Origin of the sequence: Rhizobium sp. BK512 (genome assembly GCF_014194915.1) — a bacterium.
Classification (GTDB): domain Bacteria; phylum Pseudomonadota; class Alphaproteobacteria; order Rhizobiales; family Rhizobiaceae; genus Rhizobium.
Genome location: NZ_JACIAS010000005.1, coordinates 115,344 through 230,686, shown reverse-complemented (window position 1 = coordinate 230,686; position 115,343 = coordinate 115,344). Strand labels below are relative to the sequence as shown.

Below are 115,343 nucleotides of genomic sequence, written 5' to 3'. Positions count from 1 at the left end.
GGAAGATGACGGGCGCGATCACCATGCGCACGAGCTTGATGAACGCGTCTCCGAGCGGCTGCAGCGAAGCGCCGAGAGATGGGTAGAAGTGGCCGAGCAGAATGCCGGCCGCGATGGCGGCGAGAACCTGCACGTAGAGGTGCCGGTAAAGGGGAGTTTTGCCGCGATCTGCAGCGGCGTGCATTGCAATATCCATGGTGTCCTCCACTATGCCGGACGCCAATAGGGCGACGGCCAAGTCATGATGGTCAAACAGCCTCCCGACTGATGAGGACTTGTTTTGCAACGCGCGTGCCAGTTTCCTCTGATTTCCTAATTCATTGATATTGTTGAATATGACTGGTTGATGCAGATGAGATAGTGCGAGTTTTCGCACAAAGTGATTTGTCGGTCGTGCGAAAACATGCACAATGCGGCCATGCTCCAGAGGACCGCAAACGAACGTTTCCTGACGCCTGAACAGCTTGGCCGGCGCTCCCGGTCGGTGTGGCTGGTCTTTGCGGCGCTCGCGGCCATTCTGATCGGCACGGCCCTTTACGGCGCCGGCGTCTATGGTCGACTGCAGGCAATTGCGGCGCTGGAGGATCAGGGGCAGACGGACGCCAATCTCAAGGTGGCGCTGCTGCGTGCCGTGCTGGAGGGACCGAGGGCTCTGCCGCTGCTCCTTGCGGATGACCAGCAGGTGCGAGACGCTCTGGCATCGGGGCAGGGAGAGGCCGTCATGGGGCTTGATCGCAAGCTTCAGAGCCTTGTCGCCGGCACCCGCGCTTCGGTTCTCTATGTAACCGGCAGGAACGGCATCGCGATCGCTTCCAGCAACTGGCAGGAGCCTCTGAGCTTTGTAGGCAACGACTATTCCTTCCGTGATTATTTTCGCCGTGCGATGGAAAATGGGACGGCAGAGCACTTCGCGCTAGGCAATGTCAGCAACCGGCCGGGGCTTTATATTTCCCGACGGGTCGGGGATGCTGCGGCTCCACTTGGCGTCGTCGTCGTCAAGATGGAGTTCGATCAGCTGGAATCGGACTGGCGCGATGCAGCCCGGCCGGCCTATGTCATCGATGAGCACGGTGTCGTGCTTATCACCAGCTTGCCGTCATGGCGTTTTATGACGGCCAAGTCCCTGCCGCAGGAAAGCCTTGCGGCGATCAGGACGAGCTTACAATTCGGCGAGGCGCCGCTGCTGCCACTGCCGATCGACGAACGGCAGGAACTGAGGCCTGGAGCCGCAATCGTCCACGCCATCATGCCGGGCGCCGGGGAGGGCGAGTTCCTGCGATTGCGCACGGAGGTGCCGTCAACAACCTGGCAACTCGAATATCTCGTGCCGACAGAAGCGCCGATAGCCTCTTCCGTGCGCGAATGGCGGCTGCTGACATTGGCAGCCCTCATTCCCGTGCTCGCGATCATGACGTTTCTGCTGCGCCGCCGCCAGATCGCCGTCATGCGTATTGCGACCGAGCGCGCCGCGCGCGAGGAGCTGGAGCGTCGGGTGCTGGAGCGCACTCAGGATCTGAGCCGCGCCCGTGACCGCCTGCAGGAGGAGATAACGGACCATCGCGCCACCGAAGCAAGGCTGCAGGTGGTTCAACAGGAGCTGGTGCAGGCGAACCGTCTGGCGATCCTGGGGCAGGTTGCCGCCGGCGTGGCACATGAGATCAATCAGCCGGTCGCGACTATCCGTGCCTATGCCGACAATGCCCGCACCTTCCTCAAACGGCGGCAGCCGGATTCAGCCGACGACAATCTCGGTGCGATTGCCAGCCTGACGGAACGCATCGGTGCCATCACCGAGGAGTTGAAGGCTTTTGCCCGCAAGGGTCGCACCGCGGCGGAGCCGACAGAACTGCGCGCGGCCATCGAAGGCGCAGTCGTTCTGCTGCGGAGCCGTTTTGCTGGCCGATTGGATGCGCTCGATATCAAGCTGCCCTCTGCCGATCTGAAAGTAAACGGCAATCGCATCCGGTTGGAGCAGGTGCTGATCAATCTCTTTCAGAACGCGCTGGAGGCGCTGGAGGGCCGCGAGGGCGCAAAGGTGGAGGTCTTTTGCGAGGAGATGGGCAACCAGGTAGCGGTGAGCGTCATCGATAACGGCCCAGGCATATCTGCGGACATCCTCGGCTCGCTCTTTTCGCCTTTCAATACCTCCAAGGAAAAGGGCCTTGGTCTTGGCCTCGTCATCTCGAAGGATATCGTTGCCGATTATGGCGGCCGTATCGAGGTCGACAGCAACGAGAGCGGCACCCGCTTTACCGTCTATCTGCAGAAGGCACAGGCATGAGTGAAACTATCCCGGTCTTTCTTATCGATGACGACAAGGATCTCCTGAAGGCGACGAAGCAGACGCTGGAGCTTGCCGGCTTTTCGGTTTCGACCTTTTCCGCCGCCACGGAAGCTCTGAAGGATCTGAGCGCGGAGTTCTCGGGTGTCGTCGTTTCCGACATCCGCATGCCGCATATCGACGGATTGCAGCTCTTCGATCGAATCTGTCGCCTCGATGAAGACCTTCCCGTGATCCTGATCACAGGGCATGGCGATATCCCGATGGCCGTCAAGGCAATCCAGGACGGGGCCTATGACTTCATCACCAAGCCTTTTGCAGCCGACAGGCTGGTCCAAAGCGTGCGCCGCGCCGCCGAAAAACGCCGGCTCGTGCTCGACAACCGGTCGCTGCGCGACGCGGCTGAACAGGCGCAGGGCGATCTGCCGCTGATTGGCCAGACGCCTGCCATGGAGCGCCTGCGACGAACGCTCCGGCAGATCGCCGACACCGATGTCGACGTCCTGGTGACTGGCGAAACCGGCAGCGGCAAGGAAGTAGTGGCAAGCCTGCTGCATCGCTGGAGCCGTCGTTCGAAGGGAAACTTCGTAGCGCTGAATTGCGGCGCCCTGCCTGAAACGGTGATCGAGAGCGAACTCTTCGGTCACGAAGCCGGGGCGTTCACGGGTGCCCAGAAGAAACGCATCGGCCGCATCGAACATTCGAGCGGTGGGACGTTGTTTCTCGATGAAATCGAAAGCATGCCGGCCCCCGCCCAGGTGCAGATGCTGCGCGTCCTGGAAATGCGCGAAGTCATGCCACTCGGCACCAACGAGGTGCGGCCGGTCGACCTGCGTGTCGTGGCTGCGGCCAAGGTTGATCTCGGCGATCCGCGCGAGCGCGGCGATTTCCGCGAGGATCTCTATTATCGGCTCAATGTCGTGACGATCAGCATCCCGCCGCTGCGCGACCGGCGCGACGACATCCCGCTCCTCTTCGCCCACTTCACCGAACGGGCCGCCACCCGCTTCAAGCGTCCGGCACCCGTCGCTTCGCCAGAAATGCACCGCCACCTGAAGAGCCATGACTGGCCGGGCAATGTGCGCGAACTCTCTCATTTCGCCGAACGCTTTGTCCTCGGTCTTGAAGCGGCGGCGGTGGAGCCGAGGCAAAACGGGGTTGAAAACAAAGATGCCCCCTTGCCTCTGCCGGCGAGGATGGACCGCTATGAGGCCGATATCATCCGCGAGACGCTGACCCGGAACGATGGCGACGTACGCCGGACAATCGAAACCCTCGGCATTCCACGCAAGACCTTTTACGACAAACTGCAGCGGCACGGCATCGAACGGGCCGCGTTCAGCTCGTCAAAGCCCGAAAGCTGACGCGTCGGTTACCGCAGAACAGGTCGCTGCACAGATTGCTATGTAACAACGAGCCGCAACCATAAAGACTGGGTTGAGGCCAATTCTCAACCACTGCTGGCTTTCTTGCGGAGTTCTTGAAGGCAGCTGTCTTTTTTGGAAGGCGAGAAATTCTCGCTCCAGCGAATCAGGTGGCCTTTTGAGCGGCACCGACACATATTCGTGTCATCGGCGTGAAGGTGCGCGGCGTCCTCTTTTAAACCGCGCGCGAATAATACTCCCGGCACGGTCGCAAAGCTATAGAGGCTGTCAGATTTCGAGGATCAAATTGGCAAGTTACGCGCACTTTTTTGTGTAGCGATGCCGGAATGTCGACCATGTCTTATTTCCGCCGAGGAGGACCTTGATCTTTCGAAACATTGGCGCACCATCTTACTTAGCGAAGGCGAAAATCGCTGAGGCAGACCTTTATAGGAGGGCCTATGCTGAACAACTCCCTATTTGATGCGTTCACCCGTAACTACGAGTCTCGGCGAGAGACGGATATGTCTATAGCAGACTATCTTGCCTTGTGTAAAAAAGATCCGATGGCCTACGCCAACGCGACCGAGCGGCTGCTTTCGGCAATTGGCGAACCCGAAATCATCGATACCGCCAAGGATTCGCGGCTCGGCCGGGTTTTCATGAACAGGACCATCCGAACCTATCCCGCCTTCGAAGGGTTTTTCGGCATGGAGGAGACGATCGAGCGGATCGTTTCCTTTTTCAGGCACGCGGCCCAAGGTCTGGAGGAGCGCAAGCAGATCCTTTACCTGCTCGGCCCGGTCGGCGGTGGTAAGTCTTCGCTTGCAGAGCGTCTGAAGCAACTGATGGAAGTCAACCCCATCTATGTTCTCAAAGCCGGTGACGAACTGAGCCCGGTCTTTGAAAGCCCCCTCAACCTTTTTGATCCCCTAGCCATGGGGCCGATGCTGCTTGAAGAATACGACATCCCGACTCGTCGCCTCAGCGGTTTGATGAGCCCGTGGTGCCTTAAGCGGCTCGACGAATTCGATGGTGATATCTCCCGCTTCCGGGTCGTCAGGATTCAGCCCTCGAGGCTTCGACAGATCGCGATTGCAAAGACCGAGCCGGGTGACGAAAACAATCAGGATGTCTCGTCGCTGGTCGGCAAGGTCGATATTCGCAAGCTCGAGCACTATTCGCAAAACGATCCTGATGCCTACAGCTATTCCGGCGGTCTCAACCGTGCCAATCAGGGCGTGCTGGAATTCGTGGAAATGTTCAAGGCGCCGATCAAGATGCTGCATCCGCTGCTGACGGCGACGCAGGAAGGCAACTACATGGGCACCGAAAACATCGGTGCGATTCCCTTCTCTGGCATCATCCTTGCCCATTCGAACGAAGCGGAGTGGCAAACCTTCAAGGCCAACAAGAACAACGAGGCCTTCATCGACCGCATCTGCGTCATCAAGGTTCCGTATTGCCTCAGGGTGATTGAGGAACAGAAGATCTACGAAAAACTGATCGAAGGATCGGAGCTAGCCGATGCGGCATGTGCACCGGCGACATTGGAGATGCTGGCTCGTTTCTCCGTGCTGTCACGGCTTCGCAAGCATGAGAATTCCAATCTTTTCTCGAAAATGCGCTCCTATGACGGCGAGAGCCTCAAGGAAACCGATCCGCGTGCCAGGAGCGTGCAGGAATATCGGGATGCTGCCGGCGTCGATGAGGGCATGGACGGAATATCGACACGTTTCGCGTTCAAGGTTCTTGCGTCGACCTTCAACCACGACACGACGGATATCGGTGCCGACCCTGTGCATCTGATGTATGTTCTGGAACAGGCTATCCGCCGCGAGCAGTATGGCGAGGAGACGGAAAAGCGCTACATGGAATTCATCAAGGCTGAATTGGCACCGCGTTACGCGGAGTTCATCGGCAACGAGATCCAGAAGGCCTATCTGGAATCCTATTCCGATTACGGTCAGAACCTGTTCGACCGCTATGTCGACTACGCGGACGCCTGGATCGAGGATACCGATTTCAAGGACCCGGATACTGGTCAGCTGCTCGATCGCGAACTTCTGAACCAGGAGCTGACGAAGATCGAAAAACCGGCGGGCATCGCCAACCCCAAGGATTTCCGCAACGAGATCGTCAAGTTCTCCTTGAGGTCGCGGGCTGCCAATGGCGGCAAGAACCCTTCCTGGACGAGCTATGAGAAGATCCGGGAAGTCATCGAGAAGCGTATGTTCTCGCAAGTCGAGGATTTGCTGCCGGTCATCTCTTTCGGATCGAAGAAGGATAGTGAGACCGAAAAGAAGCATAGCGAATTCGTCTCGCGCATGGTGGCGCGGGGCTACACGGAACGGCAGGTTCGCCGGCTGGTGGAATGGTACATGCGCGTCAAGCAGGCGAGTTAGGTAGGCCGTCGGAGCGAGTACCCAGGTAGGAGCAAACATGCACATCATAGACCGGCGGCTTAACCCGCGCGGTAAAAGTCTGGAAAATCGACAAAGGTTTCTACGGCGTGCCAAGGACGCCGTAGAACAAGCGGTTAAACGGTCTTTGCAAAACCGCTCCATCCGCGATGTGCTTGATGGCGGTGAAGTCACTCTTCCAATCGGCGGCATGACCGAACCGGGTCTTCACCGGGGCGGTGGGGGAGTCCAGGATCGCATCCTTCCCGGCAATCAGAAATTCGTAGAGGGCGACTTCATAAAGCGTCCACCGGCATCGGGAGGCGGACGTTCGTCCGAGGCGGGGGAGGGCGACGGCGAAGACGGTTTCCGCTTCGTACTGACCCGAGAGGAATTCCTCAACATCTTCCTCGAAGACCTGGAACTGCCCGACCTTGCCAAGCGCCGGCTGAGCGAAACCGAGGAGGTGACACCGCAAAGAGCCGGTTTTTCCGTTTCCGGCTCCCCCTCCAACATTGCCGTCGGACGTACGACACGCCTTGCCATGATGCGCCGTCTGGCGCTTCATCGCCCGAAGGCGGAGGAAATAGAGGCGCTTCAGAAGCAGATCGACGAATGCGATGATGCGGAAGAACGCGTCGTACTTGAAGACAGGCTGAAGGCCTTGACGCTCAAGAGCAAGCGTATCCCCTACATCGACCCGCTCGACGTCCGCTACCGGCGTTTTGAGAATACGCCCAAGCCTGTCGTCAAAGCGGTGATGTTCTGCCTCATGGACGTTTCCGGTTCCATGAGCGAGCATATGAAGGATCTCGCCAAGCGCTTTTACCTGCTCCTCTACCTCTTCCTGTCGCAGCGTTACGAGAAGGTGGAGATCGTTTTCATCCGTCATACGGAAAAGGCAGAGGAAGTCGATGAGGAGACTTTCTTTTATAGCCCGGCGACAGGCGGCACGCTGGTTTCCAGTGCGCTGGCGGTGATGCGCTCGATCGTTGCTGCGCGCTTCGATCCGACGGAGTGGAATATCTATGCGGCGCAGGCCTCCGATGGCGACAACTCCTATTCCGACGGTGCTCTGACGGGGCAACTGCTGCAGCAGGAAATCCTGCCGGTCTGCCAGTACTTCGCCTACATCGAAGTCGGTGAGGAAGATGGAGATTCCTCGACGTCGAGGTCACCGCTCTGGGCGCTCTATCAGGAAATCCGCTCTGCTGCATTGCCTCTTGCCATGCGCAAGGTCTGCCGCAAGAACGAGATATTCCCTGTTTTCCACGACCTGTTTCAGAAAAAGGCTGCCACGGCAGGGGCTACGCCATGAAAATCAGCACGCGGCACAAGGAAAAGCTCCTTTTCGAAGGCGCTGACTGGGATTTTCCGACTCTGCAGCGCATTCATGATGCCTGTGAGGATATCGCGCTTGGCGAACTGGGGCTCGATGTCTACCCGAACCAGATCGAGGTCATCACATCCGAGCAGATGCTCGATGCCTATTCCTCGACGGGCATGCCACTCTTCTATCGCCACTGGTCCTTCGGCAAGCATTTTGCCCATCACGAGGCCTTCTACCGCCGCGGCATGCGCGACCTCGCCTATGAAATCGTTATCAACAGTTCGCCCTGCATCTCCTATCTCATGGAAGAGAATACGGCGACCATGCAGACATTGGTCATAGCGCACGCTGCCTTCGGCCATAACCACTTCTTCAAGAACAATTATCTGTTCAAGCTCTGGACCGATGCCGAGGGCATTCTCGACTATCTCGATTTCGCCAAGAGCTACATCTCCCGTTGCGAAGAACGATACGGAGAAGCGGCCGTCGAACGCACGCTCGATGCCGCACATGCGCTGATGTCGCACGGGGTGCACCGCTACGCCGGCAAGACCCAGGTGGACCTCAGGCAGGAGGAAAAGCGGCTGCAGGAGCGCCGCGCTCACGAGGAAAAGATCTTCAACGATCTTTGGCGCACCGTGCCGACCGGTAACAAACGCAACAAGTCAGACCGCGATCTCGAGCGCCGGCGTGCCGCGCTCGGCTTGCCGCAGGACAATATCCTTTACTTCCTCGAAAAATCTGCGCCTCGGCTCCATTCCTGGCAGCGCGAGATATTGCGCATCGTTCGCCACGTCGCCCAGTATTTTCACCCTCAGCGCCAGACCAAGGTGATGAACGAGGGTACAGCCACCTACGTCCACTACAATATCATGCAGCGCCTGCACGAGCGCGGTCAGATCAGCGACGGCAACTATTTCGAGTTTCTGAAATCGCACACCAATGTCGTGTTCCAGCCGTTGTATGATGATCGGCGGTTCTCGGGCTTCAATCCTTACGCGCTCGGTTTTGCGATGATGCAGGATATCGAGCGTATCGTGACGGAGCCGACCGGCGAAGACCGCGACTGGTTCCCGGATATTGCCGGGCGGGGCGACCCGATGGCGGTCCTGCGTGATATCTGGGCCAATTATCGCGACGAGAGCTTCGTCAGCCAGTTCCTGAGCCCAAGCCTCATGCGGCGGTGGCGCATGTTCCACCTCCACGACGATCCGGAGATTCAGGAAGGCATCCTGGTTTCCGCGATCCATGATGAGCGCGGTTATCGGCGTATTCGCCGGCAACTCTCCCGCGACTACGATATCGGTCATACCGACCCGGCGATTGAGATCGTCGACGTCGATCTTGCCGGCGACCGCAGATTGCTGTTGCAGCACCGAGCAACCAATGACGAGTTCCTGGAAGAGGAAGATCTGAAGCTCGTCCTGCAGCACCTTGCCGATCTCTGGAGCTATGACGTTCTGCTGGAAGAACTCGACAGCAAGGAGAGTATCGTCCGGAAGCACATCGCCCATCCTCGGACCTTTTCGAGACAAAGCGAATTCGCGTGAATGCGTGGGGGTAGACTTCTCAAGAGATCGGATTCTTCAAACGTGATTGGACAGGCAGCGTAGTTGGGATCAACGTTCTAGATGGGGGCGTGCAGTCTATTTTCCAAATAGGAGGCCGCCATGGAACAATACGCAGTCGATCAGCTGAAGGCTATAGCCAGGGTCAGCCGTACCACGCCACAATTGTCTCGGGCAGAGCGGTTGGGCCGGTGGGCGGAGCTCCTGGAAGACGATCCTGCGCGTTCGCTCGTTACCCTTCGGGAAACCGAATATCTCCCCCATGACCAGCGGATAATGATGCGGATCACCGGGTCTCCCATATCCGTAGCCTATGCCGATCCGGTTCTGCGTGCCGCCGGTCTAGAGGGCGATACCTATGGGGATGCTCAGAGCTTCTTTGATCTTAACGATCGCCAATTGCATGGGCTTGTCTGCTCCTGCCATTTTGGAGCACGGGTCGACGCTGGTATCGTCGCCCGCCATCTCAGAGCCGCCTCCATACCGGGCGTGAAGGGCATTCTGGCGCGCATGCGGCTGATGTTTACACGATAGGGACTGCCTATCGGCAACCAACGATCAGAGACCTGGCGGCAGCCGACCGGGAGATGGGGTGCGGCGCCTGGGTGCCGCGCTTTATCGCGGGCGGGCTACAAGCTGAACGCACCACCGGGCGGACAAATCCAAACCTCTTTCCGGCAGCCTGAATAAAAAATGCACGACGTCGAGGCGCCGCGCACGCGATGTACGCCGTTAATGGCTTGACGCAGTGAAACTCCAAACTCCGAGGGAGGGTTTGCGAGCATATCTCGCATGCAAAATCCGCATTGAGGGTGCGGTTGGTTCGGACGGTAAATCGGCCTATGTTCGGTGCCTCAAGTTCTCATCGCGTCGCTGACCGCGTCGTCAAAGCACAGGGCACCTTCCATGACCAAAGGCTCGGATCTCCTTATTGCGGCTCTTGAGAATGAAGGCGTGGAGCGTATCTTCGGCATTCCCGGCGAGGAAAACCTCGACGTCGTCGAATCCATCCGCAAATCCTCAATCCAGCTCGTGCTCACTCGACACGAGCAGGCAGCTGCGTTCATGGCAGCGACGTACGGACGGCTGACGGGCAAGCCTGGCGTATGCCTTACGACGCTTGGTCCGGGAGCGCTGAACCTGTCGACAGGAGCGGCCTATGCTCTTCTCGGCGCGATGCCGATGGTGATGATCACTGGCCAGAAAGGTATTCTTTCATCGCGGCAGGCTCGCTTCCAGATCGTCGACGTCATCGCATCAATGAAGCCGCTGACCAAGCTCACGCGTCAGATCGTCTCGCCGCAGATGATCCCGACTCTCGTGAGGGAGGCATTCAGGATCGCGCAGGAGGAACGGCCTGGTCCAGTTCATCTCGAACTGCCTGAAGACATCGCGGCAGAAGAGTGCGAAGATGTCGCGCTGGTGGCGCCGCATCAGCTTGAACTGCCGACTGCAAGTGACGCTGCGCTTGATCGCGCCGCTGAGCTGATTGCATCAGCCAAGCGTCCATTGCTCATGTTTGGAGCAGCAGCCTCGCGCCCTCGCTCCACGTCGGACATTGCCCAGTTCGTTATTCGAACGCGCATCCCCTATTTCACGACCCAGATGGGGAAGGGAACGGTTCCGGGCGGAACCGAGCTCTATATGGGCACAGCGGCCCTCTCGGAGCGCGACTATGTCCACGAGGCCATCGAGCAGGCAGACCTGATCGTCACGATCGGTCATGACACGATCGAAAAACCGCCGTTCATCATGGGTAAGGGCGGACCGAAAGTCGTCCATGTCGGATATCAGCCCGCGCCAGTCGAGCAGGTCTATTTTCCTCAAGCCGAGGTCATCGGGGACATGGGGCCTTCACTGAAGGCGCTCGCCGATCGCCTGGAAGGCAAGCTGCCGAACGCGCAGGCACTTCTTCACCTGCGGGAGCGAATTCTGGACCGCATTGCAGACCGGGCGACCGAAGGACGATTTACACCCCAGAGGCTTGTCCACGACATCCGGGAGGTCATGCCCCATGATGGCATCCTCGCTCTCGACAATGGCATGTACAAGATATGGTTCGCTCGCAACTATCGCACCAGGATGGCGAACACGCTGCTTCTCGACAACGCGCTCGCGACGATGGGAGCTGGCCTTCCGTCGGCAATGGTCGCTTCGATGCTCTACCCGGAACGACGGGTCATGGCGATCTGCGGCGACGGCGGCTTCATGATGAATTCGCAAGAGCTGGAGACTGCCGTGCGGCTCAAACTGAACCTTGTCGTTCTCGTCATCGAGGACGATGCCTACGGGATGATCCGTTGGAAGCAGGCCGTGGACGAATTTCCGGACTTCGGAATGACGTTTGGCAATCCCGACTTCGTCAAATATGCAGAATCCTATGGCGCCAAAGGATCTAGGGTCGACGATATCGGTCAGTTCAAACAGGTCCTCGAGGATGCGTTTAGGGGTGGGGGCGTGCATCTGGTCAATGTCCCCGTCGACTATTCGGAGAATGAACGTGTGCTGGTGAAGGAGCTGCGCGAACGGCTCCCGACAATTCTGGAGGCATGAGATGTCGGCTACCCTGAAGGTTTATCAGGCGTTTGATCGAGCGATCATCGCCGAGGTGCCGGTCGATGACGCCGCCGCACTTGATCGCAAGCTGGATATTGCGGCGAAAGCCTTTGCCGATCGCGACGGGTGGATGCCTGCGTATCAGCGCATGGCTGTCCTGAGAAGGGCGTCGGAACTGCTGCGCGACAACAAGGACCGTTTCTCCACGATGATTGCGCGGGAAGGGGGCAAGCCGCTGACGGACGCCATCATCGAAGTCACGCGAGCGATCGACGGGCTGATCAATGCCGCCGATGAGATCCGCAACTTCGGCGGCAAGGAAATCCCGATGGGGTTGACTGCAGCGAGCCTGAACCGTTTGGCCTTCACGACGAAAGAGCCTATCGGTGTTGTCGCGGCGATCTCGGCGTTCAATCATCCCCTCAATCTCATCGTTCATCAAATTGCGCCGGCCATTGCCGTCGGATGCCCGGTCATCGTAAAGCCTGCGGCAACGACACCCATCTCGTGTATCGAAATAGTGAAGCTGCTTTGGGAAGCCGGTCTGGACGAACGCTGGTGCCAGAGCTTCGTCACCGATGACAATGTGCTTGCTGAATCCTTCGCGACCGATCCCCGCGTCGCGTTTTTAAGCTTCATCGGATCTGCGAAAGTCGGCTGGTATCTCAAGAGCAAGCTGCCGCCCGGCACGCGATGCGCGCTTGAACATGGCGGTGCCGCACCGGTTATCGTTGATCGAAGTGCGGATGCGGGCGCAGTCGTCAATCCCATAGTCAAAGGCGGCTACTATCATGCTGGCCAGGTCTGTGTCTCGGTCCAGCGGATATTCGTGCACGACGATATTCTGGAGCCGTTCACCGAGAAACTTGCTGCCGCGGTCGCAGCCCTTCGGGTTGGCGATCCAACCCTCAAGCAAACCGAGGTTGGGCCGTTGATCCTGCCCCGCGAAACGGAGCGGGTTTCGAACTGGATCCGGGAAGCCGTCGATGCAGGAGCAAAACAGCTCGGAGGCGGACGTCTGTCGGAAACGACGCTTTTGCCCTCGGTCCTGCTCAATCCGCCGACGGACGCAAAAGTTTCGCAACTCGAAGTCTTCGGCCCGCTGACCTGCGTCTACGGTTACCGGAACCTCGACAATGCGATTGAGAGTGCCAATTCGCTGCCATATGCGTTTCAGGCGAGCGTATTTTCCTCCGATATCGCCGTCGCGCTCCGTGCGGCGAAACGTCTGGATGCCGCGGCCGTTCTCGTCAACGACCATACTGCGTTCAGAACGGACTGGATGCCGTTTGCAGGCCGCCGTCAGTCCGGTTACGGCATCGGCGGTATCCCTTGGACGATGCAGGAGATGGCTGATGACAAGATGGTGGTATTCAATGGAGTAAGCTAGTAGGCGTCGGCACGCTCGCGGATGGAGCTCAACCGATGCGTGGCTGGATTTCCGCTTTCAGATCGCGATAGCAGGCAGTCAGCCGATCGAAACCGAAAGCTCTGTTGAGCCCGCTGGGGTTCGGTAGAACCCAGGTGTTAGCGCCGGCGAACACCTCGCTCTGTCTTCCCCAGTCGCAGTCCGTCCGCGCGCTGATCGCCGCAAAGGCAGCCTTGCCGAGAAAGGCCAGATTGGCCGGCGCGAACTTGTTTATCTTCGCTTCGAGCAGCGGTGCTGCCCTTTTATAATCGTCCAGCCTCAATTCGCTGGCGCTCTTCGTGGCCCGCGAGACGGCAGCAGTGATGCCGCATCCATACTGGAGCAACTCCCGCTCTTCATCGGCGCGCAGGAGGCGCGACGTAAAGCCGGAAAGGTGCAGCACCCTCCAGAAGCGGTTGCTGGGCGAGGAGAAATTGTGGCCGTCCCGGACCGCTGTGAGCGCGGGGTTCAAGCCACAAAAGACAACCGACAGACCAGGGCCGAGTACGTCCGAAAGACCGGGCGCCGCCTGTTGCATATCCCCGCTGTGATCCATCTGCGCAGACACCAGCCGATTTCCTTTCAATTGATTGAGCATACCCGGCGCGTTTCCTCCTGCCCATAGCTTCGTCCTGACCTCAAGTCATCAAGCCACCGCCGGGCTGCATCGTCGCGGGATGGATGATTGGCTGCGGAGATTGTCGCTTGCAATGTTTATAAAAATGTCTATTACTAAACATATTGCTAAACATGAGAGTTGAGGAGTTCATGTAGGCAGTCTCTGAAATTGGTGGACTTGCATGTCGGCGGGGAGCCGGCTTTGGTTCTGGGAGGAACGTATGCAAAAGAAATCGAAAGCCCTTCTCGGGCTGGCCTCGGCATTTGTCATGTCGTCGGCGCTGCCCAATCTCGCAAAAGCCGATCAACTGACACTTTGCTGGGCGGCTTGGGACCCGGCCAACGCGCTTGTTGAGCTCTCGAAAGATTTCACCGCCAAAACCGGCACCGAAATGAAGTTCGAGTTCGTGCCGTGGACGAGCTATGCCGACCGCTTTCTCAACGAATTGAACTCTCACGGAAAGCTCTGCGACCTGATCATTGGCGACAGCCAGTGGATCGGCGGCTCGGCGGAAAACGGCCACTACGTCAAGCTTAACGACTTCTTCGACAAGGAAGGCATCAAGATGGATGACTTCGTGCCGGCGACGGTGGTTGGCTATTCGGAATGGCCGAAGAATACGCCGAACTACTGGGCGCTGCCCGCCATGGGCGATGTCGTAGGCTGGACCTATCGCAAGGACTGGTTCGAGCGGCCTGAATTGCAGAAGGAATTCAAGGAAAAATACGGGCGGGAGCTCGCAGCGCCCAAGACCTACGACGAACTGAAACAGATCGCCGAGTTCTTCCAGAAGCGCGAAATCGACGGGAAGACCGTGTACGGTGCTTCGATCTATACCGAGCGCGGCTCCGAAGGCATCACGATGGGCGTGACCAACGTGCTGTATGACTGGGGCTTCCAGTACGACAACCCTGACAAGCCATATGAGATGGAAGGTTTCGTCAATTCTCCCGATGCGGTGAAGGGACTGGAATTCTATAAGGCGCTCTATGATTGCTGCACTCCGCCCGGTAGCTCCAATGTCTACATGGTCGAATCTGCCGATGCTTTCAAATCCGGCCAGGTCGCCATGCAGATGAATTTCGCCTTCACCTGGCCTGGCCTCTACAAGGACGAGAAGGTGGGTGGCGACAAGATTGGCTTCTTCCCCAATCCGGCTGAAAAGAAACACTTCGCTCAGCTCGGCGGACAGGGCATTTCGGTCGTTTCCTATTCCGACAAGAAGGACGCCGCTCTTCAATATATCAAGTGGTTCGCCCAGCCCGAGGTGCAGGCGAAATGGTGGCAGCTCGGCGGTTATTCCTGCCTGAAATCGGTGGTGAACGCTCCTGACTTTGCGTCCAGTCAGCCCTATGCCCAGGCATTCCTGGACTCGATGGCGATCGTGAAGGATTTTTGGGCCGAGCCAAGCTACGCGACCCTTCTACAGGACATGCAGAAGCGCGTTCATAACTATGTGGTGGCCGGCAACGGCACCGCGCAAGAGGCGCTTGATGGACTGGTGAAGGACTGGACCGAAGTCTTCAAGGACGACGGCAAGATCTAGTGTCCGGCTGGATGCGCAAATTTCTTGCCAGAGTGGCGGCCCGGATCGCCAAGACTGCCGGGCCGCCACATGTGTCACATACGCAAGGACCAGGTGATACCTTGAACATTTCCTCTTCCTCCATGGTCGAGAAAGCTGCAGATGCGACTGCCAGGGCGACACCGACACCGGTTGCCCGCCGCGTCCGCGGACTGTCCGATCGAGCGATTGCCTGGGTGTTTATCGCGCCCACCATCATCCTGCTTCTCGCTATCAACATCTTTCCGCTTATCTGGGCGATCTACCTGTCGTTCACCAATTATCGCGCCAACCGCCCGAATGCCCCGGTCCAGAACGTTGGATTGGGCAATTACGAGCGGGTGCTGACCGATCCCGACATCTGGCAGGCGATGCAGACGACGGCGCATTTCGTCTTCTGGACGATCCTGCTGCAGACCGTCATCGGCTTTACGCTCGCCTATCTGATCGACCGCAAGTTTCGCGGCCACGCCTTCTGGACGACGCTGATCCTGATCCCGATGATGCTGTCTCCAGCTGTCGTCGGCAATTTCTGGCGCTTCCTCTACGAGCCGCAGATCGGTCTTTTCGCCTATGCCGTTTCCCTGGTCACCGGCATCCCCACAGCCGACATCCAGATGCTCGGCAGCGTATCACTGGCTCCTTGGGCGATCATCATCGTCGATACCTGGATGTGGACGCCGTATGTCATGCTGATCTGCCTGGCAGGTCTGCGCTCCATCCCCGATTATATCTACGAGGCAGCCGAAGTGGACCGCGCCTCCGCCTGGCGGCAATTCTGGTCGATCACCGTGCCAATGGCACTGCCGTTCATCATGCTTGCGGTGCTGTTCCGCGGTATCGAGAATTTCAAGATGTTCGACATGGTGACACTGCTGACAGGTGGTGGCCCGGGTTCGACCACCGAGGTTGCCTCCATCACCTTGAAGCGGGCCGCCTTCGAAAGCTGGGCAACCGGACGGGCGTCGGCGTTTGCCATTGTCCTCTTCGTTGCCGTGTTCGGTCTCGCCAACATCTATGTCAAGGCACTCAACAAGGTGAAGCAGCGATGAGCTCGGTTACCTCAGCCCATTCGGTCGTCGAGCCGAGCCCGACCAGCAAGAGGATTGCCGGCGCTATCGTGATCCTCTACGCCCTCATTACGATGATCCCGCTCGTCTGGATCTTCCTGACCAGCATCAAATCCCCGCCGGATTCCATCAGCTACCCTCCGAAGATCATCTTCCAGCCAACGTTGGAAGGCTATTGCAATCTGCTGACGACGAGAACGCGCCAGACGCCGGAATACATCGCCTCTCTTCCTGCACCGACCGGCACCTGTGATGAGGTGACCCGCAAGCGGAACATGGTCATTGCGGGACCCTCGAATTTCCTGCCGCGCTTTGTCAATTCTCTGGTGATTGCTTTCGGCTCGACCTTCCTCGCCGTATCGTTGGGAACCCTTGCCGCCTATGGATTTTCGCGCTTCAAGGTGCCGCTCGCCGACGACCTTCTCTTCTTCATCCTGTCGACGCGCATGATGCCGCCGATCGCGGTCGCCATACCGATCTATCTGATGTACCGCGAGCTTGGCCTCTCCGACACGGCGCTGGGCATGATCCTGCTCTATACGGCGGTCAACGTCTCGCTTGCTGTCTGGCTGCTGAAAGGCTTCATCGACGAGATCCCGCGCGAATATGAAGAGGCTGCGATGATAGACGGATACACCCGGCTGCAGGCGTTCTGGAAGGTCGTCCTGCCGCAAGCAACCACAGGCATTGCCGCCACTGCGATCTTCTGCCTGATTTTTGCCTGGAACGAATATGCCTTTGTCGCACTGCTGACCTCGGGTGAAGCCCAGACGGCACCGCCATTCATCCCGACCATCATCGGCGAAGGCGGTCAGGACTGGCCGGCAGTTGCTGCGGGAACGACGATCTTCCTGATCCCGATCCTCGTCTTTACCATCCTGCTACGCAAGCAACTCTTGCGCGGCATCACTTTCGGAGCGGTTCGCAAATGACCAATCTCATCGAGACTCCGCGCCCATCCTCCCGCCCGAAACGCCCCTTCTTTTTACGCAGGGGGCCTATGGAGAACATTGCGACCGCCCTGATTGCCATTGGTTTCCTCATGCTCTTCCAGCCGTTTTTTCTCATGCTCTATACCTATTCGCTGGTAACGCTGCTCGCAGGCACTGCCATGTTCATCATCGTCTCGAAGTTTCCGGAGTGAGCCATGGCGGACATCAGGATAGAACATCTCCGCAAGCAGTTCGGCAGCTTCGTGGCTGTGCAGGATTCGAGCTTCGTCATCCATGACGGCGAGTTCCTGGCTCTGCTCGGCCCCTCGGGCTGCGGCAAGACGACGACGCTGCGTATGATCGCCGGCCTGGAATTGCCGACCAGCGGCAAGATCTATCTCGACGGAGAGGACGTCACCTTCAACCGTGCCAGCGCCCGCGATATTGCCTTCGTCTTTCAGCTTTTTGCGCTCTATCCCCACATGAACGTGCGCAAGAACATCGGCTTTCCGCTGCTGTCGCAAGGCATGCCTAAGGCGGAAATCCGCCAACGCGTGGAAGAGACCGCACGGCTGCTGCAGATCGATCATATTCTGAACCGTTCCGTCTCGGGACTCGCGGGCGGCGACCGCCAGCGCGTGGCCCTCGGCCGCGCGATCGTACGCCGTCCGAAGTGTTTCCTGATGGATGAACCGCTTGGGACGCTGGACGCCGAATTCCGCGAGGTTATGGTCCATGAGCTGCGCGAACTGCATAACCGCATCCACGCGACGACGGTCTATGTGACGCATGATCAGCATGAGGCGATGGCCATGGCCGACAAAATCGCCGTGATGAACCACGGCGTCATCGAGCAATTCGGGACGCCGCAGGAAATCTACAGCAAGCCGGCCACCATGTATGTTGCCGATTTCATCGGCTCACCGCCGATGAATTTCATGCGCTTCACCTCAGGCCTCCGCAGCGGCGATCAATCCGTCTCGCTGCATGGCGTCGATGTCAGCATACCGGAGGTGCGCCAGGATCTGACGGAGACTGAATTGGCGCTTGGCGTCAGGCCGGAACACATCCGCTTCAGTGATACTTCCCCCTTGCGCGGCGCCGTCTACGGCAGCGAATATCTCGGAACCAATCAGGTGGTGGCGATCGAGACTTCGAGCGGCGTCATCAAGGCACGCGTTCCGGCGAACCGCAACTTCCGCATCGGTGAGACAGTTGGCCTTGAGTTCAATCCGGCCAAGCTTGCGCTGTTCGATTGCCAATCGGGCCGCGCCATCGCCTCGGCGCTTTATTCGGAGGAGCGTCATGGCTGACATCGCTCTCAAGGGCCTCAACAAGCGCTTCGGCGATACACAGGCTCTTTCTGATTTCAACCTTTCCATCCGCGATGGCGAGTTCGTCGTTCTGCTTGGGCCGACCGGCGCTGGCAAGACAACGACGCTGCGCCTCATTGCCGGCCTGGAGCGCCCAGACAGCGGTCGCATTGAAATAGGCGGTCGAAGCGTCGCAAGCGAAGCACCGGCCGAGAGGGATGTTGCCTTCGTCTTCCAGCAATATTCGCTCTATCCGCACATGACGGTCTACGACAACCTTGCGTTTCCGTTGCGGGCGCCGGTGCGCAGGCTGACAAACGAAGAGATCGACCGTCGCGTCCGCGAAATTGCGCGCATGGTCAGGATCGACCACAAGCTGGAAAACCGTTCGACGCGTCTGTCGGGCGGCGAAATGCAGCGCGTTGCAATTGGCAGGGCGCTGGTGCGCCGGCCCGCCATCTACCTGATGGACGAACCGCTGTCATCGCTTGATGCGAAGCTGCGTGCGGAACTGCGTCTGGAACTGAAACGCATCCAGAAGGAACTCGGCTCGACACTGCTCTACGTAACCCACGACCAGGTCGAAGCCATGACGATGGCGGACAGGATCGGCATTGTCTCGGAGGGAAGGCTGCTGCAAATCGGAACGCCCCGTGAAATCTATGGCAATCCGGCCAGCCTTCACGTCGCCGCGCGTCTGGGGCAGCCCCACATCAACCTTCTGCCGACCGATCTTCTTCCGGGCGCCAATCCGCCGCCGGGAACGAAGACGATCGGCGCGCGAACAGAGCATCTCGACATCCTTGTCGATCAGAATGCTGAAGCGAAGATCGATTGGATCGAACATCTGGGGGATCAGAACCACCTTCATATAAAGGTGCGAGATCACAAGCTGGTTACACTTGCCGATCCATATCTGGCGATCCGGCCGGGTGATCGAATAAGCTTGACGCTGCGCGATCCACTCTATTTCGATGCCAGCGGCCAACGCCTTGGATAAGCAACTGAAAGAAACGAACTCACTGGCATGAAAGACGGGTCCTCTCCATGAAACATTTCTTCAATCGCCGGGAAACCATCGTCACCGAAGCCCTGGATGGCCTGATCCAGACAAGCGGCGCCGGCCGTCTTGCCCGTCTCGACGCGTTCCCGGAGATCAAGGTCATCCTGCGTGCCGACTGGGACAAGTCGAAGGTCGCCATTATCTCCGGCGGGGGCGCAGGGCATGAGCCTTCGCATGCGGGCTTCGTCGGCAAGGGCATGCTGACTGCGGCAGTATCTGGCGAGATCTTTGCCTCGCCGAGCGTCGATGCGGTGCTGACTGCGATCCGCGCCGTCACCGGGCCCAAGGGCGTTCTGCTGGTCGTCAAGAACTATACGGGCGATCGCCTCAATTTTGGTCTCGCTGCCGAAAAGGCGCGCGCCGAAGGTTTCGATGTCGAGATGGTCATCGTTGCCGACGATATCGCGATCCCCGGTATCATCCAGCCCCGCGGCGTCGCCGGTACGCTCTTCGTGCACAAGATCGCCGGCTATCACGCCGAAGCAGGCGCCGATCTCAAGACGGTGGCGAGCCTTGCGACCGCCGCAGCGGGCAGCATTGTTTCGCTCGGCATGTCGCTGTCAACCTGTAGCGTGCCGGGCCAAACGCATGAGGATCGACTGGGTCCCAATGAAGGCGAACTCGGTCTCGGTATCCACGGCGAGCCGGGGGTCGAGCGCATTTCCTTGCAGCCGATTGCCAATCTGGTTGCGACCATGACCGAGCGACTGGCGGCGAAGCTCGATGCTGCACAAGATCATGCGCTGCTGATCAACAACCTGGGCGCCGTGCCACCGCTTGAAATGGGTGTCATCGCCAATTCTGTGCTGTCGTCACCGATCGCCAGCAGTGTTCGGTTGATCGTTGGACCGGCGCCAATGATGACCGCTCTCAACATGAACGGCTTTTCCCTGTCGCTCATTCGACTGGACGCCGAGCGTGAAGCCGCTCTTAGGGCCGCCGTCGAGCCCCATGCCTGGCCGCCCGCGACGGAGCGACACGAGATCGCTATCCTTGCCGCGCCGCAACGGGCGTCGACGCAAAGCGAAGCGGTACCCGCCAGCGATGATAGGGATAATCGTCGTCTGCTGACCGCACTTTGCGAGCATCTGATTTCGCTGGAGGACCAGCTTAACCAACTGGATGGCCGGGTTGGTGATGGCGATACCGGTTCCACTGTCGCAACCGGAGCCCGCAGCATCCTTACCCGCATCGACATGCTTCCGCTGAAAGATCCTGCCGCGACGATGGCCTCCATCGGTGAGATACTGAGCACGAGCATGGGCGGCTCCAGCGGCGTCCTTCTCTCGATCTTCTTCACGGCCGCATCGAAGTCCATGGCCGAAAAGGCGGATATCGCCGCTGCCCTGCTTGCCGGGCTTGATCGGATGACGTTCTATGGAGGCGCTGCTGTGGGTGACCGCACGATGGTCGACGCACTTTCTCCTGCGCTGGCGGCCCTTTCTTCAGAGGGTGTCGCAGCCGCGGCAAGGGCGGCAACGGCAGGTGCCGAGTCGACAAAAGCGATGCGACAGGCAAAGGCCGGTCGTGCCTCCTACGTTGGCGAAAGGGATCTCGAAGGCGTCCCCGATCCGGGTGCCGTGGCCGTGGCGGGTGTATTCGAGGTCGTCGCAACGCTCGTATGAGTTCTGGAGGCGGGAGGCTTAGGTGCTGGCAGAACCGGTTCTTCTCATGGGATTGATCGAAGCTTGCCGTGCGACGATCGCTGCAAACAGCGAGCACTTGTGCGCTCTTGACCGCGCCATTGGTGATGGCGATCACGGAACGAACATGCGGCGGGGCTGCGAAGCGGTGAGTGCCGAGGACGCCTCAGTCTCAACCCTTCCCTTGCCTGATGCGCTCGAGAAAATTGGCCTTACGCTCGTGATGAGCATCGGCGGAGCGGCAGGCCCGCTTTACGGAACGCTGCTTATGGAAATGGGCCGTGAGCTCCGTGCCGCAGAGGAAGAGAAAGACTTTTCTTCCGCACTGAAACAGGCGATCAACGCTGTCGCTCGTCGTGGCCGCTCGCATCCCGGAGACAAGACGCTTCTTGACGTTCTCTATCCCGTCCAGGACGCGCTCGCTCATCGATTGCCTTGGACGGACATTGCACGCCAGGCCGAACGTTCTGCCGAGCTGACCGCAGCGATGAGGGCCATGCGCGGGCGTGCCTCCTATCTCGGAGACCGGTCGATCGGCCATGTCGATCCGGGCGCCTCAAGTTGTGCGCTGCTGACAACTGCGATCTGCCGCTACCTCGAGGAGTACCGACCGGTATGAGTGGTAAAGGCCCCAATGTCGGGATTGTGATTGTTTCCCACTCGCCGCTTGTTGCGCGTGGTACTGCCGATATGGTGAAGCAGATGGTGGGCGACAGCGTGCCGCTTGCCTGGTCGGGCGGCAACAGCCACGGCGAGCTTGGAACGGATGCCCGCGGTATTCTCAAAGCCATCGAGGAGGCCTGGTCTGACGCGGGCGTCGCCGTCTTCGTGGATCTCGGGGGAGCCGAGACCAACAGTGAAATGGCGGTTGAGATGCTTGGCTTGCCGCGGTCGAAGCAGGTAGCGATCTGCAATGCGCCCGTCGTGGAGGGGGCTGTTATCGCAGCAGCCGAGGCTTCCGGCGGCGCATCGTTGACAAAGGTCGTTGCGACGGCAGAGGAGCTATCACCCTCATGAACGGTGGATTGCGCGTAGAAAGCCGCGAGGGTGAGCAGATGCACGCCAGCTGCCAGACGGAAGTCGAGGTCAAGCATGGTGTAGGGTTGCATGCCCGTCCGTCGGTCACATTCACCCGGCTTGCAAAATCGTTTCCCTGCTCGATCGAAGTCGCGATCAACGGGAGTGATGTCTGGCTGAATGGAAAGAGCATCATCAAGATCATGGGTGCCAGGATCCGCAAGGGATCGTTGCTCAGGATTCGCGCAGAGGGGATCCTCGCCGAGGAAGCGGTTCGCGCATTGAAGGGTCTCGTCGAGCGTAACTTCGATGAGGAAAAGAAGCATGGTCGCACCGCCTAAATTGAAAGCGATAGGCGCGTCGCCAGGCATTGCAGCCGGACCCGTCTATGTCGCTCAGCCGATCCCCGCCGTCGCGTCGCCGGCATCAAGCCTTTCCGGCCACGCAGCGCTAGGCGATGCCATCGACAAGGCTGTCCGCGAATTACGCGACCTTGCAGGCGGGACAGATCCCGAAAGTGGCGAGATCATCGAGTTTCAGATCGAAGTGCTGCAGGACCCGACGTTGATGGAGATGGTCGGTGCCCTGATCGATGCCGGCGAAAATATGGAATTTGCCTGGGTCGAGACACTCGATGACTATATCCGCGAGCTGGAATGCGCGGAGGAAGAACGTTTGCAGGCGCGTGCGGTCGACATTCTCGACGTCAAAAATCGCGTCCTTTCGATCCTTGCCGGGGCGCCGATCGACGACTTTCCCGCAGGCTCCATCTATGTTGGAAAGGACATGGAGCCCAGTCGGTTCCTGGCACATGACTGGTCGGCAGGTGGGGGTATCGCTCTTTATGCCGGCAGTGCCGTCGGCCACGTCGCCCTGCTTGCCAGGTCTCGCTCGGTGCCAATGGTCATTGGTGCCGGTCAATTCGCGACGGACAAGGGACAGCATATCGGGGTTGATGGCGATTCAGGTATCATCACGCTTCAGATAACCGAGCGGAGGGAGCAGTTGACCCCGCCCGAACAACGCTCGGTGGGCATGGCATCGATAGCCGACAACGGCACCTTGTGCACGGCCGACGGTTCTCCGGTCCTGTTGGCTATCAACGTCAACGCGCCCAACGAAATCGATGCGGTCGATGCTGCGACAACCGCCGGCATCGGGTTGATGCGCTCCGAATTTGCCCTGACATCGCTTGGGGACGCCGCAAACGAAGAAAAACAGTTCGAGATCTACCGCCGCCTACTGGATTGGGCAGACGGCCGGTCAACGACAATTCGCATGCTGGATATAGGCGGCGACAAACCGCTCGCCGGACTTGCCGAAGCACCATCGCTGCGCGGTATCCGTCTTCTGCTCGCCCGGCCGGAGATCGCACGTGTTCAAGCCCGCGCGCTGCTACGCGCGGCAGTTTTCGGCAATCTTCATATCATGCTGCCGATGGTGATGTTTCCATCCGACGTCGACGATATCAGGCAGATTTATCGTGAAGAGTCTGGCGAGCTTGCTCGGCGAGCCGTCCCGCATCGCATACCCCCGATCGGGATGATGGTAGAGGTTCCGGCGGCCGCGCTCATGCTGGATGAGTTCGAAAGCGCTGACTTCTTTTCGTTCGGGACGAACGACCTTGCACAATATCTCGTCGCATCGCCACGTGAGGATGCCGACTTCGCGCGTTATCAGGTCAAGGCGGTGCCGGTCGTACTGCGTCTGCTGACTCAGGCTATAAAACTCGCCGGGAGCAAACCGGTCAGCATCTGCGGCGACATGGCGGGGGATCCGTCCCTCACCGCGAACCTGCTTGCCGCAGGCATACGGCATTTTTCCGTGGCGCCTGCTCAGCTTCCCGCGATAAGATCGGCAATCGTCAGCCTGAGGGCAGATGGGACAAAGGCAGCCGGAGAATAGGATGGCGCGCGAAGACACGGAAGACGCCATTATCGCCTATAAGTCCATTCTGGCGCAAATCATTGACAACAGGCCTTCCGGAACACGCCAGCGCCTTGCGACGGAACTCGGCAAGCATCGCAGTTTCGTAACGCAGATAACAAGCCCGACCTATGCAACGCCGCTTCCTGCCCGACACCTCGCCACGATCTTCCGGGTGTGCCATTTCAGTGTCGCTGAACAGGAGCGCTTTCTGGATGCCTATCAAGCGGCACATCCGGGCAAGCTGCCGGAACTTGGCGCCTCGGAAAAACTGCGGCACCTTTCGCTGATGGTGCCCGATTTCGGCGACGAGAGACGCAACCGGCTGCTTGAGGAGGCGATTGCGGATCTGGTGCAGAAGATCGCAGCAATTTCTGGGCTGCCGGATTAAGCAAGCCCTTGTGGCACATGCAAAATGATTGGCATGATCATCGCCTTGGGAGGGGCTTGATGAAGAAATTCATGAACACAGCAGAGACTATGGTCGCCGAGAGTATCGAAGGCTTCGTGCGCGCCCATCAGGAGTTCGTTGTGTTCGGCGCCGGCCGCAAATGCATACGCCGCCGTGAGCTGGTTCCTGGCAAGGTCGCCATTATTTCTGGCGGCGGGGCGGGCCATGAGCCGATGCATATCGGCTTCATCGGTCGCGGCATGCTCGATGCTGCCTGTGTCGGATATATTTTCACATCGCCCACACCGAGCCAGATCGTCAGTGCGATAGAGGAAGCAGACACCGGTGCTGGCTGCCTGCTCGTCGTCAAGAACTACGATGGCGACGTCATGAACTTCGAAATGGCGTCAGAAATGGCGTCAGACCGGCATAAAATTGAAATGGTCCTTGCCTGCGACGACATCGAAACGACGAGGGGCGGCGACGGTCGTGGGCGACGCGGGGTCGCCGGTACGCTTATCACGGAAAGGCTGCTTGGAGCGGCTGCCGAGCAGGGTCGGTCCCTTTCGGAACTGAAGGCCTTTGGCGACAGTCTCTCCTCACGCATCCGGTCGATGGGCGTTGCCCTGACCGGCGTCGCGGTGCCGGACACCCAGCGCACAACATTCGCGCTCGGGCCGAACGAGGTGGAAATGGGCGTTGGCATTCATGGCGAGCCTGGCCATTCAAGGGAGCGGTTCTCCAACGCTGACACGATTGTCAGGTATCTGAGCGAGACGATTCTCAGCGATATCAACCGAAGCACAAACAAAGCATTGCTTCTCGTGAATGGACTTGGCGGCACACCGCCTGCCGAACTCTATCTCGCCTATAATTCTGCGCTTCGCACCATGTCGGAGTACGGTCTGCAGGTCGAACGCTCGCTTGTTGGCACCTATGCGACCTCGCTCGACATGCAGGGCCTTTCCATCACGCTTGCCTTCCTCACGGATGAGGAGTTTTCGCTATGGGATTCGCCCGTTGCCACCGCTGCATTGCGCTGGAGGTGCTAAGCATCTGGTGAGCAACCGAGAAGGCGCCGCCCACTTGCTCAGGTCGAGAAAGTTCATTCGGAGTGGCGTTTTATCGGGAACTGGACCCTTTCCTGTCGTCCGGGCTCTTCAATGCGTATTCAACGGTGTAGATTCGCACGCGAGGGCGGCTTCCATCTCCCGCCTCGCCGAATTTGAGCTTCTCGGTGATGACAGGTACAACCTCGTTGCCTCGACCTTTGCCGATAAGCGAGGCGGCGACATCGCCATCGATCACCGTGGGCGGCTCCTGCAGTTCGTCAAGGTAGGCTTGTGTGTCGCTCCAGCCTTCAGATCGCCACGTCTCGATGCGCTCGTCGAGATCGACAGCGCCTGCGTCCTCAAGAATGTCGAGCGCGAGTTCGTGCCGGTCAGGTGCCAGCCCGCGCACGGTCAGCACATGGCCGCCTCGTCGGATCCCCTCGCTGTAGATCGCTTGGTCGGCTTCTGGGAACAGAAAATCTTCGAGCTTGTGTGACGGGCCATTTTTCTCGTCAGCGTTTTGCGTTGCATTTTCCGCCTCTGCGATCAGGCTGATGCTTGCCTGCGGAATGCCGGCCGCCCTCAGACTCTCAACTGCCTGTGCGGCGGCGCCTCGATCATCAAAGAGCGATGTCAAAGTCAGGGACCGGTATGGGCTTTTGTCGGCTTCGCTTTGCGTCATCGTTTTCCACTCCTTGACCTGACCTGCATCATGCAAAATCCCTGGATGACCATAGAGTTCCGGATAGAGCCGGTTTCGTTCGATCGCGGTCGATTATCCCCAGCGGTTCGGACGTTCGTGGAACCTCTCTCATTGACCCCGCGTTACACTGTCCCATCCTTTGCGGTTTCTGCCGACGTCGAGGTTCATCGATGCCAAGAGCAAAATCTGAAAAGCAGACCCGGACGGCGCCGCTGGTTCACGGCGCCGCCGAACTGTCGTCGGTCATCGTCGACGGCCACAGCTCTAAACTGCGCGGCAAAAATGGGTTTCTGGGCGACGACGCCAACAAGAAAACCTTCCAGTTGAAGCTCGAAGAGCTCCGTAAACTGATGCGCATGGACGGGAAGGATCCGCTGGGGCGGACACCGACGAAAGAGCTCTCCAAGAAGAAGATCGATGCTTTCCTGTGCGGTGACGATGTCGGGGCGGTCGCCATCGTCATGGCTGCAATCGAGGGCTTTGCGCAGGATTTTGCTGCTGTGATCGAAAAATTTCTCAAAGACAGCGCTTGGTCGAAAACCGAACGGATCGTTGTCGGCGGTGGATTCCGGCAGGGGCGTGTCGGCGAATTGGCGATCGCCAGGACGCAGATCCTGCTCAACGCGTCGGGTCTCGGCGTCGAGCTTGTCCCTATCGTCCATCACGCGGACGAAGCCGGTTTGATCGGTGCAGTCTATCTCATGCCGGACTGGATGCTGAACGGCCACGAAGCGATCCTGGCTGTCGATATCGGTGGCACCAACGTGCGCGCCGGCATCGTCGAGTTCGGCAAGGGGAAAAGCCGGGATCTTGATGAGACCCATGTGCGGAAATCTATCCTTTGGCGCCATGCCGATGACGAGCCCAGTCGTACCGCCACCATTTCCAAGCTCGCCTCCATGATCGAGGAGCTCATAGGAGAGGCGACAGCCTCTCAGCTGAGGCTTGCCCCGCTGATCGGTATAGGATGTCCCGGAGTGATTGAAGCCGATGGTTCGATCACGCGCGGTGGGCAAAATCTGCCCGGTGGAAACTGGGAAAGCGATCACTTCAATCTTCCGCTCGAACTTAAAAAGGCTATTCCGCAGATCGGCGGCGATGACACGTTCATCATGATGCACAATGACGCGGTCGTGCAGGGGCTTTCTCAGATGCCGCAGATGAAGGACGTTGCGAATTGGGCGGTCCTCACGATCGGCACCGGCCTCGGAAACGCCCATTTCACGAATCGGACGCGTGAGAAGAAGTAGCGGGAACGGCTGGATGCTGCCTCGCGTTCAAACTCGTTGCTTTCGGCCATCCGGGTAGTTGAAATCCCTTTACTGTCTTGCGTCGCGCCCTTGCCTTGAGGGAGGGCACGAGCCGACTGGCGACCGGTCACTTTTGCCGGCTATCTCGAAGCCCGGGGATCCGGACGCCTTAGGCGGAAGGGCGCGCACTTGCGGCGGCGACCCCGGGTCAAAGCTCTTTGATTTGCGACCTTCTGCCGTTAAGAGTGCCTGATCCTTCGGCAAGAGAGCAAATCCTGTGGCAGCAAGCGAATTTCACCCAGCCGAACGGGAGATGACAGGTGGTGGGCTTGCCGGCCGCATTCTAAAGGCGATCGAAACCGTCCTTGGCGTCGCCGCCGCGTCGGTCCTTGCCGTGTTGCTCTTCATGGTGCTGGTCACGGTCTGCATGCGCTATTTCTTTGCCGCCGGTTTCATCGGCGCTGAGGATCTCGGCATCTGGCTGCATGTGTTGCTGATTGCACTCGGCGCGCCGCTAAGCCTCAATAGCGCGCTTGCCATGCGTCTCGACGTCTTCGCCAAGATGATGCCGCAGCGTTTGCATCCGGCAACGCAGGTAGCCGCCGATGTTTTCACTGTGCTCTCCGGTCTTATCCTGAGCTTCGGCGGCTCCGAGATCATGACTATGCTCGGAGGTACTTCCCCGACACTGGGCGTGCCGGAATGGATCCGCTTCGGCTTCCTCGGCGCCGGCGGCGCGCTGATCCTCGTCGTGCTTATGCTGCAGCGCATCGCCGAAGGAAAGGCGTGGCCGGTCATGCTCTCCTTCGCCGTCGGCGCCGCGCTCTATGCCGGTATCCCTTTTATCTCCATCGAACTCGATTGGCCGCCCAGCATCTTCCTCGGGCTGATTGCTGCCGTCGGCCTGGTACTCGCGGCACCCCTGCCACATGCCTTCCTGGCCGCGGCCTATGTGGTTATCGCGTTTGGCAGCAGCCTGCCGGAGCCGGCGATCGTCTCGTCGACCGTCACGGGCATTTCGAAATTCCTGTTGCTTGCCATCCCCTTCTTCCTGCTCGCCGGCGGACTGCTGACGGCATCGGGCGTTGCCAACCAGCTCGTACGCTTCGCCGCCGCCATGGTCGGCCATCGCCGCGCCGGTCTTGCCCAGACGACGCTGCTGACCAGTGTGCTCTTTTCGGGCGCTTCCGGCTCATCCGTCGCCAATGCCGCTTTTGGCGCATCGACCTTCCAGCCGGAACTCGTCCGTCACGGCTATCCACCGGCCAAAGCCGCGGCGATCATCGCGGCGACTTCGGTGCTGGACAATGTCATCCCGCCATCGATCGCCTTCCTGATCCTGGCAACCGCCACCAATCTTTCGGTCGGTTCGCTGCTGGTTGGGGGCTTCTTTGCCGGTGGGCTGATGGCCATCTGTCTGGCCATTGCCATTCATCTGACGGTTCGCGATCAGGCGCCCATGCCGCGAGCCACAGGGGCGCAACGCTGGCAGTCGGCCGTCCAGGCGATCCCGGCCTTCGGTCTTGGCGTCATCGTCGTGGTCGGCATCCGCATCGGCATCGTCACGACGACGGAAGCCGCAGCCCTTGCTGCCTTCTATACCTTCCTGCTCGGCATCGGCGCTCGGCTTGGTGTGCTTTCTCTTTATGCCGCCTTTCGCCAGGCGGCTGTCGAAGCGGCAGCTATTGGCCTGCTGATCGGCACTGCCGGTCCCTTTGCCTTCCTGCTGGCTGTTGACGATGTCTCGGGCCTGATCTCTCATCTGACGACGGCGCTCGGCGGCAGTGCGCTTGCCGTGATCCTGCTGTCGAACATCATCCTGCTGGTCGTCGGACTGGTTCTCGATATCGGCGCTGCGATCCTGCTCTTCGGCCCGATCCTCCTGCCGGCCGCCGTCGCCGCAGGCATCGATCCCATCCATTTCGGCGTCATCATCGTGGTGAACCTGATGATACACGGGCTGACACCGCCGCTGGGCATGCTGATCTTCGTCGTCAGCGGGGTGACCCGCATTCCGGCATCCGCCCTTTTCAGGGCGGTCGTTCCCTATCTGCTTGCCCTTCTCGTTTCGCTCGCAATCCTTTGCGTCTGGGCGATCATCTTCTAACGGACAGGATTTCATTCATGCACAATCTCAATCGCCGCTATTTTCTGAAGACCACGGCGATTGCCGGTACCGCTCTTGCCGCACCGGCTTTCGTTCGCACCGCGGCCGCCCGCACGACGACGATCACCGTCGCTTCCTTGCTTGGAGACGACAAGCCGGAGACGAAGATCTGGATAAAGATCAACGAGCTGGTCGAGGCCAAGCTGCCCGGCCAGTTCAAGTTCAACATCGTCAAGAACGGTGCGCTCGGTGGTGAAAAGGAAGTAGCCGAAGGCGTTCGCCTCGGTTCCATCCACGCCAGTCTTTCCACCGTTTCCTCGCTCTCCGGCTGGGCGCCGGAACTTCAGATCCTCGACCTTCCCTTTCTGTTTCACGATGCCGATCATGTCCGCCGCACCGTCAGTGGCAATGTCGGTGCCGATCTGAAGGGCAAGTTACAGGCACAGAATTTCGTCGTCGGCGATTTCATCAATTACGGTGCCCGCCATCTCCTGACCAAGGAGCCGGTGACGCGTCCGGAACAACTAAAGGGCAAGCGCATCCGCGTCATTCAGAGCCCGTTGCATACCAGGCTCTGGAGCGCTTTTGGCACGACGCCCATCGGGATTCCGATCACCGAGACCTATAATGCACTGGCAACGGGCGTTGCAGATGCCATGGACCTCACGAAATCGGCTTATGCAGGCTTCAAGCTCTATGAGGTCGTGCCCTACATGACTGAGACCGGCCATATCTGGGCTTCAGGCATCGTCTATTATTCCTCGACCTTCTGGGGTGGCCTGAATGACGAGCAGAGGGCTGTCTTCCAGCAAGCCTCCACAGAAGGTGCCGCCTACTTCAACCAACTGATTGTCGATGACGAGGCGGCCTCGGTGGAAATCTCGCTGAAGAACGGTGGCAAGCTGCTGAAGCCGGAAGCTCCGGAAGAATGGCAGAAGGGCGCGCAGGGCGTCTGGGACGATTTTGCCCCGATCGTAGGCGGGCTCGACCGCATCAAGGCTATCCAGTCGGCCTGAGGAACCTCTGAACGCAGGGCTGGTCTATCTGCGAGTCTTGCCGAACTTTCGGGGCGATGAAGTATGGGCCTTCGAATTCACGCTGCTTCGTCGTCCAATATTTTCACCGGCCGGTCCCACTGGATCAGCACGACACAACCGGTATCGCTCCAGACCGAATGTTCGGTACCAGGTGCATTGACGATGTAACTGCCGCGCCCGTAGTCGCCCGCCTCGTCGGATTGCACGCCATCGAGGACGAGAATGGTTTCAAGCCCTTCGTGCCGATGGCGGGGAACGGAGGCGCCTGCCTCGTATTTCAGAAGCGCCACGCCCGGCTGATCGCCTTCGAAAGGCTTGATCCAGTGGATGGTCACCTCGTCGCGGAAGGGGCCGAATTTCAGCTCCTTCCAACCGCCCGAGGTGAGCAGTTCGCGGGTGGTTTCAGGCATGGGCGATGCTCTCCAGGATATCGTCGACACGGGCCGTCCAGCCGACGATCGCGCCCTGGGCGCGGATCATGGCGATGGCGGCCGCCTTGAATTCGGGGAAGTAGCTTTCCGTCGCCTCCTCGGCGAGCAGGCATTCGTAACCGCGATCGTTTGCCTCGCGCATGGTTGTTTGGACGCAAACTTCTGTCGTCACGCCTGCGAATACGAGCTGCTTGATACCCTTGTCTTGCAGAACCTCTCCAAGTTCGGTGGCATAAAAGGCGCCTTTGCCGGGTTTTTCTATCACCACTTCGCCCTTCACCGGCGCAAGTTCTGGCAGGATCGCCGTGCCGGGCTCGCCGGAAATCAGAATCCGGCCCATGGGGCCTTCATCGCCGATCCTGAGTGTCGGATTGCCACGGTCCCTTTTTGCCGGCGGCAGATCCGAAAGGTCGGGCCTGTGACATTCCATCGTGTGGATGACCGGCAGACCGGCATTGCGGAAGCCCTGAATGAGACGTTTGACATCTGGCACGATCTTGGTGATACGGCTGACATCGTTGCCGAGGCTGGCGCCGAAACCGCCCGGTTCGGCGAAATCGCGCTGCATGTCGATGACGACGAGGGCAAGCTGGTCGTGCTTCACCGGAAAGGCGAAAGGCTCTGCCTTGATCTCCACCATTAGTGATGCCCCGCCATATGCGCACCGATGACGCCGATATCGGCGGACCGTGCCGGGGTCTCGTAGACCAGCTTGCCTTCGGAGATCACCATGATGCGGTCGGACATTTCGAGCAACTCGTCGAGGTCTTCGGAAAGCAGCAAAACGGCAGTACCGGAATTGCGCGCTTTCATGATGCGGGCGCGGATCTCCGCAACGGCGGAGAAATCGAGACCGAAACAAGGATTCGAGACGATCAGCAGGTCCACCTCGCCAGTCAGTTCGCGGGCGAGCACGGCGCGTTGCACATTGCCGCCCGAAAGCGCTGCGATCGGAGACGAAGAGGATGCCGTCTTGACCTTGAAATCGGAGATCAGGTCGGTTGCGCGCTTCTTCATCTTGCCCTTGTTCAGCCAGATCGCATCCTTGCCGTCTGCCCTCAGATCGAAGGTGCGGAAGGCGAGGTTTTCACTGACCGTCATGCGTGGCGCACAGGCATTCTGCAGAGGCTCTTCCGGGATGAAGCGAACATTGTTCTTGCGGGTTTCCGGACGTGTCGCGCCGTAAATCTCGCCCTTGACGCTGACGCGGCCAGCATCGGTCGGCCGTTGGCCGGCAAGGATCTCAGTCAGTTCCTTCTGGCCGTTGCCCGATATGCCGGCAATGCCGACGATCTCGCCCGAGCGGACGGTGAGATTGTCGATCTCGATGGTCTTGAGACCGGAGCGATCCGGTGCCTTGACCTGCTCGACTGTGAGGACCGGCTTGGCGCCTTCGGAAATCGGAACGCGGGTATCGAGTTCGGCGAGCTTGACGTCGCCGATCATCATCGCCGCCATGTCGGCCGTGGAAAGCTCACCCACCTTGCCGCTGCCGACGAGCTTGCCGCGCCTCAGGATAGAGACGGCATCGGCGAATTTCGTGACCTCATGGAATTTGTGGGAGATCATCAATACGGTCAGCTTGCCGCGCTGTGTCATGCCGCGCACGAGACCAAGCATTTCATCGGCTTCGGCAGGCGTCAGCACCGAGGTCGGCTCATCGAGCACCAGGAAGGAGCGGCCGAGATAGAGTTGCTTGACGATTTCAAGCTTCTGCTTCTCGCCGGCGGCAAGTTCGCTCACCGGACGATCGAGCGGGATCTTGAAGGGCATGCGCTCCATGAAGGCGGCGAGATCCTTGCGTTCCTTCACCCAATTGATGATAGCGGGTACTTCGGCGCGGCTGATGACGAGGTTTTCAGCTCCGGTGAGCGAAGGAACGAGTGTGAAGTGTTGATAGACCATGCCGAGCCCATAGGTCGCAGCGTCCTTCGGTGACGCGATTGCCACTTCGCGACCATCGACGGAAAGCGCGCCCGATGTCGCGTGGTAGAAACCCATGATGCATTTGACGAGCGTCGACTTGCCGGCGCCGTTTTCGCCGAGCAGCGCGTGGAAGCTGCCGGCGGGTATCTTGATCGACACGTGATCGAGGGCGGTGAAGCTGCCGAAGCGCATCGTCATGTCGATCGTGTCAATGCCAACGGCCTTGCCGGCTTGCGGAAGAGGGGTGTCGCGGACTGTGCTCATGGCAGCTGGCTCACAAGGGTTTGAGAGTTGGAGACAGAGCCGAAGACACCGCCCTGCATCTTGACCATCTTGATCGCGGCAAGGTGGTTGCCGTAGTCGGTCGCGCCGCAGCAGTCTTCCAAGAGCAGGCATTCATAGCCGCGGTCGTTCGCCTCGCGCATGGTGGTGGAAACGCAGACGTCGGTGGTAATACCGGTCAGGATGATATTTTCGATACGCTTCTGGTTTAGGATCAGGTCGAGATCGGTAGCGCAGAACGAACCTTTGCCGGGCTTGTCGATGATCGTTTCGCCTTTGATCGGATAGAGTTCGGGAATGATGTCCCAGCCGGGCTCGCCACGTGTGAGGATGCGCCCGCAAGGCCCGGGATCGCCGATGCCAGCGCCGATGCGCTGCGAACGCCAACGCTTGTTGGCCGGCAGGTCGGCAAGATCGGGGCGGTGGCCCTCGCGCGTGTGGATGATGTGATAGCCCTTGGCCCGCATGGCGGCCAAGACCTTCTTGATCGGCTCGATCGGTGCTTGCACCAGCGACAGGTCGTAACCCATGTGGTCGACATAGCCGCCCTTGCCGCAGAAATCCGTTTGCATATCGATGATGATGAGGGCGGTATTGTCTGGTCGCAGGGCGCCGTTATAGGGCCAGGCATAGGGGTCGGCGTCGATATAATGTCCTTTGGCTTCGACTAAGGCGTCCATCGTCTTCTCTCCTACTCACCCGCGAGTTTGAATGATTCGCCGTAGCGACGCGCCGGCTTGTCGAAGCCGCAGGACGTACCGTCCGTGACCTTCACCTGATCCTCCCAAGGGAGGCGGTATTTGCCGGCGATGAGGTCGTGCATGTAGGTGTAGGGCGCATCACCGGCACCGCCGGCTACCGCGACGTAGCCACGATGGCCGAACTGGTAGATGTTGTTTTCGACGCCCCAGCCAAGGCGGGCTTCGCGCACGAGATCCGGACGCACCTCGGCGGTAATGATCTCGTTGACGCGGCCCGATGTGCCGTGAGCGATGATCGAGCCGTCGAAATTGCAGATCATGCCTTCGCCCATGCTGTCGAACGTGCCGTCTGAGCCGCACATGCAGACGCTCGCAGTGACCATGAGATTGCAGAAGGCGTTCGACTGGTTGGTGAATTTCCAGCTGTCGCGGATCGGCGCCGTGTAGCCGGCCGTGCGGATCATGATTTCCGCACCCTTATAGGCGCATTCACGCGCCATTTCCGGAAACATGCCGTCATGGCAGATGATGAGCGCGAGCTTCGCGCCCTTGGGCCCGTCGATGACGGGGATGCCGAAATTGCCGGGCTCCCACGGCTCGACCGGCACCCAGGGATGCATCTTGCGGTAATAGAGCTTCAGCTCGCCCCTGTCGTCGATGATAATGCCGGAATTGTAAGGCATGCCCTCAGGGGTCAGCTCCATGATCGAGAAGCAGCCCCAGATCGTATTCTCCCGGCAGGCCTTCTTGAAGGCTGCGACCTCTGGCCCGTCGAGCGTGCACATGATCTCGGGATTGATGTCCATCGACAGGCCGTGCAGGGCATATTCCGGAAAGACGACCAGATCCATGCCCGGCTGATTGCGCCGCGCCTTGCCGACGAGATCGACGATGACCTGCGTCTGGCGCGCAAGGTCTTCTCGTGTCACGGTGACAGGAAGCTGAAGCTGAACGAGGCCGATTCCGACGCCATGTTCCGACTTGTTCAATCCGCCGAGGCCATTCATGGTTTGGCTCCTTTCATGCTATTTCGTCAGGGAAAGCGCGCCGGGCGCGCCGGCGAGCGAACGTGTGGGTGAGGAGGTCGCGATCATGATGACCAGCGTCAGCACGTAGGGAGCCGCGTAGAAGAGGTAGTAGCCCTGCGTGACGCCGACCGATTGCAGTGCCGGGCCGAGTGCGCCGGCACCGCCGAAGAGAAGAGCGGCGAGGAAGCAGCCAATCGAATTCCAACGGGCGAAGATGACGAGCGCCACGGCCATCAAGCCCTGGCCGGACGAAATGCCCTCGTTCCAGGAGCCGGGATAATAGAGTGACAGATAGGCGCCGCCGATGGCGGCCAGCGAACCGCCGACGGCGGTGGCGAGCAGTCGCACGCGATCGGGATTGATGCCCATGGCGCGGGCGGCATCGGTGCTGTCGCCGACGACGCGTAGGATCAAGCCGATCCGGGTATTCTTGAAAGCCCACCAGAGGATGAAGGCGAGGGCAGCGCCAAGCAGGAAGAGCACGTTGATATTCAGCGCGGCCTGGATCTGGGGCATGCTGGACCAGAAACCAAGCTGTATTGCCGGCAGGTGCGGCGCGGCCGGCTGGATGAAAGGCTTGCCGAGGAAGAAGGCAAGGCCGAGCCCGAACTGCATCATGGCGATACCGATGGCGATATCGTTGACCTTCGGCCATTTGCAGATCCAGCCATGGACGAGACCGAAGACGGCGCCCGTCGCCATTGCCGCGAGTACCCCGAGCCACGGCGAATTGCTCATGACCGTGACGGCATAAGCTGTCATCGCACCGAAGACCAGCGTGCCTTCAAGCCCGAGATTGATGCGGCCGGAGCGCTCGGTGATCGTCTCGCCGAGGCTGACGAAGATGAAGGGCGTGGAAACGCGGATGGCGCCTGCGAGGATCGCCAGGGGCACGCCCCATATGCCGATGCCTGTATCTTCCATCAGAGGCTCCTTTTCCAGAGGTCGGGATTGAAGATCTTGAAGCGGCCGTAAAAGGTCTCGCAGAATAGGATGACGATGAAGAGCGTGCCCTGCAGCACTAGAACGGTGGCATCCGGCAGGCCCATGCGGCGCTGGATGAGGCCGCCCGAAGCATCGATACCGCCGAGCAGGATCGCGACCGGAATAATCGCCAACGGATTGTGGCGCGCGAGGAAGGCAACGAGGATGCCGGTGTAGCCGTAGCCTGCGGCGAGCGAGGCATTGGCGCTGCCTTGAACTGCGGCGACCTCGACCATGCCGGCGAGCCCCGCGAAACTGCCGGCGATCGCCGTGAATCCGACAATAAGCTTGCCAACCGGAAGGCCCTGGATCTGCGCGGCGCGGACATTGCCGCCGGCGATGCGGGCGGCAAAACCGAAGCTCGTTACCTCGATCAGGATCCAGGAGAAAATGCAGGCGACGATGCCGATGACGAGACCCCAATGCACGTCCATCCCGGGAATGTTGCCGAGCATGTATTCTGGCGGCAGCGGCTTGGTCGACGGCTTGTTGAGGCTGGCGGGATCACGCAGCGGTCCTTCGACGAACTGGTTCATCAGGGCGATGGCGATATACGAGAGCAGCAGCGATGAAATCGTCTCGTTGACACCGCGATAGTGGCGGAGGAAACCGGCAAGGCCGATCCAGATGCCGCCGACCACCATGGCGGCAATGCCCATGAGAATAAGGGTCAGGAAGACAGGGGCAGTACCGGCAAGCGGCATGGCCATGGCCGCGGCAGCAACGCCGCCCAGCACGACCGCTCCTTCCCCGCCGATGATGACGAGGCCGAGGCGAGCGGGCAGGGCGACGCAGAGTGCCGTCAGGAGAAGGGGTGCGGCACGGCTCAAGCTGTTTTGCACCGAAAACCAGCTGCCGAAGCCGCCGGTATACATAAGCTGGAAAAGCATCGCCGGCGATTTTCCGATCGCCAGGATGAACAAGGAGAAGAGCGCAAGACCGATCAGGATGGCCGCAAGACCGATGACGACTGGTTCGGCACGGCGCGCAATCCATTCGAGGACGGGGCGCAACGATGCCGGCTTTCCGGAAACGACTGAGATTGCGGGATCATTGGCCTGGACGGTCATGGCGCTTCTCCCTCTGCGGTCTAGGCCGTCGATCCGACGACGCCCTCGACCAGATAATTCATGCTCTCGAGCTCGATTGCGTCTTCGGCATAGCTCTTGTCTGCAGTCACAACTGAACTGCCCTTGTTGTCCTTCAGTGGTCCCTTGAAGACCGAGAAACCGCCCTTCATCATTTCCGCATGGGTTGCTTCGAAGGCCTTGCGGCCCGCCTCGGGAACGCCGGGGCCGAGCGCGCTCATCTTGACAAACCCGTCCTTCAGGCCGCCGCGAACGAAATTGCCGAGCTTTTCGCCGGCCTGCGCCTTCTTGACGAAATCGCTGTAGACATTGCCCCAGGCCCATTCGGCACCGGTGAGATATTTCTCGGGGGCAAGCGGGCTCTGATTGGCGTGGTAGCCGCAGATGAAGGCTCCGCGGCCGGCGGCCGTCTCGACGACGACCTTCGGGCTGTCGACGTGGCAGGTGATGACATCGGCACCCTGATCGACCAGCGCGTTGGTGGCTTCGGCTTCCTTGACGGCGAGGGACCACTCGCCCGTGAAGATCACCTGGCAGGTGATAGCAGGATCGACCGTGCGGGCGCCGAGCAGGAAGGCGTTGATATTCTGCAGAACCTGCGGGATCGGCTTTGCCGCGACGAAGCCAAGCTTCTTGCTTTTCGTCGCATGGCCGGCGGCGATGCCGTTCAGATACTGGCCCTGGAAGATATAGCCGAAATAGGAGCCGGTATTGGCGGGGTTCTTGCCTTCCTGCCAGAGGCCGCCGCAGTGGCGGAACTGGATATCGGGATATTTGGCGGCCATGGCCAGCATGTGGGGATCGAAGTAGCCGAAGGAGGTCGGGAAGATGAGCGTCGCACCGTCCAGATTGATCATCGATTCCATTGTCTTCTGAACGTCGACGGTCTCGGGCACGTTCTCTTCTTCGACGACGGTGATGCCAGGCAGCGCCTTGACGGCAGCCGCGCCCTCGGCGTGCGACTGGTTGTAGCCATAATCATCCTTTGGGCCGACATAGATGAAGCCGACGGTCAGCGCGGTCTGCGCAAGGGCGCGCGAGGAGAGGATGCCGGGGGCGGCGCCGACCAGGGCGGTGGCAGCGGAAGCCTGAAGGAAATGGCGACGGTTCATGGAAAGGAGTTTGGTCATCAGAATGCTCCCCTTGCGGCGTTTCGCCGGTTCATTGGTTACGGAAAAGTGTATGCAATGACCGTGCCAGATTTCATTCTGTTGAATTCATTGAATATATTCGAACGCCTGCAAAGCGCCGTAAAAAGTGTATGCAATTTTTAGTCACGTAAGATCAAAAACTATGCAGAGTCTATAAAATCAGCTAGTTTTGGCGTCAGATGCTTCCGAATGAAAGTGAAGGGGACATGCAAAGGGGAATTTCCTTGTTTTAAACAAGAGCTTGCTGTGGTATTTGACTTTGCTGTGCTAGCAATGCATGTGTATGCATCGGTCAATTGGCAGAATCATTCCTTGAAGCAGGTCAGGCGCAGAGAGATCATCCGGACAGGAACGACCGTCGAGCAGATGGTGCGGGCAATTGCTGATATGATCGTGACCGGGCAGATACTGCCGGGCGACAAGCTTGACGAGATTTCACTGGCGGCTCGTTTTGAAGTGTCGCGGACGCCTGTGCGCGAGGCGCTTCGCGAACTCGGAGCAATGGGGCTCGTCGATCGCGAGCCGAACCGCAGCGCTGTCGTCACCAATGTAACCGAGACCTACTTGCATTCGATGTTCGAGGCGATGGCCGAGCTCGAAGGCGTTTGCGCACGTCTAGCCGCCGAGAGGATGACGGTTGACGAGCGGCGTATGCTGGAAATCGAACATCGTGCGTCTGCACGGCTCGTGCATCAGGGTGCGGAAGAGGACTATGCCGTTCACAATACCGAATTCCACACCCGGCTCTATCGCGGCGCACACAACGAGCATATCTATGAGCTGGTAACCCAAAGCCGGGCCCGGCTCGCGCCTTTCCGGCGCGCGCAGTTCCGGCTGCCGGGTCGGCTCGCGAAGTCTTATGACGAGCACGACATCATCGTCACCGCGATCATGCGGGCAGATGGTGCCGCCGCTGCAAAGGCTGCCTATTCGCATGTGGAAATCGTCAGCGATGCCAGTGTGGTCTTCGCCTCGGCGAGAGAGAAATAGCTAGCGCAGCCGTCGGAAGCCGCAAGGTTCGGAGTTCAGGCGTTACCAAACGCGGACACGCAAAATTGCTGATTGCGAGATTGCCGACGAATTGACAACATCCAGATCGCTCCATAAGCCAGCTTGCGACCGGCAATTAAAGAGGGAGCGACAATGTCGATCTGGATCGGGCGAATTCTATCAGCACTGGTTGTTGTTCTGCTTCTTGCTGATGCGGCCACCAACCTTTTTGCACCTGATTTCATACGGACGGAAATGGAAGCAACCGGTTTCCCCGTCAACCTCGCCCCGGTGCTTGGCATGATTATCGCGATCTGCGCGATCCTTTATGCTGTTCCGAAAACAGCTTTCCTTGGTGCGATACTGGTGACCGGTTTTCTCGGCGGCGCCATTTGCACGCATTTCCGTCTGGGCGAGTTTTTTACGCCACCCCAGATCGTAAGCTTGCTTCTCGGGGCTGCCACCTGGGGCGGCCTTTATCTGCGGGACCAGAGACTGCGCCAGTTGATACCACTGAATATAGTCTGAGCCCGCGGCGATCTCGCCGCGGAGTATGGAAGCGGCCGGGATTCTGACCGGCGACCAGGCACTGTTGCGCCTGCCGGCTGCAATTTTTTCTCAAAGTAAATCGGCGACTGAGACTTCAGGTCCTCAGCCGCCGACAGAGACCTCGTCCGATGGACGTTCCCGTCAAGGAAAAGGCTCGCCCTCGGCTGAGGGCGAGCGAGAACCATCTACAGGAGTGGAATTCTGTATCGATGGGTGAGGCCGATCCGGCAGGGAACCGAACCGACCTCCTTCTTCTGAATTGGAGGTCACCAAAGCAGAAGCCTGTGATGAAAAACCCCAGGATGCGATCCCGGGGTCTTCAATGTTCAGATTAGAACGAACGCTGCAGGCGGAAGTAACCCGTCGTGAAGTCGTCGCTATCTTCCGGATCCAGGTACTGGATGGAAGCCTTGGCGTAGAAGTTGTCGACGATCTGGTAATCAACCGTCAGACCGACCTTCCAGGCGTCGCCGGTACCGTCGAAGTCATCCGGAACGGTGTCGAACGCGCTGTGACCGCCGATGTAGTTGCCGTAGTACTGAACACCAGGAGTGATCTTCAGCTTGTCCGTTGCCTTGATGGCGTATTCGGCAGCAACTGCCCATTCAGCCGTCGAGTAGTAGGAGTTCGGGCCGCTGGAGTAGACAGCAGCGAGGCCGAGCGTGCCCGGGCCGAGTTCAGCCGTACCCATAGCGCGGATTGCGCCGTCTTCGTTGTCGAAGTCCCAGCCGCCGGTGATCTGGTAGCTGAAGGCGCCAGCCGTGCCGCCGATGCCGAAGGCAACGCCGACGTTGTTCGGGCCATCGTTCGGAACGAGGAGGCCGGTGACCGGATCCACGTCACCCTGATACACGCCGTCTTCCAGTTCGTCGACGCTGAGGCCAGCGTAGAAGGAGCCGGTTTCGTACTGATAACGGATGGAGTTATGCAGCGTTACGACAGAACCGATATCGTCGGTTTCGCCGGAGAGGCCATCGTCCCACCAGGAGTAGAAGAGACCAGCGCGGAAGCCCGCGACGTCGAGGTAAGCGGAGTCGAGGATCGTGTCCTGGTCCGTTGCGTTGTCGGCATTGGCCTGGAGAACGATAACGCCGGTGAGCGGACCGTACTCGGTGTCGCTCTTGGCCGTGAACTGAACCTGACCACGAGTTACAGCATCCCAGTCAGAGTCGTTGTCACCGCCGACGTTCGAGCCGACGTTGACCTGGAAACGGATGTAACCTTCGATCTTAAGGCAGGTTTCCGTGCCCGGGATATAGAAGTAGCCGGTGCCGTAGGCGTCGCAGACGCGAACGTATTCAACCGGTTCCGGCTCGGCAGCGACGATTGCGTCTGCTGCGAATGCCGGTGCAGCGATGAGGGCAGCTGCGGAACCAAGCAACATCATACGAATGTTCATGGAAAGCCAATCTCCTAAGTTCGAGTGCGTTCCACGAAAGAACGTCCCCTCTGATAAAGCCCGATTAATTCGGTAAGGCCTAAAATAACCGAAAGGCAGGAGGGCTCAACAAGGAATGGTCTCATTTTACAGAGAATTCTAACTAAACCGCCATGTGTGTGACAGAAGTACAACACTCCTTGGGCGGGTATTAACAAGACGTAAAACAGAATGGCGAAATATGGCTATATTAGTACGACTTAGCCGGATTGGCCGAGCGCAAATGGGGCACGGCGGTCTGTCGCTGAAGCCTGAATCAATCAAATATCCTGCTGCCGCGAGCCTGTATTTGCCCATCTTGAAGGGCTGCCGAGAGAAAATGCGGCTGAAATATAGGTTTTATGTGGCAGGCGGGACCGCCAATTCGACGGTGCCGCAATTCGATTTCTTGTGACGATTCGCGGCGGCCGAGGCAACGCTACAAGGCTCCAAAGGAGGCGCTCTGCTCCGCGTCCGGGAAACTCAGACCTGCACTCGCCGTGCTTCAGGATCAGGGATCGGAACGGCAGCCATCAGGGCCTTCGTGTAATCCTCTGCTGGGTGTTCGAAAATTTGACGGCGGGTGCCGGTTTCGACGATCCTGCCGCTACGCATGACGGCGACCTCATGGGACATGCGTTCGACAACCGCCATGTCATGCGAGATGAAGAGATAGGAGAGCCCCATGCTCTCCTGCAGTTCCAGCATCAGGTCGAGCACGCGGGCGCGCACGGAGACGTCGAGTGCCGCAACGCTTTCGTCGGCAACGATCAGCTTCGGTTCAAGTGCAAGTGCGCGCGCAATGCAGATGCGCTGGCGCTGGCCGCCAGAGAATTCATGCGGATAGCGTGTGGCGGCGTCCGTCGTCAGGCCGACGCGGCGCAGAAGTTCCGCAACCCTGTCCTGCCGCTCGGACTTACTGGCGATACCGTGTATGACTAGCGGTTCGGCGATCGCAGCGCCCACCGCCATGCGAGGGTCGAGCGAGGCATAGGGATCCTGAAAGATCATCTGCGCCGTGCGGCGTATGGGCTGCATGTCTCGATGGCTGAGCCCTGCGATGTTGCGGCCGTCGATGACCACATCGCCCGTGAATGGAATGAGGCCAAGTACGGCCTTGCCGGTCGTCGATTTTCCCGAACCGCTTTCGCCGACGAGGCCGAGGGTTTCGCCGGGCAAAATATCGAAGGAGACGTCGCTGACTGCCGCGGCCGGCGCCTTGCTCTTGAAGAGAAAGCTCGCAGCGCCGCCATAGGTGACATTGAGACCACGCACATTCAGTACTGGTGTGCGATCGGGACGCAAGGTCTCGACGCTGCGTGAGGTGATACGCGGGGGGCCGTCCGTGCCGGCAAACGCGCCCAGTCGCGGCACGGCGGAGAGCAACTGCTGCGTATAGGTTTGCCGCGGGGTGCGGAAAATGCCGACGGCCGGGCCCTCCTCGACGATGCCACCATTCTGCATGATGATGACGCGGTCGGCCATTTCGGCGACGACGCCCATGTCATGGGTGATCAGGATGATCGAGGTCCCGAATTCTGATTTCAGCTCGCGCATCAGCTTCAGGATCTGCGCCTGTACGGTGACGTCGAGCGCGGTGGTGGGCTCATCGGCGATCAGCACCTTGGGACGGCAGGAGAGTGCCATGGCGATCATCACGCGTTGGCGCATCCCGCCGGAAAGTTCATGCGGATATTGTTTCAGGCGTTTTGCCGGATCGGTGATCTGCACCGCATCGAGCATCTGTAATGCAGTCGCTTCGGCGTTCTCGCTGCCCTGATGCTCGCGGATCGCCTCCGTCAGCTGTGCGCCGATCGACATGACCGGGTTGAGTGACGTCATCGGCTCCTGGAAGACCATGGCAATATCGCCGCCGCGCACGCCGCGCATGGCCCTGTCGGAAAGTTTCAGCAGATCGCGTTCGCCGAGCATGATGCTGCCGGAGGCGACTTGAAGCGAGGCCTTCGGCAGCAAGCCCATGATCGACAGCGACGTCACCGATTTGCCCGAACCGGATTCTCCGGCAAGGCAAAGCGTTTCGCCGCTCGCCAAATCAAAGCTGATATTTTTCAGAACCGGTTTGCGACCTTCCGGCGTTCGCGCATCGACATTGAGATTGCGAACGCTGAGGATAGGTGCCGAGGGTATGGCTTCAATCACGCGAATACGATCCTAGGGAAGTAGAAGGAGACGACCCAGTTCGGCATATCGACGATTTCGCTGATGCGCAGATCGCCACAGACGGAGCAGAGCAGATAGGCATCAACCGCGCTCATGCCGTGTTCTGCGGTCAAAAGATCGATCATGCGCATGACGCTTTCGCGAGCACCCGTCATCAGGTCGGGGCCGATGCCGGTGGTCACTTCATAGCCGGCACCGTCGAGATGGCGAGTAACCGGCTCGGTCGTGGTGAAACGCGGCGTCTGCAGGCGTGCATCCTTGACGAGCTCGATCGTTGCCTCGACATTCATCTGGCTTTCGATCGCCGTTCCGCAGACTTCACCGTCGCCCTGCGCGGCATGCGTGTCGCCGATAGAGAAGAGCGCGCCTTCGACCTCGATCGGTAGATATAGGGTGACACCGGCCGTCAGGTCACGAATATCCATGTTGCCGCCGACGCGGCGCGGCGGCACGACGGAATGGGTGCCCGTTTCGGCCGGAGCGACGCCGATCGTGCCGGCAAAGGGCTTCAGCGGCACGCGGCCGCCAGGGCCGTAAAGGGCCGGCGTCATGCTGTTTGCATCATAGGACCATACGTGCAGCGCCGGTTCCTTAAACTGGTCGGCAAGCAGGCCGAAGCCCGGAATATTGGCCGTCCAGCCGATGCCCGAGGGAATGAACTTGCGGAGCGTCACCTTCAGCGCGTCGCCTGGCTTGGCGCCTTCCACGTAGATCGGGCCGGAAACCGGGTTGATCTTGCCGAAATCCAGATTGTTCAGTGTTTCCAGCGTCGCGTCGCTGCCGAGCTGACCGCCGGAAGAATCCATGCATTCGAAATGGATGGTTTCGCCGGGCTTGGCGACAACGGCCGGTGCGAAATCCTTGTTCCAGCCGAAATTATGCTGGGCGCGGTGAATCGTGTGGGTGCAGGCAATGCACATAAGGTGTCTCCCTCGATTTTATGAAGCCTTCCCGGCCGAGCCGGGAAGGCATAGCTTCCTTAAGGCTTACTGCTTCACGTAGATCGCGTCGTAATTGATGACGCGGGTTGGGTCGATGTAGATGTTGTCCGCACCGCCCATGCGCAGCGATTTGGCGACGACGCGGCGTTCGTTGATGACGGGAACCCACGGCGCATCGGCCATGATGTCGGTGAAGACCTTGCCCCAGGCAGCGATGCGCTCTGCGGACTTGGCCGGATCGGACATGGAGTCGGCCGCAACCGCACGCTTGTCGAGATCGGCGTTGCAGTACCAGGACCAGTTCCAGCCACCCTGAACCGCACCGGCGCAACCGAGAATCGGGCCGTAGAAGTTGGACGGATCCGGGAAGTCGGCGATCCAGGCCATGCCACCGGACCAGATCATCGGCGCTTCGCCTTCCGTACCGCCGGCCGCGATGACATTGGCCTGCGCAAGCGCACGAACCTCAGCCTTCACGCCGATCGCTGCGAGATCCTGCTGGATCGCTTGGGCGATACGCGGTTGCGGATCGGTATTGGTGGAATAGAGCACCGTTTCGAATCCATCGGCAAAGCCTGCTTCGGCAAGCAGCGCCTTCGCCTTGGCGACATCATAGGCATAGCCGGTGAAGGACTTGTCGTAGCCCGGCATCAGTGGCGGCAGCGGCTGGTTGGCGGGCGTTGCGCGACCGTTTAGGATACGCACGATGCGGTCCTTGTTGATCGCCATGTTGATGGCCTGGCGCACCTTGACGTTGTCGAACGGCTTTACCTTGGTATTGAGCGTGATGTAGCCCGTGTGCAACTGCTCGCCGTCGACGATCATCTGTGCGCCATCGGCGGAGTTCTTGATTTCCAGGAACTTGGCCGGGGGGATGCCGTCGCCGGCAATATCGACCTCACCCTTCTGCAGGCGCAGCAGCGCGACAAGCGGCTCCTGGCCGACTTCGACCGTGAAGCTGTCGAGATACGGCATGTTCTTGACGAAATAATCCCTGTTACGTTCAAAGACGAGCTTCTGGCCGATTGTCCAATCCTTCAGCACGAAGGTGCCTGAGCCGACGGGCTTCTTGCCGAAATCGCCACCGGCCGCTTCGACGGCCTCCTTCGGTACGACCGAGGCGAAGTTGATGGCGAGAACGTGCAGGAAAGTGGCGTCCGGGCGCGAAAGATGGAAGACGACCGTGCCATCATCAGGCGTCTCGATGCCGGAAAGCGTTTCGGACTTGCCGCCCGTTTCATCGTCAAAGCCCTGGATCGCACCGAAGAAGCCGGCACCAGGGCCTTGCGTCTTGGGATTGACGGCACGCTCGATCGAGTACTTTACGTCTGAAGCAACGATTTCGCGGCCGTTGGTGAACTTCACGCCCTTGCGCAGCTTGAACGTATAGGTCAGGCCATCGGGCGAAACGGCAAAGCTCTCGGCGAGCGACGGGACGAGGTTCGGCGTGCCGGGCTCGTAATCCATCAGTCGCGAATAGAGGCTTTTGATCATCGACCAGTTGACCCAGTCATAGCCGATCTGCGGGTCGAGTGTGGTGATGTCATCCTTGTAGGTAACGACGATATCGCCGCCCTGCTTGGGTGTTTCCTGCGCCTTGGCGGCGATAGGGGCAAGCGCCACCATCGTTGCCATGGTTGTGTGTCGAAGCCAGCGTTTGAACATTCGGGTTCCCCTTCTTTGGTTGCTGTCAACGTGTACGGATGCGTGGATCGATAAGCGGGGCCACGAGATCGGCGAGCAGATTGCCGATGACGATGGCAAGTGCTGATGTCAGCGTCACGCCCATGATGATCGGAATATCAACCTGCTGGATGGCCTGCCATGCGAGCTGGCCGATACCGGGCCAGCCGTAGACGGCTTCGACCACGACCACGCCGCCCATGAACTGTCCGATATCGATGCCAATCATGGCGATGATCGGCAGGATGGCGTTCGGCAGGGCGTGGCGGAAGATGATGCGGCGCGAAGACAGGCCCTTGGCGCGCGCGGTGCGAACATAGTCCTGATTGAGCACATCGATCATCGCTGATCGCACCATGCGTGCATACCAGCCGGCGCCAAGGACGCCGAGGGTGGTGGCTGGCAGCACGACATGGGCGAACGTGCCGTAGCCGCTCATGGGTAGCCATCCGAGCGTTACGGCAAAAACATAAAGAAGCAGCAAGGCAACGACGAATTGCGGTGCCGAGACGCCCACGAAGGAGGCGGTCATGATAAGCCGGTCGATGAAACCGCCGCGACGGACCGCGGCGAGCGTCCCGAGCGTCAGGCCGAGAGCCACTTCCACCAGAATGCCGGCCAGCATGAGCACGAGCGTTGCCGGCAGGCGGGCGGCGATCAGCGTCCAGACCTCGGTCTTCTGCGCATAGGAGCGGCCGAGATTGCCGTGCAACAGGTTGGAGAGATAGGTGCTGAACTGCACGAGCAGCGGCTGGTCGAGGCCGAGTTCATGGCGGATATTGGCAACAGTCTGCGCCGTGGCGCTGCGGCCGGCGATCATGCGCGCTGGATCGGCCGGCAATGCATAGAGCAGCACGAAGGTGATGGCGGCGACGCCGAGAAGGATCAGAGCGGCCTGAACGAGCCGGCGAAGGATGAGGAAGGTCATCAGCCTCTCCCGCGCTGGGTCGGATCGAGAATGTCGCGCAGCGCATCCCCTACGAGATTGAAGGAGAGCGCCGTCAGCAGGATGATCGCACCGGGGAAGAAGACGAGCCACGGGGCAGCCTGGAAATAGCTCTGGCTTTCGAAGATGATGTTGCCCCAGGACGGCTGCGGCGGCTGTACGCCGATGCCGAGGAAAGAGAGGGTAGCTTCCAGCAACACTGTCGTGGCGATGCCGAGCGTGCCCCAGACAATCGCCGTAGGCACCAGATGTGGCAGAATATGCAGGAAGAGCACGCGCATGTGCCCGGCGCCGAGCGAGCGCTCGGCCATGATGAAATCACGTTCCACCAGTCCGCGCGTCTCGGTATAGACGATACGGGCGACCTGTACCCAGTTGACGAGCGCGATCACCATGGCGACGATCCAAAGGCTCGGCCGCAGGAGAGCTGCAAGCACGATCGCCAGCAGCAACGCCGGAAATGCCATCATCAGATCGGTGAAGCGCATCAGGATATTGCCGATGATGCCGCGCATGTAGCCGGCGAGGATGCCGATCAAGAGGCCGATCGCAACCGCGATGCCGTTGGCGACGAGCCCGATGACGAGCGAAGTGCGCGCACCGAAGAGCATGCGCGAGAAGAGGTCGCGCCCCAGCGTATCGGTGCCGAGCAGATAGGGGCCGCCGGGCGGTAGCGGCGCGCCTTCCAGCGACAATCCGTCGAACATCTGCTCATCGGGATTGAAGGGCGCAATCCAGGGGGCCGCCACCGCAAGGCCGATGACGATAAGCACGACGACAAGGCCAAAAAGGGCGGTCGGCTGCCTTAAAATGGCTTTCAATACACGCATTCAACCCGCCTCCGGCAGGGGTTCTATGCCGCCGATGATGAAGGCAGCAATCTGTTCCATCGGCAGCCGGCGACGCATGGCGCAGTTACGCAGGATCGAATAGGCGCGCTCCTCATCGACAGCGTGCGCCTTCATCAGTTTTTCGACGGCGGCATGTACGAGCGGGCGCAGGCGTATGCGTTCCTCCAGATATTGAAGGCGCTCGGCGACACTCTTGCGCTCCTGATGAATGGAGACGGCCATGACAAGGGCCGGATAGACCGCGGAGGCTGCAATCGGCTTGGCGATAACGGCGCCGGCGCCCTGGCTGAGCGCCCAGGCGATACGGCCAGGCGCTTCCGAGCCGAGCAACGCGACGACGGGGCATGTCGGAGTTGCACCGCTCCAGGGCAGGAGACCATCAAAACCCTGGTCGGCATCGACGATGACAAGGTCGGGTACGGCTGCGGCTGAAAGTGGCGCCCACTGCAGCGTGGCCGACAAGCCCAGCAGACGCAGTTGACGGATCAGCCTTTCGGTATTGCCGTCCTCGCGGTGCAGGACGACGGCATGCCAGCCGGTGAAATTGGGTGTTTGCTTCATGATACCACCCGCAATCTCGGCGAAGACGCCTTGCTGCGGCCGGTCAGATAGGGATCGGCGGCGAGCGGCGGGCGCGAGGCGATCACATCGAAGCCGTTCTGAGCGTTGATGCAACCGAGATGGAAGGGCAGGGCCGCATGGTTCGTCTCGCGGTCGATGTTGAGCGCGCCGAAAGGTGTCGCCCAGCTCTTGCCGTACAATTCCCGGCGCACCGCGGAAGGCTCGTCAACCCCGGCCGCCACAATCGCATCGACGCAGAGCCGCACGGCTGTATAGGCACTGGCAAAGACGCTGGAGATACGGCGTTCGGCACCAAAGTGGGCCACGATCCGCTGCTTGAATTCGGCGTTTTCGGATGTCGCGATACTGTCGAAATAGGAGGCGGCACAGAGCTGGCCAGTCGCGGCCCCCGGTGCGATATCATCGAGCTCGCATTCCATCAGGTCGCAGCTGACAACAGGGCAGTTCTCCGGCCGGAAGGCGGGGTCGCGATCGGCAAGCCGCCGGATCGCTTCGTGGAAGGCATAGCTCGACGGCCCGATCAGATTGTTGAGGATGAAGCTCGGACGGCGCTGCTCGATATCGGCGACAATGCGCTCGACTGCGGTTTCCTCAAGCGGCAGATAGCGCTCTCCGAGGACCTCGCCACCGGCATTGGTAGTGAGTTCACGGGCAAGCCGATTCATCTCCCAGCCCCAGACATAATTGGCGCCGACGAGATAGGGCCGGTTGCCGTAGCGTGGGATCAAGTGCTCGAAAAGCGGCAGGAGATGCTGGTTGGGGCAACCACCGACATAGATGACATTCTCATTCGCCTCGAAACCCTCGTAGGGGCACATGTACCAAAGCAGCCCGTCATGTTTTTCGATAAGCGGGATGACCTCCTTGCGGGCGGCCGAGGTAATGGTACCAACGATATGACGGCAGCCGGCACGCAGCAGACGACGGGCACCTTCGAGATAGGCGGCAAGATCAGCTTGCGGATCAAAGAAGACCGGTTCGACCGGCCGACCGCTCGTCGCGGCGAATTCGGCAATCGCGAATTCTGCGCCATCGCGTGCGTCGCGCCCCATCGAGCCGTAGGGGCCGGTGGTGGAGTAAAGAATGCCAATTTTCAACGCATCATTCATCTGCAAGCCAAAAACCAAAAAACCCCATGAAAGCGTCCCATCCGCGACGGGGCCATCATGGGGCGAAACTGCCCAGCGACTATCGAAGTCATGTGAGAATGCGGAGCGTTTTGCCTAATCCGCAGGCTTGAATAAAATACAGGCAATTCAACTTTGTCAAGCGCGCGTCGGGCGAAATACGAGGGGCGACACCGTAAGATCACAACTGCAGGCCGAAGGCCTGACGATGAAGCTTTTGCGCCGTGCGAGACGCCAGCGGGAGTGCTTGCAAAAACATCAACTCAGACGATAGTGTCGATGACGTTTTTTATTGGGGCGGCATTGAATGAAAGCGCAAATAAAGGTCAATGCCGAAGATATCAATAGGAAGCTCAACCGGCTCGGACCGGGTGATGAGCTTTACCTGAAAAAAGGCCGTTACTCCGATCCGATAACGATAACAGGTAAACGAGGTTCCGAGGAACGTCCTATATGCATCACCGGTCCGGGAGCAACCCTGGGCTCTGATATGGACTTCGACGCCTACCAGGAAACTGCGAACAAACTGGCTGCCGCTCACCAGAAGGGCGGTTCGTTTCCCGGTATCTATTTCATGGCCGACAATGCGGCTTTGACATTGCGCGATTGCCAATGGGTTATCATCGACGAACTGGTTTTCAGGAACTGCTGGCCGACAGCAATATACCTCGACAATTGCCAGCACATTTTCATACGCCGCGTCGATTTCAGGGGAGGATGCATTGCGATCGGTGCGGCCGGCCCCTACACGCGTCACCTGCTCATCGAAAAATGCAGCTGGGTGCAGGATACGAAAAGCCACGGCGAAGACGACGTTCTGTCGATCAGGGGCAATGGTCACGTTCGTGCCGACTTGTCCCCCACAGACTGCAGGCTTTGGAGCGATATCCTCTGGAAGCAGGTGCATGGATCGGGCGACGAGGATGGTCCGGTTGATCCGAACGGCGATGCACGTGCCTATGACGGCGATTTCTTCCGCGCCTGGACCATTGCCGGATATGTCATCATCCGCGACAACATCATCACAGACGCATTCAACGGCGTTCATTTCTTCAATCAGGCATCGGAGTCTACCAAGGAGGCCTTCGCCCGGAATATTCTCATCGAAGATAATTGGTTCGTGCGGATAAAGGACAATGCCGTCGAGCCCGAGAATTTCGCATGGAACTGGACGATCCGTCGAAACCAGTTCGTCGATTGCTATATGCCGTTTTCCTTCGAAATGCAGCGCTCCGGCTATTTTTATGTCTATGGCAATCTTGGCTGGAACATTCACATTCCCGGACCCGAAGGCGACAAGCATGCCAAGGGCGTACTCTTCAAGTTTCCCGAAAAGCATATTGCGGATGGACCGCATTACGTCTTCAACAATACCTGGCTCCTTCGGGCGCCGATTGCCAAGAAGAAGAGATTTGCGAAGCTGGAGCATCGCAACAACCTCATTGGCTATGCGACTGACGCCGATAAATTCAAATGGGAGAGTTGTTCTCCATTCGGATCAGGCTGGAGCTTGGACTTCTGTCCCTTGAGCGAACAGGAAGATCTGCTCCGCTTTGAAGAGAATTGCTTTACCCGTTCCTGGAGGTCTCTTGGCATTGTCTTTGACGGCGACGTGATCTCGCACCGGGATTTTCCCGGCCGATTGCGGGAGGCGCATTATGATATCGGCGAAAATGCCAGGTATGCGGACGTTCAATTCCATAATCGGACCATTGGTCTGCCACCCGGATTGAGGATGACCAAGGCTCCGCCGGCAGTAGCTTTCCCGATCGAGTTGCCGGATAAATCGCGCCGTTTGTTTGCGCCATCCAACTATTGTGTCGGCGCCTGGCAAGAAACCGGCCGGATCGATGTCTTTGATCCGCTATTCGCACTCATATGGCCGACACTAGCGCAATATTCTGAGGAATGCCAATCCTAGGAAGGCAAGAGCGTAGCGGCGGAAATATCTGCCTTCGAAGCAGGGCGAACAAGATCGACGTCGATATCGCCAGTCCGCAGCCTGCTGGTCCGATAATCAACGCGTGCCACCAAGAGCTAAGTTCACGCAGAGGCTCGACCTCTATACGAAGAGTTCGTCCTTGCTCGCCATGAAAGTCTGGCCAGCGGCAAGGGTGACGGTGAATCTGCCGTCCGCAAAACGGATGACGGTCTGAATATCCCGTGCTGCCGAAATCGCAATCTTCACCGGCCTGCCATTCTCCCAGTCGAGGTCGAGAAGCATGCCGCCCCGCACGCGCAAACCGCGCACTGAGCCGCGTGGCCAGGCTTTGGGCAAGGCCGGGAGCAGGTGAATTTCGCCGGGGCGAGACTGCACCAGCATTTCCAGGATGCCGGTGGCCCCACCGAAATTGCCGTCGATCTGGAAGGGCGGATGGGCGTCGAATAGATTGGTATAGGTCCGCTCGGGGCCGATCAGCATTTTGACCACATCGAGCGCATGATCGCCGTCACGAAGCCGTGCCCAGAGATTGATGCGCCAGCCGATGCCCCAGCCCGTCGCGTCGTCACCGCGGATTTCCAGTGAGCGGCGGGCCGCCGCGGCAAGCGCGGGCGTCCTGTCCATGTCGATCTGCCAACTCGGATAGAGGCCGTAGAGATGCGAGACATGGCGGTGATGGATCTCCGGTACCTGCATATCCCAGTCTTCAAGCCATTCCTGCAACTGACCGGCAGCACCAATCCGGTCGGGCGGCAGGTGCGGCAACACGCGGTCGATCGTGGAGACCAGTGCGTCTTCGCCGCCGATGGAGACTGCGAGCGGGCGCAGCAGATTGAGGAAATCCCGGATGATCTGGCTATCCATGGCCGGCCCAGCACATAGGGAGGCGCCATGCGGATGGACGTTCTCCGGGGAGAGCGAAGGATTGGTCACCAGATAATCGGTGCCCGGAAGAGGAACCAGCACATCGAAGATAAACTCGGCAGCGGCCTTGGCAACAGGGAAAAGCCGCCGGCGTAAGCCTTCGGCGTCATCAAGATAATCGCTGAGGTCGAGCAGTTGCGCCATAAGCCAGGCGCCACCAGTCGGCCAGAGTCCCCATTTGGCACCATCGATCGGACCGGTCGCACGCCAGAGATCGGTATTGTGGTGCATGACCCAGCCGCGGGCGCGGTAGTGCACCTCAGCCATCTCGCTGCCGGTTTCGGCAAGCTCTTCCGCCATCTCGACAAGAGGCTCGATACATTCCGGCAGATTGGCAGGCGCCGGCAGCCAGTAATTCATCTGCAGATTGATGTTGGCAGTATATTTGCTGCCCCAGGGCGGGTCGGTCTCCTCGTTCCAGATGCCCTGCAGGTTTGCCGGCTGGGTGCCAGGGCGCGATGAGGCGATCACCAGGTAGCGGCCGAACTGCACATAAAGGGCAGCCAGTGCGGGATCATTGCCTTCGGCAAAGCCACTAATACGACGATCTGTCGGCTGAGAAGCTGCCGGTGTCGTGCCGAGATCGACAGTGAAGCTCCGAAACAGCCTTTGATGTTCGGTGATATGGTCACGGCGCATGCTCTCGATGCTACGGCGCGCGGCTTTCGTAAGGCGTCCGGTAATTATGCCATCCGCGTCGCCGGAGACGTCGTCATAACGGCGGAAACTCGTGGCTGCATCGAGCAGGATCAGCAGCTCGTCGGCGCCCTTGGCGGATAGTATGCCGCTCGAAGAGCTGACACTCCCTCCTATGTTGACCACCCTGATGCCGAAGGCGAAACGCAGGGCGGCGGGGATACCCCATTCCGCCTTGCCGGCGCCGGAGAAAGTCAGTTCCGGGCCGTTTTGCTCGACGAATTGTCCCCGTTGCGGACTGTCGATTGATATCCGGCATCTGATCGCTCCGGGCCGATCTGCCGAAAGGCGTACGACAAGCACACCGTCGACTGGGGAAACAAAGGCCTCGCGAAAGAAAGTGATGCCTTCGGAAATGTACGAAGTCGTGGCGATCGCCGTATCGAGATCGAGCGTGCGACGATAGCTGCCGACGGTCTGCGAATGGAGAAAATCGATATGGAGATCGCCGACCGGCTGGTACGACATCTGCTTGATCGGCCGCGCCATCAGATGTTCTTCGGCCATCGCTTCCGCTTCGGCGTAACGGCCTGCGAAGATCAGCTCCCGCACATCCTCCAAGTGGCCATAGGCATCGGCATTGACGGGCTGGTAAGGCCCGCCGGCCCAGAAGGTGGCTTCGTTGATCTGCAGTCGTTCGGAAACAGGGTCGCCGAAGACCATAGCACCAAGCCGACCATTGCCGAGCGGCAGCGCATCCGTCCAGAGCCGCGCAGGGGCATCGTACCAGAGAAGGTTGTCCGTCATGATCATTCTGCCGGGATGCTGTTTGCCGGTCTGATGTCGCGGATCCGCAGGCCGTCGACGCTGAAGAGCAGCGCCTTTCTCGCGGAAAAGCCGGCGCTGACCGTCTCGCCCGGGAGCAGCGTCCTTTCCGAGCGGTCCTCGATGATGACGGATTGGCCCGAGGTGAGAGTTCCGTAGATGAAGCGGGTTCCTCCGAGGTTTTCCACGACGTCGACTTTGACATCGATCGCGCCGCCTCCTTCGTCCTGTCCGGTGAAATGTTCCGGGCGGATGCCGACCTTGACCGGCATGTCCTTGCCCGGACCGACGATGGCTGCTCTGAAAGCAGTGCCGCAATCGAGCTTGATCACCCCGTCCGCGCCGAGCGTGCCATCGAGGAAATTCATCCGCGGCGAGCCGATGAAGCCGGCGACGAAGAAATTGTCGGGATCGGCATAAAGCGTATCCGGCGTGCCTGCCTGCTCGATCTTGCCGGCGCGCATGACGACGATCTTATCGGCGAGTGTCATCGCTTCGGTCTGGTCATGCGTGACATAGATCATCGTCGCGCCGATGCGCCGGTGCAGTTTGGCGATTTCTACGCGCATGGAGACTCGGAGTTCCGCATCGAGGTTCGACAAGGGTTCGTCGAACAGGAAGACTGCGGGGTTGCGAACGATCGCACGGCCGATCGCAACGCGCTGGCGCTGTCCGCCAGAGAGTTGAGCGGGCTTGCGTTTCAGGAGCGGCTCGATCTGCAAGGTCGAAGCGGCAGCCGCAACGCTCCGGTGGATATCGGCCTTGCCCATGCCGGCCATGCGCAGCGAGAAGCCGATATTCTGCTCCACCGTCATATGCGGATAAAGCGCATAATTCTGGAAAACCATGGCGACGCCGCGTTCGATGGGATCGGCCTCGTTCATGCGCCGTCCGCCGATCGTCAGGTCGCCGGCGGTGATCTTCTCCAGGCCGGCGATCATGCGCAGAAGCGTCGACTTTCCGCAGCCGGAGGGACCGACGAAGACCGTGAACGAACCGTCGTCGACGCTCAGATTGAGTCCCTCTATCGCCTGAAAGCTGCCATAGGATTTGTCGATATCGTGCAACTCTACACTGGCCAAAGCTTCCTCCCTTTAACCGCTTGGCGGGCAGAACGCGTCAGGTGATCCGTCGCGTCGAGCCTCGCAGGATGATGTCGCATTCGAGGACGACACTGCGCGTCGCCCCGCCTGACGGCTCCGTCAGCCGTTCCACGAGAATGTCGGTGATGGTTTCAGCAATGCTTGCCACCGGCTGGGCGACGGCCGTAATGCCGGCTTCGTAGAGCCGGAAGATTGCCACATCGTCGAAGCTGGCAAGCGAAACATCCTCGGGCACATGCCGGCCGTTCTCCTTCAGCCAGCTCAGCCCTCCGACTGCCATGCCATAATTGGCGGAAAAGATCGCGGTGGGCGGATTTTCAAGCGACATCAATCGCTTGGTCGCCTCATAACCGCCGTCCATGCGCCAGTTTCCACGCGCCGCGAGGGTAGGATCGATTGTTATGCCCCGGTCGCGCAACGCCTGTTCATAGCCCGCCAGCCGTTCAATACCCGAAGAATTGCGCGGATCGCCTGTCAAAATGCCGATGCGGCTATGGCCGAGATCGATGAGGTGGCTGACGATGCGATAGCTCGCGCGATGGTTCTCGACCATGACCCGGTCTGCTGCCAGCCCGCGAACGTCGTTGTTATAGAAGATGATCGGAATGTCGTGATGGATCAGGTCGTCGACGCGGTCATAAACTTCCGCGGTGCCGTCCATGACCAGCGCATCGACACGCTGCGCGGCGAAGAAATCGAGTGCCTCGGCGACCACGCGCGGATCGCCGCCATGGCAGTAAGTTAGCAGTGCCCGTCCGGTTGGACGAACCGAATGGGCGAGATGCTCGAGCATGCGGGAATGGAATTCGTCGAAGGTCGGCACCAGGAAGCCGATCATATGGGTGAGGTCAGTGCGGATCGAGGCGGCAGCAGCATTGCGCCGATAGCCGAGATCCTGGATCGCCCGCTCGATCTGTTCGCGGTTGGAGCGGCGGATCGTCTGGCCGTTGAGATAGCGGGACACGGTGCCGACTGCGACGTTTGCCACCCTGGCAACGTCGATGATCGTGGCTCCGCGCCTCTTTCCGGCCGTCTGGTCCGTCTGTTGCATTTCGAGCGGGCTCCTGCATTCATCCATGGGAAATGACGCCTGGCCAGGCGCCTTTCCGTCGTATAGCCCAGCGCTCCGCCGCCCACCAGTATTGCGGGCGGCAAGAGCAAAGTCCGACGGCTCCCTTACTTCAACCTGCATTATGCGCCTTCGAAGACCACGGCGCTGTGGATGCGCAGGCGCGGTACCGTGATGTTGATGGCGCCATCGTCACCCGCATTCCAGGCAAGATCCTCTCCTGTCATCGCATCGAAAACGCGCTTCGGTTTTGCCGGCAGGCGCACCGTGGCATTGACCGGGCCGATCGCCGGAATGTCCTCGATCATTTCCATGACCCGGGTCGAACCGTCATCGCCACGCACGTCCTTGCCGCGGATCTGCGGCGGACCGTAGAGGAGATGCAGGATATGGCGGTCGTGCTCGATCTGATGCGTCAGCGTCGCCCGTCCGGACGAGGGCAGATCGGTGACCATGGCCGGATCGGGAACAAGCCGGTCGAGAAGGCCGCGAACCAGGTATTTGTAGAGCGGTTGGCCCATCGCCCGGTAGAGCCGGAAGATCGGATAGGCAATATAGGCCGCGCCCTTGTGTTCGGTCACTGCCGCGCCCAGCATATCGGCATCCGGGTCATCGGGTGCGTGCTGATGTGAGCAGAAATGCTTGTAGGAGCGGTTGAAGTAGGACGGATAGACGCCGGCCAGCACCGTTGCGCCCACCGAACGGACGGCTTCGGCATCATCATAGAAAACGAAGGCCGTTTCCGGCATGGAGGGGTCGAGATCCTTTCCGGCTTTCACATAGCTAGGCTTGAAAGCGATGGGCGCGGCTCCTCTTTCGATACCGAAGTCGACAGCAAATTGTCCGTTTTCATCAAGGCCTGAATGCCAGGAAGCGATGATCTTGCCGCCGCCGGCGAGATAGGACTTGAGCCGGGCGGCGAGCGCGGCATCGACAGGGATTTCGTCCGGCAGGATCAGCAGGCGGTACTGCTCGAAACGGCCGGACCTGTCGAGTACGTCGAAAGGCCGTTTCAGCTCCTGCAGTACCTGGGCGGCGCCGTCATCGCTTGGATGGTTGCGCGCGCCTTTGGGGTTCATGTGTTCCGCCGAAAGGATCGCGATTTCGGAAATCTGCTTTGCGCCCTCCAGGAAGGGTTCGAGTTTTTCGACACGATGATAGGCCGGCGCAATCGAAGCGTAGGTATCGGGGTTGATCGCTCCGTTCGGATGAAGCTGGTCGCCGACCAGGCATTTGGAGCCGAGCGCGATCATTTGCGCACACTCATATTCCAGCGCGTCCGGGTGCTTGAAGCCGCCGAACTCTCCCCAGGATGTATGGAACTTGCCGGTATGAGCGAGGAAATCCATGCCGAGTGTGGCGGCATAACGGGCGCTCGAAGGGAAATGGTCGTAGCCCCAGCCTCCGGTCGGCAGGCTTTCGAGCTCGAGATGGGAGTAGGTCGAAAAGCGCTCCGGACCCTGCTTGTGGATGTGACCGCAATTGTAGAAGACACGCAAGCCCGGGAATTCGGCAAACAGCGCTTCACTCGTCTCGCGGCGGAACTGCTCGTTGACGGCTTCGTCGTTCTTCAGGCGGTCGGCCGGGTTTTCAGGGTCGAGACCTTCGCACAGCATGCGTTCGACGCAGGCTGGGCAGACGCAGTCCGGCGTCAGGATGATATCGAAGAAGAGGCCCTGCGTCGGATAGTTCTGCGCGACCTCGCGTGCCTGTTCGAGGATATAGTGCCTGAGGCCCGCATGATTGAGGCAGAGCGTGTGCCAGGCGGGGCTGAGTTGCTTGCCGGCGGAAGGGTCGGCCGGCCGGTCGTGATGATAGCGGTTCGAGGCGCTCATCGCCCGCCATTCGGGATGTTCGCGCGCCGTCAGCTCATCCCATTGTACCGAGATATAGATCGGGCTTTCGATATCAGCCGCGGCAAGTGCCTTCACCATGTCGCCGAGAAGGTCTGGGCGGGCAAGCTGCGGATGCGGCTTGCCGACCTTGGTCGGATAATAGGACCAGCCGTGATGGCACTTGGCAAAAATGGTGATGGAATCCACATGGGCTGCCTTCAGCGTCGAGACGAAGGCATCCGGATCGAAGTCGGCGCCGATGCCCGGAATATGTTCCGACGTATGGAAGTCGAGATGGATCTGGCGGTAACGCAGCGGCTTGTTCGTTGTCTTGGGCATGGGTCCTATTCCTTTGCGCCGGTGCGGGTTTGCGAGCCGGCGGCGAACTGACGTTGGAAAACGAGGAAGACGAGCAGGGGGACGATGGTGGTGAGGATGGCGGCCACCGATCTCAGGTCCCAGTTGATCTCGTAGCTGCCGGAAATGCGAGCAAGCAGCACGGGAAGGGGCACATCACTGCGCAGGAAGAGCATGGGCAGCAGGAGCGCATTCCATGTCCAGAGGAACTGCAGGATGCCGACGGCAAAGATCGGCGACAGGCTGTTCGGCAGCACCACATGGCGGAAGGTTGCGAGTGGCCCGCAGCCGTCGATCTTGGCGGCCTCCACGAGTTCGCGCGGAAAATCCTCGAAGAAGTTTTTGACGAGGAAGATAGACCAGGCGAAGGACAGCCCGACGTAGGGAATGAGCACAGATAGAATGTTGTCGATCAGCCCCATGTCGCGCCAGAGCGTGAAGAGCGGAATGATGACGACCTGTTGCGGCAGCACGAATGCATTGATGATGATGATCAGGAGCACCCGGCGGAAGGGGAATGTCAGGAAGTGGAAGGCATAGGCGGCGGCCGGTGTGAGCAGCATGGTGAGTGCCGTCGCAATACCCGCCGTCTTCATCGTCACCCACATGGAATCTGCGAGCGGGTATTTGTCCCAGACGCGGTGCCAGGCATCGAGCGTAAGATCGAAATGATCGAAGCGCCACCAACCGAGCGATACGCCTTCCGGTGGACGCAATGAGGTGACGACGATGCCGATGATCGGGATCACCCAGATGAAGGCGACGATGCCGACGACGACGATAATCCAGCGAGGAGCTTTGCCGATCATTTCGCACCTGCCGTTCGCTGGATGATGGCGGGGATCGAGACGATCAGGACTGCAAGCAGCAGGATGACGGTAGCGGCGGCACCATAGCCCAGTTTGAATTGGGTCATGGATTCCCGATACATGAAATAGCCGACGGTTTCGGTCGAACGCACCGGCCCCCCACCGGTCAGGATATAGATGATGTCGAAGGCACGCAGGGCCGTCAGAAGGTTGATGAAGACAGCGACGCGCACGCCTGGCATCGACAGCGGCATCATGATGTGCCGCATGGTCGAGAGCGGCCTGGCACCATCCATGTAGGCAGCTTCGAGCACAGATTTGGGGATCGCCTGTATGGCAGCGAAGATCAGCATCAGGGGCAGACCGACACCGCTCCAGGAGGCTGCAACGATCAGCGCCCAGAGGGCGGTGTTGGCGTCGCCGAGCCAGGCATGGGCAAAATCGGGAAAGCCCAGAAGCTGGATCAATGAATTGAGCAGGCCGCCGGCATCCGGCCTGTAGATGCCGATCCACATATAGCCTGATACTGCTTCCGAAATGCCGAAGGCCGCAAAGATCATCACGCGGAAGGGCAGGGTTTGCTGCGGCGCGAAGGCACACAGCATCGCCAGAACCCAGCCGATCGCCACCGAGATCACGGTCGTGCCGATGGTGAAGATCAAGGTCGTCAGCAGCGTGTTGCGGAAAGCCGCGTCGGCGAAGAGCCGCGCATAATTGCCGAAGCCGATAAAGGCAGGCTTTCTGAGCCCCTGGATATCCCAGAAGCTCAGCCGGATCGTCTCGACCAACGGATAGATCACGGCGATCGCAAACAACACGATAACCGGCGCAATCAGGATCAGTGCGGCGGGCGTGTCCCTAAGCAGACGCCGACGGCCTTTGATGCCAGCCGCCAGCGGAGAACCCTGCATCACGCCCGCCGCTTCCCGCACCGGGGAAGCGGAGGTGTCAGCCATCAGTAGGAACCTTGGGCCTTGGTTTCGATAGCCGCAAGAACCGTATCGATATTGGCGCTCGACGGATCCTGCAGGAACTTTTGCAACTGCACGCGATACTCGTCGACGAGATCGCCGGGCAGCAGGTCGCCGAGCACGAATTGCAGCTTCGAGCTTGCGACGGCCTGCGTCGCCACTTTCTGTGCTTCACCATAGAGCGACGCATCGACATTGCTGCTTGGCGAGGCATAACCGGCCTTGGCGAGAATGTTGGCGGCCTCGGCACTCGTCCAGAAATCGAGGAAGGCATCTGCCGCCTTCGGATTAGGGCCATTCGTCGTCACCAACAGCTCCTTGGCGTCGACGCTCGATGTATCGTCATGGCCCATGCCGAGAGACGGGAACTGGAACAGACCGTAATCCTTGCCCTCGACCAGCTTGTAGTCGTTCTTGGCGCGATTGTTCATCCACATGCCGATCAGCAGATAGTTCTTGGCATTGGCCTGGAAGACCTGGTCGGCCTCACCGTCCCAGTCGTTGGCAAGCATGGTGTTCGGCGCCCCGCAGCAGCCGGACGTCAGCATCTCGGCGTATTTTGTCAGCGCGGTCTTCACAGCTGGATCGGTCCACGGGATTTCATGGGCGCCAAGCTTCGCCGCCGTCTCCACACCTGCGGTTCTGAGCAACAGGGTTTCAAACCATTCGGCATGCGCCCAGTATTTGCCGGGGATCGCGATCGGGGCGGCATAGCCCGCCTTTGTAAGCTTCGCGAAGGAGGCGACAAATTCGTCCCAGGTCTTAGGCGGTTCGGCAATACCGGCCTTGGCGAGATGCTCCTTCTTGTACCAGATGCCGGAGCGGTCACCGAAGGTGTAGGTCAGGCCGTAGGTCTTGTCGCCGATGGATCCGAGATCCTTCCACGACTGGCTGACGAGCTTGTCCCAACCGAAGGATTTCCACTGATCGTCGATCGGCCGGAGCATGCCGGCATCGGCAAGTTCCTTGCGAAAGGCCGGCCACGTGTTGAAGAGCACATCGACGACCTCGCCGCCCATCAGCGCGGTGCGGATGCCGCCGCGCATGTCACCCTGGCCAGTGATGGCGACTTCGCGGATCGTGACATTGGGATATTTCGCCAGAAAGGCCTTCTGGATCGAATGCATCATGTCGAGTTCTGAGCCGCCGAGCCAGTTCAGAACGACGAGTTCGCCGCTAACTGTATCCTGAGCTCTCGTTGCGCCTGCCATGGCCAGCAGGGCGGTGCTGCCCGCTCCTGCGAGCAACGTGCGGCGACGGATTTCGGGCATAAATCTATTGCTGTTGGTCATGTCACGTCCTCCCAAACGTTGACTGCTGCCATCCGGCATTCAATTTAGTTGAAACGTTATCATCTATTTTGCATCCAACAAGTGTTTTTATCGATAAACAAACGACAATTTACTTAGGTCATTGCGAATAAATGATAAAATTGACCTTGTATGATGATTTAGAGCCGGGTTTCCCAGGCTGCGCGAGTGCAAAAGGGACATGGCAATGGAAGCCGCCTTTGTAACTTGCGATGGCGTTGCTCGAACTGGCGTCAGCATGGCGCACGATCTCGTGAACAACCATGTTCGCGGTCGGTACATTCCGCTTTCCGTCGTTGACGCTGGCAGATGGTAGCGTTACCATCGGAATAAACAGCGCCAAGAAAAGCTTTATTGCAATGGAGGAGACCTATGGGAGAGCAGGTGGAGGAGAAAAATCTTCACGGGCGCGTACAATCGATCGACCGTGCCATGATGCTGCTCGAAGCGATGGGTATGGACGAGCATGGCAACCGTCTGGTCGATCTCGCCAGCCGCACGGGTCTGGCGCCGTCGACGGTCCATCGCATTCTGACAACGCTGGAGCAGTGGCAATTCATCCAGTACAATCCCAACGATCGCATGTGGCATATTGGCCGGCAGGCTTTTGCCATCGGTTCCGTGTTCACCCGTCAGAGCAATCTTGTTGCGACCGCGCTCCCCTATCTCAGGCGCTTGCGCGATCAGACGCGCGAAACCAGCAATCTCGGCTTCGTTCAGGACGGTGAGATGGTTTGCGTCGATCGGGTTGAGAGCCGCGATATCACCCGCAGCGTCAGCCGGGTCGGCAGCAGGGTGCCGATGACGGCCTCAGCCATGGGCAAGGCGATCCTGGCGACATATTCGCAGGAGGATCTGGAGGCGATCCTGTCGCGCGAGGGAAGCCGACGCTTCACGGCCAATACGCTCACGCGACAATCGGCTCTTTGCGCCGATCTCGAAAGAATCCGGGCGGACGGTTATGCGGTCGATGACGAGGAGCTGGTTTCCGGCCTGCGCTGTGTGGCAGCTGCCGTCTATGACCATCGCGGCGAGGCGATCTGCGCCATATCGTTGTCGAGCCTCGCGTCGCGGATAACGCCGCAGCGGATTCCAGTGCTCGGGCGCCTGCTCGCTGAGACTTCGGCGCAGTTGACCGCGGCTCTCAGCGGGGAGATGCCGCCTGTCAACGCCATTGCGAGCTGACGCGAAACACTCTGCTCGAAATGAACCGCCGGCTGTTTCGAGCCGGCGGCTTTCTTTGTGGCTCAGGACCAGTCGACGACGATCACCTCGTGGTCGAGGATCCTGCCGACATCGATGGCGATTTCGCTGCCCTCGTCGGCGATCTTCACAGTCTTTCCCGCAACCCTGAGATTTGCGTCGGAGGCAGTCTTGCCGCGCGGTTTGCGCAGACGCAGGGTCACCGGACCAATCGGTACGAGCTCGTTCTGGCGACCCGGCACGCGGGAGACCAGAACGCGGTTGTTGAGGTGAACGATCTGCCGTCTATCCTGCTGATAGAGCACGGCCGTAACAAGATCATGCGTGCCTTCCAGCCTCAGGAGCGATCGGTCGGCAAGCATCCAGCGCGCGGCATTGGTAATCAGCCGCGCGTGCTCGAACTGGTCGTCACGTGCATAACAACGGTCGAGATCGGCGACGAACCAGACGAATTTTCCGTTGCCGTGTTCGCGAACGGTGATGGCAGGCACATCCGAATAAGGCTGCCGCATCCAGGAGGTTTCCGGCGGATAGATCGGAAAGTCCGGGATGAAAGTTGCCAGCACCTTGACGTCATCATCGACACTGACGATGGGCAGGTAGCCGCCGAAGGGAAGGGTGTCGGTTTCGTCAAGACCAGCAAGCACCGGATGCCGGCTTCCGTCAGCTTTCGGCGCGGTCTTGTCCGATGGTCCGTGGACACCGGCGCGCAGTTCAGGCAAGAGGCGCAGATAAGTGTGACGCGCGCTGGTCTCGATGTCGGGATTGGCGGCCTCGAAGTCACCATGCGCGCCGTTCTTGCGATGGACGCCGAAAAGCTTTGCAAGGGCAAAGTCCTTTCGGCGGTCGCCATGCTCGCTGTAGAGGCTCGCTTCTGACGAGGCGATCACAGAACCGCCTTGGGCGGCGAAAGCTTCAATGGCAGCAACCTGCTTGTCCGTCATGGCGGCGAGGTTCGGAAGGACAAGTACGCCGAAGCGCCCCGCAGCCTTGCCTATATCGTCGGCATTGACGGGCAGATAGGTAATCCCAGCCCGATCGAGCGCCCGTGTCGTGCCCCGATAGGGGTTCATGGTGCGGTCGTTTGCCTTGTCGCGGCCGTGATAGTCGTGGTTGTGCTGCGACCAGACGACGCCGACATCGGCCTGCGGCTGGCGATTGATCAGAATATCCTGGTTCGCCTCGTGCCATTTGAAGATTGGCTCTGCCGTCCTGTATTGACGGCGATCCTCATGTGACGAGCCGATATGATGCCACCAGGGCTGGATGCCACCGGCAAAGCCGGAGGAGGACCACAGGCGCACTTCGGCGGGCGGCATGCTGGCGAGGCGGAAAGCCGGCGAGCCGAGCTGGTATTGCGGCGTACTCTCGGGGATGAGCTTGTCCCAACCACCAACTTCATGCAACCGCTTGCCAGTTTCGGTATTGTCCTCGAAACCGTCGACGAGATTTCTGCGCTGATGGTCGAGCATGACGATCGGGCTGCGGGCAAGGATTTCCTTGAGATCGATGAAGCGATTGCCGTTGTTGAGGATATCGCCGCTGATCATGCCCATCCAGCAGCAGTCCTTGCCGCCGACTGCGGTGGTGACCTTGTTGTTGAATTCCCAGAGGTCAGTGCGTCGCTTGTAGTTCCACTGGATCCAGCGGCGATAGTTTTCGTCAGCCCAGTCATGGCGGCCGGGCAGGTCCACGGCCGACCATGCGAAGAACTGCTCGGTGCAATGCCGGCAATAGCAGATGTTCTTGCGCGGTATGCCAGCCCAACTGTTGTCGGCGAAACCGTCTGGCATGGTGCGTTCGATGATCTCGCGCATGATGTCAGGCAGATATTCGCTGTAATAGGGCGAGTTGATGCAGGTCACGTATTTGTCAGCCTGACGGTAGGGCTTGCCGTCGATATCGAGGCAGATCCAGTCCGGATGGGCACGATAGAAGTCTTCCGCGACGCGGTTTGAATCCATGCGCGCGATCACCTTCAGACCCTCCTCGCGTGCGGCCTTGACGATCTCGCCGTAGAGGTCGCGCTCTCCGAGCGTTACCGCCTTGTGATGCAGTGGAAATTTCGTCGGGTAATAGCTGACAATGCCGCCGGCATTGATGATAACGCCTTGAACGCGCGTCTTGCGCCAGTGCTCCCGCCACCAGGTGTCGTCGTAGCGCTCGGGGTCGATTTCAACCAGATTGGTCTGTCCCCATCGCAGCGCCGTGCGGTACCAAGGTTCCGATCCCATGACTATTTCCACCCTTGTTTCAGTTGTTTGCCCCGCAAAACTAACTGAAAGCATTGTTTAGTCGCCGACTATTCCCGGAAATTCCACGATGTGGAAAATCCCGGCAAAGCGCTCGATGGTCATCCGGAATGTTGGCGCTTTATCCTAATAGCGGAAGTACGATCTACCGTGTCGGCAAAGGCTAGAGCGGTAATGCCAAGGGTAGGGACGGCCGTGCCCTATGCGTCCTTGCTAGATTCCGTCGAGCGTGAGCGATCAGGCTTTCGTTTGCCACCAGACGAGTGCAAACGATGCAAAGGCAAAGGTGGTTGCGAGAAGGGTCTGATGGTCCATGACACTGTCCTTGTTGAAGCCGCACCATAATGCGGAGGCGGCGAAGAGGTTCCGCATGATCCGCGCGCCGCGACCACGCAGTAGGCACCTACATCTCTCGCGAAATTCGTGTGACGGCAGCGATGCCGGAGCGGATTGAAGACAATGGATCCGCTCAAGCTATGGCGATCTGAACTTCGCTGACGACCGGCTGGCGCCCAAAAGCTTGCGGTAAAATTCAAGGCAGATGCCGATCATCGCGATTTCGTGATCGCGGCCCTGGCAATAAGAGCATGCGTCGCCGTTGTCGACGCACGTTGGAGCACCATCTGGCTCATCCGGATAGCATCAACACCGGAGGGACGACGATGACAGACAGGGAAGACCGTATCAGGCAGCGCGCCTATGAAATCTGGGAACAGGAAGGCCGTCCGCAGGGCGAGGATATGAGACACTGGCTTCAGGCGTTTCAGGAGATCAGCGCGAGCGTAGACGCAGACAGCCAGCCGGCCAGGAAGCCACGCGCGAAGAAGGCCACGGCCACCGACAAGACGGCAAAGCCAAAGGTCGCAAGCAAATCCAAAGGCGGCGCCCAGAGCGTTCCGACGACAACACCGCCGCCGAAAGCTGCCAAGCCCGCCGGTGGTGTCACCAAACACTGACGGGGTTTTGGGTCGCGTTGGCATGGAGCCGATAGACGTAAGCTCCTAATCGAGAAGGGCGCCTTGATCGGCGCCCTGCAATCGTCTGTCGCTTTCTTATGGCCACCGCACCCCGGGGCGGCCCGACGTTTCCCGCCGTGCCGTGCTGCTGTGGTTCCGCCTATCGATGTTACTTTGTCGGTACATCAAACCGACAATCGGAGGACATTCCATCCGGCGACCGCCGTCCCCACCGGTGAAGCCTGCTCACCCCCGACGTGACTGGGTTTGGAGGCTGGGCCTTCGGACCGCACCCCACCCGCCTGATACGCCGGTCAGCCGCGCTGCTGGACGTGCAGCATGCGCTCGCGCGTTGCGAACCATTCCTCGGCGTAATCGTCGTTCCTGTACTCGTCGAAATAGGGGCCACCATCTGTGAAATGCACGATCTTCGCGTCATCGCGCTTGTCATATTCGTTGACGAGATAGTTCCAGGTGACGGGCAGCTCGCCGATCAGATCGTCGCCGTCGAGCCACTTGAACTGGTGCAACTGCAGCCCGGTTGCGGTGTTGACATAATCAGGTGTCAGCGCCTTGCATTTTGCGTTGTTGAAGAGGATGAGGCTCGACCAGTTCTTCTTTTCGTACTTCGTCTGCACCTGGCCGAGAAACTTCGTTTCGACCTTCGGCTGGTAATCGTGCTTCACGCACATGACGGAATAGCGCTCATCGCGCAGCGCCCAGAGCTCGGCAATATCCGTGCGCGCAAGCATGTCGCAATCCATGAACAGGCTCCATCCCTCATACTGGCTGAGATAGGGCGTCAGGAAGCGCGAGAAGGAGAACTCGGTCGACTGCAGTGCGTTGCGCTCACGCGTGAATATGTTTGCGACATTGTGCAGGTAGATCGGCGTGATCCTCACGGGTACGCTCGATTTTTCCAGAATGCTTTGCGACAGCACGTGATGGGCAACGACTTCCTTTGAATCGAAACCAACATAGATGTTGACGATATCGGTCATATCAATTTCTCCTTGGCACAAATCAGTGATTGCATTCAGGAAGCTTGCTTCTTCTGGCGGTCAAGCGCGCGCTGCTTGCGGGTCTTTGGCCGCGCCTTGCGGAACGCCTGATCGAGAGCCCGCTGCCATTTGGTGAGTGACATCAGGCCGTCGATGAGGGTCAGCGCATGATCAAGCCGCGTGGAGAATGCATCGTTGACCGCGCCCTGGATCTCCTCGAATTTCGCATCAGGAAAATGCCGCGCCAGAAGATCGAAGCGGGACGGCCTAGCGTGTTCAGCGCTGGTGATGAGGCCCCTTTGCGCCAGAAGCCTGAAATAGATCCGTTCGAATGTCCAGTCATGAACGTCGAAGACTTTCCAGCGCGCACTCCTTTTCCCGGAAAATCCCGCGAGCACGATCTTCGGCGTCAGCTGAAGCTCTCGCATCCACGCAACCAGCGCAAAGCCGCTCGTCGGGATTTTATCCGGCGGATAGTGGCCCGACATCAGCGTCTCGAGATTACCGTACATGACCGTCGCACCGTTGAATGCGGCAACGGGACTGAAGCGCTCTTCGGGTGCGGTGCGGATATTCAGAATGCCGAGGAACTTTTCCGAGGTGAAGAATTTCAGGACATCATCCACCTCCCGCCGATGGACGATATTGGCGCCCATCATGCCGCTGCGCGCCACAAGAATGGCATGTCCGGGGAAACTGCTGTCGAGGACCTTGTAGACCTTGTTGAAGAAGACGAACAAAGTATCGCCGGGAAACTCCGTCCTCATCGACTGCGGATCGAGCGCCTCGCTGTTCGCGACCAGAACGATGTGCGAATAGCGATTGAAGAATGCGCGCCAGGCATCGGCGCTCTGCGTTTGAAAAACGTGGCTTCCTGAATTTTCGGGTCCGGGATTCCTGTCGACCATTGGGACGCCCTCACTCGCGCCAAAGTATGTCTTCAGTTGTTGGGAGCGGTTCATCGCGCTGGCGCGCTTGCCGAACGCAAGAAGATAGTCGGCCGCCTTTCGGGAAGGACTGCGACGGCTGACAAATCCCGACCACGGTGTTTTCGAAAGCATGTTCGAATAGATCTCGGCATAGGCCGACTGCCCCGTCTGCACCGAAGGGTGCCACGGCTTGCGACGTCCGGTGAAATGCAGCAGCGCAGGATTGCGGATATAGGGCATGGTCCCGGTCTGGGTATTCCATCGGTTGTCGAGCCGCTGCCACGTCCCATGAAAGGCAATATTGAGAATATCCTGGTCGTTGGAGGCGAAGGATCGTCCCGATCTCAGCAGCGAACGCGCCGTCTCGAAAAAGTCGCCGGCCCGGATGGCGGCGCAATCCATGAGAAAGACCCCGGCATTGAAGTATCCCGCTCCCCGGTCGAGGCCGAGCTCCCGCTCTCGCTGTCCGATCTTGTCGGGGAAGGCAACGACGTAGTCATCAACGGCACCGATCGCCTTGCCGTTGAGATCGACATCGAAGAGTGGATCGATATTGCCGACGGCCAATATATCCGCATCGAGGTAAAGAACCCGCTCCAGGTTCTCGTCCATCAGCTTGTCGAGATAGAGGCGCGCAAGCGTCGACTTGTGCCAGCGGCCTGCCGTCTCGGGCGTATCGGTGGGAAAAGTGAAGTCGACGACGTCGATATTGATTCCGTTGGCCATGTTGAAGGTTGCAACGCCAGCCTTTTGGTCCTCGGGCAAATCGATGCCGACGATCACCAGTTTGATATCGTTCTTTTGACTGTTGCGTACGACTGACAAGAGTGTGCAGCATGCGGCCGGAAGCATCCGCGCATCCGTGAACACGTATATGGCCTTGCTATGTATGCCAACCGACATCCCGCCCCCTGGGAAATGCAATATTGAGCGACGACAGAATCCTGAATGAGCTCGTTACTAAATGAAGATTCAGGAAAATCCTACCGCACTCAACCGCGCAGACGGTGAAACATCGTGGACAAGCGAGTTTTGTCAATGCCATCAGGGGTTTTTACTTTTCGGCAGTCGCCGCAGTGTCAACGACGAACCGACGCGGTAAGGAACCTCCTGCCCATGGCGTTCAGCAAACCTCGCCGGCCGGATTCGGCTGCCAGATCGAAAAGCGACGCCGGCTTTTGTGCAGACGTCGGGGACACCCCGGAAAGCTCGCGGCCCGCCTAGGGCGATCCATCGGCTAAGGTGTTCTCAGGCGGTTTGTTTTGCGCCACTCTTCGTATTCTCCGCGGGCATCGTCATGCAGCGGATAGTAACGCTGCAACGACCCGCCCTCCATGAGCTTCAGCCGAGAGAACTCTTCCCAGTCGTGATGCTTTTGCGACTCTTCGATTACTTTCGAGGCCATGGCAACTGGAAGAACCACCACCCCATCATCGTCGGCGACGATGATGTCGCCTGGGATGACCGTGACACCGCCGCAGGCAATCGGAACATTGACGGCGTTCGGATAGATGCTGGTCTGCACGTGATAGTTGGGCGTCCACCCGCGCAGCCAAAGGGCGAGATCGAGCTTTTCGACATTGGGCCGATCGCGCATGCAGCCGTCGATGACAATGCCGGCGCCGCCTCTGCCTTTGAAATAGGTCGACATCATATCGCCGAAGACGCCAGAGCTCATGTCGCCGCGCGCGTCGACCACGACCACATCGCCCTCCTGCGCGTGATAGAGCACGTGCCGGTGCAACTGCGTCTCGGGATCGGCATATTCTCCCTCGTTGAAAAGGTCCGGCCGTTGCGGCAGGAACTGAAGAGTGAGCGCCGGGCCGACGATCGATTTCCCGCGGCTCTGCGATACGGGACCAACCATGTGCGGATTGCGGAAGCCCATGTGGCCGAGCGTACCGGCAATGGTCGCGGCGCCGATCTCCTTCAGCGCGTCGATCAGCTCTTTGGGCGGTCGCGTAATATCGGGCGTATGGGTCATTTTAGGCTCCGGTGGATGAAACTACCAATTGGTGACAGAACCGTCGCGGCGCTTGAGGTGAGGTGCTTCCCAGAAACGAAAGCTCTCCGCCTTGATTGCCTCTTCGTTGACCTCGACGCCGAGTCCCGGCAGGTCGCTTACCGGATAGTCGGGGCCGTCGAGCCGTGGTTGCACGGGGAAGAAGTCGGAATTGTCGAAGCCGAGCTTTGCTTCGGGCGCTCTGGTCTCGAGCCAGGCGAAATTCGGCACCGCGGCAGCGAGATGGATCGTCGCTGCCGTGCAGACTGGGCCGAGGGGATTGTGCGGCATCAGGTCCACATAGTGCGCCTCGCTCCAGCCGGCGACCTTCATCGCTTCGGTGAGCCCGCCAACGTTGCAGACGTCGAGCCGGTTGAACTGATGGATGCCACGCTCGATATAGGGCAGGAACTGCCACTTGCTGGCAAACTCTTCTCCGATGGCGAAGGGGATATCGGTCATCCTGCGCAGGGATTCGTAGGCTTCGGGTGTTTCGTCTCGTATCGGCTCCTCGAGGAAGTCAAGGACGCCACGATCGAGCTTGTTGCAGAAGCTCGCCGCCTCTGCCACCGACAGCCGATGATGATAGTCGATGCCAAGAACGACGTCGTCGCTTAGCGCCTCGCGCGCCTTGTTCAGCATCCGTGCGGTAGGCCCGATCGACTCGCGCGGCTCAAAGATGTCCTTGCTGCTTTGCCCGATGGGGAAAAAGCGGATCGCCTGCCACCCCTGGGCATGGAGTTCACGGGCTCGTTCGATGGCAACATCGCCCTCGGCCTCGTCGCCGGTGGAGGCAAAGGTCGGAATGCGGTCGCGCTGCTTGCCGCCAAGCAGTTCATAGGCAGGCACGCCCAGCGCCTTGCCCTTGATGTCGTGGAGGGCAATATCGATGGCGGAAATCGCTGCCTGCAGAACGCGGCCGCCTTCGAAATATTGGCTGCGATAGGCTTCCTGCCAGATCCGTCCGATCTGCATCGGGTCGCGGCCGATAAGGAACTCGCGATAGTGCTCGATCGCGCCGGTTACGGCCTTCTCGCGACCGCTCAAGCCACTCTCGCCCCAGCCGAAGATGCCGTTGTCGGTCTCCACCTTGACCAGCATCTGGTTGCGCGTTCCTACCCATACTGGATAGGGCTTGATCGCCGTGATTTTAAGTTTCGCAGTCATAAACGCCCTCGTTCACGCGTATCCGCGTGGTCTCAGTTGGCCTTGAGAGCCATTTCCGTTTCGCCGTCGAACAGATGCATCCGCTCCTGATCGAACTCGAGCCAGATCTTTTCGTCGGGCGCGACGGCAATGGTCGGCGGGACGCTGACATTGACGATGGCGCCGGAGAGAAACGCTTGTACGAAAGTCACGTCTCCGGTCGGCTCCACTGTGTAGGCCTTGGCAGGGACGGTCCCAGGCATCGCACTCTTGTGCAGCTTGATCGTCGAGTGACGTGCGCCGAGCACGACTTTCCTGCTGGTTGCCCTTGCGACCTTCTGAGCGTTTTTTTGCGAAAGCTCGAGGCGCCAGCCCTCTGCGCTGGTCAACACGGTCTCGCCGCCTGCCGTTGACGCCTCCAGTGGGACAAGGCTCATCGCCGGGCTGCCGACGAAGCTGGCGACGAACATGTTCACCGGATGGGCAAAAACCTGCGCCGGAGTATCGTATTGCTGCAGGTAGCCGCCGTTCATCACCGCCATCCTGTCGGCCATGGTCACGGCTTCGAGCTGGTCGTGCGTCACATAGATGATCGTCGCCTTGAGGTCCTGGTGAAAACGCTTGATCTCCGAACGCATCTGCACGCGCAGCTTTGCGTCGAGGTTGGAAAGTGGTTCATCCATCAGGAATACCGCCGGATCGCGAACAAGGGCGCGGCCCAGCGCCACACGCTGCTGTTGCCCGCCCGAAAGTTCGCGTGGCTTGCGCTCCAGCAGCTGCGTCATGTCGAGCACGCGCGCTGCTTCCCTGACCTTCTTGTCGATCTCGTCCCTTGGCAATTTGCGCATCTGCAGCGGGAACGCCAGATTTTTGTAGACCGATTTCTGCGGATAGAGCGCGTAGTTCTGGAACACCATTGCGATGTCTCGATCCTTGGGATCGAGGTCGTTGACCACCTGGTCGCCGATGACGATGTCACCGGATGTGACCGGGATGAGCCCCGCCACAAGATTGAGCGTGGTTGTCTTGCCGCAGCCTGAAGGGCCGACGAGCGCAACGAATTCGCCGTCATTGACCGTCAGCGAAACATCGTTGACAGCTTTGAAGGCGCCATAGGTCTTGACCAGATCTTTGAGGACCACGTGGGCCACCGGCAACTCCTTAGTGCTTGACTGCGCCTTCTGTGAGGGCGCGTACGAAGTAGCGTTGAAGAACGAGGAACAGGACCACGACGGGCACGCTCATCATGAAGCTTGCCGCCATGAGACCCGGAAAGTCCGTCGTGTTTTCCGAGAAGAAGCGCTGGATGCCGACTGGCAGCGTCAATTGCTCGTTCTTGGAGAGGAAGGTGTAGGCGTAGATGTACTCGTTCCACGCACCGATGAAGGAATAGATCGCCGTGGCGATGATGCCCGGCGCCGAGAGCGGCATCACGATCAGGAGAAAGGCCTGGAATCGCGTTGCTCCATCGATGCGTGCGGCCTGCTCGAGCTGCACCGGGATGTTGTCGTAGAAACCCTTGAGGAGCCAGATTGCCAGCGGCAGGCCGAATGTGAGGTAGGTGAGGACGAGCGACCCATGGGTGTTAATCAGCCCGATCGCGCGCATCAGGATAAAGAGCGGCACGAGAAAGATTACTGCCGGGAACATGTTGCGCAGCAGGACGGCGAAGAACAGAAAGTTTCGGCCAGGAAAGGTGAAGCGCGAAAACGCATAGGCCGCAGGAACTGCCACGATCACCGAAAGTATGGTCGTGGCGGTGGAGACGAGAAGGCTGTTCCAGAAGAAGCGCAGGAAGTCCTGGCCGACGCTGTTTTGTGGATCGAGCAGCTTCTGGTAGCTGGCAAGCGTGGGTTGGTCCGGCCACAATTGCGGCGGAAACTGCATAGCCGCGAAGCCGGACTTGATCGAGGTGCTCAGCATCCAGATCATCGGCAATGCGGTGTAAAGCAGCATGAACACGAGAAAGATGCGTCCGCCCCACCGCCATCCATCGATGCGGGTACGGCGGCGCGCCTGGCCTCGATGAGCAGTCCCGGCAATCGCGCTCATTCGCTCGCGTCCTTCCGTTCGTTACCGCTCAGCGCACGGACGTAGAAGTAGCCGAGCGACATCAGGATCAGGAACAGCAGCACCGAATAGGCCGATGCCACGCCCCAGCGCTGGCGGCCGAAGGCGAGCTCATAAATGTGGGTGATCCAGATATGCGATGCATTCGACGGCCCACCGCCGGTCATGATCCAGGGGATGATGAAAGAATTGAAGTTGGCCACGGCCAGGAGAAGGATCGTCACGGTCGAGACGTTTCTCAAGTGCGGAAAGGTGACGTGCCAGAACCGCTGCCATGCATTGGCGCCGTCGACTTTTGCGGCGCGCAGCAACTGGTCGGGAACTGTCTGCAGGCCGGCCATCATCATGATCATGGCGAACGGAAACTCCCGCCAGATATTGACGACGATCAGCGAGGGCAGCACCGTCGTGACGCTGTCGATGAAATTCGGCGGCCGGTCTGCCAAGCCGAGGCCGACCAGCACCGCACCGATGATCCCGAAGTCCGAATGGTAGATCCACTTCCAGATATAGGACGCAGCGACCGCGCTGATGACCCAGGGAATGATCAGGATGGCGCGCAGGATGCCCCGGCCAAGAAAGTCGCGATGAAGCGCGAGCGCGCAAGCAAACCCAAGGACGAATGAGATGAACGTGGATCCGAGCGTCCAGATAAGCGTGTTCGAGGTGACCGTCCAGAACACCGGACTTGTGAGGATAGCGGTGTAATTGTCGAGGCCGACGAAAATCTTGTCCCGGAGCTGCAGGCCAGGCGGTGTGTTAAAGAACGACAACTCGATCGTGTAGTAGATCGGATAGGCAATGACGATGAGCATCACGGCGATCGCGGGAAGCACGTACGCATAATCGGCGCGGTGTTCCCAAATCTTTCGCAGCAAGCCCGACCTGTCGGATTGCAGTCTTCGGCGAGTCTCGGCCTTCGAAGTCAAGATCGTCACTGTGCGCTGCCCTTATTCTTCGGAACAGACCGGCCGCGATCAAGGCGCAGCCGGTCAGATCGTCAGGCTTGGACTAAAGTCCGCCGTCCATCAGGCCCTTGACCTTCTTGGCCGCGTCGTCCGCTGCCTGGTCGACCGTCATGGCCCCGGTGAGGGCATTCTGCAGCATGTCGGGGACGATGATGTTCATGATCTCGGGCGACTGCGGCAGCGCCGGGAAGGGGATGCCGTATGGCAGCATTGAGGTCGTGACATCAAGGAACTTGATACTGTCGAGGCGTTCCTTCATCCACTTGGTCTTGAAGCCGTTCAGGTTTCCGGGGTTCGAGCCGGCATAGGCCATCTTCAGTGACCATTCGGGGCTCGTCCACATGCAGATGATAGCCTTTGCTGCCGGCTCATCTACCTTGCCGCCCTCGACATATTCGGGCTTCAGGATGTGAATATTGGAGCCACCGAACACGACGGCACGCTTGCCATCAGGGCCTGTCGGAATCAGGCCGTAGCGCATGTTGTCGATGACGGTCTGCGCTTTTTCCTTGTCGCTGCCCGTCGTCTTCTTCTGCAGGTCGAGCATGACGTTATAGTCGGACGGGTGCGAGATCATCATGCCGAGCTGGCCAGCCAGGAAGAGGGGCTGGTTATCGGCCTGCTGATTGGTCAGCGCCGAAACCGGAACCGACTTGTCGCGAACATACATATCGTACGAGGCCTGCAGTGCAGCCTTGCTCTGCGAACTATTGAGCTCGACCTCCTTATAGGCCGGGCTCGCGGTGGCCTCGTCAAAGACACCGCCGCCATAGGCCCACAACTGCGGCATGAAACGATACGGCGTATTGCCCGCATTCTTGCGTGCCACGAGGCCGTAACCCGAAATGCCGAGCTTGTCGTGAATCTGCTTGGAATATTTGACAACGTCGTCCCAGGTTGCCGGAGCCTTGTCCGGATCGAGACCTGCACGCTTGAAGACATCGGCGTTCCAGATGAACGCCATCGTCTCGTTGTTGGTTGGAATGCCATAGGTCACGCCATCCCAGGTTACAGCCTTCATCGCTCCGGGCCAGAAATCGTCAGTCGAATAGCCGACATCCTCAGGTTTGAGCGGCTGCAAATAACCCTTCGCTGCAAATTCGGTTCCGCCGAGGATCTGCAGGCGCACCGCCATGGGCGCTGCATTGCCAAGGAGCGCCGTCCGGAACTTGTCCAGAAGGTCATTATAGGTAAGGGCCTGTTCCTCAAGCTCAATGTTTGGGTAGGTTTTGCGGAAGGTCTCGAAGAAGTCCTTGTAATACTGGCGCAGGAGGTCGGGGTCGCCCTCGAACACGCCCTGATACCAGAAAGTCAGTCGCCCCTTGTAGTCGAGCGGAGTGACCTTGGAGCAATCGCCGGCCGTGTCAAAATCCTGTGTGCCGGCGATGGAGCGCACGTATTCCGGCGACCACTTGCTCAGGTCGACCGGCGCACCCAGCGCAGACACTGATGTCAACGATATCATTAAAGCAGTCGAGACAGTGCCGTGCAGGACAGCACGGCCGAGTGAAATCCTCGTCATAGGTAACCTCCCAGGTTTTCTCCCATGCCGCTCTGCGTCAAGGCGAGCGGTCTTTGCTCCCCGGCCGCGAGATTTTCCCTAATGTATCCCTTCGGCCTGATCATACGTTTTCAGATCGGCGATTGCCTGTCAATGAGAGAAATCGTACATTGTTTTGAGAAGTATTGCGTGATATCTGGGAAATCTGTGTATTTATTGGGGACAATCTTGGCCGAAACGAGCGATTTTAAAGCGCAGCCACCCGAAGGCATCGACGCTATCGGGGCCTCCAGCGAAGGCGCTTCGCTTTATCAACTGATCAGGGATGACATCATCGAAGGGCGGCTCGCTGCCAACGAGCGGCTTGTCGTCACCGATCTCGCCCGGCGCCACGGCACCTCGACCAACCCTGTGCGCGAGGCTTTGCAACTCTTGCGCGGGGAGGGCTTTGTCACCTTCGTTCCCAACCGCGGAGCGCGCGTGAGGCCCATAGATCAGGATTTCGTTCGGGACATCTACGAGATCGGCGTCCTGATCGAGCCGGCATTGACGAAATGGTTCGTGAACATGGCCACCGTAGAGGACATTGCTGAACTCGAACGCATCCAAGGCCTGATCGAAGAGAACAATTTCGCCGACCCTTTCAGGCACAGCGAGCTGGACACCGCCTTTCACACCGTCATGTACCAGAAGCACTACAACCGCCATGCCGCCGAGCTCTGGTGGAAGCATCGCGAAGTGCTGCGAGCCGTAAGTCGGCGTTTCGACTTCACGCTCGCCCGGCGTGCCGCGATCCTCAGCGAGCATCGCGAGCTCATCGCACACGTAAAAGCGGGACATGCCAACGAGGCAGCCGACCTCATTGCACGCCACGTCGAGGGCTCCGGCCGGCACATCCTCGAACACATGCGTGCGCGCAATGCCGCTCGAGCAGGATAGAATCCATAACCCTGAATATCGTTATCCCGACCACTTCAGTTAAAGGCAGTTGAGATGAAAATCACCAGCGTTCGGCCGTGGCTTATCAAATCCGATGCTTCTTATTGGGGAGAGTTCCTGTTCGTCGAAGTGACGACCGATGAGGGCGTGAGCGGCTGGGGCGAGATCACCACCACGACAAGGCTCGCCAATCGCGCCCTCTGCACGATCCTGCGGCAGATCGGTGCCGCCATTGCCGGCGAAGACCCTTCCCGGATCGAGTATCTGTGGCACAAGATATTCCGCAGCTTCACCTACATGGGCAGTCGCGGCGCCGCGGTCGAATGTATAAGCGCCATCGACATCGCCCTCTGGGATATCCGCGGCAAAGTTCTTGGCAAGCCGATTTATGAGCTCCTGGGCGGACCGGTACGCGATGAAATTTCGCTCTACACCCATCCCGACCAGCGCAAGTTTACAAGCAAGGAGGCTGTGGTCCGGGAAATTCGAGACATCGTCGAGTCCGGCCACACCGCGCTCAAGTTCGATCCTTTTCCCCACCAGGGCCGCACCGCCGGCGGACAGGCTCGCGAGCAGCGGGATGGCTATCTCGATGGCAGCATGACCCGCAAGGATGAGCGCGAAGCTGCCGAGCTTACCGCCCTGATCCGCGAAACGGCAGGTCCCGACATCGACATCCTCATCGATGCGCATGGCCGCTTTGACGTTCCGACCGCCATCCGCCTTTGCCGGAGCCTCGAGGAAGCAGGTCAGATCGACTGGTTCGAAGAGCCCTGTCCACCGGAGAGCCTCAACGCCCTCAAGCAGGTCCGTGACAAGGTCAGCGCCGCTATCTCGTGGGGCGAGCGCGGTCACACGAAGTGGGATTTCGTGCCGGTGCTCGAAAACAAGCTTGCCGACTACATCATGCCTGACGTCACCTGGACCGGCGGCATTACCGAACTCAAGAAGATTTCCGCCCTCTGCGAAGCCTACTACATCCCGGTCTCGCCGCATGATGCCGCAGGTCCGATCAACGTGGTTGCGGGAGCGCAAGTGATGATGACCGTTCCCAACTTCTACAAGCTCGAAACGTCGGAGTGGAACCTGGGCAAGTATGATCACCTTATCGATAGGCCGCTCGACGTTTCGAACGGCAGTCTCAAGCTGACATTAAAGCCTGGTCTCGGCGTCGAAATGAACCGCGACTACCTGCAAAGCCACGAGATCGAGCTGGATTAGCCAGTCGCTCTACGCCGTCCCACCGTACGCGCGGTGACGTACCCTGCCGACCAAACGAGGATAGACCATGCTAGAGGCAGATGGAGCCGACGAGGCGCTCAATCGGGTAAACACGCATTCCAAGCCGTCAGAACTTCGCATCACCGACATGCGGGTAGCCGAAATTGTCGGCGCGCCGTTCACCTCAGCGCTGCTCAAGATCTACACCAACCAGGGCATCGTCGGGCTTGGCGAGGTGCGCGACGGTGCCAGCGCCACTTACGCGCTGATGCTCAAGAGCCGGTTGCTCGGCGAAAACCCTTGCGACATCGACCGCCTGTTTCGCCGCATCAAGCAATTCGGCGGGCACGGCCGGCAAGGCGGCGGCGTTTCGGCGGTCGAGATCGCGTTGTGGGATCTTGCCGGCAAGGCCTACGGCGTCCCGATCTACCAGATGCTCGGTGGCCGGTTCCGGGAGAAAGTGCGCGTCTACTGCGATACCGACGCCACCGTGCCGAGCGGTACCGAGACCGGTAAGCGCCTCAAAGAGCGCATGGAGCTCGGGTTCACCTTCCTCAAGATGGATCTGGGATTGATGCAGATCGCCGACGTGCCCGGTGCGGTCGTGTTTCCTGCTGGCTCACTGGAAGGATACCGCAACTCTCCCAGTCGCGGGCCGTTGAAGACCATTGAAGAACGGCGTCTTCGCAACGCTGCGTACGATCTGCATAACGTCCAGCACCCGTTTACCGGCCTGCACTTTTCCGACAAGGGCCTCGACCTGCTCGAGCAGTACATCGCCGAGGTTCGTGAGGTCATCGGCATGGATGTGCCGCTTGCGATCGATCATATCGGCCATATCTCTATGCAGAACGGCATTCGCCTTGCCAGGCGAATTGAAAAATACGTCCCGGCCTGGCTCGAGGATGTGATCCCATGGCAGTATAGCGAGCAATACCGACAGCTGCAGGACGCGACCACGGTACCGATCTGCACTGGCGAGGACATATACCTCAAGGAAGGCTTCGAGCCTCTGCTCAACAGCGGTGGCGTCTCGGTTATTCACCCGGACCTGCTCACCAGCGGGGGCATCCTCGAGACCAAGAAGATCGGCGATATGGCGCAGGACCATGGTGTGGCCATGGCCATTCACATGGCAGAAAGCCCAATCGCCGCCATGGCCGCCGCACATGTCGCCACAGCAACCGAAAATTTCATGGCGCTCGAATACCACTCCGCCGATGTCGATTGGTGGGACGATATTGTCACGGGACTTCCCAAGCCGCTGGTGAAGGACGGCTTCATCACTGTTACGGACAAGCCTGGCCTGGGGATCGATGATGTCGTCGATGAGGTGATCTCGCAGCATCTGCAGCCGGGTGTCACCGGCATTTGGCAACCTACGGATCGCTGGGACGATGAGTATTCCTGGGATCGCACCTGGAGCTGAAGCGAAAAGGACCGAAGATGAAGATCACCGATCTCCGTTGCGCCGTCATCGGCAAACACCCGATCGTCCGCATCGTAACCGACGAGGGCCTCTATGGCCTGGGCGAAGTCGAATTTACCAAGTCCTACCTCAAGCCCTTCGTCCTGCATTTCCGCGAGGCGCTGATCGGCGAAGATCCGACTGACGTCGAGAGAGTGATGCTGAAGATCCGCCAACGCGGCTCTTTCAAGCCGTATGGCGCGGCAGTCAGCGCTATCGAGCATGCACTGTGGGACATTGCCGGCAAGGCTGCGGGGGTGCCGACCTACAAGCTGCTCGGCGGCAAGGTGCGCGACAAGGTGCGTGTCTACAACGGCTCGATCCGCCAGAAACGCACGGGCGACCGGCCCGAGGATTACGCTGCTGACGTCAAATGGATGATGGAGCAGCCGCAGAATTTCTTCATGGTGAAGCAAGGAATCTCGTTCCACTCCAACATGAAGGACACGATCGAGGGTTTCCATTATGGCGTGACGCAGAAGAAGGCCGGCTACCACGGTGCCATGGATCAGGGCGTGATCAGCGAGCGCGGTTTCAATCACATGCTCGACTGCGTGATCGCAATGAAGGAAGTGCTGGGCGATAAGGTCAGCCTGGCGCTCGACTGCGGTCCGGGCTGGATGCTGCCCGATGCGATCAAGTTCGCTCGCGCAGTAGAGAAGTACAATCTGATGTGGCTGGAGGACATGCTGACTGGTGACTATGTGCCATGGGTCAATCCGCAGGCCTATCGTGAGCTGACGACCTCTACCTCGACACCAATTCATACTGGTGAGCAGATCTACCTGCGGCACAATTTCAAGGAGTTGATTGAGACGCAGGCGGTACGCGTCATCGGCCCCGATCCCGCCGATATTGGCGGTATCGCCGAGCTCAAATGGATCGCCGAGCACGCCTACATGCATTCAATCCTTATGGCACCGCACGGCACAGCCAACGGTCTGCTAGGCCTCGGCGCGTTGATCAATGTCTGCGCGACCTTGCCCGCAAATTACGTCGCATTCGAGTATCCAAGCGCCTCCGACCCTTGGTGGGAGGATCTGGTCATCGGCTTGCCGGCTCAGATAGTGAAGGACAGCATGGTGGACCTGCTGGAAGCGCCCGGGCTGGGCCTCGATATCGACGCCGAAGGAGCCAGGAAATATCTCAGCGAAGAGGATGCGGGCTTTTTCGACTGAACCTCCCTCCACATGCCGTGCGATATTGTCAGGCGCCAGGTGCTGTCGCCTGTCGAAATAAGTGGTGTCGAACTGTAAACTGGGATGAGGGCTTCGATTTTCAGGGCCACTTGTCACTATTGGGTACAACCGCGGCGACCTCTTGCGGCTCCGCTGACCCCGCCGCCGAAGATGCGATTGATCTCACCGATACGTTGAATGTCTCGTAAGCCCTGAATCTTAGGTAATTTCCTACACTTCAAGTCGGCGCATACCAATGCCGGGGCAATCCTGGGATCGGCATGGAAAGCTATTGCCTGGAAACGGCTGCGTCCTTGGTTTTGAGGGGCACGGTGCGATCCTGCCGCTGCGCTTTCAGCTTATTGTCAGGAATCATCGCTAAAGCTTTTTCGACGCGTAGTGGGCTGGGGAAGGCGCGCCAATCTCCATTCATCAACTCGGAACGGAGTGACCGAACAGTCTCGCCGTTGATGCGGTATCGGGCTCATGGAAATGCAGTTCGATCGCCGGGTGGGCTCGTCTGCAAATTTCTGGTTCGGCCAGCGTTTAGAAGGCTCAGCGCAGTTGAGGGATCAAAGCAGAAGGTATCCTATGAGACTTGAATTCAAACGCTCGGCCTCGCTTCTGGCAGGTATCGCCTTTTGCGCTCTCGCATCGATGGCCGGCACGGCTTCGGCTGAAGATCTGGAATTTTCCATCTATGGCGGTTACCAGACGGCGCCGCATAGCCATATCGATGTTTCCGATGGCACTTCCTTCAGCGCCGGCTGGGAAGGCAAGTCGTTCGGCAGCCCGCCTTACTACGGCGGTCGCGTCACCTGGTGGCTGGGCGATTTCAACCTGCCGAACTGGGGCGTGTCTCTCGACTATACCCATGACAAGGTCTATGCCGACGACGAGACCATGGCGCGTTCGCCGGGCTGGACGCATTTCGAATTCACCGACGGCCTGAATCTCCTGACGGTCAACGGCCTCTATCGCTTCAAGGACCCGGCTCGCCGCTGGACCCCCTATCTTGGCGCCGGCGTCGGCGTGAACATTCCGCATGTCGAAGTCACCCGTCCCCAGGGCACGACCTTCGACTACGAATTCGGCGGCGTAACCTTCCAGGCGCAGGCCGGCGTCGACTTCCGCGTCACCGACAACTGGTCGACCTTCGTGGAATACAAGGGCACCTATTCGCGCGTCGATGTTCCGATCGATAGTGGCGACCGCCTGAAGACGAACATCGTCACCAACGCGGTCAATGTCGGTATTTCCTACCACTGGTGATCGTCGCAAGCGATAAGCGCTGATACCTGACGCCGTTGCTGCCCATCCCATCAGTCGCAATCATCGGGTCGGCGGTTTCGCGATAGCCGATCCGAGATCGGAAAAGCATCTGGCCGTATGGTGCATCGGCACGATATGGTCCTGTTGGCTTTATCCTCGGGACGGCTGCTGGGCCAAGCTAACAACGGTGCAACCAGCCACTAGGTCGCAAGGGACGGATTGTGCGTATTCTCCTGGTCGAAGACGACGAGATTATCGGTGAGGCGGTTCGCGATCACACGAATACGGCCGGTTACGCGACGGACTGGGTCCGCACGGTTGTCGATGCAGAAGCTGCAAGCAGGTCATTCGAATACGGGCTCGTTCTCCTTGATCTGCATCTTCCGGACGGCAATGGTCTGGTCTTCCTGGAATATTTTCGGGCGCGGGGCGGGGAGGCTCCAGTGATTGTCCTCACCGCCAAAGATCAAATATCAGACCGCATCGCCGGACTTAACGCGGGTGCGGACGATTATCTGATCAAGCCGTTCAACCTCGACGAACTCGAAGCGCGAATCCTTGCCGTTCGTCGTCGCTACGAGGGACGTCGGCGAAATACCATCGAGGTTGCGGATATCGTGATCGAGAGATCGTCGCACTCCATCAGCGTTGGCGGACAGGACGTTCAGTTGACTCCGCGCGAGTGGGCGTTGCTCGATCTGCTTGTCGAACGTCCGGGAAAACTCGTTACCCTGAAACGGATCGAGGACGCCCTTTATGCTTTCGGTGAGGAGGTCGAAAGCAACACAGTGCAGGTGTATATCAGCAGATTGCGCAAGAAGATCGGAATGGAGAAAATCAGGACCGCCCGAGGGCTCGGCTACATGCTGGCGGTCGAATGAGAAGAGATCGAAGCATCGTCCGACCTCTTATAGCCGCGCTCACAGGCGTGCTGGTGCTGTTCTGGCTTGGTGCCATCGGGCTTGGGATCTCGGTGATGCGGTCGGAATTCGACGAGATCTTCGACAATGCGCTCGAGGAGACGACCGAACGATTGCTGGCGATCGTGGAAGAGGGACAACTGCCGAATGTTCAGGAGGGAGAGCAAGCGCATCGCGCGCCATCGACCCCGTCCAAAAAGGAATATCTTGTCTACCAGGTTCGCGGCAGGGACGGAGCGGTTGTCTTTCATTCGAAAGACGCACCGCTCGAGCCATTCGATGTCCCCCTGACCGTTGGTTTCCACGACACGGAAAAGTATCGATTTTATACGGCAATGAGCGCGGATGGCTCTCTCTTCCTGCAGACGGCGGACCGGTTCGGCCAGCGGCGTGAGGCGGTGCGGGAGAGCGCGGTGACGATGCTCATCCCGCTCGCCATCCTGCTTCCGCTCAGTTTTCTCCTGATGATGTGGATTACTAGCAAAGCCGTCGATCCGATCAACAAGCTGCGTGAGGCGATCTCAAAAAAGGGCAGTGGCAACCTGTCGCCTGTCGAGACCGAGACCGTACCCCGGGAACTGAAACCGATCGCCCAGTCGGTGAACCTGCTCTTGCAGCGCGTGCGGGCGGCGATAGCCGCGGAACGGCAGTTCGCCACCAACAGTGCTCACGAGCTTCGCACGCCCGTGGCTGGCGCGCTTGCACAGACGCAAAGACTTCTCGCCGAGTTGCCGGATGAGGTCATGAAGGCGCGTGCACGCAATATCGAGGCGGCGCTCTTAAAGCTCGGGCGCACGTCGGAAAAGCTTCTCCAGCTTGCCCGAGCTGACGCCGGTCTCGGGCAGACGGCTGCGACGAGCGATCTTCGCCAGGTGCTTGACCTGATCGTCCGCGACTATCGCCGCAGTCCAGCGATAGAGCACCGTCTCGCCTACAGCCCGGCGGCAGATCCCCTCATGCGAGCCGTCGATGTAGATGCTTTCGGCATTGTGGTCAGCAACCTCATTGAGAATGCCATCCTCCACGGACGCCCCACCGGCATAATCGACGTATCGGTAAACAGCGACGGCAGCATCAGCATCTCCAATGATTGCGCGCTACTATCTGCGGCCGATCTGGATGGGCTGAAAGTCCGGTTTCGCAGAGGGGCGACGTCAGCCAGGGGCGCTGGTCTGGGGCTCTCCATCGCCGATACGATCGTCCGACAAATGGGAGGCGTATTGGAACTTCGATCGCCGGCGAGCGGCCGTTCTGAGGGGTTCGAGGCCCGCATCTTTTTGCCTGAATGACCGTCAGGCCCGAACAGCGTCGCGACGCCAGGACAGGGGCAGAAGCCGCCCATCGTTCGCGTAGCTGAAGACGAGTTGTCTGCGGGCAAACTGGTGGGCGAGCCAAAGCGTGAATGCGGCGCCGACTGCCCAGCCCATGATCGTATCGCTTGCCCAGTGTGCGCCTATCATCTGACGGGAGAGGCAGATCGCAACGCCAATTGCGACAACGAAGGGGCGGAGCGCCGGAAACGTCAATGCGACCGACATTGCCATCGCGCCCGCAGTTGCGGAATGGCCGGACGGGAAAGCGGCGAATTCTGAATTGAAAGCGAAGGGTTTGAAATAGAACGGTCCGTCGACAGCAAGCAGTTCTGGCCGCGCCCGCCCCACGATGTTCTTGGCCAAGGCGCTTGCAATACCTGCGCCCGCTACAGACAGGAACAGGAAGGCGGTAATCGCGGTTGCGGCATTTACTTTGCGGACCGTCGAGCGGCACAAACCGCCGATAGGCATCACTATGCGAGAAAGCAATATGACGCCCGTGACGGTCAGGATGAGCTGACCTGTCCCGAGATCGCTCAGCCAGTTGATAATGCCGTGCAATTGTTTCGGGACGGATTGCATCCAGACACCGAGGGCGAGATCGGCCTCGTTCATGGTCACGAGCGACGCCAGGAAAAAGACGAGAAGTATGAAGGTGGGTCTCTCCAGGAGCGCTCTGCGCGATGGCACGACCTGGACCTGGCTGGCAAAAAATCTCCGGTAACCTGCCCGCAAGCGCTTTCGTGCGCGTCCCAGAATTCGGTCTGTTGCCGCAACGAGAGCGACGAAGAGCAAGGCAGACCTTTTGGATATCGCGGGGACGTCGGTGGCTTGTACGCTCATTGTAATCGAACTTCCGTGGGTAATCTCGGCAAGAGGGGTGATCAGGAACATCACTCCACTGCGAAGTTCGATAGCCGATCAGACTGACAACAGCCTGAAGGCGATTTTCCCGGCTTGAGAAATTTGAGTGGAGGGAAGGGGACGTCGGCCGTTCACGCCAAGAATTTCTCGCTGGTGTGATGCTGACGGGAGGGCACGATGATGGCCACAGAGCATCTTTGCTGGAAGCCGGTATGAGAGCACGCGTGCAGAGAATTCCCGCCTCGTTGCCTCGGCCTGCGCGGCCATGGCGGATCGGTGCTCCTTGACGTGGGTATTCCACTGAGCTGCAGCTTTGGGCGGACGATATCGCCGCCGTCATAGATCAGCTCAACCCTTGCAAGCCGGTTCTTGCCGGCAAGGAGGCCTAGTCCTGACTGGCAACTACCGGCACTGTGCCTTCGTCCGGAACACGGGCCTCGGTCTGCCTGGCTGCTGACACAAGGCGCCGCTGTGCGCGGATTGCGTGCCATTGTTGGTCGATGAGAACGCCAATGAGGATAACACCACCCATGACGGCGAAATTTAGCGAAGACGGGATGCCGAGCAGATTAACGAGGTTCTGCAACTCCTGGAGCAGGACCGTTCCGAGCACGACGCCGACGATCGATCCCTCGCCGCCGCGGAGCGAAAAGCCGCCGAGTACAGCAGCGGCAATCGCGTAGAGTTCATAGAACTGGCCATGGCTCGCCGGCGAGATCGAGCGCGTATACATGGCGAAATAGATCGCAGAAAGCGCCGTCAGCAGCCCGCAGATGACATAGGCCGACATTACCATCCGGCCGGTGCGGATACCGGAATAGCGGGCCGCTTCCTCGTTCTTGCCGATCGCGTAGAGATAGCGCCCAAAGATTGAGCGATGCAATATCACCCACATGACCACGGAAATGATGACAAGCGCAATGAAGGTGTTGGGAACGCCATAGAACCGTCCGGCCGTCAGAAATTCGAGGTCTGGGAAGTTCTGACCGAACGCAAAGCCCGCCGTTCCGTCGGCCGTATAGAAGCGCGCTGCACCGCGATAGATAAGAAGGCCGCAGAGGGTGACGACGAAGGGCTGCAGGTTCAGCCGGGTGATCAGCAAGCCGTGGATGGCACCTATACCCGCGCCGAGCACGAGAATGAGTGGTAGCGCCAGCATCCATGGCATGTCCTGGACAGCGACGAAATCGACAAACAGCACCCCGAGAAGGGCTACGAGCGAGCCGACGGAAAGTTCGATGCCTCCTGTAATGATGACGTAGGCCTGGCCGATCGACAGGATGCCAAACAGGCCGATCAGGTTGGCGGTATTCGCCAGGTTGATCGGCAGCAGGAAGCGCGGATTGATGATGGCGACGACGATACCGACGACGACGATGAGAAGCAGCAGTCCAAGATCTTTTTTGACCATGCGAGAACCATTCCCGATACCTGATTATATTGTCGCGGCTGCTATTTTACGCTTTTACCGACAGCAAGCAAAAGCACGCTTTCCTGACTGAACTCATCCTCATCGAGGATGCCGGCGATCTGGCCTTCATGCATGACGGCAATGCGGTCGGAAACGCCGATCACCTCTTCCATGTCGCTGGAGATCATCAGAATCGCAACTCCGGCATCGGCAAGCGCCCGCATAAGTCCGTAAATCTCGTTCTTCGCGCCGATATCGATGCCACGTGTCGGCTCGTCGAAGATCATCACCTTCGGGCTCATCGACAGCCATTTGGCAAGCACCACCTTTTGCTGATTGCCGCCCGACAAAGTGCCGGTTCGTGTCGAAACAGAGGGCGCCTTGATGCCGAGGCGAGCGCGCTGCTTTTCGGCCGCCGCAATCTCCCGCTCGGCCGAAAGCATGAAGCGGCTGGCGAGCGCGGGAAGGTCGGCAAGGGTTATGTTCTGGGCGATTGGGAAATCAAGAAGTATGCCGTTACGCTTGCGATCCTCCGGGACCAGGAAAATACCGCGAGCAACGGCGTCCCGGGCGGAACGAAGCACGATTTCTTCTCGGTCCTGCACAATAGCTCCGCCGTAACTGCGGTCTATGCCGAAGAGCACCCTTGCGAGCTCGGTGCGGCCAGACCCGACGAGGCCGGCAAGCCCGAGGATTTCTCCATACCTCATTTCAAGATCGACGGGGCGACTGGGATAGGCCGCAGTACGCACGCCGCTTGCTTTCAGCGCAACTGATCCAGGCGAGCGCTGCGGCTTTGCCGTACGGGCCGCAAGCGCCCGGCCGATCATCAGCTTGACCATCTGATCGTGACCAATGTCCTTTTTTGCGAGCGTGCCGACAAGTGCACCATCGCGCAGGACTACAACCCGGTCGGCGACGCGCTCAACCTCGTGGAGGCGATGCGAGATGAAAATCACACTGATGCCATCCGCCTTCAGCAACTTGATGATATTGAGCAGCCGTTCGGTTTCCGCCAACGGAAGGCTGGATGTTGGTTCGTCGAAGATCACCAGCCTTGCGTTGATGGATAGCGCCTTGGCAATTTCCACCATCTGCTGCTCGGCGAGCGAGAGCGATGCGACTGGCGTGTCGGCGGAGAAATGCGCGCCCACGCGCTTCAGAAGCGGCTTCACCATCTCCCTTAATCGATCGCGATCGACGAGCTTGAAAGGTCCCGCCTTCAGCGGTTCGCGCCCGAGGAAGATATTGGCGGCGACATCGAGATTCTCAAAGAGATTGAGTTCCTGATGCACGAAGGCGATGCCGGACGAGATGCTCGATTCCACAGTGAGGTGACGAAGCTCTGTCCCGTCGAGCAGGATCCTTCCCCGGTCGGGGGCAATCACGCCGCCGAGGATCTTCATCAACGTCGATTTTCCGGCCCCGTTTTCGCCGACAAGGCCGATGACCTCGCCTGGCGCGATGTCCAGTGAAAGACCCTCGAGTGCGACGACGCCTGGATAGGTCTTGCCAACTCCGGAAAGCGAAAGGAACGGCGTTGAGGGCACGCCCGGTGACGGGATGTCGCTGCTATGATTCATCGCCTGCCCATGACTGCTGGTAATGTCAACGTATTCAGCGGCAGCGGCGAGGGCCGCTGCCGCGAAGCCGGTTCATTTTCCGGCCATGGCCTTCAGGTTGGCGGCATATTTGTCCACGTCATCCTTGCCGATGATGACCGTGGGGATAATGATCAGGCCGTCGGCAGGAACGCCGGACTTGTCGCCCTTGAGGTAGGCGGCCATCAGTTTCATGCCCTGATAGGCCCATTCGAACGGCTGCTGGACGACGGTAGCGGCGATCGTGCCCTCCTTGACGCCCCCAAGTGTAATCGGGTCGTCATCAAAGCCGACGACGGTGATCTGGCCAAGCTTGCCTGCGTCACGAAGCGCCTCATAGATGCGTGGCGTGTTGTAGGAATAGAAGCCTACCATGCAGGTGAGATCGGGGCTGGCGACCAGCGCATCCTCAACGTTCTTCTTGGCACGGGTCTGGTCGATGTCGTCCCCGCGAACGTCCACAAGCTCGATCTTGGTGCCCTTGAGCCCCTCCTTCATGCCTTCGATGCGTTCGCGAGCATTATCGGCACCCAGCAGGCCGACGAAGCCCATGCATTTGCCGCCGTCCGGCATCGCCTTCTTGGCGATTTCGGCGGCCTGCTTGCCGGCATCAACGTTCGAGGAGCCGATATAGGCGACGCGATTGGTCTTCGGTGCGTCGCTGTCGGTGGTGAAGAGAGCCGTCTGCGAGCCGATTTTGTTGAGGCCGTCCGTCTGGGTCTTGGGATCGACGGCGGAAACCATGATCCCCTTGACGCCAGCACTGACGAGATCTTCCATCAGGCGCTGCTGAATGGCGACGGCCGCCTGCTCAGGATATTTGAGTTCCATGGTGTAATCAGGCATTTCGCTCTGCGCCTTTTTCACCCCCGCCTCGGCGGCTTTCCAGAAGTCGGACGCTCCGTTGACGACGAATGCGAGCGTCGGCTTGTCGGCGGCGTGGGATGCAGCCAAAGGCACCACGCTCAGCATCAACCCGGCGAAAAACAAGGCAGCATTCTTGCGTTTCATTTGTTTCATAATACTCCTCCCGAAGGCCGCAATTGCGAGGGCCCGTTCGCGACTTACGGTCGGCCGAATGCGCGCGCCCCCTCCAAGGGCCTGTCGCAAGGCGACGTCTGGCATGGGTGCCGATCGCCCTCCGACGGTATACCAGAATCTCAATTAGTAAATAGTAATATTAGTGGGAGTCGCAGGAGCTTCGGCATAGCAGTTCGATGGAGAAGTTGTACCTGCTGCCCCGCGACCGCTTGTTCCTTTTTCAGGGGAACTCGCCATCACTCGATATCCTCGCAACCAACGGCCAGTCCGCCGGCAGCGCGCCGCCGGCGCCCAGTGCAATTCCACCGAGGCAGGTGCGTGTCCGAATTGCTGTTTTGCTGCAATCCCCGAATTGCGCGAGTCAATCGGACCAGCGCAAGGGCTTCTCGTGTTCGCTAGAGCGGATACGAGATCAGAGGGCGCCGTAAATGGTATTGCGCAGGTCGACGGTGAACTGCCCCCACATGCCTTCCAGTGCAGTATTGGTCAGCGCTACGACCGTCAGTTCCTTCTGTGGATCCACGAACCAGCTGTGACCATAAACTCCGCCCCAGCGATAGGTGCCCTTTGACCATGGTACCTGCGCGGCGACGGGATCGGTGACCACGGCCCATCCGAAACCGAAGCCGATCCCGGGGTCCAGCGGCTGGCGCACGCCGTGCGCCTGGTCGCGGGTCATGAGGTCCACCGTCTCCTTGGAAAGAAGCGGTGCCCCGCCTTTACGGATTGTCTCCAGTATCGCGAGCACCTCATGCGCCGTCCCTGCCATGCCGGCACCGCCGGAATGATAGGACTCGGGATCGAAGATGCGGTCTGGCGCGAACTTCACCGTTCCGGTCAATGCCACGACGGATGCTTCCGCTCCCATGCGCTCAGGCTCGGGTGAGGCGTTCTTATAGGCCGCCGCCAGTCTCTCGCGGTCAGTAATGTGGAACGCGGTGTCGCGTAGCCCAAGCGGGCCGGTCACAAGCCTTTCGATCGCCTCGCCAAGCCTCGTGCCGGTTTGCTTTTCGATGACACCGCCGATGACGTCCATCGACAGCGAATATTGCCAGTTTGTGCCCGGCGTGAAGAGCAGGGGCGCGCTTGCGATACGCCGGAGGTTTTCGGCCAGAGACAGACCGGGCTCCGCCAGCCCGTCGGAAACGCCAGCACGAACATAGGGGCCATTTTCCTCCGTGAACCCGTAGGTCAGACCCGCCGTATGCGTCAGGAGATCGCGGATAAGGATCACCGGTTCGTTGCCGTCCGCGAGACGCGGCCGGAAATCCGGCAGCCATCTCGTCACCGGATCGTCCAGTTCGATTAGCCCCTGTTCGACTAGACGCATGGCTGCAATCGCAACGATCGGCTTCGTTACCGATGCCAGGCGGAAGATCGTATCCTCGGTCATGGCGCGGTTCGCCTCGCGGTCGGCCAGGCCGGCAGCGCGGTGGTAGACAAGTTCGCCATGCCGAGCAACGAGAACGACCGCACCCACGAGCCGCCTTTCGAAGAGCGTGTGATCGATGACGGCGTCGAGGCTTTCAGCCAGGGAATTGTCTGCAACAGCAGTTTCGAGAGGGAGACTCATGTGACCAAACCTCCTATATCACAATGGTCGTTCCTGAATAACCTGAACCGATTTTTATTTCTAGAGTGATCGTTGTGAAAAATAAGGATAGCGATAAAGAATCTACGGCACGCAAGCGTGGCCGCCCGCCCGCTTTCGATCGCGAGACGGTGCTTGCGGCGGCGCGCGACGTTTTCTGGGAGCATGGTTACGACGGCTCGTCGATCGCCGATCTCACGGCATCCATGGGCATCACGCCGCAAAGCCTCTATGCGGCGTTTCAGTCCAAGGCAGACCTCTACCGGGAGGCTCTTGACCAATATCGCCGTATGCCCCGGCCCTATCCGGGCAATCCGTTGAGGGAACAGATTGATACGTTTTCCGCCTTCGAACGTTTCCTGATAAATTCGGCGATGATCTTTACGGCCCCCGATCACCCGAAAGGCTGCATGATTTCCACGGCCGTGCTGAACTGTGCCTCCGAAAACGAAGATATTGCCTATCATGTGTCCTCGCTTCGCCAGCAGACGCTCGATGCCTTCACAGCACGTATCGAGAGCGGAATAGCGGATGGGGAGCTTCGCCCCGACACGAATGCAAGGTCATTGGCGCGTTTTCTCGGCGCGATCGTACAGGGCATGTCCGTCCAGGCGCGTGACGGGGCCACGTCGGAGGAACTGATGGAAATGGTGACGCACGCCATGAACGAACTCGGCCGCTACCATTCCAACTGAAGAAGAGTTGATACCCGCTATGTACCCATCGCCCACGCGATGCCAGCAAATCAGCCCGACAGGCCGAGTGCGATTGCCGACTTTGGGTCCACAACATCTTCAGTACTTTGTGACGGCAGCATCACTGGCGAGCTTGCGCTCCAGTTGCCTTCTGAACTCCTTCTTTTGAACGTTCGACGCGAACCGGGTCTTCCTGAGCGAATCCTCCGCCACTCGAGATACGGATGTGCCGAGAATGCGCTGTAACGTCGACATCAAGGTTGCCTTGTCGTTGTCGAAATCGCCGTGATGTCTGGCGTCGCTTGCGCCGCCTGGCGCAAGGAGCCACCGGAGGCGGTCTCCGTCGAATATGGATGCCTGGGATGCGTCCACATCCTTCGCCAGGCCCAACAACGGAATTCCAGGCCGTATGGCGGGGATGTGCGGGGATTTTTCGAATGCGTTGCTGACGAGATAGAGCAGCGACTTATGATAGATCTGGGCGCAGTCGTCATCCTGTTCCGTTGCGTCGTCCAGTGTATAGAGATCAAACTCTTCGATCGCCTTGCTTTTTATTGCAGGAAGATACGCCTTTTTGAAAAGTTCGATCGTGCAGGCCGGAGCCCAGAGGTTCAAGCTTTTGATCGGGACTTTCGCCGAGGCGAACTTCTCGACCAACGGGGCGTGGAATATCGATCCGGCGCTGTGACCGACCAGGTGAATCTCATCGATTGTTCCAGCTTTATACAGGTCGATAAGGTGATCACCGACGAGCCTTGCCGAGCCGTTCTTGTTGCTGGTAGCCAGGAGCGCGTTCTCCTTCATCTCGTCCCAGAGAGCTTTCCCGCCCAGATTCCTCGCAAGCACTTCGAGAGTGTCGTCAAGCCGATCGAGCATGAAGTCCTTGGCCCGGTCGAGAACGTCCTCGTCACGGCGGCGTCCGACGGCATCGCGCAGAATGTTCTCGATCGTCGTCCACGCGTCCGAACGCCAGATGAAAGATAAAGGATAAACCTGCGACTGCAGTAACGGCGCGAGATTGCTCGACACCGTTTGAATTGCGCCGTCCTGACCAACGAGGCCACCGTGGGCGTACAAGAGTACCCTTTTCCGCTTCCAGGATTTCATCGCCGCGGGCATCCGCTCGGTAACGAGCGTCTTCAACCCATCCGACGTCAGACCATAGGTGCCCTTGTCGTCCAGAACTCCGTCGTTCTTTGAGGTTATGATGTACGGCCTCAGATCGGCGTAGATCTGGCTCTCGTAGCTTCGCGGCGCGTTGGCACGCATATTGGCGGTCGCCAGGGAGGAGGTAAGATCGACGGGCGCACCGAGAGCGGCGACCCAGACATCCGAGCCGTTTGCAAGCCAGTCGGCATAGGAGAGATTCGCGAGCCCGCCCGTGCCCCATTTGCCGCCCCAGCTGTTCTGGATCCAGAAACCACGCCTGTCGAAACCGACGATGGCGAAGGCGTGTCCACCGATCACGCCGGGACGGTACTCGATGTTCTCGTCGCCAGACTTCACCGCTTGCCAGCCGTCGTGTACGCGCGCGGTGGCATATAATATCCCTGTCTCGGAAATTGCGGCGTGCATCGACACCAGGTCTTTATGATTGACCCGGAAATATGCTCCAAGCGGCCGGGCCAAAGCATCTGCCGACCGTTTTTCTTCGAGGGTCGGGTCAGGGTCTCGCTCCTTCCAGAGTGCGTAAGCACAGAGGCCATGTTTGAACCAGCCCTTCATCGCGCCGCGCGCGCTCGAGCCGTTGTAATTCTCGCCGGGCCATTCGTCGTAGCGCTTTGCCATCGCATACAGCATCCACGCGCTGACTTCGTCCGCGGTTGGATTCTGGCCTCTTGCTCTCAGCAGGTAATTCGCCACGGTCGCGAGACCGAACCCCGTACACGCTCCCTCGCTCCCTTGATCCAGGATCGGGATCTTGAAGTTACGATATGCCTGCAGATCCGATTTCGCCGGAACACGGACGAGCGTAGGTATGAAGATGGTATCGCGAAAGTCTATTGTGTCCGGTAACGCATCGAATGTGCGTGCTGGGTCTTTCTTGGACGTTGGCATGCTGGACCTCCGGTGCTGAGACGAGTGATTATGAGAGGAAAAGCAGATCCGTCGGGATCGTCAGCATCGACCGATCGCAGGGCTCTTCGCGTCGATTTATCAGTCGTCCCGCGACGAGATTAACGCTGGTCGGCAGGAATATCGGCACAGGACTGACTTTGGCCGGCAGCAGCAATCCAACAGGGAAAGGATAGCTGTTCGACCAGGTCAGATCCGACGTTCTCCCGCCTGGCTTTCTCCAGTGTGATCTGCCGTATTCTCTTGTTTCCGTCGTAGAAGAGTAGAAAGCGGTAAATGTGATCGGGGATTTTCGCCGCTGCCTTTGCGTCCGTCATCGATGTTGTCGTCGACGTGTTGCTTTGCGAGCCTGTGGCCGAACCTGACGCGGGCACGATCGGAGGTTCGGTGGCGACGTTTGCCAAAGCGTCCAGTATCTGGCTCCGACGTGTGGCTACAATTGTGATCGGGCTCTGTTCTGCTGAGGTGACGGAGTATCGATTGAGCCTGAACCCGTCCAGGCAGGCCGCGACTTCCGTTCTCGACTTGTTGACGCCCGTGCACGAAAGCACGGCTTCTCCGGTATTGTCCTCGACCTGCTCGAGATTGTCGGCAATCTGTTCCAGGTAGATCGAATTTGGCTTGAAGCCGAGACGCAAGCCCGTCGCGAAATAATCGATGAGCCTTTTATCCGGAAGAACCTCAAGATCGTCGGGAATTATCTTGAAGTCCGATAGCTTGTTCCAATCGCGCCCCTGGAAGCACGTCCTCGAGCCGCGGGTATAGAGGTCCTGCCTTCCGCCCATTTCCAGCAATTCGTAAATTGTCCGGAGCGTGTCGATGTCATTAAAGCCGAAATTGCTGAAAATTGTCTGCCGAAGCTGCCGGCAGTCGTTTTCGACGATCGGGCCTGTTCCGTATGCGACTTTCGAAAGCATCGCGCGTTTATCGTCATCCGCGGCAAGGCTGGAGAACAGGGTATTCTTCTGATCCCCGATTGCCGGCATTTGGATCGACAGCATATTCGTATTGACGTTCGAATAGTCCGGTGCGGGCAGATCCCGGGTTAGCTCGCTCCAACCTATGTCGTTGCCGGCGACCATCGATCTCCGGAACTTTACAGTTGCGGTCAGAGTGCCCACCTCATCATCGCCTTGCGGAGTGGTGAGGACGAGAACGCGTTTGATCACACCGTCACGCGATCTCTCGGCGAAACCGAAGGTCGCGTTCGATGACTCTTCGAAGCTATAGTAAGAGGTGAGAATGCTGTCGGTAATTTCGGTCGCTGCGTCCAGCGCGGGTTTTGCCGCCTCCGAAATAACTCCTCCTCCGGCGACGTCTATGAGCGGCTTAACGCGATCCAGCAGGGCTTTCACATCGAAGTTCGCCTTGGTCGTCGCACGGGCCTTCAGGACGAAGCTCAGAGGGTCGTTGTCGTAGCGTATATACGGCGTGCTGAACTCAAAATCGCTATTGGTGCCGAACGTGCGCTCGGTGTTGTTGGCCATGTAAGAATAGATTGGACGCTCGGTCGATACGTAGCCACCCAACCGCGGTGCCACCGAAATCGTGATTTCATCGGTGTCTGCCGACGTGAAAATCCGTTTGAACATCGCGCCGATCGACGCGGTGCTTCGCGATCCCGGCGGTCTCGACTTAAGTTCGAAACGGAACGTCAGAGCGACGTAGTATTCGCCGGCTTGAGGGATGAAGCCGCCGTTCCAATTGTCGCAGCTTGTCTGGTTTATATTCAGACCACGCCACGACGCGCTGCCTTGGCCCTGGCACGTCTGTTGAGCGCCAACGCCTCCACACATCGCGAAGAACAGGAAGAAAATCACAAGCAACTTCCGCATTCCAGCCCCCCCGCCAGACGACCTGAATCGACATGCGTGCACGGCCGGCACGCGTTCATCTAATCCATGTCATGAAGAAAAATTGCAAGTTTAAGTAAAGTCAGTCGTCGGATTTTGTCAAGCGATATCCGCCTCAGATCGAGGCCGCGTGAATGCGCGACGATGCAGGCGTCGAAGCGAAATGGTTGGCGATATAGGCGCTCAATACCTCCGAACCGGCTGCGGCTTCTCTTGCAGAACGTGCTACCGCTTCTGAAGCGAACGCAAATACTTCGACATGAAATGCGCAGCTTACGGTCATGCCGGACACGACCAACGTTGTGAATGTAAGTGCCTGCAGCTTCGTCCTCTAATACCTAAGGGGCGCCGATTGCTGCGATAGGCGGTACCGAAATCCATTTGCAAACTACATTAGATTGCATTACCGTCCATAATACTTGGGGGTTATAAACCTCGCATTGCATTTCGGCTTTTTGTTTTCCTGTTGCTCGTCATTCGGAAGGCCCTGCATGCACCCAGATAGCCAGTACACACACGCCGACAACGCGACCCTCATCTTCAACGAGCTGAAATTTCGCTCGTTGAGGGTCAAGAACCGGCTCTTCCGATCCAACATATCAGGCCAGTTCGACGACTATAACGGCCACGGCGGCAATGCCCGGCTGAACTGGGAGGAGAAGTTCGCGCGCGGCGGGATCGGCTGCATCATTTCATCCTTTACCCCGGTCTCGGTGCGCGGCCGTATCCTCGTGCGTTACGCGATGATCGACGACGACGACAAGATCCCGTTCTGGCGGGAGGTCGGCAGCCGCGTCCACAGCCATGACTGTCGGTTTATCATGCAGCTCAGCCATTCCGGCCGCCAGCAGGACATGGGCGGCGTCGAAAACCTGTTCAACAGGGGCCTGAGCTCGACCAACAAGAGCGATTACTTCCATGGACTGCTCGCCCAGGCGATGACGAAACCCGAGATCGCCGAGGTCGTTGAGCAGTTCGCGCAAGGGGCGCGGCGCGCACGCGAGGCAGGGCTCGACGGTGTCGAGCTTCACGGCGCCAACGGCTATCTGCTGACGCAGTTCCTGAGCTCCGGCATCAACGACCGGACGGACGAATATGGCGGCGGCTGGGAGGGGAGGGCGCGTTTCGTGCTCGAGATCGTCAGGGCTATCCGCCGCGAGGTCGGCCAGGACTTTCATTTGCAGATGAAGATCAACGGCGTCGACCACAATGACTGGCTCTATCCCTGGATAAAGAAGGGCAACACGCTCGACGAGACCGTCAAGATCTGCACGATGCTGCTCGACGGCGGCAAGGGTGTCGACTCCTTTCATGTTTCCAGCGGCTCGACCTTTCCGCATCCGCGCAATCCGGCCGGCGACCTGCCGCTGAACGACCTGCATCGCTGGTACGACGGCATGCTCTCGCAAGGCACGCGAGCGCCGATGAATTATGCGATCTTTTCCAATCCCCTGCTGGGACGCGCCTTCCAGGCGCTCTGGCGCTGGCGTCGCGGCAAGGTCATCGAGGGCATCAATCTCGATTATGCGCGCGCCGTTTCCGAAGCGATCGGCAAGATCGACCCTGCGATCAAGGTGCTCTGTACCGGCGGGTTCCAGCATGCCGACAGGATCGCCGAGGCCATCCGTTCGAAAGCCTGCGACGGCGTCACCATGGCCCGCCCGCTGGTCGCCAACAACGATCTGCCGAAGATCCTAGCCGAGGCCAACGGCCCGGAGAAGGAATGCACCTACTGCAACAAGTGTCTGCTCAACGATCTCGAAAACCCGCTCGGCTGTTATGACCTCAGCCGGTTCGACGGCGCGACCTTCGAGGATCGCTACAGCGAGATGATCAAGCAGGTCATGTCGGTTTTCGAGCCGCCGACCTTCCATTGAGGCCCGCATCGCACGCGCATTCGGAGGGGATCCATGAGCAGCGACAACGACCGCAAGACACCCGTCGAGATCGCCGTCGCCCGCCACCGCCGCTGGTGGCTGGCGGTCGTCGTGCTGCTGTTGCTCGCGCTCGTCTACTATCTGGTTTTCGTCAACCAGTATGTCGTCGCGTTCAAAAGTCAGAGCGAGCATTTCATGCATGGCTCGATCGGCAGCGAGACGGCGACGGGGCCGCCCTATTGGGTCTTCAAGGCCTTGCCGGTCATGTATGCCGACAAGCTCGGGCCGGAAGGCTGGAGCCGCTTCGGTTTCCTCTACGAAAAGCCGGGCGACGATCTTCCGATCGGGGTGTCGCGCCGCGTGGTCTCAGGCGTCGAGCGGGTCTGGCTCAATTGTTCCGTCTGCCATGTCGGCACCTATCGTCTGCCCGGCGATCCGGTTCGCCACCTCATTGCCGGCGCGCCGTCCAACAATCTGCGTCTGCAGGAATTCATCCGTTTCTTCATCGACGTCGGCCGCGATCCCGGCTTCACCGCCGACACGCTGATTGCGACGATCGATAGCCCCAAGGTTGGAGGCGACCTCAATGTCTTCGAGCGGTTGATCTATCGTTACGTGGTGTTTCCAAGGGTCAAGAGCGCCTTCCTCGATCTCGGCACCCAGCTCGATTTCGTCAAGCGTCAGGAGGATTGGGGGCCCGGCCGCGTGGATACGTTCAATCCTTACAAGGCGCTGCAGTTCAACTTCCCCATGGACGAGGCCCATATATCAGGCGCGGCGCTGAACGGCTCTTCCGACTATCCCGCCATTTGGCGCCAGCGCCCCCGAGAGGGCATGAACCTCCATTGGGACGGCAACAATGATTCCGTCGCCGAACGAAACCTGAGCGCCGCACTCGGCGCCGGCGTGACGCCCGTGACGGTCGACCGGGCATCGATCGCGCGCATCGAGGGCTGGATGTGGGATCTGCCTTCGCCCCCATTCCCCTCCGCAGCCAAGATCGATCAAGCGAAAGTGGCGGAGGGCAAGACGCTGTTCCTGCATTACTGTGCCGATTGCCACGGCTTCAAGGATGCGAACGACTACAGCTACGACAGGCGGCGTTTCACACGCCTCGGCAAGACGGTTCCGCTCGCTGATATCGGCACCGATGCCGGACGCTGGACCTCCTATACGGCAAATTTTGCCGCTGAGCAGAACCTGCTTTACGCCGGCTATCCCTGGCGCTTCAGCCGCTTCCACAAGACGGACGGCTATGCCAACCACCCGCTCGACGGCATCTGGGCGCGCTCGCCCTATCTGCACAACGGCTCGGTGCCGACGCTACGCGATCTGCTCGAGCCGAGCACCAGGCGGCCGCCCGTCTGGTTTCGTGGCAGCGACGAATTCGATCTCGCCAGGGTGGGCTACCGCTCGGATCAGTCGGCCGGGGGGGATCTCTTCCGCTACGACACGACGCGGCCCGGCAATGGCAATGCGGGCCATGAAGGATATCGCTACGGCACCGAGCTGCCGGACGCGGCAAAAGACGCCCTCGTCGAATATATGAAAACGCTATGACCCAGTCGCGCTCGCTCAGCAAATGGAAGGCACGGCATGCGGTCCTCGTGTGGATCGGCATCCTTCTGAACTTGGCCTTCGTCCTGCCGCTCATCTTCTGTCCGGAATGGATCCTCGGCCTCTTCGGAATTACCGTCAACCAGCTGATCTGGCCGCGATTTGCCGGTCTGCTGCTCGGGATCCTATCGATCTTCTACATCCCGGCGACGCTTGATATCGACCGCTACCGCGTGTTCGCCTGGCTCGCGGTCTTCCCCTCCCGTACGCTCGGCACGGTTTTCTTCTTTCTTGCCGTCTTCGTCTTCGATCAGCCGCTCGGCTATCTCGCCGGCGTCTTCCTCGACGGATCGGTCGGCATCGCGACGCTTTTCTGTCTCCTGCGCATCCTGCGGCTCGAACAGAATATCGCCGAAGGGAGACCGGCATGAGGCGCGTCTTCTGGAAATGGCTTTTCGGCGTTCTGGTCCTGCTCGTCGTCGGCGCCTTCGCGCTGTTCTTCCTGCTCTTCCGGCCGGTGGCCCAGCCGCGGACGAACGATCTCGCGGAGGTTTTCAATCACGGTTCGATTGGCAATGAAGAAGCGCAGGGCATTCCCTACTGGATCTGGCGCGTCCTGCCGCAGCTCTTTCCCGAGCATCTGCCCGCCAATGCCGATGGCTACGGCGCCTTCGGCCTCTATTGGCGGGCCGGCGACGAGGTTCCGGTCGGCCTTTCGGTCAGGACGCTCGGCGTCATCGAGCGCGTCGCGCCGAACTGCGCCTTCTGCCACCAGGGCAGCTACCGGCTTCGCGCCGACGAGCCGGCGCGGCTGGTCGAGGCAGGGCCGGGAACGAGGGTCAATCCGCAGGCCTATATCCGCTTCCTGATCGCCGTCGGCGCCGATCCGCGGTTCACCGCCGACGGGGTGATGGCGGAGATCGGCAGGATCTACGACATGCCGCTCTGGGAACGGGCGCTCTATCGTTTCGTCCTGATCCCAGCGACCCGGTCGGCCCTGCAGGAACAGGGGCGACGCTTCGCCTGGATGAAGGATCGGCCGGACTGGGGTCCTGGCCGGATCGATCCCTTCAATCCGGTCAAGTTCCAGAATCTTGAACTGGCCGACGATCACACGATCGGCAATTCCGACATGATGCCGCTGTGGTCGCTTGCCGATCTCGCCGCCACCAACACGCGCCGTTTCTCGCTCCATTGGGACGGCTTGCAGACCGACCTCTACGAGACCGTAGTTTCCGGTGCGATCGGTGACGGCATGACCTACAAATCCTACGGGGGGACGGAAGAGGGCCTTCGCCGCATTACCGATTTCATTCGCCTGCAGGGACCGCCGCCGTCGCCCTTTTCTCCGCTCAAGCCAGAAGCCGATTCCTATCATGTCGATGCGGCGGCGGTAGACGCCGGCCGAGCGATCTATTTGGCGCAATGCGCCGTCTGCCACGATGCCAAGGGTGCGCGCTACCGGACCCCGATCTCGATCGTCGAACTCGGCACGGACCGCCATCGCCTGGACATGTGGAGCCCCGCGGCCCGCGACCGCTACGCGGATTACGATCCCGGTTATGCCTGGGGTTTTACCAACTTCCAGAAGACTGACGGGTATGTCGCGACGAGTCTCAAAGGTCTCTGGCTGCGCGGTCCCTACCTGCACAATGGCAGCGTCCCGACATTGCGCGCCCTGCTGCTTCCACCTGCCGAGCGGCCGATACAGTTCTACCGCGGCTACGATCTGGTGGATGCCGAGAACGGCGGCTTCGTGAGCGGCCGTGACACAGCGGGGCAACAGTACGGCACGCTTTACGATACGAGCCAGCCGGGCAACGGCAATGGCGGCCACCTCTGGGGCACGGATCTGCCTCAGGAGGCGAAGGAGCAGCTGCTTTCCTATCTCAAGACACTTTGACCATCAGGAGGGATCGATGGCAAACGTCAGACAGCGCATCGTACGGTTTCTCGCCTGGATCGTGGTGGCGGTCGTCACTCTTGCCGTCGTCGCCATCGTCGGGGTTGCGCTCATCGTCTGGTGGCTGATTGAGCCGGATTCCGGCCAGTTCGGCCGTGTCGAGGATGAGGCGAAGAAAGTCCACCGTAAGGTCGAGGAATTTCCAGGGGCGAGCGAGCCTTACTTTGCGGCGATGGACAAGGGCCTGCTCTTGCCGCCGGCAGCCGGCGTCGATTATCCCGCCGAGATCAAGGAGGTCGCAACCGCCACCGGCCTCGATCCGGAGGCCGTCCGCAAGGCGGCGATCCGCGGGCAGAATGCCTGGATCGTCTGGACCGGCGGTAACGACAAGTTCTGGGATTTCGCCGCCCGTGCCACGATCGGCTCCTTCGATCTTCTGAAAACCATTTCGTCCCATCCGACGATGGCATATGGCCGCGACAATCGCTTCCGCTATCTCGGGCTCGTCAATGAGCCCTGCTTCACGGCCGCGAAGAGCGCCGATCCCGATCATTGGGGCCTGTGGCTCGATCAGCGCGACAAGGACTGCGCCGCCGACAGTTTCGGCGGAAATGCCGAGGCCGATGCCCGTTATCCCGGCGTGCAGATCGGCTCGCGCGGTACCACGGTCAAGGTGAAGGGCGAAGAGAAGAAAATCCCGGTCGGCTCCTACTATGGCGAGCCGACAGGCGTCATGGGCCTGCGTCTCTTCCCTAACCCCGATTTCGACAGCAAGGCCGCCGAACATTGGGATGCGCTGCGCTACTACACCGATCCGTCCTATTACAACGACAAGGATCTCGTGCGACCTTATCGCGTCGGGATGTCCTGCGCCTTCTGCCATGTCGGTCCCAACCCGATCAATCCGCCGAAGAATGTCGAGAGCCCCGAATTTTCTGAAATCTCCTCCAATCCCGGCGCCCAGTATTTCTGGGTCGACCGCATCTTCTTCTGGAACACCAAGCCGCGCGCAAAGCCGGGGGAGCCGGCCCAGAACGAAGGCAACTTCCTCTTCCAGCTCTTCCACACGAACCCGCCGGGTTCGCTCGATACGTCGCTGGTCTCGAGCGATTACATGAACAATCCCCGCACCATGAACGCCGTCTACGACGTCCTGGAGCGGCTGCGCATCGGGGCGAAGACAGGCAAGGAAATCATCAAGGGGGACGAGAAGGACAACAAGCAGGCGCAGGACTATCCGCAGACCGCAGCCTTCGGTTCGCTTTACGACAAGGCGACCGGCACCGTTGCCTCGATGCGCGTCCTGAAGGACGGCGCCGATTCCGTCGGCACGCTCGGTGCGCTCAACCGCGTCTATCTCAATATCGGCCTTTTCAGCGAAGAATGGCTGCTGCATTTCCGCCCCTTCCTCGGTGGGCAGAAGATCTCACCGATCCGCATTGCCGATGCCCAGAAGAATTCGGTCTACTGGCAGGCGACTGAGGCGATGACACCAGACATGGCGATATTCTTCCTGGTTGCCGCCCGCGCCGATCATTTGAAGGATACGCCGGTCGGGGAAAAGGTGCTCGAAGCGCGCAATCCGGTCGAGGTCGAGCGCGGCAAGATCGTCTTTGCCGAAAACTGCGCGGCCTGCCATTCGAGCAAGCAGCCGGTGCCCGCACCGGATCTCGGCGTCGATGAGGGCATATGCGCCGGCGGCGGGTCCGGCCCGCATTATCGCGAATGCTGGGATCGCTACTGGGCCTGGGCCCAGTCAGATGCCTTCAAGGCAGGCATGGTCAAGCTCGTCACCGAGAAGGATGCTGATGGAAAGGACTTCCTCGACGGCAATTACCTTTCCACGGAACGGCGCGTGCCGATGGATGTCGTGCGCACCAATGCCTGCAGCGCGATCGCCACCAATGGGCTTTCGGGCGATATCTGGGACAACTTCACCTCTTCTACCTACAAATCGCTGCCACCACCGTATGAGGTGACCGTCAATCATCCGGTTTCAGGGGCGGCGACGCCGCTGCAGGCGGCAGGCAACGGGCGCGGCTATCTGAGGCCGCCCTCACTCGTCAGCCTCTGGTCGACAGCGCCCTTCCTGCTCAACAATTCGGTTGGCCACGAAGACAGCTATTACGGGACCGACTACTACAATCAGGACTATGCCGGCGGTTACGGCACCGGGCGAGGCACCTCTTGTCCGGCGGCGGACGCCCGCGATCCCTATATGCCCTGCATCGAAAACAGGCTTGCGGTCTTCGATCGGTCGATCCGCCAGATGCTCTCGCCGCAGACGCGCCGCATGGACAAGATGACTGAGGCGCCGGTGCCCGGTTATATCTACCGGACGAGCGCTCCCTCCTGCCTGATTGTGCCGCCGGGCTTCGTGCCCGATAAGGTGCGGCCCTTCACCGGCCTGTTGAGCCGAGTTGCCGGTTGGGCCTTCAAGAAGGACGGCTCGATCACTATCGGCCCGTTCCCGGCCGGTTTCCCAGTCAACGCGCTGACCAATACCGAGCTGCTGCCCGACAATGACGAGGAGGACAAGTTCGCCAGCTACAAGAGGCTGATCGCCAACGGCCCGGCGCTGATCGGGGCCTTCTCCGAGCTCGGCGGTCAATGCACGCCGGAAGAGCTTGCCGATCCCGCCGTGCTCGCCAAGGCCGAGAAAGTGGTGCGAGACACCAGGCTCGTCGATCGCCTTGTAGGCTTGAGCAAATGTCCTGACTATGTCGTCAATGGCGGGCACACATTCGGCGCCGATCTTCCGCAATCGGACAAGAACGCCCTGATCTCCTATCTGAAGCAGTTCTGACCATGTCCGGCGGGCAGACCTACGATTATATCGTCATCGGCAGCGGAGCGGGCGGCGCCGTCGTCGCCGCGCGGCTCGCCGAAGAGGGGCGGACCGTACTCGTCATCGAGGCCGGTGGCGATCCGCTCGCCAAAGTGGACGACAGTTCCGACATGCCCCTTGCCGATGCCTCCCGCGTGCCGGCCTTTCACGCCTTTGCCTCGGAACATCCCGGCATGGCCGAGAACCATTGGGTGCGCCATTACGAAAACCAGGAGATGCAGGAGCGCGACTGGCGTTACTGCAAAGAAAAGGACGGCGTGCTCTATCCGCGTGTGCGTGGGCTCGGCGGCTGCACTGCCCATCATGCGATGATCATCGTGAGGCCCAATCATTGCGACTGGAACCACATCTTTGCGATCACCGGCGACGAGAGCTGGAAGGCCTCGCACATGCAGGGTTATTTCGAGCGCATCGAACGCTGCCGCTACCGCTTCTTCCTGTGGCGATGGCTCGCCGCCGCAACGGGCCTCAATCCGACCGGCCACGGATGGTGGGGGTGGATGACGACGGAGCGGGCGCTGCCGCTCAGGGTCCTGCGAGACTGGCCGCTGTGGCGGGCACTGCTGCGCAGCGTCGGCGCAGCCGCCGATGCTTTCGGCAAGAGGGGCTCCGACTGGGAGACGACCGAGATCGACCCGAACGACAGCCGCAACTGGAATGTCGGCGCCTGTGGCGTGCGCGTCACGCCACTTTCGACGCGCCGCCACACCAGGCACGGGCCGCGTGAGCGGCTACTCGACGTGCTGAAGCGGCACCCGGACCGCCTGGCGCTTCGTTTGAAAACCACGGTCACGCGCATTGAATTTGACGGCAAGCGGGCGGTGGCGGTCCGCTGCGTCGACGGTGAGGGACGTGAGCAGGTCATCCGGGCCGGGCGCGAGATCATTGTGTCGGGCGGCGCCTTCGCCACGCCGCAGCTTCTGATGCTCTCCGGCATCGGCGATCCCGTCCATCTGCGCAAGCACAAGATCCGTGTCGTCGAAGCGCTTCCAGGCGTCGGGCGGAATCTGCAGGACCGCTATGAGGTCGGCGTCGTCAGTCGGATGAACGAACCTTGGTCGGCGCTCAAGGGCGTGACCTATACGACGCGCGACGCTCATTACAGGCGATGGCGCAGGTTCCGCATCGGCAATTATACGAGCAACGGCGTCATGTTTTCCCTGACGCTCAAATCCCGCGACACGCTGACGGAACCCGACCTGCATTGTTTCTCGTTGCTGGCCGATTTCCGCGGTTACTATCCGGATTATTCCGCGCGCATCCGCAAGCCGGATTACATGACCTGGGCGATCCTCAAGGCCTATACCGAAAATCAGGGCGGAACGGTCCGGCTGAGAAGCGCCGATCCCGCTGTCCTGCCTGCCGTCGTCTTCCATTCCTTCTCCGAGGGGACCGGCAATTACGACCTCGACCTCGACGCCGTTGTTCATGCCATTCGCTTCGTCAGGAAGGTCAACGATGCCATGGACGATCTTATCGCTCGCGAAGAGGAGCCCGGCCGGCAAAACGAGAGCGACGAGGCGCTTCGGAATTACGTCGCCGAAAATGCCTGGGGCCACCATGCCTGCGGCACTTGCGCCATCGGTCCTCGGGAAGATGGCGGCGTGCTCGACAGCCGTTTCCGGGTGCACGGTATCGAAGGCCTGCGCGTCGTCGATGCTTCGGTCTTCCCTCGAATTCCCGGATACTTCCTTGCCACGGCGGTCTACATGATCGCCGAGAAGGCGGCTGACGTCATTCTTGCCGATAGCTGACGGAGCACGGCCATGAACGAACACCAGCCCCATTGGAAACCAGCATCTGGTATGCTCTCCGGGTGACCGGCTTTGCCGGATGGATCGCCCTATCCCTGGTATCCTGTTCGACCCGCTGATGGAAATCCTGCAGGGTCTCGTCATTGTCGTTGCTGTGCTTCATTCGGCAAACACAAATGGCGGGGAAGGATCATTGAGTGCATCAAGCGGGCCTTCCAAGGCGGTGCGGGGAGGAACCAGCTCCGGCTCGATCATGATCGTCAAAGGCTTCGGCTCTTCGAGAAGGTCAAAACCCCGCTCGAGCATTTTCGAGATATTCGGTCTGATCATGTAAACGGGAAAGGGTAGGAATGAAGCGAACGGATCGTAGTCGAAGCATCCGACGACGATGTCTCCGAACGCCTCTCCGTCGTGGCGCCCCATGAACCGCAATAGCCCTTCAAAATTGATGGACGAGTTGATGAAAAAGCATCTGGGCAGCCTGCCGTGCTTGTCGAAAAAACGGTCGAACGCAAGCGCCGTCGCGCCAGGCGAGTAGCCTGTGATCTCGATATCTCCTTTTGTGACCGCTCCAAATACGGATTGCTTGACGGCATGGAAACCGGCGATACGCTCCCGACTGGCGTGGTCGTTGCGGCCGCCGAACAGGTAGACATCGCCGGCGTGCAGTGGTCCTAATGTTTCGGCATGGCGAATGATGGCCGAAGTCAACGCTTCAGCGCCTTGACGGTTATCCGAAATCACGGATGACGCGAACTTGCCTGGCAGATCGATGTTGACGTGAGGCAGCCCTGCACGCATGCAGATCTCGTGGACGCCATCCGGATCTGTTGCTCCGGCGATAAACAGCGAGTCGATCGCATAGGCGATGAGGGACTCCACCGTACGGCGCTCTTCCTGGGGGTCGCGGCGGCCTGAGACAACCATAGGCACAAGGCCCCGCTTTCGCGCTTCGCTCTCGAAGGTCTGCGCCATGGACGAGAAGAACCTGTTGTCGTAGACGGGCAAAAGCAACCCGACCAGACCCGAACGGGAACTGCGCAGCGCGCGAGCCTGCAGGTTCGCCTTGTAGTCATGCTCTGTGGCCAGCGACAGTATCTTGGCGGCGGTCTCCTCGGAGATGCGCCGCTTGCGCCATGTGCCGTTTAGCACCGAGGCCACTGTCGACGGGGATGCTCCTGACACGACGGACAAATCATAAATAGTTGCTTTTTTTCGTTCTTTTTCAGACATCCGCAAACCTTCCAGTGGCTCTTTCTCTCTAGATCAGCAGTCCTCTTGACGAAAGTCTTTTCCGTGGTAGGGTAATTGCACCATCGATGGTGCATAAATGCAAGACCGATTGTGCATGGAGATGGGGCTTTGAGGAAAGCGACAGGGAGGAGTTCCGCAATGCGGGGCTAACGTTGAGCGCGAGAGCATGGGGCTTTCGCGAACGGTGCTTCCTTGCCGGCTCAGTGGAGGAGGGAATACCCAATGAAAAAGCTATTTGCGATCACGCTCGGCTTGTCCTTGCTCGCGTCAACGGCCTTTGCTGGTCCGAAGATTGGTGTCGTGGTGAAGATCGGCGGCATCCCGTGGTTTAATGCCATGGAGGCGGGCATCAAGGAGCAGAGTGCCAAGCTCGGCGTTAAAGGCTTCATGGTTGGTCCGACCAGTGCCGACCCTGCGCTGCAGGTTCGCGCCATCGAAGACCTGATTGCTCAGAAGGTCGATTACATCGGCGTCGTGCCGAATGATGCCAAGGTTCTCGAACCTGTTCTCAAGAAGGCCCAGGAGGCCGGTATCAAGGTCATTACCCATGAATCGCCCAAGCAGGTCGGCGCCGATTGGGATTTCGAACTGGCCTCCGCCAAGGGCTTCGGCGAGGCGCATGGCAAGCTGCTCGCTGAGAAGATGGGCGGCAAGGGATCGTATGCCGTATTTGTCGGCTCGCTCACCGTGCCCCTGCACAACGCCTGGGCCGATGCCGCAATCGCCTATATCAAGGCGAACTACCCGGACATGAAGCTTGTCGGTGACCGCTACGGGGTGGCTGAAGACGTCGACAAGAGCCGCTCGACCGCGCTCGACCTGATGGCGGCCAACGCTGATCTGACGGGGTTCCTCGCCTTCGGTTCGCAGGGGCCGATCGGTGCGGGTCGTGCTGTCGAAGAGCGCCGCAAGGACGGCAAGGTGTTCGTGATCGGTCCATTTTCTCCCGGGCAGGGGGCAAAGCTCATCAAGTCCGGTGCGCTGACTGGTGGCTTCATGTGGAACCCCAAGCAGGCCGGTGAAGTCTTCGTGACGCTTGCCGATCGTATCTCCAAGGGTGAGACGCCGAAGGCCGGCGACGACATCGAGGGCCTTGGAAAGATCAACCCCGAGGGCAACACCATCGTCGTCGACCAGTTGCTGGCGATCAACAAGGACAGCATCGACAAGCTTGTCGGCATGGGCCTCTAATCCTCCCTGGACCCAAGCCCGGGGTCGCGGACAATTCCCGCGACCCCCCAGTTTACGAATATCGGAAAACCTGAACCAGCCGCCATCCAGCGGCTGAACAGGAGGATACTCCATGAGCGACGGACCGCTGCTTTCACTCAAGAACATCAAGGTGACCTTCGGCGGCGTGCGCGCGCTGAAGGGCGTGTCGTTTGAAGTCAACCCGGGGGAGGTGCATTGCCTGGCGGGGGAGAACGGCTGCGGCAAGAGCACGCTCATCAAGGTCATTACGGGGGTCTACAAGCCACAGGAGGGCGCCGAGTTCTTCTTCGACGGCAAGGCGATCTCGGCCATGACACCCACGTTGGCGCAATCGCTCGGCATCCAGGTGATCTGGCAGGACCTGGCACTGTTCGGGGAAATGACCGTCGCCGAGAACATCGGGTTTCAGTATGCCGTCAACGGCAAATATGGTCTCGTCGACAAACGCGCCATCGAGGAAGCAGCCAGGAAAGCGCTCAGCCGTCTCGGCGTCAGCATCGATATCCATCTTCCATTGAAGGAGTTGCCGATCGCCCAACGCCAGATCGTTGCGATCGCACGCGCTCTTGTCGGCGAGGCGCGTCTTGTCTTCATGGACGAGCCGACCGCTTCGCTGACGCAATCCGAGACCGATTACCTGATCGATATCGTGCGCAACCTGTCGGCGTCCGGAGTGGCCGTGGTCTTCGTCTCGCACCGTCTCGCGGAGGTGCTCGAAATCTCGGACCGCATGACCGTGCTTCGCGACGGAGCGCTCGTTGGCGTCTTCCCTGTCGAGGGCATGACTCAATCACGGGTGACCGAGCTGATGACCGGCAGAAACTTCGACAGTTCCGTCGTCGCCGCCGATCACGACGACGCGCAGGTCGTGCTTTCCGTCCGCGGGCTGACGCGCGCAACGGAGTTCGAAGATATATCGTTCGACCTTCGCCGAGGTGAGACGCTCGGTATTACCGGCCTCCTCGGCGCCGGCCGCACCGAACTGGCGCTTACACTCTTCGGGATGCACCGTCCGCAGGCGGGGGAAATCGCCATCGAGGGCAAGACCGTCAAGTTCGGCTCCAATCGCGACGCAATTCGCGCCGGCGTTGGCTACCTCTCCGAAGACCGTCTGTCTCTCGGCCTCAACCAGCCGCAGTCGATAGCCGACAACCTGGTCATGGCATCGCTCGATAAGCTTCTGTCCGGGGGGATGATCTCGCCCGTGAAGAAGGCGAGTGTGGTCAGCCACTGGATTTCGGCGCTCGGTGTCAAGGTCGGTACGGCCGACGACCCCATCCGGACGTTGTCGGGCGGTAACCAGCAACGTGTCGCGATTGCCAAATGGCTCGCGATCGGTCCGAAGATCCTCATTCTCGACGCCCCGACAGTGGGCGTAGACGTCGGTGCGCGCGCAGGCATCTTCGAGATCGTGCGCAAGCTTGCTGCTCAGGGCCTTGCGATCATTCTGATCTCCGACGAGCCGCCGGAAGTCTACTTCAATGCGGATCGCATCATTCACATGGTCGAAGGCAGGATCCGCGCAACCTACGACCCGCGACATTTATCGCTCACCGAACTGGAGTCTGCCGTCTATGCGTAGGCTGATCCTTGGACACACAACGGAATTCACGCTTCTGGCGGTCATGGTCGTGCTTTGCGTCGGGCTGTCTTTGGCCACCGATCGGTTTTTTACGATCTCGAACGCGTTCGATGTGCTGAACGTCTCGGCCGTCAACATCATCTTTGCGGTTGGCCTTCTCGTCGTCCTGATCTCGGGCGGGATCGACATTTCCTTCGCTGTGGCCGCCTCGGTGGTCCAATACATTACCGCGCTGGCCCTTGGCGCATTGGGCGGCGGCAACTGGGCGGAAGGCTTCATAATCGCCGGCGCCATCGGCATTGGCCTGGGTCTGATCAACGCGGCCCTGGTTTACCGGCTGCATATCATCTCGATCGTCGCAACCATCTCGACCTTCAACATCTTCTTCGGGCTGCTGATGTTCTTCACCAAGGGCGTGTCGATCTACGACCTGCCGGAATGGCTGACGACGCGCGTGGTATTTTTCGAACGCGAGATGGCTGACGGCTCCTGGATCGAGCTGACACTGCCTGTCGTCGTCATGATCCTTTGCTGCCTCGCGACCTGGTTCATGATTTCCCGCACCACCATCGGACGGCAGCTCTACGCATTTGGTGACAATCCGGAAGGGGCACGCCGCTTCGGGATCAATATCGCGGCGATGCACTACATTTCGTTTGGCTGGATGGGTCTCATGGCCGGGATCGCCGGATTGATGCAGGCCCACTATGCCGAGGAAGTCGTTCCGAACGCCCTCTATGGCCGGGAACTGGATGTCCTGGCGGCTACGGTTCTCGGCGGTGCGAGGCTCGGAGGCGGCAAGGGCTCGGTCATCGGCTGCGTGCTCGGCGTCTTGATGGTCTCGATCACCCAAAACGGTCTCAACCTGATGGGCGTGTCGCCCTTTGCATTCAAGATGATCGTCGGCGCGATCATCCTCATCGCCATCACGCTCTCGTCCGCACGGATCGACAAGCTTTTCCCGTTTCTCGCCACGGATAGCACCAAGAGGAAGGGCACGCACCAATGAAGGCCATGGCTCAAAAGTTCAATGCCACCTTTGGCGCCGATATGACCGGACCGGCTATCGCATTCGTGGCGGTGATCGTCATCTTCGGCCTGGCCGCAAACAATTTCATCTCCGCGGCAACATTCGGTTCGGTTGCCTTCCAGCTTCCTGAACTCGGGCTTCTCACGCTCGCCATGCTGCTTCCCCTCCTGACCGGCGGGATCAACCTCTCCATCACCTTCACGGCAAACCTTTCCGGATTGGCCGCAGCCTCGGTGATGCAGATGTACGGCGGGGCCGACGCGTCTCCAGGCGCGTTCCTGCTCGGTGTCCTTGCCGCACTCGCCACCGGTGGCGCTGCCGGGCTGATGACCGGTGCTGCGATCGCCTACACACGGGCGCATCCAATTCTCGTCACGCTATCCATGATGATCTTCCTGCGTGGCCTCGGCGAATTTCTGACCCGCGGCGGCGATGTGTCCGGATTCCCTTCCTTCATAGCTCCGATCGGGCATGGTTCGATCCTGGGATTGCCGATCCCGCTTTTGATCTTCATCGCCTGCGTTGGCCTGTGGCAGCTCCTGCTGACGCGCTTCAAACTCGGCTTCGGGCTGTTGATGGTCGGTTCAAATATCGAGGCGGCACGCTACTCCGGCCTGAATACGCGCCGCATACTGGTTCTGGTCTACACGCTTTCGGGCCTCATGTGCGCGGTCGCCGGCGTTATCATGCTCGCCCGTTTCAACTCGGTCCGCGTCGGCCACGGTGAATCCTATCTGTTGATCACGGTGCTTGCGGCGTTTCTCGGCGGCATCAATCCGTTCGGCGGGTTTGGCCGTGTGTTGCCGGTGTTCGTCGCGCTTATCGTGCTCCAGCTTCTGTCTTCCGGCCTCAATCTCATGGGCGCAAACCAGCATCTCGCGACAGCACTCTGGGGCGTGCTGATGATCGTCGTCATGGCGGCAAGAACCATCGTTTCAACCTACATCGCATCGCGCAGAAAGAAGGGGTGACCGTGCAAGGGTTCGGTATTCACGCAAGCATGTGGACAATGAAGTGGGACCGCGCAGGCGCAGAGCGAGCCATCGCCGGCGCAGCTAGGTACAATATGGAATTCATTGAAATTCCGCTCGCAGACGCCGCATCGGTAGATGCCGGGCATACACGCGAGCTCCTGGAAAAGCATGGCCTGCGTGCGGCATGTTCGCTCGTGCTACCGCAGGCCGCCTGGGCATCCGTCCGGCCCGAGGCCGCAATTGAGCACCTGAAGGTGGCGATCGACAAGGCGGCCCTGATGGGAGCCGAGGCGCTTACGGGTGTCACTTATGGCGGCACCAACGAACGCACCGGCGTTCCGCCGACACAGGCAGAATATGACAATGTTGCTCATGCGCTCGGTGCTGCAGCCAAGCAGGCCAAGGCACAAGGTATCCAATTCGGTGTGGAAGCGGTGAACCGATACGAGAGCCATTTGATCAACTCGGCAGAACAGGCCGTGGCCCTGGTCGAACGCATCGGGATGGACAACGTCTTTGTCCACCTCGACACATTCCACATGAACATCGAGGAAAAGGGGGCAGCCAACGGCATTCTCGTTGCGCGTGAGCATCTCAAGTACATGCATTTGTCCGAGAGCGACCGCGGAACGCCCGGAGCAGGAAACGTCCCTTGGGATTCGATTTTCGCAGCTCTGTCTGCGATCGGCTTCAAGGGGGCGCTGACCTTGGAGAGCTTCGTCAGCATGCCGCCGGAGATGGCCGGCGACATATCGACGTGGCGCCCGGTCGCGCGTGACGAGGACGAAGTCATGGGCAACGGCCTCTCGTTCCTACGCAACAAGGCCGCCCAATATCAACTGGCATGACTTCGAATGGTTGGCGTTTCCGGATGGTGTTAGCCGCCGAAAATGCGGAGAGGCAATGGGAGGAACTCATTGAGCAAAATTGACGAAAACGCGCGGAAGATAGCGAAGATCGCGGTTCAGCGCTTTGCGGAAAACGGCGGTCGGAGAGTTCTGATAGCGATTGCAGGTGCGCCGGGTTCAGGCAAATCGACGCTCGCAGAGCGCGCCGTCGAAGCGATCAACAACGACCAGCGTCTGAAAGCTGCTCTGTTCCCGATGGACGGATATCACTACGACGATGCCGTCTTGGAGCAGATGGGCCGCCGCCCCTACAAGGGAGCAATCGATACGTTCGATGCGCATGGTTTGCGCCACATGCTCAAGCGCCTGAAGGCCAACGAGGATGACGTTGTTGCCGTTCCGGTATTCGACCGCTCGATCGAGATTGCTCGCGCCGGCGGCAGTCTCATTCCTCAGTCTACAAAGATCATCGTCTGCGAGGGTAACTACCTGCTTGCGCGACAGGCTCCCTGGGACAAGCTGAAAGAGATTTTCGACTTCACGGTGTTTGTCGACGTGGACGAGGATCATCTGCGGCAGAGACTTCAAAACCGCTGGCGCAACTACGGCCTGGACGCTGCGGAAATTCGCCGGAAGGTCGAAGAGAACGATCTTCCTAACGGCCTTGCAATCGTGGCCGGAAGCGCCGAGCCCGATCTCCACATCGAGAACAACTGATCCGTCCAGGCCGACCGGAGGTCGCCGCGACAGTCCACTGTCAACCCCGCCAAGGACGATCGGCGGGATCTGCAACTGAAACTTGGAGACTCCTATGAAACACGGGATTTATTATTCTTACTGGGAACATGAGTGGAGCGCCAAGTTCGGCCCCTATGTCGAAAAGGTCGCGAAACTTGGCTTCGACGTCATCGAGGTCGCCGCACACCACATCAATGACTACAGCGATGCCGAACTTGCGGAAATCAGACAGACTGCCAAGGATAACAACATCATCCTGACGGCCGGGATTGGCCCGTCGAAGGCCAAGAATCTGTCGTCACCGGACATTGCGGTGCGCCAGGCGGGAAAGGCATTCTTCGAGCAGACGCTCACAAATGTCGCAAAGCTCGATATCAAGACAATTGGTGGCGCGCTCCATTCCTATTGGCCGGTGGACTACTCCAAGCCAGTCGACAAGGAGGGCGATCGGGCGCGTGGGGTCGAGGGCATTCATGGCATTGCGGACTTCGCCGGAAACCTCGGTATCAATCTTTGCATCGAAGTGCTCAACCGCTTTGAGAACCACGTTCTCAACACTGCTGCGGAGGGCGTGGCATTCGTCAAGGATGTCGGGAAGCCGAATGTCAAAGTGATGCTCGATACTTTCCATATGAACATCGAGGAAGACAGTTTCGGAGAAGCGATCCGTACCGCCGGCCCGCTGCTCGGACATTTCCATACCGGCGAAAGCAATCGCCGCGTCCCCGGTAAAGGCAGAATGCCTTGGCACGAGATCGGTCTTGCACTTCGCGATATCAATTACGCGGGCGTCGTTGTCATGGAGCCGTTCGTAAAGACCGGCGGAACGATCGGGTCAGACATCAGGGTTTGGCGCGATCTGAGCGATGGCGCGGACGAAGCAAAAATGGACGAGGATGCGCGGAGCGCCCTTGCATTTTCTCGATTTGTGCTCGGCGGTTGACCTGCCGAAGCCCTCATCTGACGTGCATCACGATCTCTAGACCTCTACGAGATGCAGGGAGCCGGATCGCCGAAACCCTGCAGTCGTGATAGGTGCCGTGGCGACCTGTTTTCTCAAGGTTTGCGACGGCAATTGGCCTGATGGGGCTTCTAGTCGCGGCAAATAGACCGAGATAAGTAAACCCCATTTCGTTTCCATGATCGCAACCGTCACAGGGGTATCGCGCCCTACAGTTCTCAATGCGCTGCCTCGCCGGCCGGTCTTGCGTCTGCGTTGACTTCGGCGCTGCTTTTTGGAATTGACATATTCGTTTTGGGTAATGCCTGAGAAGCCTCCCAAGTAAGACGTGCAGCGCTGTTCCGAAATGCCGCGAGGGAAGAAGATTGCGAAGCCGACGGACCGATGGTCGCCCCACGATTGCGGATGTTGCGCGCCTGGCCGGGGTTGGCGCGATCACGGTGTCGCGGGCGCTGCGCGATCCGAGCCAGGTTTCCGCCGCCCTTCGCGCCAATATCGACAAGGCGGTGAAGGAACTGAACTATGTTCCCAATCTCAGCGCCCGGGCGCTTGCGTCCGTCAGGGCCGATGTCATCGGCGTGCTGGTCCCCTCGCTCACCCAGAACATCTTCTCCGACGTTTTACGCGGTGTGTACGACGGCGTGGAAGGTACGGAACTGCAGATCCAGATGGGCAACACCCGCTACCAGCCGGAAGAGGAAGAGCGGCTGATCGCACAGATGTTGCGGCAGAAGCCGGCGGGCATGATCGTCTCTGGTACCGAACAGAACGACCGGTCGCGCGAGATGCTGGAAAATGCCAGGTGTCCGGTTATCCAGATCATGGACCTGACGGACAAGCCGATCGATACGATCATCGGCTTTTCACATTATGAGGCGGGGCGGGCGATCACCCGTCACCTGATCGAGGCGGGCTATCGGCATATCGGTTTTCTAAGCGGCTGGCTGAATGGCCGTTCCTTCGGCCGTTACTCCGGTCTGAAGGACACGCTGACGGAAGCCGGCATCTATAACCCGAGCTATATTTCGCCGATCGACAGAAGCGACCATATTCCCGAAGGGGTAGGCTGGGAAACGCCGCGTTTTGCAACCCCTTCGACAGGCCGCAAGCTGATGGCCAATCTTCTGGACGCTAATCCAGATATGGACGCCGTCTTCTGCAACAATGACGTCATGGCGCTTGGCGCCCTGTTCGAGTGTATGGAGCGCGGTATCCGCGTGCCCGAGGATTTCGGTATCGCCGGCTTCAACGATTTCGACATCATGGCCGCAGCCTATCCTTCGATCACCAGCGTGCGCAGCCCACGCTGGGAATCCGGCTATAACGCCGTCATGGCGCTCCGTCGCCGCTTGAACGGAGACGACGGTGGAGACCGGATTATCGACCTGGGCTTCAAAATCCAGAGACGCGTCAGCACCGACCGCAGCGGTGAACTGCGGCGCGGGCTGACTGGCCGCTGACACCGGGAGTACCGCGTTTCGCCTTCGGCATATGTCGCTATTTGAATAAGAGCTTTTCCGAAACGCCCATAAATCTGCGGCCGAACAAACTTGACGCTTATGTCTGGTAGCGCTACCGTCCCATTGCGTTGCTCGTCGACCCAGAAGACGCTCCACAATAAAAACACAGGAAATCAAGCGTCAGACGGGATGCAGCGCCTCGATAAGGGAGGATCTGAGCATGGCGATTACTCGACGTCGATTCATGGAAAACTCTGCGGCTGCTGTTGTCGGCGCCGGTATTGCGGCAAGCCTGGGGCCGGCCGCTTTTGCGCAAGCCACCGATACATTGAAAATTGCTTTTGCTGCCCGCGGCCTCAAGACGATCGATCCTGCAAAGTCGATCCAGGGTGTCGATAACTGGGCGATTATTCACATTTACGACAAGCTTGTTGACCTGCCGCTCTGGAAGTTTCCGGCAACGATAGACGAACTCGTACCGCGCCTTGCGACGAGCTGGAGCTCGACACCGGATTCAAAGTCCTGGACCCTGAAACTCCGCCAAGGCGTCAAATTTCACAAGGGTTATGGTGAGATGACGTCCGAGGACGTCAAGTTCACGTTCGATCGCATTCGCGATGCCGTTCGCGTGGGCGGGGT

Annotated in this window: 97 protein-coding genes and 1 pseudogene (2 of these 98 cut by a window edge); 52 read left to right on the top strand and 46 right to left on the bottom strand. The window is 59.5% G+C overall.

Translation table 11 applies throughout. The features are described 5' to 3' along the window. Positions 1–196, bottom strand: the 5' end (the start) of a protein-coding gene (locus FHX06_RS19065) for a dicarboxylate/amino acid:cation symporter (RefSeq protein ID WP_113212328.1). It extends 1,139 nt beyond the left edge of the window; 196 of the gene's 1,335 nt are visible here — the first part of the coding sequence; its start codon is at positions 194–196; its stop codon lies off the left edge, out of view. Positions 197–403: 207 nt separating this feature from the next. On the opposite strand from FHX06_RS19065, the gene FHX06_RS19060 reads away from it, so the two are divergent. The 8 genes from FHX06_RS19060 to FHX06_RS19025 all read left to right on the top strand — a co-directional run bounded on the left by FHX06_RS19060 (position 404) and on the right by FHX06_RS19025 (position 12,891). Then, positions 404–2,281, top strand: a complete 1,878-nt coding sequence (locus FHX06_RS19060) for a sensor histidine kinase (protein WP_113212329.1) — start codon at positions 404–406, stop codon at positions 2,279–2,281. Beyond that, entirely contained in the window at positions 2,278–3,645 is a 1,368-nt protein-coding gene (locus tag FHX06_RS19055) for a sigma-54-dependent transcriptional regulator (protein WP_183880466.1), read from the top strand. Before FHX06_RS19060 ends, FHX06_RS19055 begins: the two co-directional genes overlap by 4 nt. 461 nt (positions 3,646–4,106) lie before the next feature. Next, positions 4,107–6,050, top strand: coding sequence for a PrkA family serine protein kinase (locus FHX06_RS19050; protein ID WP_029616415.1), 1,944 nt, complete (start codon positions 4,107–4,109; stop codon positions 6,048–6,050). A 37-nt stretch (positions 6,051–6,087) separates the two neighbouring features. After that, positions 6,088–7,365, top strand: coding sequence for a YeaH/YhbH family protein (locus tag FHX06_RS19045; RefSeq protein ID WP_029616414.1), 1,278 nt, complete (start codon positions 6,088–6,090; stop codon positions 7,363–7,365). Next, positions 7,362–8,927, top strand: a complete 1,566-nt coding sequence (locus tag FHX06_RS19040) for a SpoVR family protein (protein ID WP_018114801.1) — start codon at positions 7,362–7,364, stop codon at positions 8,925–8,927. The genes FHX06_RS19045 and FHX06_RS19040 overlap by 4 nt, the downstream gene beginning before the upstream one ends. Before the next feature lie 120 nt (positions 8,928–9,047). Next, on the top strand, positions 9,048–9,479 hold the full coding sequence (locus FHX06_RS19035; protein WP_018114800.1) for a hypothetical protein: 432 nt from the start codon (positions 9,048–9,050) through the stop codon (positions 9,477–9,479). Positions 9,480–9,851: 372 nt separating this feature from the next. Beyond that, on the top strand, positions 9,852–11,498 hold the full coding sequence (locus FHX06_RS19030; RefSeq protein WP_183880465.1) for an acetolactate synthase large subunit: 1,647 nt from the start codon (positions 9,852–9,854) through the stop codon (positions 11,496–11,498). Position 11,499: 1 nt separating this feature from the next. Then, complete coding sequence (locus FHX06_RS19025; RefSeq protein WP_183880462.1) at positions 11,500–12,891, top strand: aldehyde dehydrogenase family protein; 1,392 nt, start codon at positions 11,500–11,502, stop codon at positions 12,889–12,891. A gap of 28 nt (positions 12,892–12,919) precedes the next feature. On the opposite strand, the gene mug is transcribed toward FHX06_RS19025, so the two are convergent. Continuing rightward, positions 12,920–13,465, bottom strand: coding sequence for a G/U mismatch-specific DNA glycosylase (gene mug / locus FHX06_RS19020; RefSeq protein ID WP_183880681.1), 546 nt, complete (start codon positions 13,463–13,465; stop codon positions 12,920–12,922). A gap of 283 nt (positions 13,466–13,748) precedes the next feature. On the opposite strand from mug, the gene FHX06_RS19015 reads away from it, so the two are divergent. The 13 genes from FHX06_RS19015 to FHX06_RS18955 all read left to right on the top strand — a co-directional run bounded on the left by FHX06_RS19015 (position 13,749) and on the right by FHX06_RS18955 (position 25,499). After that, a complete protein-coding gene (locus tag FHX06_RS19015; protein WP_018114796.1) occupies positions 13,749–15,074 on the top strand; it encodes an ABC transporter substrate-binding protein in 1,326 nt (441 codons plus the stop codon). Between the two features lie 101 nt (positions 15,075–15,175). Further along, the gene (locus tag FHX06_RS19010) at positions 15,176–16,144 is read left to right on the top strand and encodes a carbohydrate ABC transporter permease (protein ID WP_183848609.1); all 969 of its coding nucleotides are present in this window, start codon (positions 15,176–15,178) and stop codon (positions 16,142–16,144) included. After that, on the top strand, positions 16,141–17,094 hold the full coding sequence (locus FHX06_RS19005) for a carbohydrate ABC transporter permease (protein ID WP_112972340.1): 954 nt from the start codon (positions 16,141–16,143) through the stop codon (positions 17,092–17,094). The genes FHX06_RS19010 and FHX06_RS19005 overlap by 4 nt, the downstream gene beginning before the upstream one ends. Next, positions 17,091–17,306, top strand: coding sequence for a hypothetical protein (locus FHX06_RS19000; RefSeq protein ID WP_029616411.1), 216 nt, complete (start codon positions 17,091–17,093; stop codon positions 17,304–17,306). Before FHX06_RS19005 ends, FHX06_RS19000 begins: the two co-directional genes overlap by 4 nt. A 3-nt stretch (positions 17,307–17,309) precedes the next feature. Then, on the top strand, positions 17,310–18,407 hold the full coding sequence (locus tag FHX06_RS18995; protein ID WP_018114792.1) for an ABC transporter ATP-binding protein: 1,098 nt from the start codon (positions 17,310–17,312) through the stop codon (positions 18,405–18,407). Further along, positions 18,400–19,407 carry an ABC transporter ATP-binding protein gene (locus FHX06_RS18990; protein ID WP_112972338.1) on the top strand — a complete coding sequence of 336 codons (1,008 nt, stop codon included), beginning with the start codon at positions 18,400–18,402 and terminating at the stop codon, positions 19,405–19,407. Before FHX06_RS18995 ends, FHX06_RS18990 begins: the two co-directional genes overlap by 8 nt. Positions 19,408–19,454: 47 nt before the next feature. Next, positions 19,455–21,095 (top strand): dihydroxyacetone kinase subunit DhaK, encoded by a 1,641-nt coding sequence (locus tag FHX06_RS18985; protein ID WP_183880460.1) that lies wholly within the window; start codon positions 19,455–19,457, stop codon positions 21,093–21,095. Between the two features lie 46 nt (positions 21,096–21,141). Further along, a complete protein-coding gene (gene dhaL / locus FHX06_RS18980) occupies positions 21,142–21,732 on the top strand; it encodes a dihydroxyacetone kinase subunit DhaL (RefSeq protein ID WP_113147905.1) in 591 nt (196 codons plus the stop codon). Next, positions 21,729–22,130 (top strand): dihydroxyacetone kinase phosphoryl donor subunit DhaM, encoded by a 402-nt coding sequence (gene dhaM / locus FHX06_RS18975; protein ID WP_113212337.1) that lies wholly within the window; start codon positions 21,729–21,731, stop codon positions 22,128–22,130. The genes dhaL and dhaM overlap by 4 nt, the downstream gene beginning before the upstream one ends. Further along, a complete protein-coding gene (locus tag FHX06_RS18970) occupies positions 22,127–22,471 on the top strand; it encodes an HPr family phosphocarrier protein (protein ID WP_112542433.1) in 345 nt (114 codons plus the stop codon). Before dhaM ends, FHX06_RS18970 begins: the two co-directional genes overlap by 4 nt. After that, complete coding sequence (locus FHX06_RS18965; RefSeq protein WP_113212338.1) at positions 22,455–24,035, top strand: putative PEP-binding protein; 1,581 nt, start codon at positions 22,455–22,457, stop codon at positions 24,033–24,035. Before FHX06_RS18970 ends, FHX06_RS18965 begins: the two co-directional genes overlap by 17 nt. A 1-nt stretch (position 24,036) precedes the next feature. After that, positions 24,037–24,447, top strand: a complete 411-nt coding sequence (locus tag FHX06_RS18960; protein ID WP_112972335.1) for a hypothetical protein — start codon at positions 24,037–24,039, stop codon at positions 24,445–24,447. Positions 24,448–24,506: 59 nt separating this feature from the next. Then, complete coding sequence (locus tag FHX06_RS18955; RefSeq protein ID WP_112542430.1) at positions 24,507–25,499, top strand: dihydroxyacetone kinase subunit DhaK; 993 nt, start codon at positions 24,507–24,509, stop codon at positions 25,497–25,499. A 70-nt stretch (positions 25,500–25,569) separates the two neighbouring features. Here FHX06_RS18955 and FHX06_RS18950 read toward each other — a convergent pair whose 3' ends face one another. Next, on the bottom strand, positions 25,570–26,181 hold the full coding sequence (locus FHX06_RS18950) for a hypothetical protein (protein ID WP_113212339.1): 612 nt from the start codon (positions 26,179–26,181) through the stop codon (positions 25,570–25,572). A gap of 191 nt (positions 26,182–26,372) precedes the next feature. On the opposite strand from FHX06_RS18950, the gene FHX06_RS18945 reads away from it, so the two are divergent. The 3 genes from FHX06_RS18945 to FHX06_RS18935 all read left to right on the top strand — a co-directional run bounded on the left by FHX06_RS18945 (position 26,373) and on the right by FHX06_RS18935 (position 30,575). Continuing rightward, a complete protein-coding gene (locus tag FHX06_RS18945) occupies positions 26,373–27,452 on the top strand; it encodes an ROK family protein (protein ID WP_183880458.1) in 1,080 nt (359 codons plus the stop codon). A 277-nt stretch (positions 27,453–27,729) separates the two neighbouring features. Beyond that, positions 27,730–29,559: a TRAP transporter large permease subunit gene (locus FHX06_RS18940; RefSeq protein ID WP_113212341.1), complete on the top strand. Its 1,830-nt coding sequence runs from the start codon at positions 27,730–27,732 to the stop codon at positions 29,557–29,559. A 17-nt stretch (positions 29,560–29,576) separates the two neighbouring features. Beyond that, a complete protein-coding gene (locus tag FHX06_RS18935; protein WP_113212342.1) occupies positions 29,577–30,575 on the top strand; it encodes a TRAP transporter substrate-binding protein in 999 nt (332 codons plus the stop codon). Between the two features lie 77 nt (positions 30,576–30,652). Here the strand turns inward: FHX06_RS18935 and FHX06_RS18930 are convergent, their stop codons facing one another. From FHX06_RS18930 to FHX06_RS18895, 8 genes are read right to left on the bottom strand one after another with little or no spacing between them, the layout of a single operon-like run. Further along, positions 30,653–31,006: a cupin domain-containing protein gene (locus FHX06_RS18930; RefSeq protein ID WP_113212343.1), complete on the bottom strand. Its 354-nt coding sequence runs from the start codon at positions 31,004–31,006 to the stop codon at positions 30,653–30,655. Then, positions 30,999–31,667, bottom strand: a complete 669-nt coding sequence (locus FHX06_RS18925; protein WP_183880456.1) for a cysteine hydrolase family protein — start codon at positions 31,665–31,667, stop codon at positions 30,999–31,001. The genes FHX06_RS18930 and FHX06_RS18925 overlap by 8 nt, the downstream gene beginning before the upstream one ends. Further along, positions 31,667–33,217, bottom strand: coding sequence for an ABC transporter ATP-binding protein (locus tag FHX06_RS18920; protein WP_183880454.1), 1,551 nt, complete (start codon positions 33,215–33,217; stop codon positions 31,667–31,669). Before FHX06_RS18920 ends, FHX06_RS18925 begins: the two co-directional genes overlap by 1 nt. Further along, positions 33,214–33,915, bottom strand: a complete 702-nt coding sequence (locus FHX06_RS18915; RefSeq protein WP_183880452.1) for a cysteine hydrolase family protein — start codon at positions 33,913–33,915, stop codon at positions 33,214–33,216. Before FHX06_RS18915 ends, FHX06_RS18920 begins: the two co-directional genes overlap by 4 nt. 11 nt (positions 33,916–33,926) lie before the next feature. Continuing rightward, a complete protein-coding gene (locus FHX06_RS18910; protein WP_183880450.1) occupies positions 33,927–34,943 on the bottom strand; it encodes a formamidase in 1,017 nt (338 codons plus the stop codon). 18 nt (positions 34,944–34,961) lie between these two features. Beyond that, positions 34,962–35,888, bottom strand: coding sequence for an ABC transporter permease (locus FHX06_RS18905; protein WP_183880448.1), 927 nt, complete (start codon positions 35,886–35,888; stop codon positions 34,962–34,964). After that, the gene (locus FHX06_RS18900; protein ID WP_113203717.1) at positions 35,888–37,018 is read right to left on the bottom strand and encodes an ABC transporter permease; all 1,131 of its coding nucleotides are present in this window, start codon (positions 37,016–37,018) and stop codon (positions 35,888–35,890) included. Before FHX06_RS18900 ends, FHX06_RS18905 begins: the two co-directional genes overlap by 1 nt. 20 nt (positions 37,019–37,038) lie before the next feature. Continuing rightward, the gene (locus FHX06_RS18895; protein WP_018114378.1) at positions 37,039–38,166 is read right to left on the bottom strand and encodes a BMP family ABC transporter substrate-binding protein; all 1,128 of its coding nucleotides are present in this window, start codon (positions 38,164–38,166) and stop codon (positions 37,039–37,041) included. 294 nt (positions 38,167–38,460) lie between these two features. Between FHX06_RS18895 and FHX06_RS18890 the strand changes: the two genes are divergently transcribed. Both FHX06_RS18890 and FHX06_RS18885 read left to right on the top strand, forming a co-directional pair. Then, positions 38,461–39,177 (top strand): GntR family transcriptional regulator, encoded by a 717-nt coding sequence (locus FHX06_RS18890; RefSeq protein WP_183880679.1) that lies wholly within the window; start codon positions 38,461–38,463, stop codon positions 39,175–39,177. 153 nt (positions 39,178–39,330) lie between these two features. Beyond that, positions 39,331–39,705, top strand: coding sequence for a DoxX family protein (locus FHX06_RS18885; protein ID WP_112542417.1), 375 nt, complete (start codon positions 39,331–39,333; stop codon positions 39,703–39,705). 352 nt (positions 39,706–40,057) lie between these two features. On the opposite strand, the gene FHX06_RS18880 is transcribed toward FHX06_RS18885, so the two are convergent. From FHX06_RS18880 to FHX06_RS35635, 9 genes are all read right to left on the bottom strand, one after another. Further along, complete coding sequence (locus tag FHX06_RS18880) at positions 40,058–41,125, bottom strand: porin (RefSeq protein WP_113206700.1); 1,068 nt, start codon at positions 41,123–41,125, stop codon at positions 40,058–40,060. A 501-nt stretch (positions 41,126–41,626) separates the two neighbouring features. Next, a complete protein-coding gene (locus FHX06_RS18875; protein ID WP_183880447.1) occupies positions 41,627–43,303 on the bottom strand; it encodes an ABC transporter ATP-binding protein in 1,677 nt (558 codons plus the stop codon). Further along, positions 43,300–44,244, bottom strand: coding sequence for an acetamidase/formamidase family protein (locus tag FHX06_RS18870; RefSeq protein WP_183880445.1), 945 nt, complete (start codon positions 44,242–44,244; stop codon positions 43,300–43,302). The genes FHX06_RS18875 and FHX06_RS18870 overlap by 4 nt, the downstream gene beginning before the upstream one ends. Before the next feature lie 66 nt (positions 44,245–44,310). Next, a complete protein-coding gene (locus FHX06_RS18865; RefSeq protein ID WP_183880443.1) occupies positions 44,311–45,930 on the bottom strand; it encodes an ABC transporter substrate-binding protein in 1,620 nt (539 codons plus the stop codon). Positions 45,931–45,955: 25 nt separating this feature from the next. Continuing rightward, positions 45,956–46,876 (bottom strand): ABC transporter permease, encoded by a 921-nt coding sequence (locus FHX06_RS18860; RefSeq protein WP_112542412.1) that lies wholly within the window; start codon positions 46,874–46,876, stop codon positions 45,956–45,958. Continuing rightward, positions 46,876–47,724 carry an ABC transporter permease gene (locus FHX06_RS18855; RefSeq protein WP_112542411.1) on the bottom strand — a complete coding sequence of 283 codons (849 nt, stop codon included), beginning with the start codon at positions 47,722–47,724 and terminating at the stop codon, positions 46,876–46,878. Before FHX06_RS18855 ends, FHX06_RS18860 begins: the two co-directional genes overlap by 1 nt. Next, on the bottom strand, positions 47,725–48,306 hold the full coding sequence (locus FHX06_RS18850; RefSeq protein WP_113016980.1) for an ANTAR domain-containing response regulator: 582 nt from the start codon (positions 48,304–48,306) through the stop codon (positions 47,725–47,727). Beyond that, entirely contained in the window at positions 48,303–49,436 is a 1,134-nt protein-coding gene (locus tag FHX06_RS18845; protein ID WP_183880677.1) for a transporter substrate-binding protein, read from the bottom strand. The genes FHX06_RS18850 and FHX06_RS18845 overlap by 4 nt, the downstream gene beginning before the upstream one ends. Before the next feature lie 307 nt (positions 49,437–49,743). After that, positions 49,744–50,883 carry a hypothetical protein gene (locus tag FHX06_RS35635; protein WP_246715591.1) on the bottom strand — a complete coding sequence of 380 codons (1,140 nt, stop codon included), beginning with the start codon at positions 50,881–50,883 and terminating at the stop codon, positions 49,744–49,746. Between the two features lie 96 nt (positions 50,884–50,979). Here FHX06_RS35635 and FHX06_RS35630 point away from each other — a divergent pair, with 96 nt between their 5' ends. Further along, positions 50,980–51,375, top strand: coding sequence for a hypothetical protein (locus FHX06_RS35630; protein ID WP_246715590.1), 396 nt, complete (start codon positions 50,980–50,982; stop codon positions 51,373–51,375). 141 nt (positions 51,376–51,516) lie between these two features. Here the strand turns inward: FHX06_RS35630 and FHX06_RS18835 are convergent, their stop codons facing one another. From FHX06_RS18835 to FHX06_RS18805, 7 genes are all read right to left on the bottom strand, one after another. Beyond that, on the bottom strand, positions 51,517–53,763 hold the full coding sequence (locus FHX06_RS18835) for a glycosyl hydrolase family 95 catalytic domain-containing protein (protein ID WP_183880439.1): 2,247 nt from the start codon (positions 53,761–53,763) through the stop codon (positions 51,517–51,519). A gap of 2 nt (positions 53,764–53,765) precedes the next feature. Beyond that, positions 53,766–54,863: an ABC transporter ATP-binding protein gene (locus FHX06_RS18830; RefSeq protein ID WP_183880437.1), complete on the bottom strand. Its 1,098-nt coding sequence runs from the start codon at positions 54,861–54,863 to the stop codon at positions 53,766–53,768. 37 nt (positions 54,864–54,900) lie between these two features. Further along, positions 54,901–55,935, bottom strand: a complete 1,035-nt coding sequence (locus FHX06_RS18825) for a LacI family DNA-binding transcriptional regulator (protein ID WP_112972448.1) — start codon at positions 55,933–55,935, stop codon at positions 54,901–54,903. A gap of 140 nt (positions 55,936–56,075) precedes the next feature. After that, positions 56,076–58,127 (bottom strand): alpha-L-fucosidase, encoded by a 2,052-nt coding sequence (locus FHX06_RS18820; RefSeq protein ID WP_112542406.1) that lies wholly within the window; start codon positions 58,125–58,127, stop codon positions 56,076–56,078. 5 nt (positions 58,128–58,132) lie between these two features. Further along, entirely contained in the window at positions 58,133–58,954 is an 822-nt protein-coding gene (locus FHX06_RS18815; protein WP_112972315.1) for a carbohydrate ABC transporter permease, read from the bottom strand. Next, positions 58,951–59,910, bottom strand: coding sequence for a carbohydrate ABC transporter permease (locus tag FHX06_RS18810; RefSeq protein WP_183880435.1), 960 nt, complete (start codon positions 59,908–59,910; stop codon positions 58,951–58,953). Before FHX06_RS18810 ends, FHX06_RS18815 begins: the two co-directional genes overlap by 4 nt. Then, the gene (locus tag FHX06_RS18805) at positions 59,910–61,217 is read right to left on the bottom strand and encodes an ABC transporter substrate-binding protein (protein ID WP_183880433.1); all 1,308 of its coding nucleotides are present in this window, start codon (positions 61,215–61,217) and stop codon (positions 59,910–59,912) included. Before FHX06_RS18805 ends, FHX06_RS18810 begins: the two co-directional genes overlap by 1 nt. 390 nt (positions 61,218–61,607) lie before the next feature. Between FHX06_RS18805 and FHX06_RS18800 the strand changes: the two genes are divergently transcribed. After that, a complete protein-coding gene (locus tag FHX06_RS18800) occupies positions 61,608–62,420 on the top strand; it encodes an IclR family transcriptional regulator (protein ID WP_113206708.1) in 813 nt (270 codons plus the stop codon). A gap of 62 nt (positions 62,421–62,482) precedes the next feature. On the opposite strand, the gene FHX06_RS18795 is transcribed toward FHX06_RS18800, so the two are convergent. Together FHX06_RS18795 and FHX06_RS36060 are read right to left on the bottom strand one after the other, a co-directional pair. Then, positions 62,483–64,672, bottom strand: coding sequence for an alpha-amylase family protein (locus FHX06_RS18795; protein ID WP_210300572.1), 2,190 nt, complete (start codon positions 64,670–64,672; stop codon positions 62,483–62,485). Between the two features lie 255 nt (positions 64,673–64,927). Next, entirely contained in the window at positions 64,928–65,062 is a 135-nt protein-coding gene (locus FHX06_RS36060; protein ID WP_281413409.1) for a hypothetical protein, read from the bottom strand. A gap of 290 nt (positions 65,063–65,352) precedes the next feature. Between FHX06_RS36060 and FHX06_RS18790 the strand changes: the two genes are divergently transcribed. Continuing rightward, positions 65,353–65,646 carry a DUF2934 domain-containing protein gene (locus tag FHX06_RS18790; RefSeq protein ID WP_112542400.1) on the top strand — a complete coding sequence of 98 codons (294 nt, stop codon included), beginning with the start codon at positions 65,353–65,355 and terminating at the stop codon, positions 65,644–65,646. Between the two features lie 314 nt (positions 65,647–65,960). Here FHX06_RS18790 and FHX06_RS18785 read toward each other — a convergent pair whose 3' ends face one another. The 9 genes and pseudogenes from FHX06_RS18785 to FHX06_RS18750 all read right to left on the bottom strand — a co-directional run bounded on the left by FHX06_RS18785 (position 65,961) and on the right by FHX06_RS18750 (position 75,284). Next, entirely contained in the window at positions 65,961–66,647 is a 687-nt protein-coding gene (locus FHX06_RS18785; protein WP_112542399.1) for a glycosyltransferase, read from the bottom strand. Between the two features lie 35 nt (positions 66,648–66,682). After that, positions 66,683–67,555, bottom strand: a complete 873-nt coding sequence (locus tag FHX06_RS36305) for a 3-deoxy-manno-octulosonate cytidylyltransferase (RefSeq protein WP_409564428.1) — start codon at positions 67,553–67,555, stop codon at positions 66,683–66,685. Positions 67,556–67,768: 213 nt separating this feature from the next. Then, positions 67,769–68,428 (bottom strand): annotated as a pseudogene (locus FHX06_RS36300) (glycosyltransferase family 8 protein); the annotation flags it as partial. 385 nt (positions 68,429–68,813) lie between these two features. Beyond that, on the bottom strand, positions 68,814–69,560 hold the full coding sequence (locus FHX06_RS18775) for a ribonuclease activity regulator RraA (RefSeq protein ID WP_183880428.1): 747 nt from the start codon (positions 69,558–69,560) through the stop codon (positions 68,814–68,816). A gap of 21 nt (positions 69,561–69,581) precedes the next feature. After that, positions 69,582–70,745 carry a mandelate racemase/muconate lactonizing enzyme family protein gene (locus FHX06_RS18770; protein ID WP_183880426.1) on the bottom strand — a complete coding sequence of 388 codons (1,164 nt, stop codon included), beginning with the start codon at positions 70,743–70,745 and terminating at the stop codon, positions 69,582–69,584. Positions 70,746–70,777: 32 nt separating this feature from the next. Next, a complete protein-coding gene (locus tag FHX06_RS18765) occupies positions 70,778–71,875 on the bottom strand; it encodes an ABC transporter ATP-binding protein (protein WP_183880424.1) in 1,098 nt (365 codons plus the stop codon). A 10-nt stretch (positions 71,876–71,885) separates the two neighbouring features. Further along, the gene (locus FHX06_RS18760; RefSeq protein ID WP_113116382.1) at positions 71,886–72,776 is read right to left on the bottom strand and encodes a carbohydrate ABC transporter permease; all 891 of its coding nucleotides are present in this window, start codon (positions 72,774–72,776) and stop codon (positions 71,886–71,888) included. Next, the gene (locus FHX06_RS18755; protein WP_112542392.1) at positions 72,773–73,732 is read right to left on the bottom strand and encodes a carbohydrate ABC transporter permease; all 960 of its coding nucleotides are present in this window, start codon (positions 73,730–73,732) and stop codon (positions 72,773–72,775) included. Before FHX06_RS18755 ends, FHX06_RS18760 begins: the two co-directional genes overlap by 4 nt. Before the next feature lie 73 nt (positions 73,733–73,805). Beyond that, entirely contained in the window at positions 73,806–75,284 is a 1,479-nt protein-coding gene (locus FHX06_RS18750; RefSeq protein WP_112972306.1) for an ABC transporter substrate-binding protein, read from the bottom strand. 207 nt (positions 75,285–75,491) lie between these two features. Here FHX06_RS18750 and FHX06_RS18745 point away from each other — a divergent pair, with 207 nt between their 5' ends. From FHX06_RS18745 to FHX06_RS18715, 7 genes are all read left to right on the top strand, one after another. After that, entirely contained in the window at positions 75,492–76,202 is a 711-nt protein-coding gene (locus FHX06_RS18745; RefSeq protein ID WP_112972305.1) for a GntR family transcriptional regulator, read from the top strand. A gap of 54 nt (positions 76,203–76,256) precedes the next feature. Beyond that, on the top strand, positions 76,257–77,423 hold the full coding sequence (locus FHX06_RS18740; RefSeq protein ID WP_113206717.1) for a mandelate racemase/muconate lactonizing enzyme family protein: 1,167 nt from the start codon (positions 76,257–76,259) through the stop codon (positions 77,421–77,423). Between the two features lie 67 nt (positions 77,424–77,490). Beyond that, positions 77,491–78,852 (top strand): mandelate racemase/muconate lactonizing enzyme family protein, encoded by a 1,362-nt coding sequence (locus FHX06_RS18735; protein ID WP_113212356.1) that lies wholly within the window; start codon positions 77,491–77,493, stop codon positions 78,850–78,852. A gap of 17 nt (positions 78,853–78,869) precedes the next feature. Next, entirely contained in the window at positions 78,870–80,069 is a 1,200-nt protein-coding gene (locus tag FHX06_RS18730) for a mandelate racemase/muconate lactonizing enzyme family protein (protein ID WP_183880422.1), read from the top strand. Positions 80,070–80,660: 591 nt separating this feature from the next. Then, the gene (locus FHX06_RS18725; RefSeq protein ID WP_183880419.1) at positions 80,661–81,341 is read left to right on the top strand and encodes an outer membrane protein; all 681 of its coding nucleotides are present in this window, start codon (positions 80,661–80,663) and stop codon (positions 81,339–81,341) included. Between the two features lie 221 nt (positions 81,342–81,562). After that, entirely contained in the window at positions 81,563–82,222 is a 660-nt protein-coding gene (locus FHX06_RS18720) for a response regulator (RefSeq protein WP_112542385.1), read from the top strand. Then, a complete protein-coding gene (locus tag FHX06_RS18715) occupies positions 82,219–83,550 on the top strand; it encodes a sensor histidine kinase (protein ID WP_183880418.1) in 1,332 nt (443 codons plus the stop codon). Before FHX06_RS18720 ends, FHX06_RS18715 begins: the two co-directional genes overlap by 4 nt. 3 nt (positions 83,551–83,553) lie before the next feature. On the opposite strand, the gene FHX06_RS18710 is transcribed toward FHX06_RS18715, so the two are convergent. The 5 genes from FHX06_RS18710 to FHX06_RS18690 form a co-directional block, all read right to left on the bottom strand. Beyond that, positions 83,554–84,264 carry a phosphatase PAP2 family protein gene (locus FHX06_RS18710; protein WP_183880417.1) on the bottom strand — a complete coding sequence of 237 codons (711 nt, stop codon included), beginning with the start codon at positions 84,262–84,264 and terminating at the stop codon, positions 83,554–83,556. A 559-nt stretch (positions 84,265–84,823) separates the two neighbouring features. After that, a complete protein-coding gene (locus FHX06_RS18705; RefSeq protein WP_112971584.1) occupies positions 84,824–85,849 on the bottom strand; it encodes an ABC transporter permease in 1,026 nt (341 codons plus the stop codon). Positions 85,850–85,890: 41 nt separating this feature from the next. After that, the gene (locus FHX06_RS18700; RefSeq protein ID WP_183880416.1) at positions 85,891–87,432 is read right to left on the bottom strand and encodes a sugar ABC transporter ATP-binding protein; all 1,542 of its coding nucleotides are present in this window, start codon (positions 87,430–87,432) and stop codon (positions 85,891–85,893) included. Between the two features lie 72 nt (positions 87,433–87,504). Beyond that, positions 87,505–88,470: a sugar-binding protein gene (locus FHX06_RS18695; protein WP_112542380.1), complete on the bottom strand. Its 966-nt coding sequence runs from the start codon at positions 88,468–88,470 to the stop codon at positions 87,505–87,507. Between the two features lie 433 nt (positions 88,471–88,903). Beyond that, positions 88,904–90,064, bottom strand: a complete 1,161-nt coding sequence (locus FHX06_RS18690; RefSeq protein WP_183880415.1) for a serine hydrolase domain-containing protein — start codon at positions 90,062–90,064, stop codon at positions 88,904–88,906. Positions 90,065–90,129: 65 nt separating this feature from the next. On the opposite strand from FHX06_RS18690, the gene FHX06_RS18685 reads away from it, so the two are divergent. Further along, positions 90,130–90,777, top strand: a complete 648-nt coding sequence (locus FHX06_RS18685; protein WP_183880414.1) for a TetR/AcrR family transcriptional regulator — start codon at positions 90,130–90,132, stop codon at positions 90,775–90,777. 99 nt (positions 90,778–90,876) lie between these two features. On the opposite strand, the gene FHX06_RS18680 is transcribed toward FHX06_RS18685, so the two are convergent. Continuing rightward, on the bottom strand, positions 90,877–92,835 hold the full coding sequence (locus FHX06_RS18680) for a C1 family peptidase (RefSeq protein ID WP_183880413.1): 1,959 nt from the start codon (positions 92,833–92,835) through the stop codon (positions 90,877–90,879). Between the two features lie 119 nt (positions 92,836–92,954). After that, entirely contained in the window at positions 92,955–94,688 is a 1,734-nt protein-coding gene (locus FHX06_RS18675; RefSeq protein ID WP_183880412.1) for a hypothetical protein, read from the bottom strand. A gap of 509 nt (positions 94,689–95,197) precedes the next feature. Here FHX06_RS18675 and FHX06_RS18670 point away from each other — a divergent pair. Genes FHX06_RS18670 through FHX06_RS18645 form a run of 6 tightly spaced genes read left to right on the top strand, consistent with a single transcriptional unit; the run spans position 95,198 to position 104,645 of the window. Then, positions 95,198–96,583 carry an NADH:flavin oxidoreductase gene (locus FHX06_RS18670; RefSeq protein ID WP_183880411.1) on the top strand — a complete coding sequence of 462 codons (1,386 nt, stop codon included), beginning with the start codon at positions 95,198–95,200 and terminating at the stop codon, positions 96,581–96,583. A 33-nt stretch (positions 96,584–96,616) separates the two neighbouring features. After that, the gene (locus FHX06_RS18665; protein ID WP_183880410.1) at positions 96,617–98,143 is read left to right on the top strand and encodes a cytochrome c; all 1,527 of its coding nucleotides are present in this window, start codon (positions 96,617–96,619) and stop codon (positions 98,141–98,143) included. Next, positions 98,140–98,571, top strand: coding sequence for a hypothetical protein (locus FHX06_RS18660; protein ID WP_183880408.1), 432 nt, complete (start codon positions 98,140–98,142; stop codon positions 98,569–98,571). Before FHX06_RS18665 ends, FHX06_RS18660 begins: the two co-directional genes overlap by 4 nt. Then, positions 98,568–100,043 (top strand): c-type cytochrome, encoded by a 1,476-nt coding sequence (locus FHX06_RS18655; RefSeq protein ID WP_183880406.1) that lies wholly within the window; start codon positions 98,568–98,570, stop codon positions 100,041–100,043. The genes FHX06_RS18660 and FHX06_RS18655 overlap by 4 nt, the downstream gene beginning before the upstream one ends. A gap of 16 nt (positions 100,044–100,059) precedes the next feature. Next, on the top strand, positions 100,060–102,849 hold the full coding sequence (locus FHX06_RS18650; protein WP_183880404.1) for a hypothetical protein: 2,790 nt from the start codon (positions 100,060–100,062) through the stop codon (positions 102,847–102,849). Between the two features lie 2 nt (positions 102,850–102,851). After that, positions 102,852–104,645 (top strand): GMC family oxidoreductase, encoded by a 1,794-nt coding sequence (locus FHX06_RS18645; protein WP_183880403.1) that lies wholly within the window; start codon positions 102,852–102,854, stop codon positions 104,643–104,645. Positions 104,646–104,804: 159 nt separating this feature from the next. Here the strand turns inward: FHX06_RS18645 and FHX06_RS18640 are convergent, their stop codons facing one another. Further along, positions 104,805–105,878, bottom strand: coding sequence for a LacI family DNA-binding transcriptional regulator (locus FHX06_RS18640; protein WP_113212368.1), 1,074 nt, complete (start codon positions 105,876–105,878; stop codon positions 104,805–104,807). 243 nt (positions 105,879–106,121) lie between these two features. Here FHX06_RS18640 and FHX06_RS18635 point away from each other — a divergent pair, with 243 nt between their 5' ends. The 9 genes from FHX06_RS18635 to FHX06_RS18595 form a co-directional block, all read left to right on the top strand. Then, on the top strand, positions 106,122–107,090 hold the full coding sequence (locus FHX06_RS18635) for a substrate-binding domain-containing protein (protein WP_183880401.1): 969 nt from the start codon (positions 106,122–106,124) through the stop codon (positions 107,088–107,090). A 112-nt stretch (positions 107,091–107,202) separates the two neighbouring features. Next, on the top strand, positions 107,203–108,693 hold the full coding sequence (locus tag FHX06_RS18630; protein WP_113212369.1) for a sugar ABC transporter ATP-binding protein: 1,491 nt from the start codon (positions 107,203–107,205) through the stop codon (positions 108,691–108,693). Continuing rightward, positions 108,686–109,702, top strand: a complete 1,017-nt coding sequence (locus FHX06_RS18625; RefSeq protein WP_112542366.1) for an ABC transporter permease — start codon at positions 108,686–108,688, stop codon at positions 109,700–109,702. Before FHX06_RS18630 ends, FHX06_RS18625 begins: the two co-directional genes overlap by 8 nt. Beyond that, the gene (locus FHX06_RS18620) at positions 109,699–110,694 is read left to right on the top strand and encodes an ABC transporter permease (RefSeq protein ID WP_113014745.1); all 996 of its coding nucleotides are present in this window, start codon (positions 109,699–109,701) and stop codon (positions 110,692–110,694) included. Before FHX06_RS18625 ends, FHX06_RS18620 begins: the two co-directional genes overlap by 4 nt. Before the next feature lie 2 nt (positions 110,695–110,696). Beyond that, complete coding sequence (locus FHX06_RS18615; RefSeq protein WP_113212385.1) at positions 110,697–111,545, top strand: sugar phosphate isomerase/epimerase family protein; 849 nt, start codon at positions 110,697–110,699, stop codon at positions 111,543–111,545. A gap of 69 nt (positions 111,546–111,614) precedes the next feature. Beyond that, a complete protein-coding gene (locus FHX06_RS18610) occupies positions 111,615–112,262 on the top strand; it encodes a nucleoside triphosphate hydrolase (protein ID WP_113212370.1) in 648 nt (215 codons plus the stop codon). 94 nt (positions 112,263–112,356) lie between these two features. Then, positions 112,357–113,226 (top strand): sugar phosphate isomerase/epimerase family protein, encoded by an 870-nt coding sequence (locus FHX06_RS18605; RefSeq protein WP_113205098.1) that lies wholly within the window; start codon positions 112,357–112,359, stop codon positions 113,224–113,226. Between the two features lie 383 nt (positions 113,227–113,609). Beyond that, a complete protein-coding gene (locus FHX06_RS18600) occupies positions 113,610–114,704 on the top strand; it encodes a LacI family DNA-binding transcriptional regulator (RefSeq protein ID WP_113117726.1) in 1,095 nt (364 codons plus the stop codon). Between the two features lie 220 nt (positions 114,705–114,924). Beyond that, a protein-coding gene (locus FHX06_RS18595) for an ABC transporter substrate-binding protein (protein ID WP_112971679.1) crosses the window boundary here: on the top strand, positions 114,925–115,343 show its beginning. Its footprint extends 1,201 nt past the window's final position; 419 of the gene's 1,620 nt are visible here — the first part of the coding sequence; its start codon is at positions 114,925–114,927; its stop codon lies off the right edge, out of view.

Bases quoted from the DNA above. Each gene is read 5' to 3' on its own strand.
- FHX06_RS19060 (WP_113212329.1), top strand. From the start codon at position 404: ATGCACAATGCGGCCATGCTCCAGAGGACCGCAAACGAACGTTTCCTG.
- FHX06_RS19055 (WP_183880466.1), top strand. From the start codon at position 2,278: ATGAGTGAAACTATCCCGGTCTTTCTTATCGATGACGACAAGGATCTC.
- FHX06_RS19050 (WP_029616415.1), top strand. From the start codon at position 4,107: ATGCTGAACAACTCCCTATTTGATGCGTTCACCCGTAACTACGAGTCT.
- FHX06_RS19045 (WP_029616414.1), top strand. From the start codon at position 6,088: ATGCACATCATAGACCGGCGGCTTAACCCGCGCGGTAAAAGTCTGGAA.
- FHX06_RS19040 (WP_018114801.1), top strand. From the start codon at position 7,362: ATGAAAATCAGCACGCGGCACAAGGAAAAGCTCCTTTTCGAAGGCGCT.
- FHX06_RS19035 (WP_018114800.1), top strand. From the start codon at position 9,048: ATGGAACAATACGCAGTCGATCAGCTGAAGGCTATAGCCAGGGTCAGC.
- FHX06_RS19030 (WP_183880465.1), top strand. From the start codon at position 9,852: ATGACCAAAGGCTCGGATCTCCTTATTGCGGCTCTTGAGAATGAAGGC.
- FHX06_RS19025 (WP_183880462.1), top strand. From the start codon at position 11,500: ATGTCGGCTACCCTGAAGGTTTATCAGGCGTTTGATCGAGCGATCATC.
- mug (WP_183880681.1), bottom strand. From the start codon at position 13,465: ATGGATCACAGCGGGGATATGCAACAGGCGGCGCCCGGTCTTTCGGAC.
- FHX06_RS19015 (WP_018114796.1), top strand. From the start codon at position 13,749: ATGCAAAAGAAATCGAAAGCCCTTCTCGGGCTGGCCTCGGCATTTGTC.
- FHX06_RS19005 (WP_112972340.1), top strand. From the start codon at position 16,141: ATGAGCTCGGTTACCTCAGCCCATTCGGTCGTCGAGCCGAGCCCGACC.
- FHX06_RS19000 (WP_029616411.1), top strand. From the start codon at position 17,091: ATGACCAATCTCATCGAGACTCCGCGCCCATCCTCCCGCCCGAAACGC.
- FHX06_RS18995 (WP_018114792.1), top strand. From the start codon at position 17,310: ATGGCGGACATCAGGATAGAACATCTCCGCAAGCAGTTCGGCAGCTTC.
- FHX06_RS18990 (WP_112972338.1), top strand. From the start codon at position 18,400: ATGGCTGACATCGCTCTCAAGGGCCTCAACAAGCGCTTCGGCGATACA.
- FHX06_RS18985 (WP_183880460.1), top strand. From the start codon at position 19,455: ATGAAACATTTCTTCAATCGCCGGGAAACCATCGTCACCGAAGCCCTG.
- dhaL (WP_113147905.1), top strand. From the start codon at position 21,142: ATGGGATTGATCGAAGCTTGCCGTGCGACGATCGCTGCAAACAGCGAG.
- dhaM (WP_113212337.1), top strand. From the start codon at position 21,729: ATGAGTGGTAAAGGCCCCAATGTCGGGATTGTGATTGTTTCCCACTCG.
- FHX06_RS18970 (WP_112542433.1), top strand. From the start codon at position 22,127: ATGAACGGTGGATTGCGCGTAGAAAGCCGCGAGGGTGAGCAGATGCAC.
- FHX06_RS18965 (WP_113212338.1), top strand. From the start codon at position 22,455: ATGGTCGCACCGCCTAAATTGAAAGCGATAGGCGCGTCGCCAGGCATT.
- FHX06_RS18960 (WP_112972335.1), top strand. From the start codon at position 24,037: ATGGCGCGCGAAGACACGGAAGACGCCATTATCGCCTATAAGTCCATT.
- FHX06_RS18955 (WP_112542430.1), top strand. From the start codon at position 24,507: ATGAAGAAATTCATGAACACAGCAGAGACTATGGTCGCCGAGAGTATC.
- FHX06_RS18950 (WP_113212339.1), bottom strand. From the start codon at position 26,181: ATGACGCAAAGCGAAGCCGACAAAAGCCCATACCGGTCCCTGACTTTG.
- FHX06_RS18945 (WP_183880458.1), top strand. From the start codon at position 26,373: ATGCCAAGAGCAAAATCTGAAAAGCAGACCCGGACGGCGCCGCTGGTT.
- FHX06_RS18935 (WP_113212342.1), top strand. From the start codon at position 29,577: ATGCACAATCTCAATCGCCGCTATTTTCTGAAGACCACGGCGATTGCC.
- FHX06_RS18930 (WP_113212343.1), bottom strand. From the start codon at position 31,006: ATGCCTGAAACCACCCGCGAACTGCTCACCTCGGGCGGTTGGAAGGAG.
- FHX06_RS18925 (WP_183880456.1), bottom strand. From the start codon at position 31,667: ATGGTGGAGATCAAGGCAGAGCCTTTCGCCTTTCCGGTGAAGCACGAC.
- FHX06_RS18920 (WP_183880454.1), bottom strand. From the start codon at position 33,217: ATGAGCACAGTCCGCGACACCCCTCTTCCGCAAGCCGGCAAGGCCGTT.
- FHX06_RS18915 (WP_183880452.1), bottom strand. From the start codon at position 33,915: ATGGACGCCTTAGTCGAAGCCAAAGGACATTATATCGACGCCGACCCC.
- FHX06_RS18910 (WP_183880450.1), bottom strand. From the start codon at position 34,943: ATGAATGGCCTCGGCGGATTGAACAAGTCGGAACATGGCGTCGGAATC.
- FHX06_RS18905 (WP_183880448.1), bottom strand. From the start codon at position 35,888: ATGGAAGATACAGGCATCGGCATATGGGGCGTGCCCCTGGCGATCCTC.
- FHX06_RS18900 (WP_113203717.1), bottom strand. From the start codon at position 37,018: ATGACCGTCCAGGCCAATGATCCCGCAATCTCAGTCGTTTCCGGAAAG.
- FHX06_RS18895 (WP_018114378.1), bottom strand. From the start codon at position 38,166: ATGACCAAACTCCTTTCCATGAACCGTCGCCATTTCCTTCAGGCTTCC.
- FHX06_RS18890 (WP_183880679.1), top strand. From the start codon at position 38,461: ATGCATGTGTATGCATCGGTCAATTGGCAGAATCATTCCTTGAAGCAG.
- FHX06_RS18885 (WP_112542417.1), top strand. From the start codon at position 39,331: ATGTCGATCTGGATCGGGCGAATTCTATCAGCACTGGTTGTTGTTCTG.
- FHX06_RS18880 (WP_113206700.1), bottom strand. From the start codon at position 41,125: ATGAACATTCGTATGATGTTGCTTGGTTCCGCAGCTGCCCTCATCGCT.
- FHX06_RS18870 (WP_183880445.1), bottom strand. From the start codon at position 44,244: ATGTGCATTGCCTGCACCCACACGATTCACCGCGCCCAGCATAATTTC.
- FHX06_RS18865 (WP_183880443.1), bottom strand. From the start codon at position 45,930: ATGTTCAAACGCTGGCTTCGACACACAACCATGGCAACGATGGTGGCG.
- FHX06_RS18860 (WP_112542412.1), bottom strand. From the start codon at position 46,876: ATGACCTTCCTCATCCTTCGCCGGCTCGTTCAGGCCGCTCTGATCCTT.
- FHX06_RS18855 (WP_112542411.1), bottom strand. From the start codon at position 47,724: ATGCGTGTATTGAAAGCCATTTTAAGGCAGCCGACCGCCCTTTTTGGC.
- FHX06_RS18850 (WP_113016980.1), bottom strand. From the start codon at position 48,306: ATGAAGCAAACACCCAATTTCACCGGCTGGCATGCCGTCGTCCTGCAC.
- FHX06_RS18845 (WP_183880677.1), bottom strand. From the start codon at position 49,436: ATGAATGATGCGTTGAAAATTGGCATTCTTTACTCCACCACCGGCCCC.
- FHX06_RS35635 (WP_246715591.1), bottom strand. From the start codon at position 50,883: ATGCTCCAGCTTCGCAAATCTCTTCTTCTTGGCAATCGGCGCCCGAAG.
- FHX06_RS18835 (WP_183880439.1), bottom strand. From the start codon at position 53,763: ATGACGGACAACCTTCTCTGGTACGATGCCCCTGCGCGGCTCTGGACG.
- FHX06_RS18825 (WP_112972448.1), bottom strand. From the start codon at position 55,935: ATGCAACAGACGGACCAGACGGCCGGAAAGAGGCGCGGAGCCACGATC.
- FHX06_RS18820 (WP_112542406.1), bottom strand. From the start codon at position 58,127: ATGCCCAAGACAACGAACAAGCCGCTGCGTTACCGCCAGATCCATCTC.
- FHX06_RS18815 (WP_112972315.1), bottom strand. From the start codon at position 58,954: ATGATCGGCAAAGCTCCTCGCTGGATTATCGTCGTCGTCGGCATCGTC.
- FHX06_RS18810 (WP_183880435.1), bottom strand. From the start codon at position 59,910: ATGGCTGACACCTCCGCTTCCCCGGTGCGGGAAGCGGCGGGCGTGATG.
- FHX06_RS18805 (WP_183880433.1), bottom strand. From the start codon at position 61,217: ATGACCAACAGCAATAGATTTATGCCCGAAATCCGTCGCCGCACGTTG.
- FHX06_RS18800 (WP_113206708.1), top strand. From the start codon at position 61,608: ATGGGAGAGCAGGTGGAGGAGAAAAATCTTCACGGGCGCGTACAATCG.
- FHX06_RS18795 (WP_210300572.1), bottom strand. From the start codon at position 64,672: ATGGGATCGGAACCTTGGTACCGCACGGCGCTGCGATGGGGACAGACC.
- FHX06_RS36060 (WP_281413409.1), bottom strand. From the start codon at position 65,062: ATGCGGAACCTCTTCGCCGCCTCCGCATTATGGTGCGGCTTCAACAAG.
- FHX06_RS18790 (WP_112542400.1), top strand. From the start codon at position 65,353: ATGACAGACAGGGAAGACCGTATCAGGCAGCGCGCCTATGAAATCTGG.
- FHX06_RS18785 (WP_112542399.1), bottom strand. From the start codon at position 66,647: ATGACCGATATCGTCAACATCTATGTTGGTTTCGATTCAAAGGAAGTC.
- FHX06_RS36305 (WP_409564428.1), bottom strand. From the start codon at position 67,555: ATGGTCGACAGGAATCCCGGACCCGAAAATTCAGGAAGCCACGTTTTT.
- FHX06_RS18775 (WP_183880428.1), bottom strand. From the start codon at position 69,560: ATGACCCATACGCCCGATATTACGCGACCGCCCAAAGAGCTGATCGAC.
- FHX06_RS18770 (WP_183880426.1), bottom strand. From the start codon at position 70,745: ATGACTGCGAAACTTAAAATCACGGCGATCAAGCCCTATCCAGTATGG.
- FHX06_RS18760 (WP_113116382.1), bottom strand. From the start codon at position 72,776: ATGAGCGCGATTGCCGGGACTGCTCATCGAGGCCAGGCGCGCCGCCGT.
- FHX06_RS18750 (WP_112972306.1), bottom strand. From the start codon at position 75,284: ATGACGAGGATTTCACTCGGCCGTGCTGTCCTGCACGGCACTGTCTCG.
- FHX06_RS18740 (WP_113206717.1), top strand. From the start codon at position 76,257: ATGAAAATCACCAGCGTTCGGCCGTGGCTTATCAAATCCGATGCTTCT.
- FHX06_RS18735 (WP_113212356.1), top strand. From the start codon at position 77,491: ATGCTAGAGGCAGATGGAGCCGACGAGGCGCTCAATCGGGTAAACACG.
- FHX06_RS18730 (WP_183880422.1), top strand. From the start codon at position 78,870: ATGAAGATCACCGATCTCCGTTGCGCCGTCATCGGCAAACACCCGATC.
- FHX06_RS18725 (WP_183880419.1), top strand. From the start codon at position 80,661: ATGAGACTTGAATTCAAACGCTCGGCCTCGCTTCTGGCAGGTATCGCC.
- FHX06_RS18715 (WP_183880418.1), top strand. From the start codon at position 82,219: ATGAGAAGAGATCGAAGCATCGTCCGACCTCTTATAGCCGCGCTCACA.
- FHX06_RS18705 (WP_112971584.1), bottom strand. From the start codon at position 85,849: ATGGTCAAAAAAGATCTTGGACTGCTGCTTCTCATCGTCGTCGTCGGT.
- FHX06_RS18700 (WP_183880416.1), bottom strand. From the start codon at position 87,432: ATGAATCATAGCAGCGACATCCCGTCACCGGGCGTGCCCTCAACGCCG.
- FHX06_RS18695 (WP_112542380.1), bottom strand. From the start codon at position 88,470: ATGAAACAAATGAAACGCAAGAATGCTGCCTTGTTTTTCGCCGGGTTG.
- FHX06_RS18690 (WP_183880415.1), bottom strand. From the start codon at position 90,064: ATGAGTCTCCCTCTCGAAACTGCTGTTGCAGACAATTCCCTGGCTGAA.
- FHX06_RS18680 (WP_183880413.1), bottom strand. From the start codon at position 92,835: ATGCCAACGTCCAAGAAAGACCCAGCACGCACATTCGATGCGTTACCG.
- FHX06_RS18675 (WP_183880412.1), bottom strand. From the start codon at position 94,688: ATGCGGAAGTTGCTTGTGATTTTCTTCCTGTTCTTCGCGATGTGTGGA.
- FHX06_RS18670 (WP_183880411.1), top strand. From the start codon at position 95,198: ATGCACCCAGATAGCCAGTACACACACGCCGACAACGCGACCCTCATC.
- FHX06_RS18665 (WP_183880410.1), top strand. From the start codon at position 96,617: ATGAGCAGCGACAACGACCGCAAGACACCCGTCGAGATCGCCGTCGCC.
- FHX06_RS18660 (WP_183880408.1), top strand. From the start codon at position 98,140: ATGACCCAGTCGCGCTCGCTCAGCAAATGGAAGGCACGGCATGCGGTC.
- FHX06_RS18655 (WP_183880406.1), top strand. From the start codon at position 98,568: ATGAGGCGCGTCTTCTGGAAATGGCTTTTCGGCGTTCTGGTCCTGCTC.
- FHX06_RS18650 (WP_183880404.1), top strand. From the start codon at position 100,060: ATGGCAAACGTCAGACAGCGCATCGTACGGTTTCTCGCCTGGATCGTG.
- FHX06_RS18645 (WP_183880403.1), top strand. From the start codon at position 102,852: ATGTCCGGCGGGCAGACCTACGATTATATCGTCATCGGCAGCGGAGCG.
- FHX06_RS18640 (WP_113212368.1), bottom strand. From the start codon at position 105,878: ATGTCTGAAAAAGAACGAAAAAAAGCAACTATTTATGATTTGTCCGTC.
- FHX06_RS18635 (WP_183880401.1), top strand. From the start codon at position 106,122: ATGAAAAAGCTATTTGCGATCACGCTCGGCTTGTCCTTGCTCGCGTCA.
- FHX06_RS18630 (WP_113212369.1), top strand. From the start codon at position 107,203: ATGAGCGACGGACCGCTGCTTTCACTCAAGAACATCAAGGTGACCTTC.
- FHX06_RS18625 (WP_112542366.1), top strand. From the start codon at position 108,686: ATGCGTAGGCTGATCCTTGGACACACAACGGAATTCACGCTTCTGGCG.
- FHX06_RS18620 (WP_113014745.1), top strand. From the start codon at position 109,699: ATGAAGGCCATGGCTCAAAAGTTCAATGCCACCTTTGGCGCCGATATG.
- FHX06_RS18605 (WP_113205098.1), top strand. From the start codon at position 112,357: ATGAAACACGGGATTTATTATTCTTACTGGGAACATGAGTGGAGCGCC.